Consider the following 115,343-nt stretch of genomic DNA (forward strand, 5'->3'; position numbering starts at 1 on the left):
GGCTAACTCAAGCCGGACTTTTTGAAGAATGCGCCAACAAAATAGCCAAAGAATGGCTTGAAAAACAACAGCCACAACAGCCACAACAGCCGTGGGAACCTCAAATGTACAAGGATGCAATGTACGGCGGGGTACTTGTAAAAGTTGTTGGCGGTGGTCATGGGAAATGGCAAATTGAATTCTCCCCTGGAGTTTTTATGCATGTGAGAGCAAATAAATTAAGTCAACCACCCAAGACGTAGGCAATCTACATGGTATTGTCGGGACTGTGATCGCGTGTGCTAAAACCGAAGCGTAATTCATGGATGAAAGGTTTATGACCAAAATAGATGAGGCGCTAGCGGCTCAAGCCACTTTGCTAAATAATTACTCGGAGATTGTTAGCAAGCTAATTAAAGCCGATTCCACACACCTTGCCGAACGCGATCAAGCGTTGTCCGAGATTAAAAGCTTGTTGGCAGCAGACGAACAGACCGCAGCCAGCATTTTGGCTGGTGCCCCTGGAATTAAAACCTTAATCGATGTTGCCGCAGCATCGATACTGCCTGCTGCTCCATCGCCGGATTTAGCGATCGCTAGCTAGATATAAATATTAACTCCGAAAAAATACTAATCTTTTCGGGGGAAGCTCCGCTTTAATCTTCCTGCATGGTTAAAGTGGAAGTTTTTTCTATTATTAATTATGTTATTGCTGAGATTGAGTCAGTGTAAGCACTCAATTATTCTGGTTTTACATAAAACTGGAACATTTACAGAAGTTTCAATAAAACATACAACAGGGGAATAACTGTTTAAAAATCTCTTCATCATGACAGCATTAAATGTTACGACTCAAATTCCTTCTCAGATCACAACTTTAGAGCAATTGCATGCTTGGTCAGCACAAGCCCTATTTGCAATAAATTCAGGATTAACAGTAATCGAAGGTGTGGGCTACACCGAACGCGCCGCCCAAGCCGGGAATTTTTGGGTAGCCGCGGATGTTAAAACCCGCATGATCTGCCGTTTGTCTTTAGAAGTTTCTCCAGATCATTTAAGCGCCAGTGGTAAGCCCTGGACTTTTGTACAGCCACTTAGTAGCACGGCATTACCAGCGAGCTTTAGTGCTAATTAGTGCCAATTACCAACCCACGGCAGTTCATCTCGCTGGATTATAATGACGCTGATTTGTATGGGGCATTGAGTCAGCGTCCATCGCCAGGAACACCGTTACAAAAGCCCACTCCAGTTACCGATGTAAATAGGGAAAACGCTAGTACCAGAGTTATAGAACAGCGTCTCTGGCAAGAAGAATCAGCCAATAATGCCGGATATTTTCTTGAGCAAAAGCAACAAGCTGCCGCACGAGAGCAGGAGATAACCCGGCGCGAGCAAGCGCAGCGCCAGGAAATCGCAAACAGAACATCCAACTCACCCACATCACCGGAAGTAGCGCAGCCGCCACCAGAATTTCGATTAAGCCAACCACCCGCATCAACACCAGAACGTCAACCCCCACCATCAACGGGGAGACTTCCCGCGACGATGAACGGCACCGGTGCAAGGGCAAGTTCTTTACTTGAGCCAACGGCTACCCCAGCGCCAGCAATGCTAGCAGAACGTATCCCGTCACCTCCAGGTGGTGGTGGCGGGGGTGGTGGATTTTTCGATTCCTTGCCAAGTTCACTTCCGCAAGCGGCGGGCAGATTCGCCATCCCCGGAGCGTTTGCTGTTGCTGACTTTGGAATACGTACCTACTCCGGGCAACCTGTAACTCAAGCGGCGAGTGGCGCGGTTGCTGGTGCTGTCGGTGCTTTTGCTGGTGGTGTTGTGGGAACAGCGATCGCCGGTCCTGTAGGCGGATTTATTGGCGCGACGGTTGGCGGGTTCGTTGCTGGGCAAGCCTCGGATTATTTCTTTCACAGCCCACCGAGTACAGGCACCCCACCAATAGAACCAATAAACTATCCGCCTTTTTTAGGGGGGCAAGTGCCACGAAGTTTGTACCGAGTTGGGGCAACTTTTGATGTCTATCTTGGTAAAGACTTATTGTTTACCCGAACTCTTGACGGATTAGTGGCAGGTCCAATTTCTGCTATTTCTCTGAAAGCCACAGATGTTGAAAATACTCAAGGAGTAGGTTGCCAAATCGATGCTTTTAGTAGCAGTAGTGTTTATTTTCCAGGGACTTTCTTGATTACAGTTGGACACCCAAATGGTGCAGAAGCTAAAGCCCTTAGAAATATTACCGTTGTGCGAGCAGATGGTAATTTGGATAGTGTTGCTCAAGTTTATTCTCCGAGTCCGCCACCAGATAACTCTCCTTATCATTACGAAGGAACCTATACCGTTGGTTCAGGCACTCCCGCAGCCGGAACGAAAAAAGGCAAAAACCGTGATGTAGTTCCAGGGATTCCAGCAGGCAACACACCCAATAGCACCGGACCATACTTTCCCGGTCACGGGGGTTTAGCACCAAGTTCGACGCCAAACCCTACCCAAACCCCCTCAAATCTTGGTGGAAATCTACCTGGAACCGCCCCGACACCGCCACCATTACCTTTTGCAGAACCAAAAGACGCACCCCAACCACGATTTGCAGCAGCGCCAGGATCGACCGGGAACGGTTCAAGTGTTGGTTATGCAACGGTAACGCCAGCAACAATTACACCTTCAGAAGGTTATGGACCAGACGGTAATTATATTTCAGGCACACCTCATCCGGCTGATTGGACTAGTAACCCAACCACAGCGCCAAATCCTACTACACCCCCGGCAAGTAATCCTCAAACTATCCGCCCGTCTCCAATCGCAGACGGTGATAGCCCGGTTCCAAAAGCTCAAATTTCCCCAACGCCGGAAGCGACAAATGATAAAACGAATCAACTCATTCAGCAGCAGAAAAAAGACTTTGACGACCAGATAGCACGACTGATAACCATTGGCGGAATATTAGCCGGGTTAACCCCCATTCTCCTACCAGACGCGATCGCTAAATCTCCTGTCGTAAAGGCTTCTACTCAAGCGGCTGTATGTGAACTTGCCCAACCTCAAGGATGTATTGGCAAAGCAATAGATAATTCGGCTGAAAAAATTAATCAAAATAATAACAAAAATACAGATAGTCTTTTAGACAAAATTAGTGCTGGGGCGAACGCTGCACAATTAGCACTTTTAGAATTGATAAACACTAAACTTGGTGCTTTACTGCCTGGGGGATTATCTGCCACTTTTACTAGATTATGGCAAACAATGCAAGTAGATAGAATCATTAATATTTTGACTTTAATTACTACTTTCCATAATGGCTTAATGCTTTCTAATAATTTAGGTCAAACTCTATTTGCTGCTATTGATAACATCTCTCAAGCGGTAGGATTTAAATGGAAGAATGAAAAAGGCGAAGAATCCGGCTTTGGTAGTATTGCTTCTGAATGGACAGCTAACTTTTTTAAATCAATATTTGGTGAAGAGAACTATACGGAATTGGTAGCAGAATATAAAAAAGCTAATCGAATCTATCAAGCTACTGCAAATATATTTAATGCGCTCCAATCAATTGGATATTCAATACTGAGTGCTTTAGAAGTTGTTGGTAGTTATGTCGCTCTCATCGGGAATGCTCTCCGTAAATGGGGTGAAGTTGGCGAAAGTGCTTACAAGTGGTTCAATCCACAGCCTAATTTTCATAACAAGTTTTTTACCACACTGGAAGGAGCCACTAACGTTGTCTCTCAAATAGATCAAGTAGCTTCTGAAGTAGTATCTGTAGAGCAAAATGTTGCTCAAATTGGAGAATTAAAAAATGAGATAGGCAAGTCAATAGGCGAAGAGGACGGTTCAAAACAAGGCGTACAACCACCAGAAGCGACAAAAGTTAAAAAGAGTTTTGATGCTTCAAAACTAGCTAGTGCGACTGGGCTAGAACTTAATGATACAGATTTTGAATCTGACGAGTCAGACTAATAAATAATGCCACTACCAGACGACTTTAACGAATGGCAACACTTAAAAGATACTATAAGACTCTGGCACAATAAAGGAGTCAATCAATACTTTAAAAGTACTGAATCTGACAGTTTAGAGACTCCCAAGAAATCTTTAAAAGTAGCTTGCACCATGAAAGATTCCGATACTTCTACAATGACATTGATGAGAATGTGGTTGTTTGAAGTAACGGCAGGAAGGTTACAAAGCGTACAGCGCCCTGTATATGGTATTCCTTGGTTTGAAATTCAATCAGAACGAACCTTCAAACCTCAAGTAAAACTTTGTTTTCTAGAGCCATACGACTTTGAAATTCACGGCAGCGAATCAACTCCTCAGTTAGAAGGTGAAATCACTTTCAGGTTAATGCACGAGTCTAGTGAAACTATTAGTAGAAGCGATGCTGAAACGATTGCTAGAAAAATTAAAAGTGTATTCGCTACTCCTCCCTTTATCTGGCATAAAGGACACTTCAAATGTACATATTTTGACATAGAACGCGGTTATGAATTAAAACTTTTAGTTCCCAGCAAAACCGAGGGCGAACGAATCATCAGAGCCGTATTAGAAATTCAAGAACACCCATTTGAGCGTGATTTTTTGCAATTTATCGACAACGATCGAACTTATTCTACAAGTCCCGGAACTCATCGAGTTTATGGACGTACAGTCAAAAAATTTATAAAGAGAAGAACGACTCAGATAAAGTTCCGCTTCGCCCAACTACTAATATGGGGCAAACAAAATCCTGTTAACTTGGTTGCGACGTCCGGATCTCGTTTACGAAGTGTCATCGAACGGGTTTGAGTAGAATCATTACAAAAATTTGACGGACAACATATGTTATCCGGTTAAAAATAATGAGTGGTATTGCCTGCTATGACTGAAGTGTAGATAAATACGTATAAGAACAAAATACTGGTATGGGCAGACGCAAAAGTGCAAGCTATTTGGAGCAACAATTAAAATATGCTAAAGCGCGTGAGGCTTATAAAGCACCACAAAGAGAAGAAGGTGCAGCCACCCAAAGACAACCAAAAGTCGCCGTCAAATATGCGGTTCTTTCACCTTTAGCAGCAGCAAGCGCAGCATTTACCATCCAAGCATCAAAGAAAGCAATTGCTTTCTTCGGTGGTGACACAGCCCTGGGACTAGCCGAAGCTGCTACAGATCCCGAAGCCCCTAGAGGTTTTAAACCCGCGCGGATTATCGCAATGGTTAGCGATAGCAGCCCCGCAGTAGTTCGAGCCAAGGGCAGCGGACGTGCATATACTCGCTACGGGGCAGGCGCTCGCGGAGGGGGTACTCAATACAATTTCACTGCACCAATTACATCTGATACTCCCGCCAACTTAAAAGCCAAAATACTAGGTATAGTTGAAGCAAAAAAGGGTTCTGTTGGCGGTGCATACGGGCGCATCTGGCTTGAGCCGGAAGAATACCCTTACGTAGCAAGTGGTGAATAATGCCTTCAGTTTGTCCACCCCAGCTTTTTGGTATCCTGGGCAAACTGAAAAGGATATCCAGGAAGAAATAGATTTAATGATCGTGAGAGCAAAGTATACATCAGCTTTTATTAAAGGCGAGATACACGCTGATACTTTCCTTGATTTTTTAAATGAAGTCGGTTTTGATGTTTTTGACTTGGCCAGGGATTGGGAATTAGTTGAGCCATGACAATAAACCTCGACCTGACGGCGGTCGGGGCATGGGAACTAACCTACTACCAAAAACTGGTAGGCAATCTCCAAAACCGCAGAATTCGCGCTCCCCTGATTGACCCGGTTGAGCTTCCCTACCTAACAGACAAGCATATTTTTTTAGTCGGCGCTTCTTGGCTTGCTGCCAAACCCAGTTGGATTAGAGCGGGTTATTTCTACCAGCAAATCAGCAACATTCACATCGATGACACTCTGATTTTTGAAGGGCTGGGGCAGGTTCCTTCTACTGAGATAGACGGTACACGGCATTTAATCAAGCTCAATGCTATTGAATTGGTAATTTTTCCAAAGCTCACCAGTGATTATCGTCTGCGATTTGAAGCGCTACCGTGGATTGAACAGGTAACTTTAGGCGTTTGGGAATACCTTGGTACAGAAACGGATACTACCGAGGATTTAGTTAATGCGGTTCGCTCCAAATTAGAAACTATTGAATTCAAAATTGACAATTTATGACTACATTAAATTACGCAGCTTTGTCCGAAAAACTTACCGCAGGTGCGATTGAGTTTGTTGGTAACAATCAACTAAAGCTTAATTTAAGCTTGATAACTGAAAGTGGCAGCAATCTAACTCTTGAAACGTCTTGCGTTAAAGGTATTGTTAAGCTTTTGCAAGCGTTATCTGCTCTGACTGACCAAGTAAATGAAGCAAGGATAATTGCTAACCTTCCGCCTATTGAATTTGTCTCTCAGCAATTAACAGGAACACCGGAAGCACCGGAATATCAATTCACTGTGCGGGTCAAGATTGACACGGCATTATTTGTTGATAATCTGGATGATCCAACCGAATGATAAACAATACTCAAGAAACCGCGGGGATTCTTCGGTTTAGTAATTGCACTAATGCTGAAAAATTTTTAACTGCTAATATTTCTGATGTTGTTTTGAACGCTAACACCACCAGAAGTTATGCGGCTTTTGTCAATAATTCCTCTGTTGATTTAACTCTTGTTTTGGGAGATAAAACAAATGCCTTGATTAACAAAGGAATTATTCTGAAGCCTCATGGAGGCAGCTACGAAATCAATAGTACCAACCTTTATATAGGTAAAATTAGTGCTATTGCTACTAATAATTGCAGACTGTCTTTTGTGGAGTGTACAGAATAAATGCCTCTTTCTAATCCTTCTTTAGCAACAGTAATTGAATCAACTAGCGCTACATCAACCCCTAGTACGGTAGCTTCTGCTATTACTAGTGGCATAATTTTAGCAGCCAATTCTAACCGGAAAGGTGCAACAATTTGGAATGACAGTACCACTAATTTGTTTATTCAGTTTGGCGCAACAGCAACAACAAGCGCTTTTACTGCCAAGCTATTTGCGGGAGGATATTACGAAATCCCGTTTCATTACACTGGGATAATTAGTGGAATTTGGTCATCGGTAAATGGTAATGCTTTAGTTAATGAGCTAACTTAAAATGCCTTTATTTAATTTGGAACCAGTAAACTTAGTTGCACCTCAATTCATTCAATTGCTAGATAGAAAAGATTCTGGTGTCGATGGTGGAATGGCGGTAGATAGTGCATGGACAAATAGAGAACTGAATACAATTACAATGGATGAAACAGCAGAGGTAACGCTATTATCAAATAAATTTGTCCTTCCAAAGGGAAGCTACGAAATATTTGCAAGAGCAAACTTCTACTCTACAAATGCTACGAGAATTAGGCTATGGGATAACACTAGTAACTCCCTTATTCTCTTAAGTAGTAATGCTTATATACCGGGTACAAGTAGATCAGCTAATAACTATTCTGATGTTCTACTGTCAGGTAAGTTCAGTTTAGATAATTCACGATCACTATCACTCGATTATTACTGTAGCAGTCCCCAGTCATCTAGCGCTAACCTTGGTGGCGCTGAGATTGAGACAGGTGTTAGTGAAATTTATACTTGTATTGATTTTAGAAAAGTGTCATAGATGTGTAATCTTTAATATATGAATTTTGATTTTAAAGACGTAGGTGCAGTGGTAGCCGTTGCCGGACTAATTGTGGGTTGGGCTTTACTTTGGCTTTCAAAAAGGGAGAAAGCTATTGAGAAGGGAATAAACGACAAAAGAGACTTTAATCATCTCGTGAACAATCAGCTAGAAATCTCAAGAGGCGTTGCGAATGGTTTCAAAGACTTAGAGGGCGAAATACGAGGAGTTGACAACCATGTGCAAGGAATTGAAAATGAAGTCCGAGAAGTCAAAGCTTATTTAATTCGTAATTCCAAGCCGAACGAAAAAGGCGATTAAACTTTTGAAAATTTGTAGTTCCTGTAAATCTCTAGCCAGTAACCCAAATTTACAAACACTTCAGACTTTTGGTTCTCATCCCACATCCACCAACCTCCGGCTAATCCAGAGTAGAAGTTAAAATCAGCAATTTCTCGAATTGTCAAATCGTCTGAGCATTCCCTGACTTTTTTCCACAGGCTAAATTCAACTCCCGAAACCCAGCCAGCAGACCACATCCTTTCTGAAAAACTACTCATCATCTGTTTAAGAAATTCTTTGGGGTCTTCTGCAATGGTTGAAGAGTTCATAGTTTTTTAAAATTTTACAAATGCTTGTCAAATTCACTGATAGAACATTCACTGATGGCAATTTAAACATTTTAGAGCATTTTGGATTAGTAAGGTAATCATTAATCAAATGCTTTTATTTGCAGTACATCCCAAAACCAAACTTCACTTAATCAATTTACTTGATGGCAACGTTAAAGCTTCTGAATTATTAATTAATAAGATTAAAGCTCGAAATCCCAATATGAATGAGCAGTGCTGTTATAGCAAAGCTGTTACAGAGTTAAAAAATGCCATAAATTCTAGGTTTGAATCTTTAGTTTTGTAAAGGCTAGGAAATCTAGTGTCTGTGGGGATTCAGGGTAACTGAAACTTTTATGGCGACTCTAGACAAATTGCGGATTCACTTTCTTAAATGGCCCAGCCTGGACTTGAACCAGGATTTCTCGGAACCGATTAACTCGCTACAAGCCGTCCTACCTTAGACTACTGGGCTACCTTAGTTTACTCATTGGGGATTCACTCTAGCAAATTAGAATTTTCAGAATACAATGGTACAAATTTGATTTGTACTCGAATTGAGAGCCTGTAACCCCTTGGTTATGGGCTTGTCGGCTGTTTAAGTGTGGGCATAATCTCCATTTTCTCTCATGGGACTGCTAAACGCCGCCATTCCAGTTTACAGTTAGGGCAGTTAGTGAATAATGAAGACGCTTCTTCACAGGTAATTTCCGCGCCACAAGCAGCTTTTACGTAAGCTTGCCCGTTCCAAAATCCAGGAACGTAGTGAATTACTTTTTCTTGTTTAGGCATAATTCGACTTCTGTTACTTCAATGATTCCATCCTTGTATAATTCGCCATTTTCCATTTTGAATTTATCTCATCCCCCCAATTCCAGAACCATCGCACTCAGGGCAAATCCAGCCACTATCACGATACAAATAGCCTGAGCCTCCGCAGTGGCAGCAATTTACGTATATCCCATCATCTTCAAAAAATAATTTAGGCGTAGAAATACTATCAGGATCATCGGCGAAATCTGGAATTCCTAGAGCTATTTCTTGAGTGCGATCTGAATGATTTTTTTCCATTACAAAATTCCCTTTTTGTCACTTCATTTAGGCAAGGTTTAGGCAAAAATTTGATATTTCAAATAATAAACGTGGTATTTGCAGCAGATTGAATCCTTTTCCTTTGGGACTGAAAATCCTCGTGTCACCGGTTCGATGACAGTCAAATGAGTAGCGTTTGAGTAGTGCGATCCTACAGGTTTTAAGTGCAAATGGTCAAAATTCGGTCAAGATAAAGGTATGATTTTTAAAAATCAAAGCCGATGATGGGACTCGAACCCACGGCCTGCTGATTACGAATCAGCTGCTCTACCAACTGAGCCACATCGGCGTACACAATCTGTAAGTATAACATGATTTAATCATGGTGGATCAAAATTCTAAAAATCGCCTTAATCCTGAACAATATGCCAGCCTCAAAGCAGAAATAGCTGCCCCTTATCGCGGCTTACGACAATTTTTCTATATCGCTTTCGGTGCTTCTGGCTTCCTCGGCGCATTCGTTTTTTTCTTCCAAGTGCTTGCCGGACGGGATGTTGAGAGTGCTTTGCCTAGTTTAGCTCTGCAAGTAGCGATCGTTGTTTTAATGGTCTTCCTCTGGCGCTGGGAACAGCGTCAGCAACAACGCCCTGAATCGGTTAAAAAACCCTAAAATTAATAAAACTCACAATATTGGAAGCGCCAGACTAGCTAATTATCAGTCTGGCGCTTTCAATTTGCTAACTAGAACATCGATTCAGTAATCAAAAACCTAACCCCCCAGCCCCCTTCCCTACTAGCGTTCGGGGAGCCAAACTCCCCTCTCCGCTTGCCTGACGGCAGGCTGACGCCAACGGAGAGGGGTTGGGGGAGAGGTTCTTTCAGGATTACTGAATTGGTGTTCTAGGCATTTACGGAACTGTTACCAAATAGGATGAAGGAATTGGTTGAGCGCGTCCAGCATTGACGAGTGCCTGGTAAACAAAGGCAGCAACTTCGGCTCTAGTCGCCTGACGATTAGGATTGAGTTGCTTCACTGTGGGATAATTGATCACTAATTGCCGTGCAGTTGCCGCAGCAACAGGTGCGATCGCATAATTAGGAATCTGGGCAGCATCGGTGTAAAAGTTAAGGACATTCTGATTATTCGCAGTTAAGCCCAAACCATTAGCTAAAGCTACTAACGCCTGCACTCTTTGAATTTGCTGCTGTGGCTTAAAAGTGCCATCGGGATAACCAGAAACAAATTGACCCTGGTAAGCAGATTGAATTGCAGCGTAAGCCCAGAAATTGCTTGCTACATCCTTAAACTTAATGACTGGGCGTTTGGCTGATGGTGTTAGGGCTTTAGTGACAATAGCGGCGAATTGAGCGCGGGTTACAGGTTCATTGGGTTTAAAGCTGCCATCAGGAAAGCCAGCAATAATGTTTTGGGAGGCTAAGGCTTGGATGTAGGCTTTTGCCCAGTAATTTGCTGGCACATCTTTAAACCCTCCAGAGGGCGTGTTAACAGCTGCGGCAACAAAATCTACTGAGCCAAAAATCTTTTTCTGATCGATATCGTTGCCAACAGCGAGAATTTTACCGGTTTTGGTGGCGTTGTTCACATCATAACGAGTGTTATTGCGGATAAGATTGCCACCAGGATTTTCGTTGGTGCCGAGGTCGGGTAAAGCGTTAACAGTTGCTACTACTCCATCCCGCTTATTGTTCTGAATAACATTCTTACGCAATACGGGCTTGGCTGACTCTGAGATAAAAAGACCGTCTTGGTTTTCAATAATTTGGTTTTCCACAATTAGGGGTGTGGAAGTGCCACCGATCGCTAAACCAAAACCAGTATCCTGAAATAAGTTATTCCGAATTTCTCCTTGAGCAGCTTTAGTAATTGAAATCCCATTGCCTTTGTTTTGCACAAACTGGTTACTTTCAATTTTGGGATTGCCTGTACCCGTGACAAAAACACCCTCTCTGAGACTGTTAGTAAAAGTACTGCTTTTGATAGTGGGATTAGTTGACTCTACCCACACACCCGTACCCCGCGCATTTGGGTTGGTGACGGTGACACCGGCGATCGTGGTATCTTGCTCGGCAAGGATGGTAATATCCTGTCTGGCAAAGGAGCGACTAGTGTAGAAACCTCCACCTGTAATCAATATCGCCTGACCTTTAGTAGCTTCATCACCCCGCAGTGTCACCCCTGGTTTAAGCAAGAGGGGGAAGCTTTCGCCACTTTGCTGGTTGTAGTTCCCAGGTGCTAATTGAATAACTGCACCTGATTGGGCTTGACTGAGAGCGAAACTGATGCTTTTGTAAGGTGCAGTTGACGTTGTACCAACACCAGTTCTATCTGCACCAGTTGCGGGATTAACGTAAATCACTGCGGCTGTTGCGGGAGCTTGCGCGGTGAGAGTTGGGGCGATACTTTCTGGGTGAGTCGCACCAGCATTAACCTCGCCCGGTAGTAGTATTGACCCACTACAAACAACAAGCATTGCCGTTAGTCCGGCTCCCACGCGTAAAGTATATCTAAGATGACTGCTAGAAAGAAGGCGAAAATTTTTCGCTGGAGAAATGTGAAAACCCCGATATTTCATTTTTTGAGTCTGTGATGTGCTGAATTATGGTATGTCGAACAAGGTTGAAAGTAGCAGCCTTGTAGCTGCTATAAACCCATGCAAAACTATACTGGATGATTACCACTGATTCAGCTAAATTCCCTAGATAGATCACAGAACTTATACATTAGTTATATTGTGTTATTCAGAAAATTTTATTGATACACCATTTATGACATTTTAAGACAAAATTAGTTTTGTCAATAGTAATTACCCTATAAATTAGCTAATTGATGGAGTATCAAATTCACCTTTGTACTGACTTAACTATGAGATACCTATAAGAAAAAGTGCGATCAGTCTTGTAGTGGACTGTCTACGCTAAAATGTTGCAAAAAAATTGTAGGTTGGGGAGCCACTGCGTTGCGCGGGTTCCCCGCGTTGTAGCAAGTGGCGTTGGAGGCTTTGCGTAACCCAACATCCTGATAATCAGTTGGGTTGCGCTCCTACGTCTAATGCACTATCTTAGCCTAGAGGGTCTACTACGTGCATTTCAAAAATCAAATACTAGTCCTATATATAACAAAGGCTCAGTATTTTACTCTATAAGTCAAACCTTTATTTCTGCTCTAATTTTAGGGAATTCTTAGATGAAACAGCTTTCATTTTCAAGTTCGTAAATTGCACGATCGCCTTTACCAATTCTTGCTGATTTGGTTGCAGATTCAGTCTTTCTAGGGCTTGATTCATGTTCTTACCAGCGCGGAGATTGTGAGTAAGTTGGGCACGTTGCGATGTGTTTAAGACTACCTCAATTTCCCTGTTTCTTCTCTGACGCACAGCCTGGAGTTGTTGCCTTTGTAGAGGAGTCAGATTAATCTCCGACGAGCTGGAGTAGCTTGCAGTTTTAGTAGTTTGGGCGAAAATGACACCAGAAGGAGTAGGGAATTGAACGGGTGCAGCTAAGGCAATTCCCGGCATGAAGAGAATAAGGGCAAGAATATTAACTAACACAAAAAGCCGTTTTGTCAAGTGAATTCCCATATTGATAAATGCCTACATCTAATTTAATGCTCAGATTATAGTTAACGCGATGTGCAACTTATTCTTAAAACCCCGCTTCCATTCCTCTCTCCGCTTCGGGGAGAGGCTTTGATTATTGCTCCCCAACGCTAGTAGGGAAGGGGTTGGGGGTTAGGTTTGAGAGAAAGTTGCACACGGCGTTAGTTAAGCAATTTTCAAGTCTTAATTTTGGAATCTTGAATTTATCTACTCCCAAGAATACTTTAACGCAGTATAAGAACTGACATATTGCACTAATCTTAAGTCAAGTGGGCACTGTTTACTGATGGCAAAAACCTCGATTTTGTTACTTATAACAGTGCCCATCTCCGGTAATTCGGGAGCATCTCAATGAGTGTAAAAAGCCTTGTAGAACCTCACCCCAACCCTCTCCTTAGTAAGGAGAGGGAGCAAGAATCTTGTTTCTCATCTGGTATATTTGGTAATTCTTCCTTAATTACGAATTACGAATTACGAATTAGGATCAGGTCTTCTCATTCTGTCAATTTCTCGTTGTAATTCTTCAATTTGACGGCGTAAAGTTTCTGTTTCATTTACGGAAGATTCGGCTGCAACATTTACTGCTCCTGAAGCAGGCGATCGCTGATAATTTCCGCGACGGATTTGCTGATATTCTTCGGATACTGCCCATTGCCGTAAATAATGCAAGCGTTCTACAGGGAAGGGATGGCTCAACATCATACCCTGAGCGCCACTGTACATCAAGAATTTATACACCTGATTCAGTCCATCTTCATCCAATGCCTGATAATTTTCTGACTGCTTGATAAACTCTTGTAAACTACATTCATTGGCATATTTGTTACTACCGCCAGAGACTTTCATCATCAAAGACATCACCGGATTCAAGTCATCCATCACCAGTAGTGCGGCGCGATCTGACGATAACTCCGCTTTCCGCCGCCACTCAAAAAAGGCGTAAATCAAGCCCTGAGAGACAAAATTGCCAATACCGAAGGTCAATTCTCCCAAGGCAGAAGCAGCACTCATCGCCCACATCGCCATTTGAATTAAAATAGTATGACCACATTTAATATGCCCCAGTTCATGGGCTAACACCGCCCGAATCTCGGCTTCGTCTAGTAAGTCTAGTATCCCTGTATTTATGACTATGTAAGGATTCTCTTGTCCCAGTGCATAGCTATTTGCTTGGGGATTTTGCGAGACAAAGAGTGTGGGTTCTGGGTAAATGTCCAAATCTCGGACGCATTCCCGAAATATCTGGTAAATAGTGGAATATTGACGCGGCCCAACTTGGATGGTGCTACCCATTAGATAGACTAATTGAGGGCGTTCGTAGATAAATTCCACAAATTTACGAGCGATTAAATCAAATCCTGGTAAATTGCGTAAAGCTTGCTCGGCTTGACGATCTAGTGGATGCCTGAAGGCTTCGCTGGAAATTCCTGTGTAAGTTGGCATAATTTAGGGTAATTGGTGATTGGTCATTGGTCATTGGTGATTGGTCATTGGTCATTGGTGATTGGTCATTGGTCATTGGTCATTAGTTTTGGATCAATGGCAAAGGACAAAGGACAAAGGACAAAGGACAAATGACAAATGACAAATAACAACATAATAGAAATGGGGCAATTGGAAGTAAAAGTAACTTTGTATGGGATTAAAAGCGTGTGATTGAGGCAGAAGTTCATTTGTCACTACATAACTTTTTGCGATCGCAAGCGGGGTTCCCTTCCTGGCCCCATCATTTGACGATGGCACGGTTGGTAGCACGCGCCTTGCGCCTGGGACGTAGCGCCCTAATTCAAGTCGGGGCGGTTTGTGGCTATCAAGGGCGGTATCGTACCAGTTTCGTAGCATCAGCCCTGATGTGGCATGGCCCTGTAATTATTGTTGCTCAAGAAGCTGTGCAGCAACTTCTGCTGCGGGTAGAAATTCCTCGTCTACAGCAGTGGCTACCAGCCAACAAACCGATTAGGACGGGTGACGCTTGGCCTGGTGGTGAATTCCAAGGGCTACTGTTAACCTCCCCAGAAGCTTGGTTAAAAGGACAATTGGCTGGTGGCGATCGCTTTCCCCAAGGTATCCCTACAATTATTGATGGGGTCGATGATTTAGAAGATTGGGTGCGTACTCAGCTTACCCAAGATATTCAACCCCATGATTGGGATCAACTCATCCTGGCTTGTCCAAACGAAGCTGAGGCAATTCAGGAAGCACGGATACAACTGACACACGAACTTTTTCAGCATCCTGCCAATCCCTATGAATGCTATCTAATTTCCCAGCCAGAAATAGAAATTTTAAGCCGTCTCTATTCTGCTTTCGAGTCAGTACAAACACTGCCAGAACCTTGGAAACAATTCTGGCAACAATTTCAAACCCTTGATGAAAATCTTTCCCCCCCTCTCTTCTGGGCGACTATTGCCCATCGACAAGGTTTATTTTCTCTGCACTACGCCCCAATGGAATTAGGCGAAATACTCTCCCCCATTTGGCAGCGACAACCAGTAGTTTTAATTGGCAGCGCTATAGAACCGGAAACTGAGGCTCCGCTTTTCCGACAGCGCTTGGGTTTGGACGATTTAACTTGCCTAAAATTCTCTTCGGAGAATCAAGCAGAAGCAATTCAACTGTATGTACCGTATAAGTTGCCCCTACCGAACACGCCAGAATTTCAAGCGGCATTTATTCATAAAGTCCGCACACTGGTTTGTTTAAGTGCTACAGCACCAGGATTAACGGTTGTCTTGGTGGGAGATGTACCACTGAAGTCTCAAGTTGCGGCAATTCTGGCCTCAGAGTTTGGTTCGCGGGTGCAAGTAGAAAAAACTTGTTTAGATGAAAATGGTATTTTGATTAGCGGTTGGGAATTTTGGCGAGAACATCAACGAGTCTTACCTGCACCCCAACTGTTAATTATTGCGACTTTACCGCTACCATCTTTGGAAAATCCCCTCGTAGCTGGTAGGGTAGCTCGTTATAAGCGATCGCATCAAGATTGGTTTCGTTTATATTTGTTGCCAGCTGCCTTGAATGAATTACAACGAGCGATCGCACCAGTCCGAGAAAGTCAAGGGATTGTTGCTTTACTTGATAGTCGCGTAGTTAACCGCAGCTACGGCGCTCAAATTCTCGCAACCTTAAGTCCTCTGGCACGCATTAACTATCTCGACCCCAGTCTGTTTTCTAACACTGGTGAAGAAAATTCAGCATAAGGTCATTTGTCAATGCCCAATGCCCCATGCCCGATGCCCAATTTAAATTTTGTCAACCAAAACGCGATCGTTTAAAAGTAAGGACTATTATCAGCTTATGAAAGTGATGTGATTCATCGCCTCTCTGTAGACATGATTTCTGGCAAGATAAATTTAGAACCTAAATAGAATTTGAGTTGCTAATTATGGGTGAAGCAAAGCGTCGTAAAACCACACAAGGGGAAACATACGGTCAAGAAACTCGGATCTTGCCTTGGCTTCCCATCACAAAAACTCAAGGCGAACTATTTGTGACTTGGACTACTCGTGGTGCCTGGATAGGTATTGGTCTTATGGTTGTAGGATGGGCAACTATCCGTTTTATCGGCCCAGCCTTCGGCTGGTGGCAAGTAGTCTACTAACAATTCAAAATTCAAAACATTTTCACGCGGGGATCATCTGTCGTAGGGGTACAGAAAAAGCTCATTGGTGTCAATTTAAGCCCAAACGCTTATCCCACAGGCGTTTTACCCCCCTTAATCCCCCCTTATAAAGGGGGGAAAAAAAATCCAGTTCCCTCCCCTTTATAAGGGGAGGGTTAGGGTGGGGTAACGCGGATCGTGATGAGAAGCCAAAGAATTGAATATCACGTCTTGGCAAGGGTTTCACCTTAAGTTGACACCTATGAGCATTGCTCTGCCCCTACCGGGTGGTCTATTTACCTGAAAATAGCTGTAAATGGGCGTAGGCGTACCCCGTCGGAGACATCGCTCGTTTATAAGTGTATGCCCCACGTCTGGGGTCTATCTTTGTAGTATATAAAGAAGCACTTTTGACCTGAGATTATGCCCTCCTCTGAAAAACCCCTCACCTACCCATCCAGCCACAAGAGCGATCAAGTCGATAACTACCACGGTACTTTAGTCGCAGATCCTTATCGTTGGTTAGAAGATCCTGACTCTGAAGAAACAAGGACTTGGATTGACGCACAAAATCAAGTTACTTTTGGCTACTTGAGTGAAATTCCTACCAGGGAAAAAATTAAACAGCGCCTCACCAAACTTTGGGATTATGAAAAATATGGTATCCCTTTTAAAGAAGGCGAATCTCAGGGAGATGGTTCGAGCGATCGCTACTTTTATTTTAAAAATGACGGGCTACAAAATCAAAGTGTCCTCTACACTCTGAAAACCCTCGACGACCAACCGAATGTTTTACTCGACCCCAATAAACTTTCAGAAGATGGCACTGTTGCTCTTTCAGGATTGTCTATTAGCGAGAATGCTAAACTTTTAGCTTATGGTCTATCCGCCTCTGGTTCTGATTGGCAAGAGTGGAAAGTCCGCGATATTGAAACTGGGGAAGACCTGCAAGACCACCTGAAGTGGATTAAATTCTCTGGCGCATCGTGGACACACGATCATCAAGGTTTCTTCTACAGTCGCTACGATGAACCGAATGAAAAAACTCAATTAGAAGATGTTAACTATTATCAAAAGCTCTACTATCATCAACTAGGTAAACCCCAATCAGAAGATATACTAATTTATCATCGTCCTGACCAAAAGGAATGGGGTTTTAGTGGTGGCGTTACTGAAGATGGACACTATCTAATAATTTCAATTTGGCTGGGAACTGATTCCAAGAATTTAGTTTTCTCCAAAGATTTGACTAACCCTAATGCTGAAGTCGTAGAACTGATTAACCAGTTTGAGGCAGATTACAGCTTTATCAACAATGATGATAGCCTCTTTTATTTCCGCACAGATTTAAATGCACCACGCGGACGAGTTATTGCGATTGACACCAAAAATCCTGCTAAGGAAAATTGGCGAGAAATCATTCCCCAATCTGCGGAAACGTTGGAAAGTGTCGGTATACTCAATAACCAATTTGTTGCTGATTACCTCAAAGATGCTCACAGCCAAATTAAAATTTTTGACCTCAAAGGTGCATTTGTCCGCGAGGTAGAACTACCCGGACTCGGTTCAGCCGGAGGCTTTGGAGGGAAGCGTCATGATACCGAAACTTTTTATATTTACACCAGTTTCACAGCACCAGGAACTATCTATCGCTACGATATGATAACTGGTAAAAGTACCGTTTTTCGCCAACCAGAAGTAGATTTTAATCCTGCTGATTACGAGACTAAACAAGTCTTTTATCATAGCAAAGATGGTACTAAAATACCCATGTTTATTACCCATAAAAAGGGCATTAAATTAGATGGGAATAACCCCACTTATCTCTATGCTTATGGCGGTTTTAGTGCTTCAATGACACCCAGTTTTTCTGTGAGTCTGTTGGTATGGATGGAGATGGGTGGTGTCTATGCTATGCCCAATATCCGCGGCGGTGGAGAATACGGCGAAGAATGGCATCAAGGAGGAATGAAGGATAAAAAGCAGAATGTCTTTGATGACTTTATTGGCGCTGCTGAGTGGTTGATTGCTAATAAGTATACTAAGACAGATAAGCTAGCGATCGCAGGTGGTAGTAACGGCGGTTTATTGGTGGGTGCTTGCATAACTCAACGTCCCGATTTGTTTGGTGCAGCTTTACCAGCAGTCGGCGTCATGGATATGTTGCGGTTCCACAAATTCACCATCGGTTGGGCTTGGACTTCCGAATATGGTTCAGCAGATAATCCAGAAGAGTTTCCAGCGCTATATGCTTATTCGCCACTACACAACATCAAACCAGATACAGCTTACCCAGCAACCTTAATTACCACAGCCGATCATGACGATCGCGTTGTCCCTGCTCATAGTTTCAAATTTGCCGCAGCTTTACAAGAGGCTCACGCTGGTAATGCGCCAACGCTAATTAGAATTGAGACTAAAGCCGGTCATGGTGCGGGTAAACCCACAGCTAAAATTATCGAAGAAGCCGCCGATAAATGGGCTTTTTTGGTGCGTACTTTGGATGTTGAAGTTTAGCAACTTTGTAGGGTGGGTATTGCCCACCCTACGAGGCTAAACTAACTGAATCAATAATCAATTTACACAAAAAATTTTCCTCGACATCAGTAGTTCCAACTTAGAAGTGCTGTCATTACCCTTGCAATAGCCGCGCGATCGCTATCCTCTCTAGACTCAAATAATCTTTCTGCTTGTTGCAGATGCGTCACTACTTCCTTTCGATGTATGCATCTATTCAGATAATACAACGAAATTCCCAAGTCTTGATGAATGTCTGGATCATTAGGATGATGATCTAACTGTTGCCGCAAAAGCTCAACTTCATTCTCTAGGTATTGCCAAGAAGATTGCCCAGGTTCTCGGTTTGCCATAATTTTCATATCAAGCGTTGAAGTAGGTGCTTCCGATTTGTTAGCAAAATAGGGGATATCTAAAAACTGTGCAATCGTTTTGGCAATACTTACAGCACTCTCATAGCTACTATCAGACTTTAGATAAAAGCGCCAGTAGATTGATGCCAAAATTAATCTCGGATAGAAAGCTATTCCTCCTTCAGAACCACTGACATCTTCTACTACAATACCTGAAATAATATGACACGGAAACTCAACAGATTTTGTGTGTAAAATTTCAAATCGATTTTGTCTTTCCCAGAGAATAGAATTTTTGGGTTTATCAAAGATATAAGTAGTAATTTCTGTATCTTCAATTATTGTATATAGACTGATTGCAACCATTACGCATCCACTGACTACGGCGATGATTCCAGGATAATTAGCACGCTGGAGTACCAACCCCAATAAACAAAGGAAAAGACCAAATGGAATCAAAGTTATACTAATGAGTAATACACCCCAAAGCGATTTTTGGAAACGCAAAAGGAGCCGATGCTGGTTTTGTTCAATAATCTTCATGAATTAATTGAGATAGTAGGGCTGGGTTTCGTTCCACTCTCTTATCTGCAATCAGAGGGTGAGTCTCGGTATTAATAGATGAGTTAAAATTAAATCATCACTCTAGACAAATATTAACTATGAGATGGGAAGAAGTTTGTGAACATAAACAATTACAAGATTTACCCTTCAAAATTGAATTAAATAAATGGGGTCAAATCGTAATGAGTCCAGTTAAAATTAAACATTCTTTTTATCAAGGAAGAATCCAACGTTTATTCATAAACTCTACTTCTATGCCCAATCAAAATAATCGTTACTTGATTTAAGTCATCATCTATTTGATAAATAACCCGATACTCACCTACGCGATAACGATAATAACCTGATAAGTCACCTTTCAAAGGTTTTATATTAGGAGAATTACGAGGCTCAATCTTTAAACGTTCAAAACAACGATCTAATTTCTTTTGTAAAGAAGCAGAAGAAGACTCGAAAAATTCTTGAGCATCAGTACCAATAATAACAATATACTTAATATTTTCGTTGGAGTTGGTCAACAGAAATTACCTTACCTTCTTCAACATTCTTCTTTGCTTTAGCAAACGCTTCTTTAAAACCCTCTATTTTCAACAATTCTTCAGTTGCTTCATTATCGTCTTTTTCTGCTAAATACGCCAAAAAATCAGCAGCGACTAATAATCTTTCTGGGGAGAGTTGATCGACATATTCTTTAATTTGCTGGCGAATTTCTACTGTATTCATAAAATTTTATCGGTATCTAAACACAAAACTCTAGTCACGTCGCCCTTCGTCCTCTTTGAGGCTGCGAATCAAATCTGTAGAGGCTGGTTGTATCCCAGTTTTAGCTTTAACAGTTTCGCTGCGGGCAATTATCCGTTGATGGAGAACCCATCCCCTACGGCGGCTCACCTCACGTTCCAAAGCCTCAACCACTAAATCATTCAGCGATTCGCTACCCTCCTTAATTTTATTAGCTTTCACAAGTAAATCAGCCGGAAACCGAATTGTTAGGGCTTCGCCTTCCATAACGATAATTGCAACCAAATATTGATACTATTTATTGTAACTGCTCTATATTCTGTTACCACGCGTAGCTTGCTTCCCCCTAGGGGTACGGCAGAGCTACGGTGAAGCAAGCTGCGCGAACAATTTTGAATTTTGAATTTTGAATTGTTAACCTTCTTGTGTGGTTAAAATGCGACAGATTGGGCTGTACCAGTCAAAGGGATTATTGTATAAGTTTGTCTTTGCCCCTGGTTGAATTTAGCTTCAGCAAAAAGAAGCCTCTCGCCTACCCGAAGGGAGGCGATGAGATGAATTTTTCTCTCGTTGACGAGTTGACCCCTAACCAAATAAAACCGCAGGTTTGACTCTTCGTGGGGTCGAGGAGGAATCGCCATTTTCTATGTTTGGTAGCGTGTCAAGAAGTTCCTCAATTACTTGAGTCCTAGTTTTGTGTGCGTAAGCTGCATATTTTTGAAGCCTACTATTGTAGAAGTAGATATTCCGAAAATCTTGTGATCTGCAACACATTGCAACCATTATTAATATACTTGCAATTATTTATGATAGTGCGTAAAGTCACATCAGTCTTTAAAAAAATACTGAGCAAAAAATATTAGTCCCTAGTACCGCAAGGCGGAATTCGTAATTCGTAATTAATTGTTTGCAAGGGTTTGAGACATTTCAAATGGGTGGCTTATTTACGCCGTGCTGTACTAGTACTCAACCGCAGAAATAGAGCTACCATTGAAAATGTTGAAAAAGCTGAGAATGTAAGTCTTTTGACTTTTTCAAAATGGTACTAAGGTTTTGTTTTATAATTAGAGATTTTGAATTTCGCCTTGCTTATGAAGCTACGCTCATATATGCTTATCGGGTTTTTACTCAGCCTTCTGCTAAGTATTGTGCCTTTTTTGGGCAATTTTACCAATGCTGCAACACCGACGGCAGTTGCACCTGTATCTGCTCTCTCATTCACCCAAGGGGTACAAAAAACAGTATTGGACAACGGCTTAACAGTGCTAACCAAAGAAGTCCATACTGCTCCAGTGGTCAGCGTGCAAGTTTGGTATAAAGTTGGTTCACGTAACGAAGTTAAGGGAGAGAATGGCATTTCTCACCAGCTAGAACATTTGATGTTCAAGGGGACAACTGACCGTCCAGTGCAGTTTGGCAGGTTATTTAGTGCCTTGGGTAGCCAGTTCAATGCCTTTACTAGTTATGACGAAACAGCTTACTTTGGCACAGTGCAACGAGACAAACTCGAAGCATTGTTGACATTGGAAGCCGATCGCATGGAAAATTCCTTAGTTGGGACTGAGCAACTCACAAGTGAAAAGCGGGTGGTGATCTCCGAGTTACAGGGGTACGAAAATTCACCAGGCTATCGTCTGAATCGGGCAGTGATGCGAGATGCTTTCCCTAGCAGAGCCTATGGCTTACCTGTGGGAGGTACAAAAGCCGATGTACAGAAATTCACGGTGGAGCAGGTGCGGAATTATTACCAAACCTATTACAGCCCAGAAAATGCCACGCTGGTGATTACGGGGGATTTTGCCACGGAACCTGTACTCAAAGTTGTGAAAGAAACTTACGGGAAGTTGCCAAAACGACCCAAGACGGCTGTGGCGAAAAATCCCGCCCAAGTGACTGCTCCTACCTCTGTTGCGAAAAAAGCGGTGATCGTTTTGAAGCAACCTGGAAGTGCGGCATTACTGCAAGCGGTGTATCCGTTAACAGATATCAACCATCCTGATGTCCCGGCAATTGATGTGATGGATGCCATCCTCACAGGCGGACGTAGTTCTAGACTTTACCAAGCTTTGGTGGAATCTGGACTCGCTAGTTCAGTGAGTGGCGGTGCTGCTGAACTGATCGAACCAGGTTGGTATCAAATTGATGCTACGGCGGCTCCGGGTAAAGAGTTGGGGAAAATTGCCCAGGTGCTTCAGGAATCTTTAGCAAAATTGCAACAGCAGCCTGTTACCACAGAAGAATTGAACCGGGCGAAGACACAACTGCAAGCCTCGTATATTTTGGGTAATCAAGACATTACTAGTCAAGCTACTCAACTGGGGTATAACCAAACTGTGGCGGGAGATTATCGTTTTATTGAACGGTATCTGGCTGCGATCGCTAAAGTCACCCCTGCTCAAGTCCAGAAAATAGCAAAAACTTACCTGAATCCGGCTAAACAAACCATCGGCTTCTTTGAGCCAACTCAACCAGATGGTAAACCCGGAACTTCTAACGCTGGTTCTGGTCGCACAGTGGAAAATTTCAGCCCCGGTAAACCTGTAGATCCAGCAGAATTGGCCAAATATCTCCCACCTGCCACATCAGCTACAGATTCCGGCAAACAACCACTACCAGAAGAGTTTACCTTAAGTAATGGTTTGCGGATTCTGCTCTTGAGCGATCGCAACCTCCCCACCATTAACCTGAGTGGACAAATTAACGCCGGTACTGAATTTGACGGCAATCAAAAAGCTGGATTAGCGAATCTGACTGCGAACAACTTAATGAATGGGACGCAGACTAAAAATGCTTTGGACTTGGCAAAAACCTTAGAAGACCGGGGAGCCGACTTAAACTTCAGTGCTAGCCGCGAAGGAGTTAGCATTAGTGGTCAAGGGCTTTCCGCAAACTTGCCGATATTAATTCAAACTCTGGCAGATGTCTTAAAAAACGCCACTTTCCCAGCCGACCAGTTAGAACTAAGTCGCCAACGGGCGTTGACAAGTCTGAAAGTCCAGCAAGATGACCCTAGAGGATTGGGACGACAACTATTTCAGCAAGCGATTTACCCAGAAAATCATCCATTCCATAGCTTTCCCACAGCCGAGAGCTTAAAGAGCATTTCTCGTGATGATTTGCTTGGCTTTTACCAGACACACTACCGACCAGATAACACAACGATCGCTTTAGTTGGAGACTTTGAGGCAGTTAAGGTAAGAGCTTTGCTGAATCAGGTATTTGGCAAGTGGCAAGCCACAGGTAAGCCACCTGTACTCAAAATAGCATCCGTGCCATTACCGCAAACTTTGACACGTTTAAATAAAGTAATTCCTGGTAAAGCCGAGGCTGTTACCTACATCGGCTACAACGGCATCTCTCGGAAAGACCCGCGTTTTTATGCAGCCCTGGTGCTGAATCAAATTTTTGGTGGTGATACCTTATCAAGCCGCTTGGGTACGGAGGTGCGCGATCGCCAAGGTCTGACCTACGGTATCTATAGTGGTTTCGCCGCCGGAATTAATCCCGGCCCGTTCTTGATTCAGATGCAGACTGCTCCCGGAGATACCCAAAAAGCGATCGCCAGTACTCTGGCTTTACTCAAACAGTTGCGCGAACAAGGAGTAACTGAGGCTGAATTCAACGCGGCAAAACGCTCAATTACCAATAGCTACCCCGTCGATTTAGCTAATCCCAGTGATGTATCAAGCATCATTTTGGATAATGCTGTCTTGGGACTTTCACGATCAGAAATCCGAGACTTTCCCCAGAAGATTCAAGCAGTCACTATGGCTCAAATGCAACAGGCAATTGAGGATTTAATTAAGCCGGAAAATCTGGTGATTGTCACCACCGGGCCTGAAGATAGTGTATCCAAGGTTGGATCGTAATTTCACATAAAGGTGCAAAGCACATCTTTGCGCCTTTACGTGTTGACTGAGATTAGACCTTTTGCTTTTATTCGGATTTTTGTCAGGAAGTCTATTGAGCAATACCGTTTGGGTTAAGACTTGAACCAAGCGGTATTGCCATATATTACTAATTGCGATCGGCTAAAATTTATCAAAACTTTTTTTATATTCAACTCTGATGAAGAATTAAAAATATCTGAAGTAGATTCATCTCTAAAATTAAGTAATTAAACCGTAAACCAATCATTTATATTAAATTATAAATTGATAAATTTTCAGTATAAATATCAAAGACGGAGCGATAAAATTGCGTTATTTTTAGAATGTCTGCATACACTCAACCACAATTATGAAAAGTCTAGAACATATTGATCCTATTTTTGAACGGCTTTTTTCTAAGATTAGTCCGAAAATAGCAGACTCTTTCACTGATGAGCAACTAAAAGCCATACAAAGGGGTTTCGGTTCTCAAGTTGTGACTCGTCATTCTTTAGATATAAGAGTTTCAGTTCCTATTCCCGGACTACGATTTTATCTAGTTTTATTAGCAGGTTCAGAACGTCGTTCGCAACAGCGCTTGCAAAATGAAAAAGGCAGATATCCTCTTTTGAATACAGGCAATATTATATTCTTAACAGGATTTTTAACCATTTTATTGAGTTGTAGCTTCACCATTTTCCCTTTTTTATGGTCTTCACTTGCTTCATTTAGTTCCATCTCTACTTCGCCTTACCCTACATCTATTCCTTGGATTTTTGATAAATCTGAATGCGAACACACTAACAGAACTTGGCGTAATGAAAAGTGTTGGGATGAGCAACACAGTCCGATGTTTTGAAGCTTATTCACACCGACAATAAAAACAATATGCCTACAAACCGTTTAACTAAATATTCGTCCAAAAATGACACTTTTCCCCAACAGTTTTTCGCCTCCATTCCTCCTCAAGTAGTAGCTACCTTTACCGATGACCAATTGACAGAATTACAAAAGGTATTTAGGGAGCGAGTTAGCAAGCATCATGCTGTGGATATCAGGCTTTCTATCCCATTTAGTAAAAAGCGCTTTTATATAGTTTTTTTACTTGGTAAGGAAAAAAGGTCAAAACAGAATCGAAAAGATACAATTTTCACACCTGTAAATAGTATCTTACTAATCAGATATTGTCTGGTATTAATAACTTTGTTGCTTGCTGCGCTCTACATAGTTGAAATGGTGTTGGGAATTAATAGCTTTCCCAATAAACAAATCCAAGAGTTTGTCAAGTATTTAATCAGCAGTTTTTCGATTTAGCATCGGTGCATCTACCTTTTGATAGAATTTCTTCATATATTATTAAGTATCTAATTGACACAAAGTTAACAATTCAAAATTCAAAATTAAAGCCATTTTCAGACTCTTATTTAAACAGAAGATAATGGCGATCGCGCGAGAAATTCGCCTTACCTTCCATCCCACGTAAAGGCGCAAAGATGCAAAGAACAATTCATAGGTTAATTCAGCAACGCAAACTTTATCTTTCAGTTTTTGAGAGTTTGTACCCCAGGATATGCCAGAATTTTGGCGTCAACAGTTAGTAACGGACAGCCGTTAATTCTGGCAGTGGCTACAATAACTTGATCAAATGGATCTCGGTGAAAACCTGTGAGTTTGGTTGATTCAACGATAATTTGAATTGTCAGTTCGAGTAGCTGCACTCCTGGATAAATTAAAGCTCCAGTTAACCACTCGTCAACTGGATAGGGTAGAGTTAGCTTGCCAATCTCTACCAATTTGGCAACTTCCCAACAGGACATAATGCTGACTCCTAACCCTTGGGGTTCATATTGTTGCAGCCAGTTCTGATGTTGTTTGGTTAGTTTTGCATCACCTTGAACCCACCAAACCCATATATGGGTATCCAGTATGATCATTGCAAGACTTCCCAATCTTCCAGAGGCACAGCAGGTTCAAAAGGATCGTCATAACGGTACGGTTGTTTGCCACGCAAAGGATACAAATTCGCTTCTTGGGGATGAGTGTGACTTTCTAGAATGATAATTTCAACTGCTTCCCCAGCCTGAAACGGTAAATCCTCAAGAATCAAGGTTCCGTTTTTAGTTAACTTTGTTTCAATTCGGTGTGCTTTCATAGTTACTTCATAAGATGCTTATTAGCAAATAGTACGTTCTGAGCAGTTTTCTTAATATTAGGATTTTGACTGGGAGAAGACGAAAGTGTTTTAATTGATGTCGCTATACTGCCATCCGCCTGTGCGTTGCAAGCAGCATTGTAGAGAAGTTATTGGTAATCGGCACTTCTAAGATTACAGAGTTGGGTACATCCAACTTCTGACTCACCAATTCAGTTAGTTTCTCTACTGCATTCATAATTGTGGTATTTGCTTGATTGCTGAGTGGTTTTTTTACGAACCGCCAAGGACGCAAAGCTGTGTAGCTGTGTAGGTTGGGTTGAGGAACGAAACCCAACATTTCCTGGGCTTTGTTGGGTTGCGCTTTGCTTAACCCAACCTACAATTTTTTTAACCGAATCGTATTGTAACGCACCCTACCAAAACACTAAAGGACTAGAAATTAATCAGGAGTTAGGAATAAATAACTCCTAACTCCTAACTCTTGTACAGACGCGATTAATCGCGTCTCTAATTTTTACAAAGCACAAGTCAACTCGCCGGCTTTTTGGCTAAAACGGTGATTCTCTCGATAATCTACGGGACAATCTATCACAGCTGGTACATCTTGAGCGAGGGCTTCTTTGAGTGTGGGAATCAAATCTAGAGCCGATTCAACTCGGTAGCCTTTTAAACCCATGCTTTCGGCGAATTTGACAAAATCAGGATTGCTAAAATGCACAAAAGATGAGTTTCCTTTGCCAAATTGATTTTCTTGCTTCCACTCAATTAACCCATAGCCACCATCATTGAAAACTATGGTGACAAAGGGTGTACCGACACGCAAGGCTGTTTCTAATTCCTGAGAATTCATCATAAAGCCGCCATCGCCTGTTACAGCAACGACTTTGCGCTGAGGATGAACAAGTTTTGCTGCTAAAGCGCCAGGAATGGCAATACCCATAGCTGCGAAGCCGTTGGAAATTATGCAAGTATTGGGACTATGGCAATGATAATGACGAGCCATCCACATTTTATGTGCGCCAACATCAGAGATGACGATATCATCTGGCCCCATCACTTGCCGTAAGTCATAAATTAACTTTTGCGGCTTAATAGGAAATCCGTCATCATGGGCATACTGTTCGTAATCAGCGCGAATCTCTGACCTTAAGCTGATGGCAAAGGGATCGGGTTTACCTTGTCTGTCTGCTAATTTTAAAATTTCATAAAGGGAATCTGAAATATCTCCCACGACTTCGGCGTTGGGAATATAACTACTATCAATCTCCGCCGGACTTACCCCAATATGCACAATGGGAATTTCACCATCACGATTCCATTTTTTCGGGGAAAACTCAATCAAATCATAGCCGATCGCAATTACTAAATCTGTGTTATCAAAGCCACAGGTAATAAAATCTCTTTGCTGTAATCCCACTGACCACAAAGCTAATTGATGTGTGTAGGGAATCACGCCTTTACCCATAAAAGTATTGGCAACAGGTATATTCAGCAAGGTGGCAAATTGCGTGACTGCATCACTTGCATGAGCGCGAATTGCCCCATTTCCGACTAAGATTAATGGGTTAACTGCTTGGCAAATGGCGGCGGCTGCTGCCCGAATGCTAGCAAAAGATGCATAGGTTTTTTCGCTATTATCCTTACGCAAAGGTTTGCCTTCGACGGGCATGGCAGCAATATTTTCTGGCAAATCGATGTGAACTGCACCAGGTTTTTCAGATTGCGATCGCTTAAATGCTTTCCGTACTACTTCTGGTGTAATACTCGGTCGCACAATCTGCTTATTCCACTTGGTAACAGGTGCAAACATTGCCACCAAATCTAAATATTGATGGGATTCAATGTGCATTCTATCTGTTCCCACTTGACCGGTAATCGCCACTAAGGGCGCACCATCCAGGTTAGCATCTGCTACCCCAGTCATCAAATTGGTTGCCCCAGGCCCAAGAGTAGAAAGACACACTCCGGCTTTTCCTGTTAGGCGTCCGTAGACATCGGCCATGAAAGCTGCACCCTGTTCATGACGAGTCGTAATAAATTTAATCGAAGAATGTTTTAGCGCTTCTAAAACGTGCAGATTTTCTTCGCCAGGGAGTCCAAAAATATATTGCACTCCTTCATTTTCTAGGCACTGCACCAATAATTCTGCTGTATTCATTTTATTTCCTAACTAGCAACGATATTGGGGAGTGGGGAGTGGGGAATGGGGAGTGGGGTTAAAACAGATAGAAGAATCTTCCTTGTTCCCCTCCCCTTTTCCCCTTCTTCCCCCTACTCCCTACTCCCTACTCCCCACTCCCGATCATTTAACCCACACGGTTTTAACATTGACAAACTCATGTATACCTTGGATACTCAATTCTCTGCCATATCCAGAACGCTTGATGCCGCCAAAGGGTAAGCTGGGATCTGATTTGACCATACCGTTGATAAACACGGCACCTGCTTCGATTTCCTCAACCAAGCGATCGCATTCTTGGTCGTTGGTTGTCCAAGCACTTGCACCTAAGCCAAAGGGTGAGTCATTAGCGAGTTTAATGGCAGCATCAATATCTGGAACGCGGAATAACAAGGCTACTGGGCCAAAGAATTCTTCTTTGGCAATTGGTGTGTCAGGTGGGATATCTATGATAATCGTTGGCGGATAAAAGTTCCCTGGACGATCTGATAAAGGATGTCCACCGGTGAGGACTTTACCACCACTGCTGATGGCGTTTTGCACTTGTTGATCTAAATCCTGGAGAATACCAGGAGTTGCCAGTGGGCCTAAATCGGTATCTGGTTGCATGGGATCGCCTACTTTCAGCGCCTGAAATTTTTCTAAAAGCAATTTTTCAAATTTGTCTGCGATCGCATCTGCGATAATAAAACGTTTGGCTGCAATACATGATTGCCCGTTATTCAACATCCGCGCTGTAGTAGCTGTGACAACTGCTGTCTCTAAGTCAGCACTTGCTAACACAATAAATGGATCGCTTCCTCCCAATTCCAAAACGGTTTTTTTAATTTGTTTACCGGCGGCGGCGGCGAGGGATGCGCCTGCGGGTTCACTTCCGGTCAATGTGGCAGCTTTTACGCGGTCATCAGCCATTAAATCGGCAACTTTAGCAGCGCCGATTAATAGGGTTTGAAAAGCACCTTCAGGAAAACCTGCGCGTCGGATAATCTCTTCAATTGCCAAGGCGCACTGAGGCACATTGGAAGCGTGTTTGAGTAAGCCGACATTTCCCGCCATTAGTGCTGGTGCCACAAAGCGGAACACTTGCCAGAAGGGGAAATTCCACGGCATCACCGCCAGAATTGCACCCATTGGTTGGTAGCGAACAAAACTATGGCTAGCATCGGTTTTTACTGAAACATCAGCTAGGAAACTAGGGGCGTGTTCGGCATAATAGCGACAAACGACAGCGCATTTTTCGACTTCAGCGATCGCAGCTTTCAAAGGCTTACCCATTTCCAGAGTCATCAACTTCGCAAATTCTGCTTTATCTTGCTCTAAAATATCAGCAGCCTTTTGCAGCCAGTGCGATCGCGTCAAAAAACTAGTCTGACGGTACTGTTCAAAAGCCTGATTAGCCAAATCGAGTTTAGCGGTAATTTCGGCATCATTGAGCGCCTCAAAGGTTTTAAAAGTTTCCCCAGTGGCGGGATTAATGGTGGCGATCGCCATTACCTGACCTCTCCTTAAAAAATAGCTTCAGGTAGCTTCCTAATGTTATACATATAAATTGAGGAAGCTACCATCCAAATTCTAGTCTTTTAGCCAAGAATTAGCTGCTGAATATTACAATTTCGCAATTATTGTTGAAATAAAAGATACCAATCGATAAGTATTAATAGTGATGAAGAAGAATTCAGAAGTCAGAATTCAGGAGTCAGAATCAATCAGTCGGGGATTAGGACCAGCGACTGATTGTTCGCGCTTGCGTCACGTAGTGAAGACCACCAAAAATTCTAGTTTTGTGGGGGTGCAAAAACGCCGATTATTCATCCGCTTTTTCGTACAGAATTCATTCTTGAATTCAATCAGTGGGGCATTCAGACCCATGCAAGCCATAGAGGAATTAAGCCATGACTCAAGTTTTACGCAAACTAGTTACATTTGATGAATTCGTTGCTAAATATCCAGATAACACTCTTAAACGTTACGAACTATATGATGGAGTAGTAGTCGAAATGCCCCAACCAACAGGCGACCATGAAGAGGTGATTGGATTTTTAGCCACAAAAATCACTTTAGAATATAGTCGCTTAAATCTTCGTTATTTCATCCCCAAAACAGTATTCGTCAAACCAGTTGAGAACGAATCTGCTTATTCCCCAGATGTCCTGATACTAAATCAGCCTAATTTAGTTAATGAACCTCGGTGGAAAAAAGAATCAACTGTTACTCAAGCAGCATCAATTCCTTTAGTAATTGAAGTGGTAAGTACAAACTGGCGTGATGATTATCTAAAAAAATACGCTGATTATGAACAAATGGGAATTCCTGAATACTGGATTGTCGATTATGCTGCATTGGGCGGTAGAGAATTTATTGGCAAGCCCAAACAACCTACTATTTTAGTTTGCTGTTTAGAAGAAGGTGAGTATCGCGTTAGTAAATTTCGAGGAGATGACCGCATCGAGTCGCCAACTTTTCCAGAGTTATATCTGACCGCAGAGCAAATTTTTCGCGCTGGCATAGTCAGCTAATTTTAGATTGACCAATGACTAATGACTAAGAGGGTGTTTGAAAAGTATTTAGTTGTGATTTTAGGCACTTCTAGATCCCCCCTAACCCCCCTTAAAAAGGGGGGAACCGGAATCAAAGTCCCCCAATTTATCGGGGGATTTAGGGGGATCTAGAACGTTTTGCTACCAAGAAGAGGACTTTTCAAACAACCTCTAATGACCAATGACCAATGACTAATGACTAATGACTAATGACCAATGACTAATGACTAATGACTAATGACCAATGACTAAATACTAATAAATGGATTAATAATTGTTGGCATTTGGTGCAATTGTGTCTTATAAACCTTAACTAATCGCTCAATACCTTTGAAACGATAATCTCCCATTTCCTCGAAGTCGGAGGGGTGTGAAAGCATTTGATGGGTGACTTCACTAATCACACATTCACCAGGGGGACAAACTGCTTCCATGCGAGCTGCAAGATTAATCGTCGCACCTAATGCCGTATAATCTACCCTTTGGGAACTACCGACATCTCCCACAACAGCCTTACCGCTATTAATTGCAATACGTAATTGTAGAGGTTCTTGCCAAAAATCATTGGCATTAAGATGTTCGAGACGATAGAGCATTCCCTTGGCAGCACTAACAGCGCGATCGGGGTGATCTGCTTGCGGTTCTGGAGCGCCAAAAAATGCCATAATACAATCGCCAATATACTTATCTAAAGTGCCGCCGTAACCAAACACTTCTTTTAGCATTTCTTCAAATAAATTATTTAATAGTTGAGCGATCGCAGTTGGTGTTAACCGTTCAGAAATTGCCGTAAAGCCAACCAAATCCGCAAACAAAATACTGATTTCGCTCTCGGCGGGAGCTAAACGACCACCCGGTAATCCGCCTACAGATATCAACTGCTGTACGACTGCTGGAGAATGATAACGTTCTAGTCGGTGACGAATCATCTCTTCAGTTTTGAGTTTCTCTACCAGTAGCCAACGCTGCACACTAGAAGCTACAAGGTTTGCTAAAGCTGAAAAAAAGCTGAGTTCTTCCTCGCCTTCATTTGCCCAATGGTAAGAAGAAAGATTGGCATCGGCATACAATACGCCCACAACTTTATTTTCATCCCATAAAGGCACCGCCATCGCGCTGCGAATGCCTTTGACCAAAATACTTTGTTCACTAGCAAACCGTTCATCTTGATGAGTATCAGCAGTTTGAATCACAACTTTTTCGTCAAATACCTTTTGACAGATGCTACGACTAATCCAACTCCCATCAGAGGGGAGATGTTTCTGCTCAGAAACATTTCTAGTGGCAGCATTCACTAACTCTAACTGGCCGGAACCATTGACATCAATTAATAATGCCAAACGTTCAATACTATCAAGGTAACGAAAAACGACTTGCTGCACCTGAGAAAAAATCTCTTCTATAGACGCCGCCGCACAGAGATTTTTGGCTATGTCTACTAAATCTTTGAGACGAGCAATGGTTTTGTCCTTATTATTATTGATGTCGCCATCTTTGCTATCAGCTGCGATCCATTGCTTTTGCAATTGTTCGACATTGTGAAGGATTGTTCTTTGCTCATTAATGTCCGAAGTTCCAAGATACTCAGGTGTGGATTGTGAAACAGGGCTTGTGAGCAGCACTACCAGGCTAACATTGCCCAGCCAAAGTACATCACCGTGATGTAACTCTTGGGCACCGTTAACAAGATATTTATTAACTTGCGTGCCGTTTTTGCTGCCCATATCCTCAATAGTCCACACACCGTCAGCCGTTTTCACCAGACGAGCATGGTTGCGGGATACTCCAGTAAAAGGTAAGTACAAGTTACATTCCGGCAAACGACCAATTGTAAATACATTTTGGTCAATTGCGATCGTTCTCTCGGTATCTCCCTCTTGTAGGCGTAGCGTCAGTTCAGTCATGAGTGTGATCCGATCCATCGAAGCTATAGGTGCAGGCAACTCTAAGTTAAGTTATACCCTACAGGTTAACCTTCACCTTGTCTTTATGACACTGTTAACTGCATTCCGACAACTATATGCGACAAATATTACATTTTTTCACGTAATTTTAGATTTTAAATTTTGGATTTTGGTGAAGCCGCGCGGTCTTTTCCCAAGGGGAGACGCTAAAATCCTTTGTCAATTTATTAGACCTCTTGCAAAAGTCGAACATCCACCCGAAAATAAATTTTCTTTTCTTATAGCTCTAGTCGGTTTAAACCGACTAATAACAGTAGTTTCAGTCCGTTTCAACGGACTTTTGCTATAAGAGAAGGACTTGAGTCCCTGGCGGTTCAAGTATTTTCGCAAGAGGTTTATTGAGTTGTGATTCTTCATGCCACTATCTGGGGTATCCACCAGCCTGAAAAATCTGTTCGGCGGTTAAATTCAATTCGATGAAAGTAGGTGAGAGGATGCGCTCGCTACCTCTAAATTGAGTAACTTCGTATTCACCATCGATTAATTGATAAATAGATATAGTAGGCTGTTTGGGGTTGCCAGTGAACTTTTTAGCGCCTAGACCGAGATAATCTACAACCCAATATTCAGGAATTCCAATACCCTCATACTTACCCAGTTTTGTGTAGTAATCATCATCCCAGTTGGTACTAACTACTTCCACTACTAAGGGGATTGACTCTGCAAGGCTTACAGTTGATTCTTTTTTCCATAGCGGCTCATTCACTAAATTAGGGCGATTGAGTAATAGCACATCTGGGGAATAACCAGATTCCGACTTAGTTGGTTTAATGAGCGCAGTTTTGGGGATTGTATAAGGTAAATTTAATCGGTCAAATTCTACTGTTAGTTTTCTTGCTATAAAACCAACAACGTCTTCATGCTCTCCCGTTGGTTGTGCCATTTCAACAATCACGCCTTCATGTAATTCATATCTTCCACCTTCGGGTCGCCACGCTGCAAAATCTTCAAAGGTTACTAGTTTGGGTATGGCTTGAGTCATAAAGCAGGAGTCAGAATACAGAATTCAGAATTCAGAATACACTACCCATAAAGCCCAAAGTCGGAGCGGCGGCTTCCGCCGTTCGCGTAGCGTCTCCGTAGGAGATTCTGAACTTTGTAAGACAGGGATAGAGTTTTAAGGTGAGAATATTTTAATTTTTTTCGCCCACCCTTCGGGCACGCTCAGGGCATCGCCAGGGGCGAGGTTTTAACTAATATTCATCACCCACTCGTACAGAATTCATACGCTCATTCTGACCGGAGGCGGAGCGTCTCCGGCTCCGCTCCTGAGTTCTGAATTCTTCTTATAAATTGTCTACCTGAGATTGCTCTTTTCAATGTAAAATCCTTGCATTGTGTCACCCTGATTTAATTGGGCGGTAATTCCAAACTAAGTTCACCCAACAAACCCTTGCGAAAATCTGTTAAAAGTTGCCTTGCAGCTCGCTCTATATCACCTTTGTAACGATGCTCCGCTAAGGCGTGCAAATAGATATCTCCGGTGTCTGATATCGAATCGAGTTGGTAGCGGGACTGTAATGGTTTTTTCGGTAACAAATCTGTAGCTACAGCTTCCAAATAGTTGAGTAAATCCACTAGGGCTGCTGCTACTAGCTGATTATCGTAAGATGCTTCGCCGATATCATCACAAATAGCTAATTTCAAGGCTGCGTCTTGGTCTTCCAATCTTAGAGGGATGACACCAGGAGCATCTAGCAATTCCAAATGTTCGGAAATTCGTACCCAACGTAGTTGGCGAGTTACCCCAGGACGGGCTGCACTTTCCACTACTCGCCGTCCCAACAGACGGTTAATCAAAGCTGATTTACCGACATTGGGAAAACCAATCACCACAGCCCGCACTGGACGGGGTAACATCCCGCGATCGCTTCTTCTTTGATTTAGTTCTACCCCGGCGGCTTGCGCTGCCCGCGCCACTTCTGCTATACCTTTACCATGTTGAGCGTTGGTAAAATAAGGGACTTCTCCTTGACGTTTAAACCAATCTATCCACAGCGATCGCATTTGCGGCGTAATCATATCTACTCGGTTAAGTATCAACACCCGTGTCTTACCCTCTACCCACTCCCCGATTTGGGGATGGTGAGTCGCTAAGGGAATCCGGGCGTCTCGTACCTCAAACACCACATCTACGCGCTTCAGCTGTTCTTTGAGCTTCCTTTCAGCTTTCGCAATGTGACCTGGATACCATTGAATCAGGTTTAATCTATAATTTTGAGTTATGGACATAGTTTATTATTAAATACCAATTACTTATTATCGCCAATAAAAGTGAGTGGGGAGTGGGGAGTGGGGAGTGGGGAGTGGGGAGTGGGAGAATAATAACTCACGCCATCTGCGACTTTCTCTCAAACCTAACCCCCAACCCCTTCCCTACTAGCGTTGGGGAGCAAAAATCAAAGCCTCTCGACCCTTCGGGGAGAGGAATGGAAGCGGGGTTCCAAGAATAAGTCGCACATCGCGCTAGCTCCAAACTCCAAACTCCAAACTCCAAACTCCAAACTCCAAACTCCAAACTCCAAACTCCAAACTCCTAACTCTCTTTGCCTTGATGTAAAATCAGGCGGTTGCCATCAGGGTCATAGGCATAAATTTCTCTGCCGTGGTCAGCAATGGAAATGTTTCCTGACGGGGGATAGCCCAAAGCAGTTAGATGAGCGATCGCATCTTCTAAGTTACTCACCTCTAAACACAAACTTATCTTACTTTTGGTGTAGACACAAAGGGGCTTGTCGTTAGATATCGCTTCAAATTCAGATTCGTTTGTGTTCTTTGGTTTAAAAATACCTAATCGCATACTAACTAAATTAAACTCAGCATAGACATTTGGAATTAAAATAACTGGCTTTTGCTCCAGCAATTTACTATAGAAATTCACTAACTTTTCGTAACTGATCGATGCTATGGTGACAAATGCATTAGTGTACTGGAAAACCATATTTACCTATCGCCCTTTGAACTGCGTTATCGCAGAACTTGAGAAGTTGTCAGAAGAAGAACAAAATGCGTCACCGAACAGCCCGTCGTAGATATCCCTTCTCGTCTTCTAGCTGAACTGGAACGAGAAAAAGTTACAAAATGTGCGAAAAAATTATCCCAAAACAGCTGATCGGGCAACTTTGACAAATAAATACACATCATCACGCTGATATTTCAACTGAAATTCTTGATTATTTTTCAGTTGATTTACCAAGCTAGCAGCAAACTTCTGATTACTTGACCTGCGAGGATGACGGACATTCAGCAATACATAATTAAAAGCATTTAAATCAGCAGGTGGGGAATCGGCATTTGTAAACATAACTAATTTTCGATTGCTTAAATGCGGAGAAATTTCTGCTGTGGTGTAAACACTTCCTTTAGTTTGAATCTGGGCGATCGCTTGTTTTGTAGCTTGCCAAGTATCTATAGATTCTAAGTATCTGCCCCCAAAATATGTAAATTTTGCCAGACTCAAAAACGCCACCAATGACCACAGGATAATCGCTCTTTTATTTTGTAGCCATCCTCTACCTGCGGCGAGACTAGATATTACAGCCAACAACAGGAATGGTAGTGCTGGAATAGAGTACTGATATATCAAGTCTTTTTGAGGTTGGTAATCAGCTAGAATGTTGAGCGCTAAACAAGGAATAGCTCCTACCAAAGGTTTTATTCCTTGTGGGGAAAGCCCCCAAATCACAGGTGCTAGCAGCAGAACCAAATATCCCAAGTTATCCAGTGAAAAAAGCTTTCCTAAAATAAGTCCTGGCTGAAACACTATATTTTTTGCAATGTCTAGAACTGAATTACCTAAATAGCTGTAACGTACCATTGCTGTTGCTTCTGCACTGTTGAAAAAAGGAATAATTACCTGAGTAGCAATCAGAAACCAGGCGACACCAGCACAAAGAGCGATCGCACCATATAAAAGCCGCTTTTCAAACAAAAGTAACCAAACTCCCATTCCAACAACGGTGAGCGACAATACCTCCTTACATCCCAAAACGAGGAAAATACTTAAACAAAACCACCCTACCTGACCTAACCGTGCTGCTAAAACCGCCGTCAATAGTAGTGGTAAAGCTATCACTTCCGGGTGAAAATCAAATAAATTGGCGTTAAACACCAACGGATACAAGAGATACACAAATGCGATCGCTATTGCTTGCTTTTCCTTTAGTCCAGCTTGACGGGCTAGATACCAAGTCGGCAAAGCGCCTAATGCCAAAGCAGCTGCCTGCACAGCAAATAACCAGTAAACACTGGGGTATATTTTATACAATAAAGCCAAAGGATAGAATATCCAAGCAGCATGATCGCCGAGAATATGAAAACCCATGAAAGAACTAATAGGCGGTTGCCCTTGACTAATTAAATAGACCGCCTGGTCAAAAATTCCTAAGTCACAAGCGGTTGATTGAAATAACTCGTGTCGTAAGCTGCTGCACCCAAACAAAATTAAGGCACTCACGCCAATTATCAAACCAAGATAACCATGCTGATTCAGTTTTTTCGTCATCCTATCAAAAAAGTATCCATCGTGAGTATTTTAGAGACATAATTAGCAATATTATTCACTACCATAATCAGCCCTAAATGTACCGCCCAAATATTGTAAAACTATTCACAAAAAGAACGGTCATATTCCGAGAAAAAGAATGGTTATTTAGCCTACTGGTAATATCTCTAGTTCTATGGCTGATATTTTTGGGAAACTCCCCTTTACGAGATTGGGATGAAGCTATTGTGGCACAGGTTGCCCGTGAAATTTGGCGTGCCCCGCTTGGTTCAATGCATTGGCTTTATCCCACCTTGGGAGGTGAACCTTATCATAATAAGCCACCCCTGATGCACTTGCTAATAGCTTGGACTTACTCCATCGGAGGCGTGAATGAGTTGACAACACGTTTACCGGGTGCAGTGTTAACTGCTTTGGGAGTGCCTTTACTTTACTTGGTGGGATGTTTGCTTTTTAACCAAAGTTTACCAGCTTTGTTTGCCGCTTTAGTTTACCTGACGATGTTGCCTGTGGTGCGTCACGGACGGCTAGCAATGCTAGATGGTACAACTATTACCTTTTTCTTGCTGTTGTTGTTTTGTTTGCTAAAAGCACGTCAGAATCGTCGGTATGCTCTAGGTGTGGGATTTTGTCTAGGGTTAATCACTCTAACTAAAGGGATGATAGTTTTGCCGCTAGGAGCGATCGCTTGTTTATTCCTGATTGCAGATCGGCAGTTTGCTTTGTTAACAAGCCCTTATTTATTAGTGGGAATGTTTTTCGGAAATGCACCTGCGATCGCTTGGTTTGCTGCTCAATGGCAACATTATGGCAGTAATTTCTTCCAAGTGAATTTTCAAGCACAAACCTTTGAGCGCCTTACACAATCTGTTGAAGGTCATAGTGGGCTTCCCTGGTACTATTTAATTGAGTTAATTAAATATAGTTCTCCTTGGCTATTATTTTTACCAGGAGGTTTTTTTCTAGCTGGGAAAAAACGTCATACTACCTGGGGTCGCCTAATTCTTATTGGGACAATTGTTTACTTAGTAACTATCTCTTTAATGAAAACTAAACTCCCGTGGTATGTTATGCCTGTATATCCATTTTTAGCTTTGGCAATTGGTGCTAAACTTAGCGAAATTTGGCAATATGGTCATTTTAGGGTGCGGAGTTGGACAATATTTCTGGCTATTATTGCTATTGCTGGTTTAGGAGGTTGTGTTTACTTTATTATTGCCAATAAAGAGCCTATTTTAATAGTCATGAGCATTGTTTTGGCAATAAGTATGGCCACCACAGCATGGCTAGTTAAACAGCGCGATCGCAACTTTATTCCAGTGTTATTTTCTGGGATGTACTTAGTTTTAGCACTGTTAATGAGTTCGCAATCATGGATTTGGGAATTAAAGGAAGCTTTCCCAGTTAAACCAGTAGCGGACTTAATTCGGGCAAATGTTTCACCAGGAACCCAAATTTATACTTCTTTTGCTTATGGGCGTCCTAGTTTAGACTTTTATAGCGATCGCAAGGTAACTGCCGCAACTGTGCCAGTTTTACAACAAATGTTATCTAATAAATCTTATTTACTATTAGACAATGTGGCTTTACAGCAAATCAATTTAACTGGGAGTAAAATTATCGGAACAGCTAAAGGATTTACACTGATTTCACCATAAGTTAAAGATGTGGGAAATATTACTTTTTTCACCTTACAGCTATTTTCAGGTAAATAGACCACGCAGTAGGGGCACAGCATTGCTGTGCCCCTACGACAGATGTGGTTCAAATAGATGATTTCCGCTGTAATTAATTTATCAAAACAGAATAAAGACATCAGTCGTCAGAATTCAGCATGAATTTTGAATTCAAAAACGGTCATGGTGCTACGATCCTTCGTTCGTGACTTGAACAGTGGATTGACTAGATTGGGCTAGATAGATACCCACTAAAACTACGGCAAAAGTCAGCCAGTCAAACAAACTTACTTCTTCTGAAAAAATGAACCAAGCAAAAATCGAGGACAGGACTGGATTTAGGAGAAGGGTAACGGCGACAACTCCTGACGAGAGTCTACTGAGGCTATAAGTTACAAGTCCCTGACCTAACACTTGGCAAAAGAGAGCTTGAAAAATGATCAAAAACCAACCTGTCCAAGAATAGGGAAACAATCTCTCTTCAATGAATGGGAGGACAGGCAACAGAAATATTGTAGTTACTCCACAGCGCCAGAGCATTATGGTTGCGGTAGTAAATCGGGCTTGCAGTCGTTCTATCAGCAGCAGATACGTGGCGATAAAAATCCCACTGAGAAATGCTAGCGCATCACCAAGTATTTGGTCACTCGCAAATTGCATCTTATGAAGTTCAAAGGCGATCGCTCCTAAAAGCGCCATAACCAGACCAATAATAAATCTATGATCGAAGCGCCGACCAAATAACAGATACCCAGCCGCAGCAACGAATAAGGGATTCAAATTAGACAGTAAAGCCACGTTAGCAACGCTAGTTTGACTCAGCGACCAAGCCCACAACAGCAGGGAAATCGTTGAAGCAGTTCCCATTGCTAACAATAGCCACACGTCCTGTTTTGTAAAAGGCTTCTGTTCTATAGGTTGATGATCAGATTGTTGGCGGCGCAAAGCCTCAAGTCCATTCCACAACCCAAAGACGACTGCGGCGATCCAACTACGATGAAATCCGATGGCATTTGCACCAATTTCTTGTTCGCACAATTTTGCCAGAGATGGTGCTAAAGATAGGGGAATTAGGGCAAAAAATAATGAGACAGTTCCCAGGAAAGCTGGTGTTTCGGAGAATTGTTGCTTTAGTAATGACAGTTTGATCGTCATACTTTTAACGAAAGTGTTAACTATACTTTTGACTGATTCCTGGAACGGGTAATTAACAGCACCTTGGCTAGATACGGCTAAGTATAAACCGATTAAAACTAGAGCGAAACCTAACCAATTTGAGCAAGTTAATTTTTCCGAAAATATTACAAGAGCGAAAATGCCGCTAAATACTGGCTCTAACAGATGCACCAAGGAGACAACTACAGAGGAAAATGTGGCAAGGCTATAGGTCAAAAGCCCATGACCTAAAACTTGACAGATCAGGGCTAGGGAAATCACCCAAAGCCACCCACTGACTGTAGAGGGGAAAACCTGATCTTGAGTGAACAAAAGTATGGGGAAGATGACTAGAGCCGCGATCGCACAGATCCACAACTGGATTGTGGCCGGAGAAAATTTGGTTCGTAATTTTTCTACGATCAGTAGGTATGCACTCAAGAAAATTGCCGAAACGATCGCAGCCAAGCTTCCTTGACCTTCCTCTGTGGCGATTTGCAGTTCCTCAAATTCAATGGCGATCGCTCCCCCAAGTGCGATCGCCATCCCAATCAGGAATTGCTTCTCAAAACCCTGACGAAATAATAGCCACACTCCTAAGCTAGTAGATATGGGCGCAAGATTATGTAAGACACTAGAGATTGCGACGCTAGTTTCAGTCAGCGACCAAGCTAAAAAGACTAAAGTAGCAGCCCAAAAAATACCGCCACCAAGTAATAGCCACAGATCCTCACTGGTGTACGGCTGCTGTTCTACAGGTTTCTCTAAGGAAAGTCGTTGACATATCGCCTTGTATCCATACCAGAGCAAAAAGACCACACTACCAAGCCAAAGGCGATTAAATACAGTGGCATTCGGGCTGAGTTCAGTTTCGCTCAATCTCACGAAAATAGAGCCAAAAGATATAGCACCTACACCTAGAAATAATAAAGCAAGGGCTATCTTCGTTTGATTGGATACATTCATTAGGAAATTTAAATTCAACTTCTTACCAATAAGGGACTTCCAAAGAATGAATTACTCAACAAAAATCAAGAGTTCACGCTTAAAAATAATCATAATTATTCTTAATAAAAAGACCCGGATTTCTCACTCCTATTCTCAAAGCCTTACAAAACCAAGATTCAAGCTTTTCACACTTTATCAAAAATATCCAAAATATAGTCTGAGTATAAGCAGCTGAGGTCGCCTAATCCCATTTAGGACTTACGCAAAATATCTCTCAAACTCTGATTTCTCCGTGTCCTCCGTGCCTCTGCGGTTCGTTATTCCGTAACTCGTGCGTAAGTTCTACCATTGAAAAATTGAGTGCTTTCAAATCCCCTTAAATCCCATACCAGTTTCTACCTCTTGTTCTGCTTGAGTAGAATCCACCTCAGAAAACGCGACTTTGCCAGAAGTCTGTTGCATTTTACCAAGTTGACTCAAAAAGAGGCCAACTAAAATAACACTACCGCCGATATATTGAGGTAAAGTGGGAGCCTCACCCAAAATTAAATAAGCTGCGACAATACCCGCAATTGGAGTAAACGAGCCAATCAAGGAAGCCGCAGATACAGTGGAAGTTCTCAAGCCTTTAATCCAGAATGACTGACCTACCACCACAATCAGTCCACCATAAAGGAACATCCACCGCCACAGAAACGGTGAGAGTACATCAGCAAAATGGTCACTACCGTAAAGCGCTAAAGCCAAAAAGAAAAAGATTACGGTTCCCAAAGCAGTACGAAAGATACTGTAAATCCCTAAAGGGATCTCTGAGAGGTATTTTTTGCCAATAATTGTGGAAACAGCTACAGCCACAGATCCTACTGCTACCAGAACTTCTCCCAAGCCTAGTTGTAAACCTCCCATATTCATCATGGCTTCGCTTGGAGACTGAAGGAGAATAGTTAGAGTAACGCCAACAAAAGCGACAACTGCCCCGATAAACTCCCAAAGACTTACTCGTTCTTTTAACAACCAAACTGATAAAGCCAGAGTTAGAGGTAGTTCCAAGCGTCCCACTAAAATGACATTATTGACATTGGTAAGTGCCAGTGCTTGGAAAATTAAGCCCGGTGCGATCGCTCCTGATAAGATAGCTACTGCTGTTAGACTAACCCAATCCTTTCTTGACAGTTGTTTTAAAGTAGCTTTGTTCCACTGTCGTCCATAGATTAGGATCAAAAGCATTAAGGCACAAAGGTTTCCCACAAATAAAACATTACACAAAGAAATCGGATTACGACCACCGATAAAGTGTTGGGCACCAATTTCTGTGAGCTTGCGAGTCACTGCACTAGAGGCTCCAAAAATGAGGATTGCTAGCCAGAGATATGTTTGTCCAGAAATTCTGTGGATTGGGCGATGTCGCCTTTTGGGTCTAGTCACAATAACACCATTACAATGAAGGTATTGCTCATTATTCTAAGTTGCTCTTATTCAGTTAAAAATGAGGTTTCGCTGAGAGAAGGCTGAAATTATCTAAACAGAATTCAGGAGGAGCCAGTGCGGTCTTGGGGTTTCCCAAAGTGGAGCAACTGGCGTTCAGGAGTCAGAATACAGGAAAGGTATTCTGTACGAGTGGCAGATTTCGGCATGACACTTCGGCTTTGCTCAGTGCAAAGACGCTCGGTCGAACGCTAAATAACCCTGGACTTGCTGAAGTATTGATTATGAATTCTCCATTCTCCATTCTCCATTCTGCATTCTGAATTCTGAATTCTGAATTCTGAATTCTATTCTTCTTCAATGTGCGGCTTTGACATCCGATTAGTTGCTGAGAAAATGCTGAGAATTAACTAAATTTTATCAAAGAATAAATTAATCAAAATTATGGCTTAGTTTCAATAAGTTCTCAGTGCCAAGTGGGATAGTTTGGGTGTTCGGGATACTTAATAGGAGCCACAGATGAAACTCGCACCCTTAATCGCAACTATTGCCTTTGCTGGTTTTTTAACGGTTTGGGAAGCACCATTGAAAGTAATCAATCCTGCATTAGTTCAGGCATCAGCTCAAGAGTTGTCTGTAAATCAGAAAATAGCATTACTGACTAAAAGTAAGGGTCAAATTGGTAGTGGCGATCAGCTGCGTCGTTTCTTTTTTGGGGATTTGGAGCCAATCGGTATCCAGCCAGGTGGAGCAGGTCATGTAGTTAACCTTTACAACAAAGCCAACGATGTCACATTCTCTTACTGTTCAACCTATGATGTAATTGTCGCCGTTAAGAAAGGTAAGGTGGCTAAGTTTGAACCCAGTGAAGTGAAGTAACTTAGCAATCATCAAATGTTCAAGTTGGGCGCTGAAAATTTGAGAACTGGCATCTCAATACAATTGCTGTATCGCCTAATTAGCTGAATAAAAAGACCTCTAAGAGCTTTTACGACGTCAAATCTTCCCTCTCCGACTCGGCTACGGTGTACACACAAGTCATCGAATTACCCAAAACAAAAACCTCACCCTGTCCTGACGGACATCCCTCTCCTTGTTAAGGAGAGGGAGAAAAACAAAACAAAAACCTCACCCTGTCCTGACGGACATCCCTCTCCTTGTTAAGGAGAGGGAGAAAAACAAAAGAAAAACCTCACCCTGTCGTGACAGACATCCCTCTCCTTAGTAAGGAGAGGGACAGGTTTTGCTACGCAAAACCAGGGTGAGGTTTCTTTAGACTATTCGATAAACTGTAAATATCGAACTCACCTAACCAACCCAGCGCTCTTGGGCAAATCCTACAGCTATTTTGGCTAGTAATGTCACAAAGGCGCCCAATATCAAATATCCCTGACGAGGATGGCGAGATAGCAGCAAACCAATGGCTATATTCAAAGGCACAATACCGTAGGCCAGACGGCTCAAGGAGATGGTACCCCCAGAAGCTAGTAGCAAACCAATACCACAAAAGCCATAAATAACTGTAACTGGGGTCAGTTGCGTGTGTAAGCGCCACAACATATAGCCACCACCCAAGACCATGAACAAGTTGAGCAAGTTATTGATCCACTGTTCGCTCGCCAGAATCAACAAAAATAAGACTAAAGCATAAAAGCCATAGAATAATTTTACAGAACTAAAACGTTGACGAAAACGCCATAAAAGAGAGCCACTGGCAACGATCGCACCAACTAACAAGAGATACCAGGGGTCTTGAATCCCCCCAGAGGAGTTTTGAACCCAGCCATATCGCCAATTTTTTCTGCCAACTGCAATTTGCATCAGCATATTTAACCAACCCTGCCAATCAAACCCTAGAGTTGGTCGCCATCCCCGTTGTGCTTCGATAAAAGCTAAAGGGTTGCCAAAATAAATCGCACAATACAAACTGAATAGAAGTACGCCAATAGCGGTAGTCAAACCAGCTATATAGGCTATGGGTGGTCGGCGTTCTTTCCAGGCTGCGATCGCTAATGCTGGAATTAGTGCCATACCTGTAGGACGTGTTGCTGTCGCCATCGCGCCCCAAAGGGCAGTCCAGCCATACTGCTTTTGATCAAACGCCCGCAAAGTCGCCGTACTCAAAAATAAATACAGCCCCTCTGTGTAAATCACCCCCGTAAACATGGACGATGGATAGCAGGAAACTACAGCAGTAACCCAATGTGCTGCACTAATGCCATAATTATCTCTAATCCAAAAGTACAAACAGTAAAGCGCTGCGAAAAATGCCAAGTTGTTGACTAGCGTACCTGCTAATTCAAACGGTAAGCCCAACTTCATCAAAAGCCAGATGCTTAAGGGAAACAAGGGAAAGAAGGCGAGATTATGTTGCTTGCCGTCATTCACAAATTCATAGCCAGAAGTTGCGATCGCTCGATAATGTATACTATCCCAGGCATCAAAAACGCCCCAGCCAAAAGGGGGCAAAAAATCTTCTGCTGGTAACGGTAGTTTTGGCGCAACCAGCAACATGGCAGTCCAGATGAATATTCGGCTAGCAAGCCATATTGCTGCTGGAAACAGGAAATCATTTTTCCATAAAACTTTTTTTATAAGTATCTGAACTTTGACCATAAGGTTGAGTGTTTCAACAAACTCCTTTATGCATCCTTTCACTTATGGCTGCAACACAGCAATTTATGAGTAATCTTTTGCATATTAAATCCTCCACCAACATAATTAACAAACTGGACAAATCGCCAACTACTTGAAATTATTTCCTATTTGGTTACTTTTGCCAATTTTCTCGGAATTTATCATTAAAAATATAGTATTTATAAATACAACTTTTGTCTAGTTATATAAATTGAGCAACTTTAGGGCGTGTTTTAAAAGTCGATGAAATAGTTTAGGGCTTACGCAGTGTGCAAAATAAACACTTGTGTATACAGTCCAAACTTCACAAATTTCCCGGCGATGATGTCCTTTCTCGATACGTTTGTCATAACTGACAACACCACCAATTAAAAACCCCGCAGTCACACAAGACGCTACGGGGTACTAAGGTAGGCTGTTGACTTTGGCTATTTTTCGGGAGTTTTCCGAAAAATTATTTATGCTGGTTTCTGCTTGTATGAAAGCGCCTGCAACACAAATTTTTACGCCAAAACAAAAAACACAGATTTTGCATGAAATCTTGTGGGCTAAAGGGTACAGAGTCAACAGCCTAGTACACTTGTGGCAAGTATAAATTCTATTTCATTGGTTGTCACCCTATAGGTAGGTTTGGTGAATCAAAGGAAATGCCGTCTTTTGGTGTAGATAGTGCTACAACTTCAGAACCTGCAATGGTAATGAAGTTGTAAAAAAAGCTTTCTCCAGGAGTAGTTTCAATTTTCCTCGGAGAGACTCCGCCATATGAAGAATCAGAATCATACAAGACAGTTACTTTTCGTTCGGGAATGTTTAGTGTTACTGTATCTCCCGGTAACAAGAATGAGAATGGTTGTAGTGTACCTGCTTGTATTACCTGTCCAGACGCTCCGAGAATACTGAATTGTATCCCTGAACGGACATTCCTGTTTTTGAATGTGTAGGTAGCACCTCCGCTCATTTTTTCCGCAGTTTGATCACTTAGTTCTTCATAGAAATTCAAATTCGCGTATTTCATGGATCTACCTCAATCGAAGTTATCTTTAATGGAAAGGTCTGATGATGGCGTTTTTTAATTAAATGCCTACACAAATAATTAAGTAAGTTTTAGTTCACTATCTCTGTACTGTCATTCTCTACGACGATTTTTAGTTTTTATGCACTGAGAATAGAAAGTTTTTTGGAGAATCTGTAAAATCCTTACGCAGTAAGGAATTAGGTTTTGACTGTATGGCTGTATAATTGAATGACTTTTCACGTCATGTGGAAAAGCCCACGCTACTCCTTTGCGTCAATGTATCGATTATAGTGATTGCTGTAATTAAAGAGTCCCAAGCAATTTATAGTGGGAGTTGTCTGTAAATCCTTAAGCAATTGTGAAAGCGATTACTCTCGTTGGTTCTACTGGTTCTATTGGTACTCAGACTTTAGATATTGTCACTCAGTACCCAGATCAGTTTCGGATTGTGGGATTGGCTGCTGGGCGCAATGTCGAAATGTTCGCTGCTCAAATTCGGCAGTTTCGACCGCAAATTGCTGCAATTTGTTCAGAAGAGAAATTACCAGCACTCAAAGAAGCGATCATTGACCTCGATCCTCAACCGATTCTACTCGCAGGTGACGCCGGAGTCATAGAAGTCGCTCGTTACGGCGATGCTCAAACCGTTGTCACGGGGATCGTTGGTTGTGCGGGTTTGCTACCCACGATCGCAGCTATTGAAGCTGGTAAAGATATTGCCTTAGCGAACAAAGAAACCCTGATTGCTGGGGCACCTGTGGTTCTACCCCTAGTCGAAAAACATGGTGTAAAATTACTCCCAGCCGATTCCGAACATTCCGCAATATTTCAATGTCTCCAAGGTGTGCCAAAGGGAGGCTTACGGAAAATTTTGCTGACTGCATCTGGTGGGGCTTTCCGAGACTGGGATGTAGAAAGGTTAGCAGATGTCACCGTTGCTGATGCCCTCAAGCATCCTAATTGGTCGATGGGGCGGAAAATCACAGTAGATTCTGCTACTTTGATGAATAAAGGACTGGAAGTAATTGAGGCTCACTTTTTGTTTGGGTTGGATTATGACGATATCGAAATTGTCATTCATCCCCAAAGCATTATTCACTCGCTGATTGAACTGCAAGATACTTCAGTTTTAGCCCAACTCGGTTGGCCGGATATGCGCTTACCGTTGCTGTATGCTCTATCTTGGCCCGATCGCATCTACACCAACTGGGAACGACTAGATTTAGTCAAAGCGGGAAATTTAACCTTCCGTGAACCAGATCACCAGAAGTATCCTTGTATGCAGTTGGCTTATGCTGTGGGTAAAGCTGGTGGTTCGATGCCAGCTGTGTTGAATGCCGCCAATGAGCAAGCTGTGGCTTTATTTTTATCAGAAAAAATTCGGTTTTTAGATATTCCCCGGTGTATCGAATCCGTGTGCGATCGCCATCAAAACGATAACCGTGCTAATCCCTCTTTAGATGACATTTTGGCAGCAGATAAATGGGCAAGACAAGAAGTTTTAACAGCGACTGAAAAGTTAGAAACTCACTCGCGGATAATTTCTCTGCGATAAAACAGGAGTCAGAATTCAGAATTCACCAATTGTGAATACTCTACCCATAAAGGGATAGAGTTTTAAGGCGAGAATATTTTAATTTTTTTCGCTTGACTTCGGGCGAGGTTTTGACCAATATTGATCACCCACTCGTACAGAATTCATACGCTCATTCTGACCGGAGCTAAGAGGTTGTTTGAAAAGTCCTCTTCTTGGTAGCAAAACGTTCTAGATCCCCCTAAATCCCCCGATAAATTGGGGGACTTTGATTCCGGTTCCCCCCTTTTTAAGGGGGGTTAGGGGGGATCTAGAAGTGCCTAAAATCACAACTAAATACTTTTCAAACACCCTCTAACGGAAACGTCTCCGGCTCCGCTCCTGAGTTCTGAATTCTTCTTATAAAAACCTTCAGTTCAGATTGGACTGAGGATTAGAAATTGATGCCTAGTGCCCAATGTCTAATCCCCAGCCTCTAATCCAATTAATATGGAAATCATTTCTCCTAATTGCAAAGACGTACTCGACGAACTACAATTAAACTCTATTGAAGATAGTCAAACAATTTTGGATTTTAGATTTTAGATTTTAGATTGAAAAGAGCAATCAAGTCAGGGGCAAGTCAAGTAATTTACGATGTTTGGATTTTAGATTTCTTCTCGCGTTTAAATTCGCTTGCTCTGAGACATGCATTAAATTTTGCGGAAAGTTGCGTGGGCGGCTCTGCCGACTTGAGCAAACTTTCCAAGACGGATTTTGAATCTTCAATTCCATTTTCCAAAATTTAAAATCTAAAATTCGGTCAGTGGCTTCCGGATCAGCCATAAATTTTATGTATATCTATAATTTATCTACCAATAAAAATTAAAAACCTTTACAAAACTTTTGCAAAAAAAGCGGTAGATCACATAAATAATTATCTGATTTGTAGTTAGAATATCCCCAGGCTAATTATCACAAAAAGCCCCATTCTAGCGGATATTAAAAATTGGGTTTAGCATCTTTTATACCAGTGATTGTTAGCAAAACAAAAACTTACCCTTTCTGAATAAACCCACTCTCAGACAAGGGCAATTATTAAGGAATTAATCTATATGATTGCTACGCTGATTGTAGCTTGGATCGTCTTCATAATATTGTGGAAGTTGCTGAAAGCAACCTTGAGTAGTGCATTGACTATTGCCGCAATCCTTGTTTTATTAAATATTGGTTTTGGCATTACTCCCCAAGATATTTGGCATTACGTAACGCAGTTTGCTCAAAATCTGTCGCAGATTCAAAGTAGCAAGTAAAAATCTATACTTGACTTTGGCTAATGATATAGGAATCCGGTTTGATTTATGAAAAAAATTAGGTATAGCGGTTCTCGTTTACGTGAGGTACAGCCGTAGGGGCACGGCACTGCCCATTGGTGTCAACTTAACGTGAAAGCCAGCCTAGAACCAGCTTTTAGCAGATTATCTCGTTATCTCGTTCCCAGTCTCCGACTGGGAATGCCCCTCATTGAGGCTCCGCCTCTCTTCCTGGCGGCAGAGCCACCAGGATCTGCATTTCCAGCCAGAGGCTGGAAAGGAGGTTTTAAAGGGGTTTGGGCTTAAGTTGACACGCATGGGCAGTGCCGTGCCCCTACACCTCGCAATATAATGTTGTACCGCATCTGAGTGGGAACCGCTATATTGTCGGGTGTGTTAACGCCCAGAGTACGGCACCAAATCCTTATAAATGGTGCCGTACTCTCGCAGCTACACACCTAAAGAGTCTTTTCAAAAATCAAATAGGAACCCTCTTTCTTGGTTAATTATTATTGAATGCTGAAATCTTGGCTAATGCATCCTTAACACTCGCCGGTAACTGACGCATAATCTTGCCTCTTTCGCGATCTAAAGCTACTAATGTCACCTTGGCAGTGACGTATAATTGTTGTCCATCAGTTGAGACAATGGCATAATCCCAATTGATTCGGACACCAGTCACCTCAGCCATACGCGTTTTTACCACCACTGCCATACCCAATTGAATTGAACGGTGATAGCGCACCGACAGTTCTACAACTGGTAAATCGCAACCGATAGCGACTAAATCAGCAAATTCAATCCCTATAGATCGCAAGCATTCAATCCGCGCTTCTTCCATCCAAGCTAGATAGGAACCGTGCCAGACAAGACCTGCATAGTCAGTGTGGTGGGGTTGCACTCTGATCGGATATTTAAACCAATTCGCAAATTCATGACTTGATGGATTGTCAAGGGCGCTGGTTGGTGGTAGTTTTGGTTGGCTGGGTTTTTCTTCTGACATCTTCAATTTTCTCAGCACCGATAAATTTTCCAAATCATTCAATAGCAGCGACGAAAACCCAGCGCTGAATATTTTAGCGGTATATCTAAGTACGGTGGGACACACCGAGATTAGCGCTTGGGGAGAGAACGACCTCTAGAAAAAATCTGGCAACAGCTTTAGCTATCCCAGAATCACTGTACCCCAAATAGATGATTATATAATTGTGCTTAGGTGTTGATTGTTCCCACCTCTGCCAGAGGATGACTTTTTCTTTTCTTGTGGCTGATGTATAAATTGCAAGATTTGATAATAGCGATCGCTACTACAAAAATTCTAGACATAATTAATGAAAACTGCGATCGCATTTTGATGAAATTTTGGGAAAAGAGCAGCGTCTAACTACCCAAACTCGACTTGGGTGTATTTTAACGCCTTCCACTTAAAAGCTTAAAATCTGGCTTGTGAGGTTTTGGCAGATACAAAAAAATCTGCGATGGGCTAGCCACGAGCCAATCACTTAAAATAATCAAATAGGTAAGAGCGATCGCTAACTAAGCCACCATTATCAATTACCGATATTGAACCTCGCATGACTAGAAGTCACGCGATTCCTACTTCATCGACAAGCGCCTGAGAATTCCCAGGTCTTACCTCATCTCCATAGGGGTTTTGAGCATCCCTAGCACCGACGGCTGCTTTACCGTGCCAATTTTAGATTTTAAATTTTGGATTTTGGATTATTTCTTTGGTACAGAGCCACCGCAGATTGTGGGCGGAACAAATCTCAAATCGCTTTCTCTAAAATCCCCAAGCCGTATCCCAAGAGTGGGTACAGTCAATCTAAAATCGCTTTCTCTTAAATCCAAAATTGATTGACTTCCATATCGAATCTGACGATCTGCGTAACCAGATGTTAGACAAAGAAATATGGAATTTTTAATTTGCGATCGACCTTTGCAACTTAATACTTCTTGGCAAGAGTTTTAGAGCCTGTATCAGTTTGCATAGATTGCTTGACAAGACTAGCCAGTTCGTCTAGTTGGCTGATTGCCTCCGCACCTTCTAGCTTCATTAATTCGCGGTCATCCCGCATTTCCGTCCAAGTAATCCCGTAATCGGACACTAAAAACCGAATCAGGTGGTTATCACCCAAGCTAACCATAAACGATGCACTATTCATTTGGTCGCCACAGGTGTAGCAAGATGCAAGATACCCGCGCCGCTCTAGTACAACCGCCAAGGCTTGCAGGTTCATTACCAAATCTTGGACGAATTGTCGATGTTGATGTGCTAGTCTCAGAAACACTTTTGTCCTCCAGACACCACAGTTGAGTCTCTTTTATATTTTCTTTAGATTTTCTCATCCACTGTATTGTAAACTATTCATTACAATTAGCAGACAGATGATATTGAGTCATGTAATTGACTACCTTGTTTAGGGTAGTGGATCAGGCTTTTGAGCGCCGTATCAAACTATTCAGTTTGTAAATTCAAAATCTCGGACAGAATTGCTAAATTTAACTATATCTTTATACACTTCTGTCAGGGTAGATTCTTAGAAGAAGCGATCCGCTTTAAGAGTAACTTAAATCTACCACAAGTCAACTACAGAAAAGCTACATATTGCGTTTTTATAGGCGGTGTGCAGCCAAATTCACTGCTAGTAGAGGTGATAACGTAGTTTTGCATCGTTATACTGTCTTTTGCTTAGATGTTTGATCTGTTCTCTTTCTAATGTCGGTTTTGGTATAGACAATAGTCCTTTATACAAACTTTACGTAATTAATAGAAGAAAAGTCTGAGTGTAATACCGTTTTACTTTAATAATGATACAAATACGTTGGTAGGGGCACAGCTGATGCGTGTCAACTTAAGCCAAAACTCTTTTCAAACCTCGTTTCCAGCAAGAAGCTGGAAATGCTCTTCAATTGCGGCTCTGCCGCAAGTCTTGAGGCGGAGCCTCTCGGAATGCATTAAGAGTCGGAGACTGGGAACGAGACAATCTCTAAATGCTACTTCTAGACTAACTTTCACGTTAATTTGACACCAATGGCGAGACGCCCACCCCACAAGAGTTATGTTTAATTCGGTTATGGAAATTAGATGTTTTTCAGCTTAAACATTACTTGTAGTGCTAAGAAGTTTTTCCCCTTTCAACATCCGCGCCGCAGCTTCAAGTAGAGCTTCTTCGAGATAGGGCTTGGTAAAGTAGCCACTAGCACCGAGTTGAGCGGCAATTTGTCTATGCTTGTCTGCACCCCGCGAGGTGAGCATAGCGATCGGTAGGTGGTTGAGGTTTGGGTCTTTCTGGATGCGAGAGAGTAACTCCAGACCATCGCAACGGGGCATTTCAATGTCGCAAAATACGATATCGCAAGGTAGACCGGAGCGGAGTTTATCCCAAGCTTCCTGTCCGTCACGCGCCTGTTCTACGCGATAACCTGCTTTGTTAAATGTCAGGGATAGCAATTCTCGAACTGTAATTGAGTCATCGACGATCAGCACTGTCGGGTCAATCTTCGCAGGAGAAGTGTCTGGGGGAGTGGCTTTCTGTTGCCAAGAACTGCCACCAAGTTGTGTAGAAATCCGTCCCTGGAAGATGTCAATTATTTCCAGCACGTCAGCAATAGGCATAATCCGACCATCACCTAAGACTGTAGCACCAGCTACACCAATGGGTTTAGGCGCTGGACCTTCAAATTGCTTAATTACAATTTCTTGTTCGCTTAACACCAGGTCAATCTGTAAAGCAATCATGGTATTTGCCGATCGCACCACGACCACAGAAACCATATCATCATCTCTGGTGCCGCCATAGACATTGCCGCGACTGATTTGGCGATTGAAGGTTAAAAGTTCCTTCAGGGGTCGGAATGGCAGCACTGTATCGCGCCAGGAAATAAATGATTGCCCATTAGCATCATGCTGAATATTTTTGACTGGTATATCCAGCGTATCTTCTACACCATCCATCGGGAAAGCAATTCTAGCTCGATCCGAGACGCAGCAGAGAGCTTTACAAATACTCAGAGTCAGTGGCAGACGAATTGTGAAGGTGGTTCCCTTACCGATTGTCGAATCGGTGGTGACTGTCCCCCGAATTTCGCTAATTTCTGAGCGCACTACGTCCATACCCACGCCACGTCCAGAAATTTCATCTGCCTGGTCTTTGATCGTAAAACCAGACTGGAACAGTAGATCGTATACTTCCAGGCGAGACATGGCTTTTGCCTGCGCTTCTGTAATCATGCCAATCTTTACCGCCTTAGCTTTAATCCTTGCTGAATCGATACCTGCGCCATCATCGCCAACAGAAAGGATAGTTTGGTTGCCTTGGTAGAAGGCACGGATAGTAATGATTCCCACGGGTGGTTTCCCAGCAGCTTGCCTCTCTTCTGGCGTTTCGATACCGTGAGCGATCGCATTATTCAGCATATGAGTTAGCGGATCGGTCAGATGATCCAAAATCATCTTGTCAATTAAGGTATCACCACCTTCGATCACCAACTCTACTTGTTTGCCACACTTGATGGCATTGTCACGCACTCCTCGCCGCCAGCGATCGATAGTTTGAGCAAAAGGCACCATTCGCGCTCTTGTTAATCCTTCTTGTAACTGGGTGGTTACTTGGCGGAATTGCCTTGCTACTCGCTCGGTTTCTTCGGTAACAAAATCAATATCACTAGATGATTCCCTGATGCGGACAATGCGCTCAATCATCTGCTGGGACAGTGTATGGAAAGGAGTAAAGCGATCCATTTCTAGCTCACTAAAACCCATGTCGGTATGGGAATCAGGCGCTTGAATGCCTGTGTCTTTCTTTTTGCGTCCGGCTAACAGAGAAGCTTCCAGTAGCGATCGCTCATACAACTCCTGCATCCTGGCGCCCACATCTGAGAGTTGTTGTACCTGAATCAGCAAGTTATCTAGTGACTGCCGCAGCCGTTCATTATCTTGCTCTAAGGTATTGCGATTTACCACCATCTCCCCAACTAAATTACTCATGTCATCCAGTTGCTTAACTGGAACCTTCATCGATTCTTCAAATCTGGCAGCCCGACGAGTAGAGGGGCGTATAATTTTGCTGGCGTTAGATTTTACTACTGGGGCATGGGATATTGTTTGATCTGCTTCTGCCAGCAACTTCTCCAAGTCACCAAATTCATCTGTAGCTGGTGATGGAATGGCATTTTTAGCCAAGACTGGTTGAGTGTTGAGGGGCTGGCGTTGGCGTAGCCCGTCGTAGACATCGCTAGATATAACATCTGCCTCATCGTTATCTGTACCTAGCAATTCTTCCAGGGCAGCAAAATCTACTTCTGGTATCTCCTTCGCTTTGGGGATGGGTGCTACTTCCTCTCCTAGTAATGCTGCCAAGTCTGCAAATTCATCTTCTTCAATGGTTTCTGTGGTTGCCAATTCTTCAGTCGGGGCAATAATAGCATTTTCTCCCTCTGATACTGGTGCAACTTCAGATGTCTCTCCTAGATCCCACAAATAAGTTTCTACATCTTCCTGAATAACCGTTTCAAACAGCAGTTGTGAATTCTCATCGGTGTTTTCATCGAAAGAGCCGAACAAATCATCTGGCTGTACTTGGGGTGATACTAAATCTGAAGTTTCCCCAAAATTGATATCTAAAGAAGTTTCTGTAGCTGGTAGTTCATCCACAGTCTGATCTGTGGTTTCTTCCATCTGAATATAGGTGGAGTCATCTGTGGCAACATCTTCAAACGCCAGTTGCGGATTTTCATCGAAAGAGCCGAACAAATCATCTGGCTGTACTTGGGGTGATACTAAATCTGAAGTTTCCCCAAAATTGATATCTAAAGAAGTTTCTGTAGCTGGTAGTTCATCCACAGTCTGATCTGTGGTTTCTTCCATCTGAATATAGGTGGAGTCATCTGTGGCGACATCTTCAAACAGCAGATGGGGATTTTCATCGAAAGAGCCGAACAAATCATCTGGCTGTGCTTGGGATGATACTAAATCTGAAGTTTCCCCAAAATTGATATGAGAAGTTTCTCTAGTCGCTAGTTCATCCACAGTCTGATCTGTGGTTTCCATCTGAATATAGGTGGAGTCATCTGTGGCGACATTTTCAAACGCCAGTTGCGGATTTTCATCGAAAGAGCCGAACAAATCATCTGGCTGTGCTTGGGATGATACTAAATCTGAAGTTTCCCCAAAATTGATATGAGAAGTTTCTCTAGTCGCTAGTTCATCCACAGTCTGATCTGTGGTTTCCATCTGAATATAGGTGGAGTCATCTGTGGCGACATTTTCAAACGCCAGTTGCGGATTTTCATCGAAAGAGCCGAACAAATCATCTGGCTGTGCTTGGGGTGATACTAAATCTGAAGTTTCCCCAAAATTGATATCTAAAGAAGTTTCTCTAGTCGCTAGTTCATCCACAGTCTGATCTGTGGTTTCCATCTGAATATAGGTGGAGTCATCTCTAGCTGCATCTTCCAACAGCAGTTGCGGATTTTCATCGAAAGGATTGAACAAATCACTTGGCTGTGCTTGGGGTGATACTAAATCTGAAGTTTCCCCAAAATTGATATCTAAAGAAGTTTCTCTAGTCGCTAGTTCATCCACAGTCTGATCTGTGGTTTCCATCTGAATATAGGTGGAGTCATCTCTAGCTGCATCTTCCAACAGCAGTTGCGGATTTTCATCGAAAGGATTGAATGAATTAAGTTCCAGATCAACATCAGATATGTCTGGGGGCTGATTAGTAAATTCTGGAACAAAATCTAAAGCTTCTGGTTGTTGCGATCGCCTGAGAATTTCCTCCTCTGGATGCGGCGCGAATAACGGCGTTTCAGTTGTGGAAGCATCGTTGATTACAGAGGAAATAGTTGAGTTACTCGGTGCTAACTGATCAAATAAATCATCTCCAGAATCTGATGAGAATATCAAATCTAGCTGCTCTTGCTGCTGGAAATTGAGATCAAAATCTTCTTCTATGTCAAAACTAGCTATAGGATTCGGTATGGGCTGTTGACTATCGGCAAAAATGTCATCAGCAAACAAACTCTCCTCTAATGCCCTTTCCACATTCTGCTCAATTAAGGAATCGAATTCGTCCGCTTCCTCTATGGTTTCCTCGCTCCAGAAGTTGCTCAGATCATTTTCTGATTCCGAAAACTCAGGTGCTGTTGCCGGAGATGTATCAAATAAACCACCAATTTCTGCTTCACTTGTAGGCAGTAGTGTCTGTTCTGGAGTTTCAGCAAACAGGCTATCCAAAGACAAGCCTGTTTGCTGGGGTAATTCTATGTAGTCACTAGGGCTAATTTGTTCTACCCAATTTGCATTTCTAGTTTCTAAGAATAAGTTATCAAAACTGTTTTGTTGGTTGGTAGATAGTTCTACACTGGCGATCGCCTCAGTTTCTGGTTGAGTCACTTCGCCTGTAAGCAATAGTTCTATATCATCATTTAGTGGCAATGTCAATAAATCTTCAACGACATCGTTTTTATTGACACTATTTTGGACAATCTCCCTAGGAGACTGGTTTGTATCACTAGTAATATTAATAAATTCTTGTAAATCTTCGCCAGAAGAAGAGTCTAAATTGATATCAAGTACGTTAATATCGCTCAACTCTGGAATCGTGGCAGATATTTGTTGATTTTGCGGTTCTGAATTCTCTTTTTCTAGGAAGTTGTCGCCAAATAACAGGGATAAATCTTCTGTCGCGGCTGTGGTTGTTGGTTGCTGCTTCTTGCTTATCTCTTCATCAAAGGAAAGTAAATCGAATAAATCGCTATGAGCGTCCTCAGCGTCAGTGCTGCTGAAATCAATTCCAAAGTCATCCTTCGCAACAATATTTAAGGTTTCTTCTTGATGCCAGCTTTCATCTAGTTCAGGACTCTCACCTGCAAATAAATCAGCAAGGGTATTTAACTCAGCTATTCCTACCTCTGGCCCATTGGGATCAAGATTGCTGCTGATTGGATGTGTTTCCTCATGTGTGGTGAAAGCAAGACTAGTGTGAGTTGCAGCGTTTAGTAGTGTCCCTTGGAGAAGAGAGGAGCGATCGCTAATATTCTGATCTAAATTAAGTTCTTCAGTTGCCGCAGCTAGGTTAATTATGACTAACGGCTCGGTGTTAGCAAATAGAATTGGCTCTGAGGTAGTTGATAATTCTGTCAAAGCCGCAAACTGTTCATCAAATAAATCAGAAGTAATTTCTAATAACTCAATTTCTGCAAAGCTCAAAAGTGCTTCTAGTTGCTGAGTAATTGCAATTTCGGCTTCTCTACCTTGCAGGACTAATTCTTGAGCTTGCTTGATTTCGGTAATGACAATTTTAGCTAAAGTCAAATAAGTATTTTCAGGATTGCCGATCGCACTGGCTGCTGCTTCACACAAACCACACCACTTGGGCAAATTCCAAGTCTCACCAAGTTTGACTAACTGGTAACAGCATTGCTGAAGCTTTTGCCGAGTTGAGGGTGTCGTTGTTTGCTTAAATAGTTTCAACATTTCCCGCAGTGTTTGCAACACCTGGGCTTGAAACTCGCTCCAATTATTATTTTCTTTAGCGGTGACTGGCGATCGCGCAGCCTTAACGAGTCCGCGAGCCTCTGGTTGCGCCAACGTCTTTAGCGATCGCACCTCCTGGGGTGCTACAGGGAAGGATATTTCTGGAGATTCCTGATCGGTGTCTTCTGCAAAACCGGGAATATCTCTACGCAGGAACAGTTCTGTAAGTGTGGAGAAATTATCTTCTCCAGAGCTTGTCTGTAGTTCTGTGGCGTCAGGGCTGCTGGCTGTTCCACTGTTCGCTTGTTGTACAAGTAATTCCAAATGCTCATACAGCCATTGAAAGACCGGCTCAGTTTCTGACATCAAAGTATTAGCCGCATCTTCAGAAAGACCAAATGGCCCGCTCAACTGCTCTAACAGCGCTTTCAGGGTATCAGATACACCGAGAAATAAAGATTCTAACTTTTCGTCAATCTTAACCGGATTATCTTTGAGAATTTTGAAACAATCTTCCAGACGGTGGGAGGTATGCTGGATGCTAGTCAATCCCAGCATCGCGGCTCCTCCTTTGATAGAGTGAGCCGCCCGGAAGACTTCACTGATCATTTCCGGGTCGTTCAAGGTACCCTCTAGATTCAGCAACCCCTGCTCAATGGTATTCAGGTGATCCCTGGCTTCTTCGATAAAGTAACCCAAAATCCGCTGTTGTTGTTCCGGCAGCATAGTTTTTTAGTCATTAGTCATTGGTCATTGGTCATTGGTCATTGGTCACTTGTGCTGAGTGTTGCCGAAGTATTGGTCATTAGCAAATAACAAAGGACAAAGGACAAATGACAATTTATCTAGTTTCCATAGTTTCCACTCGGAAACGTTCAACGGAGGCGATCAAGTCACGGGATACACCTACTAAGTGTTGTAGGGCACCTGAAACTCGCTGTGCTTCCTGGGAAGTTTCTTGGGCAGTGAGTTCTACTGATTGCATTACATGAGCGACAGCGCGGGAGGTTTCAGTTTGTTCCACAGTGTCGTTAGTAATCGAGCGCACAAGAATATCGATGCGATTCGCCACTTGAATAATGTTTTCGAGCGATCGCTTGGCTTCTTCTGCCAATTTTGTCCCTTTAATTACTTGTTGTGTGCCTTCTTCCATCGCGGTCATTACAGAGCCTGTTTCGCTTTGGATTTGCATCACAATTTGTTCAATCTCCTTCAGGGATTTAGCAGATTTGTCTGCTAGCTGGCGCACTTCATCGGCGACGATCGCAAACCCGCGTCCAGCGTCTCCCGCCCTTGCCGCCTCAATACTAGCATTGAGTGCTAACAAATTAGTTCTGGAAGCAATTTGGGAAATCAACGCCACAATTTTAGAAATTTCTTGGGAAGATTCCGCTAACCGCTTGACTTTTCGGGTGGTTTCGGCAACGGTTTCTCGAATTTCTAAAATCCCCGCCACAGTATTTTCTACTGCTTCCCCACCTTTGAGAGCGATCGTGCTAGCATCGCGGGCGACGGTTTCGGCTTCCCGCGCCGCCTCTGCTACCCGTTGAATCGAGTCAGTCATTACCTGTACAGAATTCAGCGTCACAGCCAACTCTTCTGCTTGGCGCAAAGCATCACTAGATAAGGCTCTAGCAAAGGTTTCAGAGTTAGTTGCACCTTTTGTCACATCCTTCGCTGCCACTTTTACCTGTTGGACGATATCCCGCAGGTTTTGAATTGTCAGGTTAAAGGCGTCAGCTACGGCTCCCAGGACGTCGGCTGTCACTTCCGCTTGGACTGTTAAATCTCCTCTAGCAGCTCCTTCCACATCATCTAACAGACGAATCACCTGGCGTTGGAGGTTTTCTTTGGCTTCCTCTTGTTCATCGGCTTTCCGTTGGACTTCACTTGTAGTCGTGAAAATTACTCGCGCCATTTCATTAAAGCCAGTGGCTAAATGCCCCAATTCATCTTCGGAAAACACTGTGGCTTGAGCATTCAGATTTCCTTGACGTACAGCATCAAACTGAGTTTGGAGATCATCAGTTGTGCGCCGAATTTGTTTAAGCGCCAGATTCCCCATGAAGCCTGCGGTAGCAAAACCGGCAATCCCAGATGCTAATGACATTGCCCAGCCTGTGTTTCGGACTGATTCTCGTTGTTGGGCTGGCGAAAAGGTGGTGGCGACAAAGCTAACTGTAGCGACAACCAGCGCCGAGACAATGCCCACACTTCCAGCAATTAGCCATTGTTTCCTTTCGATGGAGGCATTTTCTAATGGTGCTAACCAGCCTTGCTCGACGTTAACGTTGGGTTCTACTTTCGAGACATCTGTTTGGCTAAAGACTGGAACTGATTCATGGGAACCAGTCATCGAGAATAGTTCTTCGTCGCGATCGCTAGCTGCATCACTTAAAAAAGCCTCCGCGGTTTGAGGGCTTCTACTGCCACTAGTTTCTGCTGGAGCAGAATGCATTGCTAGATCACCGAAGTTAGAACCTCCTTCCGTCAGGTCAAACCCTGGAATGTTGCCTAAATCGTCAAATTCCTCAAAGTCATCTAAAAACTCGATATTGCTCTTAGAATTTTCTCCATTTAGTATATTGTTTGAGTCTTCATAAGAGCTTAATCCCTCTGAGCCAAAGGCCGACTCAAATGCTTCCATATCAAAGTTTTCATCGTCATCAAAGTTATTTTCCCCGATAATCTCACCTGATTTTAACGGCTTTTCTTCCAGAGGGAGATTGCTGCTAAAAGATGAAGAATCATCAGATAAATCAGGCACAAAAGCTGATTCTATTCCTAAATCTGTTGATTTCAACCAATCATGTGCCTCGGTTTCCGGGAAATTTTCTTTACTGCTAGATTCCAAGTTATTTGTTGTTGCCGAACCATTTCTCAGTTCTTCTTCAATAATCAGTAAAGTTTCATCTCCAAAGCTAGATTTTTTATATTCTAAATTTCCAATACCAAGCTCTGGAGACTTTGTTTCACTCAACAAATCAGAGAAATTATTCTCGCTATTACCAGTTTCGGAATTAGAAGATGAAGAGTTATTCTTGTCAATAGCTGAATTTCCGCGATCAGAATTTATCCCATTATCTGAAAACTGACTATTTCCTAATGATTCTTCCAGACTATCTTCTGATATATCTTCCTGCCAGAAAGCAGGCAACTCTAATTCTGTTTTCTCCTCCGAATTGCTATTTGACTCTTGTTCTAGCGATTCTTCATTGAAGGCAAAAGGGTCGTCACCAAAAACTGGAGAAGAATCTGATATTTTTACTGTTCCAATACTATCTTCTGTAGGTATGTCAAATGGACTTTTTGAAGATAGCTCTTCAACGCCATTCACAGTTTCTTGAACCTCTCCAAAAAAGTTCAAATCAAGGTTATTGCTGTCAAAATCCTCACTAGCGCTCAAATCTTCTAATTCTGGGTCGCTATATACCAGTGCATCAGACATCTCTGAGGAATTTATTTCCTCTTGACTTGGTGATGTATCAATCTCCCCACTGAATGACTGTAAATATTGATTGATATTCTCAATTCCACTATTGGCAAAACCAATAATTTCTTGATCGTCGCTCAGGCGTAATACCTGTTGATATTGTTCTTTTGCGACATCGTACTGCTGCAAAACATAGTAGATGTGACCCCGTAACAAATGAGAGTTCGGGTCATTTGGGAAATTTTGCACCACTTGGTCAACTAAGGTGGCGGCAACCTCATAATCCCTTTGGACATAGGCAGTCATCGCCTGTTGATATGTTGGTTCGTGATTATCAATACTTGCTGCCATTTCCTCCTCCAATTTCATCCTGCCCACCTAGCACTCCGTAAAATTGCCATTTGATCGAGCAGTCGTAGAGACTGATTATTTTTAGCACGTAATAACCACTCTCCACGTAAAAAGGGAGCCATAGTATCGGGAACATTAGTTGGTGGCATGAGATTCTGAACATCCAGCCAGTCCATACCACCGATTTCCTCTACTGCTAAACCCACTATTGTGTCTTGCTCTTCAATGGCAATCACCGAAATTTCCGCTCTATCCGTGTTTAATGCACTTGCTTCCCCAAGAAATTGACCCAAATCAGCCACCCAAATAACTCGACCTCGTAAATTTAGAGTACCCAAAAGTAAAGGAGAAGCATTAGGAATCGGGGTGATTCTATCAGGACTTAGTTCAATTACCTCCCGGATACCAGTTGCTTGTAATGCAAACTCCTGATGCGAGGGAATGTAAAACCTCAAATGTAACTCACCTTCAGGACTTTCTACTTGTAATTCAGGACGGAAATGGTCTTGACCGCTACCACTTAAAAAGTCCGGTTTGCTGACCATATTGCTTTTATCCTTATCCTCGCAGCAGTTGTTTGACTGTTCCCACCAACTCGGTTGGTTGAAACGGTTTAGCTATGTAGGCATCTGCGCCCTGCTTCATGCCCCAATAGCGATCAAATTCTTCGCCTTTGGAAGAACACATCACCACAGGGACATTTTGGGTTTTTGGATCGGATTTTAACCGCCGACAAACTTCGTAGCCGTTCATCCGGGGCATAACAATATCCAATACCACTAAATCTGGAGGTGCTATTTGAATTGCCTCCAATGCTTCTAATCCGTCACTGGCATGGGTAACAGTTAAGCCAGTTGCTTTTAGGAGGTCTGTAATCATCTCCCTCTGCGCGATACTATCTTCCACAATCAGAACTGTACTCATAAGTGTCTATCTACCTCCTGATGTAGACGTTCCTACTTGGAACATTCCCTGATTCCTCCGCAAGTATTAACTGTATAAATTAATTCTAGTTTTTCACTATTTTCCTGGATATTGATCTTTCACTAAGTTGGCTGACTCTGTGATAACATCTTTTACCTGATCTTTTCGTAGATCAACAAATCTTGCATCTTTTTATATGCAGATGCCCCTCAGAAGAGACGCGATTAATCGCGTCTGTACAGGAGTTAGGAGTCAAGTGATTAATAACTAATGCCCAATGCCCAATGCCCAATGCCCAATGCCCAATGCCCCATGCCCTATTGAGAGTCTATGTTGATATATTTCTCTACGAGCATAAGTAACTCAGTGTCTGTAAACGGTTTTGTTAAATAATCTGTAGCCCCGACCATCTTAGCTTTGACTCGATCAATAAATCCATCTTTACCAGTAAGCATGATAATCGGTATAAGCCGAAATGCTGTTGAATGTCTCAGCATGGCGCAAACCTCGTACCCCTCCAATTCCGACATGGCAATGTCACATAAAATTAAATCCGGTTTGAGTTGAAAAACCAGACTCAGTGCCTCTAAGGGATTGGTGAGGGCGATCGCTTCATAACCTTGTGGTTGTAGGATGGAATTTATAGTTTCACCGATAGCGATCGCATCGTCAATACATACTATCCGCCCCTTGTGTTTTTCCTTCAATTCCCCGCCATTTGTGTGGCTATCTGGTTTAGTTGTCTCTGAATATACTAGTTGTAGCCAACCCTGTTGCACATATGGATATATTGCCTTAGCGACTGTCAAAATGTCTCGGTTGAGATTGCGAGCCAGTTGACGCAAGGATGTTTTACCATCAGCCCAATGTTGTAGCTTATTCACGGTTGCTTCTGGTAGCGAGGATTGTAGCTGAGTTTTGTCAGATAGCACTGGCAATTGTTCTGGAGACTGAATGTGTGGATAGAATTGCTTCCACTCTTGCACCTGTTTGGTAATTTTTGTAACAAAAGGAGCAATCTCGAAAGTATTTAATTGCGGGGCAAGTGCCGCACCCTGATGGAAAATGAAGTTACCTTGGTGTAAGCTCAACAGGTCAAAAAGGGTTTCATGCACCAAGCCGTAAATGATACTACCAGCTATCTTTGGGTTGATGATATTCCGTTCCAAGAGTGCCCAAAGATAGGCATACTCTGACGCGTCGATTGATGGTAGGGAGGCAATTTGTTTGTCGGTGAGTCGCATTTCAACTCGGTAATAACGTAAATAATCCCTAATTCTGGATAAACTACTCTCACCTTCTTGGCTATAGATAATTTGACCATTCAGGAAAAAGACGAACCAAGACTGTTGTTGAGGGCGATGAATGCTTGCTCCCTCTCCACCCAGTTTGTTGCTATGGTGAGAGCTACTAGCTCTCACCCATAGTTGCCCAGTTCGCTGTCCCAACTCAATCAATTGCAAAATACTGCCAATATCAATTTCATTTAAATTTCCCTGCATTTATCTAAAAACTACTCCTTAAGTATTGCTGAATTCTGACTTCTGAATTCTGAATTCTGAATTCTTCTTTAAGTATTTATTATGGAGTATTGGAAAGATTGTTACCCTGTTCCTTGTTGTCATGTGAGAATACATTAAACTATAAACCTTAATCTTTCGTAATACATTTCGACAAAGCTAGTGTTAACACGGAAGTCATCATCACTTTCATCAGTACAAAATATAAAGGCGCGATCAAGTCGCTTTTACAAGTATCCAAGACGTAATATCTCGCGTCTATAGTTTTGTCTGTCTTATGCTCCTAAACTTCAGTTCAGTGAGCCGAGTTAACAGAATTATTTCAGGTATATGCCAAAACACCAACTTTAAGTGCATCAATAAAACAGGAGTCAGAATACAGAATTCACCAATTGTGAATACTCCACCCATAAAGGGATAGAGTTTTAAGGCGAGAATATGTTAAATTTTTTCGCGCCACTTGCGGGCAAGGTTTTAAACCAATATTCATTACCCAGTCGTACAGAATTCAATTCTGAATTCTGACTCCTGAGTTCTGAATTCTTCTTATAAAGGACTAACGGTAAAGGACTAAGGGTGTGCTGTATTTAGCAGAAGTACAAAAACAGAAAGGTGGTTTACTCAGTGGCGGTGCCAAAACTGAACTGAAACTGCTAGCTTGTCAGCGAACTGACCAGAATTGGAGTACTGTGTCGGAAGATGTGATTGCTGCTGAGGACGCAAGCAAATTAAATGATGGTGCTTTGGTACTGGTTGAACTGAATCCGAATCGTCAAGTGCAACGGATTCAAGAAGCAGGGCGTCCACTAGTCAACATTTTGCAGAATTTTTCCCGCCAATTGGAGAAATTTAAGCTCAAGGAAGATGAGATTGATCAGTGGAAGCAGTCGCTGACGTTTCAGGCGCAAGAGTTGAATCGCCGTGAAATGGACATGGAAGTGCGATCGGAACAGTTGGAAGAAATGGAGGATGAGGTGCAACGCCTGGAGGAGCAAAAACAGGAAGTTGACACCTCGCGTCAGGAACTTGAACGGTTGCAAGCAGAAGTTGAGCGCAACCGCCAGGAGTTGGAAGGCGCTTGGGAGCATTTGCGGGGTGAGCAGCGTCGTCTAGACGAACGTCAAGCGGATTTTAAACAAGGGACGGTTTTGGATGAGGAGCAAAGTCGGGTGATGAGTGAGTTACTCGATCGCTTGTCTAGTAGTGCTGTTCCCACGGAAACAGTTAGAGAACACCTACATCTAGCCTTTGAATTGGTCGAAAAGCAGCAAGTTATTCTAACCCCACACTGGCAAAAATTGGAGGAACAAAAAACTGCGATCGCTCAACAGCAAGCAGAAGTTGAGGGTTTGTCACAAAACTTTAGCGATCGCCAAAACGCATGGGAACAAGCACAAAATTCTCTAGCCCAGCACACAGCCCAATTGCAGGTGAATACAGCAGATATTACCAGCAAGCAAGAGTATGCTCGGATAATCAAAGAGCAGTTACGAAACGCTGAAGAGTTATATCAACAGATTCAGTCTTTGGCTGCAACATCTGGTGATGTAGTTCTCGGTCAGCAAGTTGATGTGGAAGCTTTGGAGAAAAAGCCTTTAGAAGAACTACAAAAAATAGTGCAAGACTTGCAATATAAGGTGGAAATAGACGCTAGCTTTGTTCACGATCAAGAACAAGAACTGAAATATAAACAAGAAACTATAGAACAACTCCAAACTAAAATAAATCACGCATCTGACCATGACCACATCAATTTGGAATTGGAACTAACGGATGAACAAGACCTCTATCAGATGCTAAACTCCAGTTTGGTGGGACAACGCCGCAATATGTTACAGCATCAGGAGTTTCTCAAGCAACACCAAGTTGTACTGTTACGGCGGCAAGGACATCCTGTTGCTGATGAAAAAGAAAGCAACAACAAAATTAATTTAGAACCGATTCTGTTACAAATTGAAACCCAGCGACAACAATATTCACAGGAAATCCAAAAGCTGGAACGTGAGATTGAGCAGATCCGTGCTGGTATTGAGCTAAATCAGGGAATGATTGACAATCAAACTCACGATTTGGATGAAAAACGCCAAGAACTCAAAGCGATCGAGGAAAACTTGTTGTCTCTACGAAGAACAACTGCTGAATGCTGTGGTCGAGTGAATTTGTATGAAGAAGCACTACAACCAATTCAGGATTCTCTAGATGGATTACGGCAAAAGCTGCTCTTAATTGGAGAATCTTTGGATCAATTTCAGGAAAATGGTGATTCTCAACTGCAAGCGATCGCACAGTTGCGCCATACTCTTGAAAGTTTAATGTCTCAACCAGAATTACTGGCGTCTTAACAAGTGCCCAGTAAAGTCTAATTTACTACTCACCGGGCGACTGGAAGTCGCGGCTACACAGACAAAACCCACCTCCGTGGGTTAAAAACTCTTGATTTTGTGTTAGTCCACCTCCGTGGACTAAGCTTTGTGTAGTAGCGTTCGCGTCAGCGTGCCGGAGGCTCTATTCTATTCGCCCAATACTTTTCAAACATCCTCTAATTGTACCCGCCCAATTAATTGCTTTGCTTGCTGTGCGATCGCTTTCTCTGAGGCAATTGTCAGCTGCATTAAATTGATGCCTTGGGTCTGGTATTAATTTTTAATTTATATCTGATTCAATAAATATTCCACTCATTCTCTAGCTGTTCAAGCTTATAACTTTTTATACTTAAGCTCTTACACTCACTTATAAATTGTGAAACTTGGGATTCTATTAGTGTTAAATTTCCTTCTCTAAGGTTATTTACATAAGAAGCCACACATGAAGTTGTTAATTGAGGCGAAATTTCATCAAGTAAAATATCATTTTTAATTTCTTTGCAAACTAGCTCAATGTCAGAAGGAGTTAGCTTTTTACTTTCCTTGCCTAATTCTTCATAATCTATTAAATTCAAAGTTTCGGTTGTAACTGAAAGATTATCGCAAATTTTTGATAGTGAAAGATAATGTTTGAATAGCTCAGTTCTTTCAGGTGCATTAGGTGGAAAAATAGGTATTTTCCAATCTAATCTGCCCGAACGTTTCAAGGCATTATCAATGCCAATTAGATAGTTAGTTGCTGCAATAACGATTACATCATGCTCTGCAATATTATTTAATTCTATTAAGAGTTGGTTAATCGTCGCTTTTTGATCTGTATGTGCGTGTAATTCATGTCTACTAAAGCCAATACTATCTAATTCATCAATAAATACGACAGATGGCGCTTTCTTTTTAGCTTGAGCAAAAATAGCTCTCAAATTTTTTTGGCTTTGTCCAATCCACATACTCTGAATATCACATGGAGATAGCTTAAAGAAGTATCTTCCAGATTCGTTAGCAAATGCATTTGCTAAAAGAGTCTTACCACATCCAGGTAAGCCAAAAAATAATATTCCATTAATACGACTATTAATTCCTTTTAACTGTATTTTTAAGAGCTTATTAAGCTTACTCTTCTCTTCATTTAAACCCTTTACATATTTAAAGTCAATTTCAATTACTGGTGGTTCTGGAGTTACAAGTGTTGAAACTTGAGGTGGTCTTCTCTCAAAGGATGGATAGCTTATCAAATCAAATGATACAGGAATTAGTTGATGATTTTTATAATCGGGAGCCATAATATAAAATTGAATTGATTTATCATATTTTTCTATTAATTTCGCTTCTAAAATTTCTTGTGTTTTTTTGAGTTGGTAGTAATTACGGGCAATTTCAAATCCAGGAAGTACCAGCCAGACATACTTGGCTTGACTAGGCCATCCATCTATTTTTATTGATATATCTTGTATTAAATCAAGAAAAACGTTCTCTCCGTATGCCTTACCTCTTAACGTTTCTACCTCAACTATTGTATTATTCTCAATATAAACATCTGGTCTTCTCTTAACTTTTGATTTCCCCTCTGTTTCATTATTATCAGGATTAACTGTTGCTTCACAGCGAATTTGGGATAGATTATAACCCTGGCATTCAAGAGTTCTAATAGCAAAATATTTGAGGTATATGTGTTCATCAGACTCCGAACCATAAACCAAAGTTTTAAAATGCTCAGTTTTCATACTAATAAGTAACTGAGCTTCTGCCTGAACTTGTATTTTTTGTAACTCTAAAAAATAGTCAATTATTGATAAGCTCTCATCGTCTGAAATATAATTTGGAGCTTCTAATAAAAGACTCAAATGATGTTGTATATCTTTCCTGACTTCTGAAGGAACTGATTTATCGTCAGGATACTTACACCTTAATGTAAATACAAATGGTAACTTCTTAGCAATTTTATCTACTAAATATCCAAACATATCCCTCTTATGATGCTTATACATCTCAACTTCCGAAGGACAATGAAATAGAATGAAAAATTGTTCTGAATAGTATTTATTAGTATACAGTGATAGTTGGTTAAATTGTTCATCAAATTTTTCTGATTCAATTAGCTCAAAACTTGTATCCCCTAGTATTACATTTGTCATTGTTGACTGACTAAAGTGCAAAATGCTTGAGAATGAGAATTGAGATTTATCCCCAGTACCTACAGATTCATTTGTTTCATTTTCGTGAGAGTAACTATTAAAACAGGCATTAGAAGTTACTAAATTTGGAGTCACTCCTATATATTGTTTTTTACGAATTAGTTCATAAGTTAAGATTTTCGCTACAATATCAGAAAAGAAATCCTCTTTGGATGGAATCAGGAATAGACCAACTGGTTGATTTGAGTCTAAACAAGCTTGAAAAGTTTCGTATTCTTGCTCAGAATCAAAATCAAATAAATAATAGAATAAATCATGTTTAACTTTTAAAGGGTTCAAGAAATTTAGACTATTTTTTTCTGAAATAGGATCTATCTGTTCTACTTCATTCTCTGTACAAGTAACTCCATCAAAGGAAATAGCAACTCTTTCATCGTATGAGCAACCAATATTAAATGCTGGGATTATTCTTAAGCCTAAATCAGCTAAACAGTTATTGAATTTGTCAATAAATGACTGACTCCTACGCTGACAACCAACTTGGTTAAGAATACTTTTAATTTTGAGATTTTTTCTTTGTCTACCAGTTTCCTTTAATTCATTCTTGATTGATGTTAAATAAGTTACAATTACTTCTTCCATACACTGCCTTTAATTAAATCAAAACTTGTCTTTTTAGCTAGCTGTATGCCAACAAGTGGCAAAATCTATTTAGCTTAAAAGACGTTATTAAAATAACAAGTATATTCGGATAATGCTGATTCTACATCGCTACTACCACTGAGATAATCATGGACACTATTAGTTTCTGTAACAACTGGGGCGATATCCCCTTTTATTCTGGATTTGGCAAAGTTGAAGTGGCGATCGCTCTTGTGGAGCCAGAGGTGGATTCTTGGATTGGGGGAATTCGCAGCCTAAGAGCAGAGGGCGAACTATTTCAAGCAGATCCAGTCGCCTTCTACTTGAGCGATCGCACCACCGGTAAATGGAGCAGTTTGCGATCATTATTTTTTTGGACTAAAGCCCTTGCAGCCGCTATTCTGACGAAATTACAAACAGCGATCGCCAAGATGGAAGCTTTGACGGCGTTGCTGGAATGGAAAGCGGAAGTGGATGAAGTTTTTAGGAGAGAGATAAAGAAGAGAGGTTTGGGAGCATCCCATTTTTGCAGAAATACTGATTCCTGAGTGTAGTATGGGGAGAACACAATACTGACTTAAACCATAGCCATGACCCCTGAAGAAAAAGAACGGTTACAAGTAGCAGTAAAAGAAATCGCGGCAATCCTGTATAAAAATACATCACCATCCGAGTTAGAGACTTTGGAAGCAATCGAAAAAACATTGCGATCGCAGATACTGGAGCACGTCAGTCCCAAAATCGCCTTTTTTTTATCGAACAAACTACAGGCACAAATAAAGGACGACCCAGACAAATCAAAAGTTGTGTAGGGGAGTTGCCGATCACGGAAAAGCAAGCGCAAAAATTGGGGCTGGAGCCAAGAAGTCACATGAGTCCAGTATTAGAAAAATGTAGCTTAAGGCTGTGTGCCAATGAGTCTTACCAAAATGCCGAGTTGGAACTGGAAGCATTAACGGGGGTGAAAGTAGGGCATAGCACACTACACCGACTGGTGAGCAGACAGGATCTGCCAGTGCCAGAAGCTTTGCAAGCGATTTCCGAAGTCAGTCTGGACGGGGGTAAAGTGCGGTTACGGACACCAAAAGGAGAAGAGTGTGAGTGGCGGGATTATAAAGCGGTACGCTTAGGTGGTGTTTATTATGGAGCTTTCTTTCACGATCACCAATCCCTTTTGGATTGGGTTAACTCACAGAGGCTAGTCACCCCATTAGTCTGCTTGGGGGATGGGCATGATGGTGTGTGGAAATTGTTTACGGAGATCGGCAGCTCCTCAACCCGAATGGAGATCCTTGATTGGTATCATTTGCGGGAAAACCTTCATAAAGTTGGTGGTTCTCTCAAGCGACTCAAGCAAGCAGAAAACTTACTCTGGATTGGTGAGGTAGATGTAACGATCGCTCTGTTTGTTGATTTAGCCAAAAAACAGGCAAAGAATTTTTGTACATATTTGAACAAGCATCGAAGTCGGATTATCAACTATGGCTACTGTCAGGCGGAACAGATTTGCTCTATTGGTTCTGGATCTGTGGAGTCTGCTATTAAACAAATCGGTCTGAGGTTGAAACTTTCTGGTGCTCAGTGGAATCCTGCCAATGTGCCGTCCATACTACAACTTCGCTGTGCCTACCTCAATGGTCAACTTGCTATCTAATGTTTTTGCAAAAATGGGATGCTCCCGAGAGGTTTTCTAGATATCGTAAAAAGTCAGGTAACAGTCATAGGTGAAGACAAATGAGTTCAGAACAAGAATTATTAACAAAATGGCGATCGCTTGACAAAGAAAAACAGCAAGAAGTTTTAGATTTTGTAAAATTTATTCATGCAACAATGGTGAAAGCTCAACCTGTAACTCCTGTAAATAAATATCAATTGGGAAAACGTCTGCGGCAAATACGTGCCGAAATCGTTTTTTCTGGTGAACAAATGTTCACTCAAGATGATCTGGAAAAATAAATTGCTATATGTCACTGGCAAATTATCAGAGGTAGGTAGTAAAGATGAACGATGAAAAATTACTAGGACGCATTAAGTTTGACAAAAATATTTTGGCTGGGAAACCAATTATTCGGGGATTAAGAATACCAGTAGCAATGATTTTAGAATTACTAGCCAAGGGTTCTACTAATCAAGAAATTCTTGAAGATTACCCGGAATTAGAACCAGAAGATATACAAGCAGCCTTATTTTATGCTTATTATCTTGTTTCTCAAGAAGAGGTCTTAGACAGACTGACTGCACCTTAGACCATATATGAAATTTTTAATCGATGTCAATGCTAGTCGCACCTTGGGTAATTGGTTGCAAGAAATGGGTCATGAAGTGGTTTATGTAAGTGACACTGACCCCGAAATGAGAGACGAGGATATTTTAGAATGGGCAGTTATGGAAGAAAGAATTATTATGACGACAGATAATGACTTTGAACAGATGATTTGGCAGCAGAGAAAGCGTCATTGTGGAGTTTTACGTTTAGAAAATTTACCTCGTGAAGCTAGGAAGGTTTTATTAATAGATGTTTTAAAGTTACATAGCGAAGATTTACTTAATGGCAGAATCGTGATTGCTATGAAAAATAAGTTTCGGATTCGTCAGGCTAATTTTGAATAGGTTGCTTAAGAATAACTGATATTATGTGAAAGTGACTATGGATAGTGTAGCAATCCTAAATGAATTACGAAAAAAAGATCCCTGACTTCTTGAATAAGTCGGGGATCTGAGCCTCTCGGTGGAGAGCAAATCAAATAGGATTGCTATATAAAAATCAGGTCGTATGTTGGTAAAGATGGTATTTTACATTTTCAACCAGATCCAATCGCCTTCTACTTGAGCGATCGCACCACCAGGAAATGGATCAGTTTGCGATTATTCCATAAATAAACTGGATTCTAGATGAAAAAACTCTCCCAGCTTACGCGCTTGTTCTGTATTTATCTTCTCTTGTCCATTTAAAATATTATCAACCAAATCTTCTGTCCCTAAAACCGCTACTAAATCATCTCTACTTTTCTCAGATTCTTCTAAAATAAATAACAACATAGATACAGAATTATTCTGCTGGCTTGGCTGATAATATTCTTGTTCAAACTTTTCAATTAAAGTAATTAATAACTGATAAAGTTCGTCTTCTTCTGGGGTGCGTTCCCGGTGCATTAAATCTTCCACTATCCCTAAAGCTTGCTCATTCTCAGCTTCACTTTTTATCAGCTTGGGAAGATAAGCTGTTAATAATTCCTTGTATTTATCTGGATTAAAAGTAAGGGTCATCTTTCCAGTTCTCCTTATCGTATTCCGCATGGGTGAGGATATACTTAATATAAATTAACTGCCCTTGATAATCTATACTAACAATCAAGCGATATTTATTTCCTTTAATATTGAAAACTGTAAAATTACCAACAGCTTCAGCTTTAGGAAAAACCTGTTGTACTTCAACTAAATTTGACCATTTCGCTTTAGTGGCAACTTTATACCAATTGTTTAATGCTTCCTGACAATCTGCATGGGTTTCTAGATATTTTCTTAATATTCTAAAACTAATAATGTGCATCGTCCCTGATAACAAAAAGACTTTAAATAACTATTTCAAACAAATCCAGTCGCCTTCTACTTGAGCGATCGCACCACCAGGAAATGGATCAGTTTGCGATCGGTTTGGCGCTATAATTAAAGCCGTTAATTTTTCGATGTGTTCAAAACTGGGCGCATCAGTCAGTATTTGCTGCAATACCTGACGCATCACCCGACGTTGCAACGCCAGTGGTGCTTTCTGTAATACCCGACGATTTAACCGTAAGGGAAGAACAGGAGTAACGGAATCTTCTTCATGCCCAATATCCCATGACATCGCCTTTTCTCGCAACTGCTGGGCAGCTTTTTCTAAATATTCCACTTCCGCTTGGAGAAGTTCTGCTGTTTGGGCTAATGCTGATTCTACTTGGGGGTTGAAATTTTCCCGCAAATATGGTAACAACTCTTGGCGAATACGGTTGCGAGCATATTGCAAATCTTGATTGGTGGAATCTTCCCAAATTGGTAATTTAAACTCTTGACAAAATTGCTCTGTTTGTGTACGAGTGATTTCTAAAAGTGGACGCACTAGCATAATGCTTGTAGTTAGAGGGCGTTGCCAAGTCAGGGCTTGTAAGCCGTCAGCACCAGTACCGCGAATTAAATTGTAGAGGAGAGTTTCGGCGCGATCGCTTGCGGTGTGTCCTGTAACTATATATTGATAATTATTTGCCTGAGCGATCGCACTTAAAGCTTGATAGCGCCAATCGCGTGCAGCAGCTTCACTATTTATCTGAGCGATCGCTGTTTCTAAATAAAAGGATATATCCCAAGTTTTAGCTAAGTTTTCGACGTGGTTAGCATTACCTTGGGAGTCAGAACGCCAGCGATGATCACAGTGAGCGATACCTAAATGCCATCCCCATTTGGATTGTAAATCTAAAAGTAATTTTATTAAACATAAAGAATCCTGTCCGCCAGAGACAGCGACTAATAGCCGTTGATTGCGCTCAAATAAGTGGCGCGATCGGATGGTGCGATGTATTTTGGCGTGTAAGGGAGTCCATACCATTTTGGATTTTTTACCGCAGACGGACACAGATAATTTTCTATTATATCGGTGTATATCAACGTGCATCGACAGTTACAATTTGGGTATATTAGTTTCCACCTTGTTTGAGTTGCTGGCGAAGGTCGTCGAGCGGAGAAGTTTCTTGATTGATGTCTAATTGATTATTTTCTTCTTTTTCTTTGATTTCAAGCTTATCTGGACAAAATTGTAGGCTGAATCTAATTTTGCCTGTCCGCCATTGTTTACCAGGCATTAAAACATAACATTCAAATCCTTCGTCAAATACTCTTGACGCTGAAGATGTACAGTGTTTTGCCCAAATTTTTTTTACCTCGTTTAAAAGCTGAAAGACTATTTGAGTGCTGGGTAAATTTTCAAAATCTTCTTTGTGAAAATGCACAACATCATTATCAGGATTTAGAGGTTCCCATTTATCATTCATAATCAATCTCGTGTAACTAAATCTATAGTTCCCAAAAGATAGGAATTAATTGGAACTTCTCATAGTTTTTGGATTTGACTTGCAGCCACAACTTCTTTAACAGTTAACGCTAGTTCGGGGAAGGTAGTAGAGAGAATGCGATCATTACCCATGAACTTTTGGACTTGGTATTGACCGTCAACCAACTGATAAACGAAAACTGTGGGGAGTTTGGGATTACCGAGATCAGCGCGAGAAGCGATCGCTAGATAATCCTTTGATTTTCTCTTAGTCCACGGAGGTGGACTTCGTTTGTATAGCCGCGATTTCTAATCGCCAGGACTAGGTGCAAGATGTGGGTTTCCAGGTTTGCGTCTGTTGCCTTATTTTAGGCAATTCTCGCAACACAAAGTAAATAATTTCGCAATATTCTCTGTGTCTGTGCGTGAACCTTATCCTCAATTCAACGCATAATATACAGAATATTGTCTAAATTTGTAGGTGATTTAATGGCAGGAATTCAAGTCGGTATTGAGGGTGAAGGCGCACCAGCAGCAGCCGAGGCTTTGCTAGAAATTCCTGGAATATCGGGAAGCTATGAAGTTCCGATGCAAAGAGAGGGAACTTTGGCGGCGATCGCTACTATTATTGGCATTGTGGGTGGTGTTGCGGCTTTAGCTGAACAAATTCGCAAATGGTATCAAGAATGGCATAAATCTCATCCAGGGAAGCAATTTGATGTGGAAATTTTTGACCCTGCGAGTGGAAATAGGATTTTACTCGAAGAAGCTACCATAGAGGAAATCACGGAAATCCTCAAATCTATCAGCAAATAAGTGCAAACTATCCGCATTCAACTTCGGGAAAGTACGCAGGAAACAGTTGAACTCAGGTATTGGCTACCTCAAAATAATCACTATGAATCACGTCGCCTGAAATTAGCAGAAATCGCTGATTTACTCAAGCAAGGCGAACGAGATTACTATAAACTGCTGCCCAATTTACCAGGAATCGGGCAGCAGTTATTTTTTTGGTTGGATGGGGATGGACGGTGGTTGAGTCGGGGAATTGCTAACTGTCGCGGTGAGGGGTTGGTAATTGCTATTGATACTGATAAAAAACTGGCACATCTACCTTGGGAAGTGCTGCATGATGGTGAGGATTTTTTGGTAAAGCGCGTTAATCCAGTGGTTTTGCCTCTGCGCTGGATTGAGAAAGAAACGGAAGGGTTTGCTGTGGAAACACGACAATTGCGAGTATTGTTTATGGCAACCGACCCGGAAGATGTGGAACCAAAGTTAGAGTTTGAACAGGAAGAGGCGAAAATTCTGGCAGATACGCGAGATTTTAATTTAGATTTGCGGGTGGAAGAAAGCGGTTGCGTTAGCGAGTTGGGTAAGTTGTGGAGTCGCTATTTTCATGACTTTGATGTGTTTCACCTCACAGGACACGCGTCAATTACTCCTGCTGAAGTGGAAAACAACCCCACCCCCAACCCCTCCCCGCAAGCGAGGAGGGGAGCAGGTTTAGAGCCGAATACGCCTTACTTTATTACGGAGACGGAAATTGGGGAACGCCACGAAACTACAGCCGCAGAACTGGCCGAAGTCTTCCGGTTTCGCTTTCCCAAATTGGTGTTTTTATCTGGGTGTCGGACTGGACAAGCAGCAGATAAAGGGGCTGTCCCTTCAATGGCTGAGGCACTAATTGCCCAAGGGGCGATCGCTGTTTTAAGTTGGGGGCGACCTGTGGAAGATCGGACAGCCACAGCCGCCGCCGCGCACCTCTACGGCAAATTGGCTGCCGGATATCAATTAGCTGAAGCACTCGCTAGCACTTACCAGCAGTTGTTTAAACAGAATGTGCGTGACTGGCATTTGTTGCGGTTATATGTCCAGGGAGAATGTCCGGGTGCGTTGGTGGATGTGTTGGGAGATTTTCTACCCTCTGCGCCGGAACCTGCTTATGAACAGTTTTTAGATCCCGATACCCAACTGGTGCGGGTGGCGAAACCCTCTGAGTTTGTTGGGAGACGGCGGACTTTGCAACGTTGTCTCAAAGCAATTCGCACTTCATTAGGGGTACTAATTCACGGACTGGGGGGTGTGGGTAAGAGTACTGTGACGGCGCGACTTCTGGAAAGGATGGTTGGCTATCACAGGCTGGTGAACTTTCGGCAACTGGATGAGGACAAACTGCTCAAAACCCTGGCTGAACAATGTACCTCGGAACGGGGGCATGATATTCTCAATGGCAAGTTACCGTTGATGCAGCGCCTCACCAAGTTTTTCACTGAAGGACTGAATACCGAAAAACAGCGCTTTGCCTTTGTGCTGGATGACTTTGAGGCTAATTTGGATTTACGAAATGGGGTTTATGTCTTGCAACCACAAGTTGTGGATGTACTGCTGGCGTTGCTGAAGGCGATGCAAAATTCCCAACTTCCCCACAAGGTAATTATTACCTGTCGCTACAATTTCACTTTGTCGGAACTGAATCATCGTCTGTACCGCGAACCTCTGGGGGCTTTGGGTGGGGCAGATTTAATTAAAAAGTATAATCGTCTGGATTCGTTTAATGGCAGTTGGCAATTTCAGCCAGATTTGCCGGAACGTGCCAAAAAAGCAGCAGATGGAAATCCTCGGCTGTTGGAATGGTTAGATAAGATTTTGCAAAATTCCCCGAAGTCGCCAGAAGCCGAGAGGGGAGTTGAGATGATTCTGCAAAAGATGGCAGATAAGGAAAAGGAATTTCGTGAGAATATTTTGGCTGAGGAATTGCTGAAGCAGCAAACTCCAGGTTTACGGAAGATGCTGGGGAAGTTGTTGGTGTATGAGTTACCTGTTCCTCAAGCTGCTATTGACCCGATTTGTGAGGATATCTCTAGTTGGGAAAGTCATATTCAACGCGCTGAAATTTTGGGTTTGTTGGAAGTTACCCTCACCAACAACACAGAGAGGTTGTATCGTGTTCCCCGGATTTTGTCACCGTTGCTAGAGTTTCCAGAAAACCCCAAGGGTGAAGAGTTGTATAAACAAGCTGCACAAATTTTGTATCGTCTGTGGTGGGAAGAGGCGGAAAGTTCTACGGAGGTGCAAACGTTAGAAATTCATCGGTTGGCGTTGTTGGGGAAGGATGAAGGAATTGCGGGGAAAATAGCTAATTACTTGGCGGAACACTTACGGAATCAGAGCCGATTTCGGGAAGCAATACATCTGTGCAAATCAACTTTAGAAATTACTAAAAACCATAGTGTTCTTAAAGAAATGGCTTACTGTGAATGCCAACTCGGTGAGGTTGAGCAAGCATTAAACTATTACCAACAAGCTTTAAATCTTTGTCCCGCAGAAGATGAACAAGAATTAGCATCAATTTATTATTATCTAGGAATGCTAAAAGCCAACAAAGGGGAAGTAAATGAAGCGATGGCACTCTCCAATCAGTCTTTGGAAATATTTGAACGCATTGAAGATGCCCAAGGCAAAGCGGCGACGTTGCACCAACTGGGAATGATCTACGCCGACAAAGGGGAAGTGGATGAAGCGATGGCACTCTCCAATCAGTCTTTGGAAATATTTGAACGCATTGAAGATGCCCAAGGCAAAGCGGCGACGTTGCACCAACTGGGAAGAATCTACGCCAACAAAGGGGAAGTAGAGCAAGCGATCGCACTCTACAATCACTCTTTGGAAATAAATGAACACATTGGAAATGTCAAAAGCAAAGCGGCAATGTTGCACCAACTGGGAATTCTCTACACCAATAAAGGGGAAGTAGATGAAGCGATTGGACTTTTCAATCAGTGCTTAGAAGTTTTTGAACGTATTGGTGATGCTTATTGGAAAGCACTGACGTTGCATAACATAGCAAGTATCTACGCCAACAAAGGGGAAGTGGAGCAAGCGATCGCACTCTACAATCAAGCCCTTGAAATTGATGAACGCATTGGAAATGTCCAAGGCAAAGCAGCGACGTTGCGACAATTGGGAAGAATCTACGCCGACAAAGAGGAAGTGGAGCAAGCGATCGCACTCTACATTCAGTCTTTAGAAATAACTCAACGCATTGAAGATGTCCAAGGCAAAGCGGCGACGTTGCACAATCTGGGAATTCTCTACGCCAACAAAGGGGAAGTGGAAAAAACGATCGCACTATACAATCACTCTTTGGAAATAAATGAACACATTGGAAATGTCCAAGGCAAAGCGGCGACGTTGCACCAACTGGGAATTCTCTACGCCGATAAAGGGGAAGTGGATGAAGCGATCACACTTTTCAATCAGTCTTTGGAAATAAATGAACGCATTGGTAATGTCCAAGACAAGGCAATGACTCTGTGGTGGCTAGGAGATTTGGCAGAACAACAGGGTGAATACACTAAAGCGATATCCTATTTGCAACCAGCTTTAGAGATTTTGCAGCGATTGAAGTCACCGGATGCTGAAAGTGTGAGTGCAAGTCTTGATAGGGTAATGCGTAATTCGTAATTCGTAATTTGTAATTCGTAATTACTGAAAGATTTTTGTCTCACGCAGAGGCGCAGAGAAGAATGCAAGAGTGGGATTTAAGTAAATAAAAACTGCTGTAATGAGTCTTTGAACTCCATTAATGAGTCTTTGAACTCCATTAATGAGGCTTTGAACTCCATTAATGAGGCTTTGAACTCCATTAATGAGTGTTTACAGCAATTCAGATGAGAGAATCAGGATCTACACCGAGCGATCGCAACCGTTCTCGTAATAATTGAGTTTCTTGCTTTGCTTGTTGAGCTTTTTGTTCAGCTTGTTGAGCTTTTTGTTCAGCTTGTTGAGCTTTTTGTTCAGCAAGTTTTTCCTTTTCTTCTGGTGTTAAAAACCGTTGTCCTTGTTGGTTATACCAATACATCCACTCCCGTGGGATGCCTAGATAAGTTCCTCGTTCGATCCCAATTCCTAAACCTATTTCTGGCAACCAAACTGGATTACCATCATGTAATTCATAAGCATTATTAACTAATTTGTAAACTTCTAAACGTGACTTGCGGCGACGAAATGGATTGTAAACTACATAATATAAAATCCCTAATTTCGCATACTCTGCTTTTTTAGTAGAGTACTCACCACGATAGTTTTGAGATACTACTTCTAGCGCTAATACTGGTACTCTCCTCTCTTCCCAAAGCACATAACTGGGGCGGAGGTTTTCATCATAAAATCGTTCTACCCCTAAACTCAAAAACCCATCTGGTACTATTGCTGGTAAATCTGGATCATAATAAATACCCATGTCAACGCCAAAATACCAATCCATGCGTTCTGGCCAAGCCATTGCTAGAATCGCTTTAAGTAAACCGGGAATCAAATCTTGTAATTCATTATCCACAGGGGTATCATCAGAGTCTGGTAGTTCCTCAGATGAGGGCAAACAAGCTAATGGATCGTACTTTAGCATGATGGGTTTACTCTTCCTCAGTTATTAGTACATCTTTATAAGAAGAATTCAGAACTCAGGAGCGGAGCCGGAGACGCTCCGCCTCCGGTCAGAATTCAGAATTGAATTGGAGTCCGACTGGGTAATAAATATTGGTTTAAAACCTTGCCCCAAGCGAAGCCCTGAGCGTGACCGAAGGGTGGGCGAAAAAATTAAAATATTCTCGCCTTAAAACTCTATCCCTTTATGGGTAGAATATCCTGAATTCAGAATTCAGAATTCAGAATTCAGAATTCAGAATTCTGAATTCTGAATTCTAACTCCTGTTTTATTTTATTAATTTTGATAGAAATTCAGCACATCCTATTTTATTTGCAAACGTCGAGAGGATCTGATCCCCGACTTCTTAAAGAAGTCGGGGATCTTTTGCTCATTGGGTATTAGTTTTCCACTTGTTTGAGTTTTTGAAAAATTTCATCAAGTGGTGACTCAGATTCATCAGGACAAAATTCTAAAGCAAGTCTAACTTTTCCTTTTTTCCATCCCTGAGTACTAAACTGCAAAACTTCACAATTTAATCCTTGGGTATACAAATTTACTTCATCTGTCTCTTCTGCTCCAATATATTCCTTAATTGCTGTAATTAAATCACGGACTTTAAAAGTTTTAGCAATATTTAACTTATTAAAAGTGTCTGGTTCTATAGACACAACTTCATCATGATTTAGTCTGTCAAATCCATCTTCCATAAAAATCCCCTCTCACTAAATCTGACTTTTCACGTCATGTGGAAAAGCTAACGCGAAACCTAACCCCCCAGCCCCCTTCCCTACAAGGGAATGGGGAGAATTCAAAGCCTCTCTCCTTGCAGGAGAGAGGAATGGAAGTGAGGTTTTCGAGATCCCGTGAAAAGTCAGCTCACTAAATCTATACTTTCCACAGATTTAGTAGTTCATCCGAAATAAAATGATGATTTTATAGATTTAGTGCTGCTCAATATAAAGTTAATTTTAGGACTTACGCAAAACTACACGCGGTAGGGGCAATTCATGAATTGCCCCTACTTACAAATCAGGGTTTCAGCTATTGTTTGCGTAAATCCTGAATTTTTCAACTGGGGTTTTAACTCCATTATTCACCGACTAAAAAAGTCCCGTACTTGGTAAGTTATATTGCATCAGACTACATCTTTTACACTCACTACTCCTGCACTACAAAACTGAACCAATAACCAGTTACTGGATTGCTTGTCTAGTGCAGGTAGCACACGAAAATTGAAAACTTCCTCCCATACCTCAAGTCCGTGCTGGGTGACAAAGGATTTTTCCAATTCTTTAAAGTGCAAGTATTCACGCTCATTGATAGATGTCAACATTGAAATTATTGTGCTGACTGGGATTTGAGTAGCTGCTGCTTGTACAGGAGTCATTTTGGATAATCCTCAAAAATGCAAATTATCGGAAAGGGTTCAACCTTGGGATTGATAATTTTGACCAATCGCTTACCTTTACGTCTAGCAAGCGCAAAACAATTAAGTTCGGTTGCTGCTGATGACCATTGTCTAGTTTCAGCTACCGCGTCCCACTCATTTTGTGACTGCTCAAAGTCATCTGGTTGGTTTTCTTCTGTCATCTTCCTGAGCATGATTGTGGCGTTGCTAAATGATGGTATGAAAAGCTCTCATGCAAAGAGGCAAATTAAATCAAGATATTTACGTATCTTCACATGAGATTAAAAACAAGAATTCATGCTCAAATCAAGCAACGCCCTGATTATTTTTGGGTTAGGGCGATTCTCCAAATAGACTGAGTTAAAAAAACCAACCGTAAGAATGCAAACCTTTGCCCAAAAGATTCACACCTAGATAACAAACCCAAACGACAACAAAGCCGGTGGAGGCTAAAATTGCGGGACTGCGCCCTTGCCAACCGCGAGTGATCCGGGCGTGAAGGTAGGCGGCGAACACTAACCAGGTGATTAATGCCCAAGTTTCTTTAGGGTCCCAACTCCAGTAGGAACCCCAAGCTTCGTTAGCCCAAACGCCACCGGCAATGATCCCAATTGTCAGCAGGGGAAATCCTAGTCCGATGATGCGATAGCTGATATTGTCGAGGGTTTCGGCAAGGCTAAGGCGCTGGGGTGAAAGGGGTTCCGAATTTTGGATTTCGGATTTTGAATTTTGGATTGGGGTTGTTGTGACTAAACCCAAAACAGCAGTGTTACCGTTACCGTTGCCGTTGCTACTAGTTTCAAAACGAGCAAAGCCGTTATTTTCGATAGGAGAGGCTGGTGGTTGAGAAATTAGCTCAGATGCTTTGTGCAAACGGTAGCCGTTGCTGCGATAGCCACCAGTACCTACAGAACTACCTTGTAGTTGGATGTTTTGACCACGAGTGACAATTAAAAAAGCGATCGCTAATAACGAACCCACCATTAAAGCCGAATAACTCAACATCATCACACTGACATGCATCATCAGCCAATTTGACTTTAAGGCAGGTACTAGGGGTTCTGACGTTTGCATCTGGGATGGTAATGTCAGGGTAGCAAAAGCAGCGATCAACATTGCCACAGGAGATGTAACAACTCCTACTAAGCGGCTACGGCTACTATTTTCAGCAATCAGATGGACGGCGGTAATTCCCCAAGTTAAGAAAAACAGAGATTCATAGAGATTACTTAAGGGAAAGTAACCAGCTTCTATCCATCTTGCGCCTAATAGAGTCGCCATACACAAATTAGCGATCGCCATCCCAGCTGTCCCCAAAGCGGCTAGATAAGGCAGATTTGGAAAAGCCGCTCCCCCCCAATACACCAGCATTGTCAGGAATAATATGGCAAAGGAGGCATTGTCCAGCCAGTTCTGGAGTACAACCAGGTTCATAAAGTGTTCTCTCCGTGGATAATTTAAAATACCGATTCTGACTGTTCTGATCCTATATGTTTACAGGGTCATGAAGCAGGGAAAATGGGAAATAGGGCATTGGGCATTGAGCATTGGGCATGGGGCATTGGGCATTGGGAAGAATTTATTTACTATTCTTTACTCCCCCATCTCCCTCATCTCCCTCATCTCCCCCATCTCCCCCATCTCCCCCACTCCCCACTCCCCACTCCCCACTCCCCTATTTACCAGAGTTACCCTTATTGCTTCCTGGACTAGGCAAGGTAGTCGAGTTCGTAACTTTTTTTAGTCCGATAAAAATGTCGTAGATGTTACTGCGACTGTCGCTGACAGCAGATGTCATCCCAATTGAGCGCGTTGCATCTAGCAAAGTTTGTTGATTGGGAATTAGAGTTGGTAAAGGGAAATTTTTCACAATTCGTTCCACATCCACGAAAAATTGACCATTTGTGGGATTTGGTTCTGTAGGAACTGTTTGTTGGAAGGGGATTGTGCTAGCTAGTGTATTGTTGGGTTTAGGAACAATTTTATCAGTGATGGGAGCGCCCACGACTAGAAAGGCGACATCTCCATCTAACCAGCCGTGGGTGGCCGTTAATGTGCCATAAGGTGAAACCCAGTTAACAACTGGTTGATCTCCGACTTTTGCCGGTTGGATTTGGAATTGGTATTGATTTTTCATCACATCATCGAGCTGTTTTATGGATGCTTCAGCTGATTGGCGTAGGCTTTGCCCACCGTAGGCATCGCTTACCTGTACCATGAACACCAAACCCGCACGAAAATCATCTGGTGAACCTTGTTTTGAAGAAGTCGGAATCACTGATAGAGAAAATTCGCCTTTCATCCAACTGAGCAAATCCTTATCTAAATCGAGATTGGTAAGAGATTTTATCCCACCTCTAAGCTGTTCTGGTGCGATCGGCGAGAGGGGATTTCCCTGAGATGTTAAAACGTAATCTCCCCATGACCTCTGTAAGTTCCCGCCAGATAGCATCATTAAGGTTTCCGATGGTAGGCGGTTTTGCATTTCTCCAGCTTTGTTTTCCACCGCCAACACACGTTGACTATTAGGGTTTAGCCAAGAAATGCCCTTGAAGCGAATTCCTTCTGGCTCTAAGCTCATTGTCCCTGCTAAACCTTGGTTATTTTGCAGTTGAGCCAAAACTTGAGCAGGTAAAGGGCGGTTTGGAGAAGCTGCGGCTATTTTGGCTGCTGTTGGCACATTTACGTAAAACTGAGCAAAGGGTTGGTAATTGGCAATTTTCAGAAAATTCTCCGCAAAGCCCACTGTTGTAGCTAGGGATGTTTTATTTTTGTAGGCATCGATCGCTCTTTCTGTGGCTTTGGGATTATCAGTTATGACTAAAAAACGCCCATCTAGTAATGCTGCGGAGAAGTTTTCCCCTGCTTGTCCCTGATTTTGTTTAATGGCGATCCCTTGATAAGTCCGGTCAATCCATTTGCCTTGTTTAAGGGTTTTGGGTTGTGCCAAAATACTTTTGGCGATTTCTGGGTTTTTCACTGGCAATACCATTACCATCGACTGCTGATCATTGGCAGCATCTTCATTGGTGGTAACTGGTTTGGGTGCAGGTTTACTCGCTGTGTCTGGGGCAAGAAATGCGATCGTCACGTCATTGCCTACCCAAGGAGCGATATCTTTCTGGAAGTCGTAACCATTATTAGTTAGAAAGCGATCGCGGAATTCTACTAAATTTTTGTCCAGTTCTGCTTGGGTTTCTCTTGTGCCAAACTGCCGCAATTGCTGCCACTGCTGGGGATCTGTTGTCAGAGAAACCGCAAACAGGGCATCACCAGGAATAATATTTGCACCTACTAGCAAATCGCTAGAAGATAGTTGTCTCTGGCTTAACAACCAGTATGCTACAGTCCCAGCACCAATCAATAACCCAGCAGCCGAGAGCGTCAGCACCAGAGACGGTTTCTTCTTTTTATTTTTCTTCATCGGAACAGACACAAGAGGCGGTGCCATTGAAACCTATACCTCATACTTGCAAACTCATTAGTTGTTTGATTGGTTAAGTTAACCAAAAAGTTTCTCGTTATCTAGAGCAGTTAACTGCATGAATGTCTCCATCCTAGACATTGATAATATTTCCGTAATCAACCTTCCGTACTGTTTCAAAAGCGGTGTTTTAGTAGTTAGTTACCTTTTTTAACACGCTTTGTTGAATTTCGCCGGACACTTGCTTTGGACGGTTGCCTCTGTGGAAATTCTTCAAGAGTTAAATCCGTCATTTCAAGCACTTTGAGGATATAACTAACTTAGGCATTGCTGCAAGTCATCAGTAACTCACACTACCTTCTATTTACATAACTTCCATTTACATAACTTCCATTTGTTGTATTGACTTTATCTAACCTAGATAAATTCAGTATCCGGGATTTCGCATGGATTACTAATCTTACAAATCAGATATGTTGCTGAATTATGATTTTTCGGAATTTGTATCATTTTGATGCAAAATAGTTGTTATTTTTGCTGAGGAGGAACTGGTAATTTTTAATTGGAGCGGACTTTTTCAAACAAGCATATTATGTGCAGTGTCTCGTAGAGAAGCGGTACTAGTACCGCAAGGCGGAATTCAAAATTCAAAATTCAAAATTCAAAATGAATACAGAGTAAGGGTTTCATTGATTTTGAATGGGTGGTTTATTTACGCCGTGCTGTACTAGGCTGCTGCTAAAAACACGTTTGAATTTTTCAATGGTATTATCCCTCAGCATTGACAGCACTCAGCTGCATAGGCCCCAAATATTTGGTTAAATAAGGCGAAAAAACTTCATAAATTAAAGTCAGTGGCTCTCCATGATGCCAAAACAAGTAGTGGCGACCCCAAAAAGGCCCAGTTACATCAAAACCAGACTCTAGCGCCGATGAGTCACCGTAGTAAATTCCTCGAACATCTCGATATAACTCTGTGCGAAGACGAGCTAAACTCGCCCAAATTGGTAATGAACGATTTTGCAAATACTCATCTACATGACTGGCTTCCCACCACGAAGTAGCATAAGCTAATCGCTGGCCAGAAGCAGTACGCAGCCACACTTGTCGGCGTAGTCGCGGCCCTGGAACAGATTGGATTAACTCAGGAGCAACATCCAAGTCCATGCCAATTAATGACATATCAATCACATCTACTTCTACAGGCTCACCTGTAAGCAATTCTAGATGACGTGTTGGAGAGCCGTCACCCAAAAGCATTAGCTGCCAAGCAGGTGCTAGTTGAGTGTGAGGTAAACTTTGTTGAATTATTTCCTCCCCTCCTTGCCAAATCGGAGTGAGGCGATGCCAAGCTGCTGGCAGTGTTAAGTTGTTTGTCGGCGTAAAAGTAATACTCAATGCTTTTTACAAAACTTCATCTATTTCTATAAAAGCATAAAAAACTAGTACTTTAGCAAGGCAACTTTGCTGAGTGGGGAGTAGGGAGTAGGGAGTGGGGAGTAGGGAAAGGTTTTTTCCTTTTGTCAAATTTTCTAGGTACGTAGTAAGCACTTCAGTGCTTCAGACAAGGACTAAAGTCCTCTCTAGGAGACGCTACGCATAGCTTCCCGAAAGGGGTAGACTACAAACTTATTTAGCAAGCATTGTTGCCTTGAGGGAGTACTAGAGCTATACCTAGATTTAAGGGTCAATAGTCTAAGGTTTTTTGACCCTTGACTATTGACCCTATGATTAAACAAGCAAAAATGCGGATGGGGAGACTCGAACTCCCAAGGCAAAGCCACACGCACCTCAAGCGTGCGCGTATACCAATTCCGCCACATCCGCATGGTTTCTCTAAAGATAGACTATAGCATAAGAAAATAATTATAGTAAGGTGATATCTAAATTCAGTTGCCAAAAAATATAAATTTTCTCAAGGCGGTATCAGACTGACAGAAATCTAGCAGCTGCACAAGTGATATTAAAAAGGGTAGAGCTAGTGTGTTCGGTGACGCAAAAGCCCAATTTCGTAAGCTAGCCAAGACTTACAGCAGCAATGTTGTTAGTGTAGTAAGACTGTAGAGGCAGCAACCTGCAATCTGAAGTTTGCTTAGAATCAGGGTGGCGAATCTCCTGTGATAATTTTAAATAGTGCGAAAGCGTCGTTTCAAGTTGGATCAGAGAAAATGTCAATCTACTGGTTAATGATATCGAAACTAAAAAATGAAGTTTGACAAAATATTAATTGCCAATCGGGGAGAAATCGCGCTTCGCATTCTCCGCGCCTGTGAAGAAATGGGGATTGCGACAGTTGCGGTTCACTCCACAGTTGACCGTAATGCTCTGCACGTCCAACTTGCTGATGAAGCGGTTTGCATTGGCGAACCTGCTAGCAGTAAAAGTTATTTGAATATTCCCAATATTATTGCTGCCGCACTGACGCGCAATGCCACTGCTATTCATCCCGGCTATGGCTTTTTAGCAGAAAATGCTCGGTTTGCGGAAATCTGTGCCGACCATCATATTGCCTTTATCGGCCCAACTCCAGAAGCTATGAGGCGGATGGGGGATAAATCCACTGCCAAAGAAACCATGCAAAAAGCTGGAGTCCCGACGGTACCAGGTAGTGAGGGGTTGGTAGAATCCGAGGAAGAAGGATTAAGATTTGCTAAGGATATCGGCTATCCAGTGATGATCAAAGCTACAGCCGGTGGCGGTGGACGGGGTATGCGCCTAGTTCGTTCTGAAGATGAATTTGTGAAACTTTTCCTCGCAGCTCAAGGGGAAGCAGGAGCAGCTTTTGGGAATTCTGGCGTTTACATAGAAAAGTTTATTGAACGTCCCCGCCACATCGAATTTCAAATTTTGGCGGATAACTACGGTAATGTTATCCACTTGGGCGAACGGGATTGCTCAATTCAGCGCCGGAATCAAAAGCTACTGGAAGAAGCACCAAGTCCGGCTCTCGACCAAGACTTGCGTGAGAAAATGGGACAAGCTGCTGTCAAAGCTGCCCAATTCATTAACTATACTGGGGCGGGTACTATCGAGTTTCTTTTGGATAGATCGGGTAAATTCTACTTTATGGAAATGAACACCCGGATTCAAGTAGAACATCCGGTAACAGAGATGATTACTGGGATAGACTTGGTTGCTGAACAAATTCGGATTGCCCAAGGCGAAAGACTCAAGCTTACCCAAGATGAAGTAGTCTTGCGTGGTCATGCGATCGAATGTCGGATCAACGCCGAAGACCCCGATCATGACTTTCGCCCTTCTCCTGGACGAATCAGTGGCTATCTTCCCCCTGGAGGTCCTGGTGTTCGGATTGATTCCCACGTTTACACAGATTACCAAATCCCGCCTTACTACGATTCATTGATCGGCAAGTTAATTGTTTGGGCGCCAGACCGACCTACTGCTATTAACCGCATGAAACGCGCACTGCGGGAATGTGCCATTACTGGACTACCCACCACCATCGGGTTTCATCAAAAAATTATGGAAAATCCCCAGTTTTTGCAGGGTAATGTCTATACAAATTTTGTGCAGGAAATGAACGGTTAGGGGAGTGGGGAGTGGGGAGTGGGGAGATGAGGGAGTAAGAATTTTAGATTTTAGATTTTGCGAAAAGTTGCGTGCGGGGGTGGAGGAGTTTGAGCAAACTTTTCAAGACAGATTTTAGATTAAAGAATTGAAATTTAATCCAAAATCGTCAATCCAAAATCCAAAATTGAATTGCCCTGTTTGCCCAATGCCCCATCCCTAATTAACACGAGATAGCATAGTCAGCAATCCTTGCTGACCTAGCAGGATTTCTCGCAACAGGCTGAAGATACCAACCCAAATAATAGGTGTAATGTCCACCCCGCCTATAGGTTGGACTAGCTTTCGCAATGGGATTAAAAATGGTTCAGTGGGCCAAGCTATGAAATTAAAGGGCAAACGATTCAAATTCACTTGCGGATACCAAGTGAGAATGATGCGGAATATAAATAAAAATGTCATCAGCCCTAACACAGGACCCAGAATCCAAGCAGTCAGGTCAACACCAGTCATCGATTTCAGCTACTATCTATCTGTAAAGAAAGAACTTAGGCGATCGCCAGAAAATTTTAAGAAAATTTTAAGCTTTGTAAAGCACTCTCATTATAATTTTATTTCAATCCCTAATAGGAATTAACACAGAACCACCGTCCCCCCCGAATGGTAAGACCCTCATCGGTATTGAGTTGATTATACACTGCTTGCTTCGGCTGGTTGTCTATAACCACAAGCTGCCTCCTGCTGGCATTGATCAAAAAGCAAACACGCTGACGCGGTTAACTCAACAACCGGTGAAAGCAGTTACCAAGTTTGGTAGTTCAGTGTTAGAGGCTTCTCAAGAAAGTAATACACTATTAAAATTAGGATGAAGTGTGTAAAAAAAGGTTTGAGAAGTATGACGCCTTCTTTAGCAAATTTTCTTTGGAGTTTGGCTTGGGGTAGTGCAATTGTTGTGATCCCCGTTACAGTTGGTCTAATTTTCATTAGCCAGAAAGATAAAATTCAGCGTTCATAATGCTTATGAGAGTCAATTCGACTCTCACAACCGATTGTCTGTCAGGTATTTATAATTGCATCAAAAGTAGCAGTATTTGCCGCTATAAGCAGTTGTAGCTGGCAGACATAGGTTTTTTTATTTTTCGGTGAACAGCTTCAGAGCTTCTTTGCCAGAGGCTTTGAAGCTTCAATATATCGTGACTAATTAGAGTAGTGATTTTAATTGTGACTCGCTAACATAGATTTGATATTGGGAAAACAGCAATGATAAATTTTGGGCTGAACTCAGCCAGTTTTCTGGCTCAGGTTAATTTTGGAGCAAACTCAGCCAGTATTCTAGGAATTTTCCTGGCTGTAGCTGGGGCAGCACTGTATTTTCTCCGCACTGTGCGTCCAGAATTGTCACGGGATCAAGATATCTTTTTTGCGGCAGTCGGCTTGCTCTGCGGCTTCATTCTCGTCTTTCAAGGATGGCGGTTAGACCCGATTCTACAATTTGGTCAACTGCTTTTAGTCGGTACAACTGTGTTTTTTGCAGTTGAAAGTATTCGCCTGCGGAGTATAGCTACCCAGCAAGCAAAGCGCAACACTCCGATTGTGGATGATGAGCGAGAGGTAAGCGGAAATTATTCAATGAACCGCAATCGCAACAAGAAGTATGGAGCTCAGATGGAGGCAGACTTAGATCCACTGCCTTATGAAGACGAGGAAGACCGCCCCTCGCGTCCCCGGATTCAGGGTAGCAGGGATGAGATTTCAACTCGTGATGACTACTACAGGGAGCAACCCCCCCGTCGTCCAGAACGCCGTAATAGCAGCAGTAGCGAAAGACAGGCTCCAGCTGATAGAACGCGTCGAGGTAATTCTGGGCGTCCGGTGAATCGCCCTTCTGAAAGCTCTGAAGAAGAGAATTGGGGTTCTTCATCTAGGGAAGTTGATGATTGGGAAAGTTCGAGTGGGGAAGTCAGAAAACCTTCTCGCCGCAGTAATAACAGACCCCAGCAACCAGAAAATCGTGAAGATGATGTTGCTCCCAGACCAAGAAGGCGTCGTCCACCCACTGACTCAACTCCTCGAAGAGGGCGCGAAGATGATGACGCCATACCAACTGATTATGTGCCATACAACCCGATTGAAAAGCCAAATCAGGAGCCAGATAATTTGACTGATTATGACGATGTTTAAAACAGTTGGCGTGGAAGTAGATTTAGAGGCGACGGAAAACAGTTGAGGTGGAAAAATTTACGCCTACATTTTGGCTCCAAAGACCAATTCATTGGAGCCTGGTTTTTGGTTTAACAAGTTTGCTTGTATCTTGTGGTTCTAATGATATTCCCATAGGGCCTACTTCCCTCAACAGTCGCTACACCGAGGAGCAACCTGCTTTGAGTGGAAATGGGCGCTTTTTAGCGTTTGTATCTAATCGGAATGGTAATCAGCAGCTACTAGTGTACGATTTGGAGAGGCAACTGTTTATTAGCACACCGGGGATAAACCGACAGGAAACAATTGCCGAAAGTCCTAGTTTGAGCTACACAGGACGTTACATTTCTTATCTTACTAGCGACCAAGGTAGACCAGTGGTGGCGCTTTACGATCGCGCTACGCAACAGTCACAAATCGTCACACCAATCTATCGCGGCTGGGTTAGAAAACCAAATATCAGCCCAGATGGACGTTATATTGTTTTTGAAACCGCCAGCCGTGGTCAGTGGGATATTGAAGTCCTAGACCGGGGGCCAAATATTGAATTAGATATTCCTAATGGTGCAACTGTGGGTTCACCTCCGTAGGATAAAGTTAGGAGTTAGGAGTTAGGAGTTAGGAGTTATGAGACTAATGACTAATGACTAATGACTAATGACTAATGACTAATATATGAAACGTGTTTTTTTTATACCTTTATTTTTCTGCTTAAGTTTATTGACTGGGTGTTTTGGCTACCCTCGTATTTTGAATTATCCCTTTGATCCGGGGGGTCGCAGTCTCAATAGTTTAGCGTCGGAATTAGACCCCCAAATTTCTGGGAGATACATTGTTTTTATTACTGACCGACGGGGTAGCCAAGATGTTTATATGTTTGATACGGTAACTCGTGATTTGGTTGATTTGCCAGGTTTAAACTCCTTTGATGCGATCGCAACTCATCCTAGCGTTTCACAAGATGGTCGTTATATTGTGTTTGGTGCTAGCCGTCAGGGGCGATCGGCTATTTTTCTCTATGACCGGGAAACACGCCAATCACGGAATTTGACTAATAACCTACAAGCGGAAGTCCGCAACCCGACAATTAGCGCTGATGGTAGTAGAATTGCTTTTGAATCGAGTAACAACGGGCAGTGGGATATTTTAGTATATGACCGGAATGGACAGCCGTTGAATATACCTCAAGAACCGCGTTGAAAAAATGGGGAGTGGGGAGTAGGGAGTGGGGAGTGGTGAAATAAAATTCTCTACTCCCTACTTGCTAAGTATGGAGAAATAAAATCCCTTACTCCCCCTACTCCCTACTCCCTACTCCCTACTCCCTACTCCCTACTCCCCATTTCTTCTTGCACAGATTCAATGAGCGATCGCACTTGTTCTGTCCCCTCAGAAGCTTCAAATGACAGGGGAAACTTACCCCGGAGGATCATTCGCAAACCGAGGGGTGCAAGACTGAGTAATCCTTTTAAATCCCGAAAATAATTACCGACTACTTGTAAACCAAATTGACGTTCATCAATCCAACCACCTTCTTTAACTAAATCCACCAAAACTTTCCGATGACGAATTGAACGACTATCGCTGTCTTGTTTCTGGGTGAGAATTTCTTGTTTAATTTTGGTGATTTGTTCTAATGGTGCAACTTCCATTGGGCAAACTGAATCGCAGTACAAACAACGGGTGCAACCCCATACGCCTTTAGTGCCTTCGTTATAGCTTTCTAAACGATTTTCGGTATCACTATCGCGGGAGTCTGCTACCATGCGGTAAGCTTTGGCAAGGGCATGGGGGCCTACAAAGTCTGGATTAACTTCACGGGCATTGCATTCAGAGTAACAAGCACCGCACATAATACAGTTGCCAGTTTGATCGAGGCGCGATCGCTCTTGTGGTGTTTGCAAAAACTCTCTTTCTGGTACTTGTCTTGCTGCGGTACTCACATAAGGAGCAACTGCTTCTAGATTATTCCAGAAACTGCTCATATCTACAACCAAATCTTTAATCACGGGCATATTGCCCAGAGGTGCGATCGTGATTTCGCCAATAGCATTTACTTTACTTTCGGATGATGCTATTTGTTGTAATCTGGCAAGTTCACTGCCAACATTTTCCTTACAAGCTAAAGCCGAACGCCCATTAATTCGCATAGCACAGCTACCACAAATGGTATTGCGGCAATTTTTGCGAAACGCCAAAGTTCCATCTTGCTCCCACTTAATATGATTGAGGCAATCCAGGATTGTATTACCTGGTTCTGCCTCTACGAGGTAGGTTTGCACAACAGGGGAGGAATTTTGTTGCTGTCGAATCACCTTAAAAATAACTTCCATGACCACTAACCCAAATTTTAAAATTACTTCACTAGCCTCAACAATCATCAGTCAAGGCAGGTAGTTGCGAAAAGTGAGATATACTTTTTTTGCCCTTCATTCAAATCCTGGTGTTAACAGGCTGACGAGGAAAGAGCGACTGATTCTAGTTTAAGGATAACCATTAAAATTTTACTTCTAGCAGCGCTGTAGGCAAGATTTGTGTCAAATTCTGAGTTAAAACGCCAAAAATGTGATCGCAGCTTTCCATTAAATTTAGCTGTTTGGGAATGCAAAGGAAAAGGGGTTTGCTCAGAAAGGCGCTTAGGTTTATCTTTAACCTAGCGATCATATCCATATTAAATGCATATCAGGTTAGGGACACGTCTTGATGTCAACTTGAGTCAAGCAGTCCTGGCTGAAAAATTCCGCCTTCGCTACCGGTTGACGGAATTTTTTGATTATATAGAAGTGTAAAAGCACATATTCAATATATAGTAGTGGCGATCAAGCGGTAGGCAGATGTTAAGATATTTATTCTTCCCATAGACAGACGTACAAAATTCTCTGACCGCTTTTGAGCTTACAGTAATAAACCGAGGAAAAATCCTCACCAGTTTCAAATATAAGTTCTTGCACCGGGAATCCATGATCCGCGAGACTTTTAGATTTTTGCTGACTTTCAATCAAGAAAATCTTGGATTTAACTCATTGGTCAAAACTACTCGTCTATATTAGATAAGTTTTTATAAAAGCCATAGGGCAATACTCACGCTTGCAATAAAGGGTTACAAAAATCCCCAAGCTTTAAGTCCAGGAATTTAAATAAAAATTTACCAGCAACTTTAATTCAAAATTAAACAACTATTTTGCTATTATTAGTCCATGCTAGTATTTAATATAAAATTACGAAGTCACAAAACCAGAATCAATAGCCGTATAAGCGCGGCTACTACTGCTTTGTTGATTCGTAATGTAGAGACAAGAAAATTCGCGTCTCTACTGGCAGGACAAAAGGGCATATGCCCGTAGGACTCTATTGAAATACTATGCTGTCCTAAGCTTGAGAGGACGAGTAGAGAAAACTCTACTTGCTCATTGGCCAGAAGGGCAAGCACTGAAAGTGAAAAACCTGCAATTTTTTGGTTCTACGACTTATTTGTAGTAGAAGCAAGCCAATTTGTTAAGGTGGCTGAAAGTTACACCGCTACAGTAGCGCCAAAAGAGAAAACAATTTCATTTCTAATGGCGAATAATGGTTAAAAGTGCCGTAAAATCAGCAAAATTAATGTCTGTGGCAACTCTGACCTCTAATTTGTTGTGGACGACCATATATAGAAGTGCTTTTGGCTCCTATCAGCAGGAATTCACCCGTTACACTAGAGTCCTCAGTAGCTCTATGCAAATGCTAAAAAGTCAAATGCTGGCATGAGAGTACATCGTTTATCAGTTTGGAGAGAGTAAGGAAAATTTGAGCATAATGACTGAAACTGCAACCGCGCCATTAACCGGAAAAGCACTACTTGCTAAAGTAAAAGAACTTTCCACTTTACCGCGCCGAGAAAGAGCTAAACAGTGCGGCTATTACACTGTTACTAAGAATAACCAGGTTCGTGTCAATCTCACCGATTTTTATGACGCTTTGCTATCGGCTAGAGGAATTCCTCTAAGTCCAGAAGCACCTAAAGATGGTCGTGGTCGTGAACCGACATATCGCGTTAGTGTCCATCAAAATGGTCAGATTGTGATTGGTGCCACATATACCAAAGCAATGGGCTTAAAAGCTGGAGATGAGTTTGAAATTAGGTTGGGTTACAAGCATATTCACTTGATTCAACTCGGTGAAACCGATAAAAAACTAACCTCACAAGATGTAGACTCCGACGAATCTGACGAAGATTTGGAAGACGAAGAGTAAATTTGCTGATGGTAGGGATAAGTTTCAGGTGATGATAACTTGTCCTTACCCCGACAGCAAACTAGTAGCTCTATTTAGAAAATTTTGTCGAAGTGAAAAATACGATTAGACCCCTTGCAGGAGTCACCAAATTTAGTAGAGTCTTGATTAATCAGCAAGAAATCTATAGTGCAAGAAGTCTATCGTGTTTTTTTTGTTTATTTTGATAACTTTTTTTGAACCTTCAGTCAACGTCCTACTGGTATTTATGGTAAATGCACCACCACTAGTTATAGTGATGGCATTTTTTATTGGCTGGATAATTTGCTGGTTGCCACTAGCAGCAGTATCAGCAATATTGCTCAATTGGCAACCTCCCAAACCTTTGCAGCCAGAGCAAAAAATGCCGTTATTGTTGTCACTCTACCTATTAGCTCCCCTGATTCTATGGGGAGTTAGTTGGCTGACCAATAAATCTTTTTCGGATTACGGCTTTGTTGGGAATCTTTTAACTCTTGGTTCTTTAGCACTAGGTTTCGGTTTGGGAGTGGTGAGCCTAGCTATTGTATTTAGTGGGCAATTTGGGTTAGGTTGGTGTTGTTTTGAAAAGACGAATTTCAAGTTAGTACTACCCATCTTGCTACCGATTTTCTTGATAGCGTTATTAGTCGGTGGCATAGAAGAGTTAGTTTTTCGCGGTTTCCTGTTCACTGAATTAGCGCCGGATTATCCAGTTTGGGTAGCAGCCGCAATTTCTAGCTTGATTTTTGCCTTGCTACACCTAGTTTGGGAGCAACGTGAAACGGCACCGCAACTCCCTGGATTGTGGCTGATGGGAATGGTGCTGGTGTTGGCACGCTTTGCTGCGAAAGGCAATTTGGGTTTAGCTTGGGGACTCCATGCGGGATGGATATGGGCGATCGCTACGCTAGATACAGCAGAATTAATTACTTACACTGGTAAAGTCTCTGACTGGTTCACAGGTAAGAACAAAAAACCCCTAGCTGGCTTGGCGGGAATTATTTGTGTATTGGGAACTGGAGTGATTATCTGGCTTTTCTCTAGGTATTTTTAATTTCGCGTTCAGGTGCAATATTTGAGAGGCAAGCCTGCTAACGAAGCAATATCTTGCAAAGACAGGGAAGCCATGCACAATTAAGATAGAACTGGAGCAGAAGTCTATGGCATACAGTGATTTTAGTCTTCTTAAAGTCAGAGATGCGTTTGGCTTAACTCTGGAAGAGACACGTAATCTGTTTCTAACTGTAGGGGGTGTCCAGCCATCTGACTTACTGAAGCGGTTGCTAGATGAGAACCTAACTTTAGCAACTGCCATCAACAGCGAAAAAGCCCGCTCTGAGTTCTTAATCGCTCCGATTCTGTCTGAGGTAAGGCGACAGTTAGATTATCAGATCAGCTTATTTTCAGGTACAGAATTCAATGTTGATCCTGCTCAAGGACTTTCAGGTTTTTGTGACTTCATCCTCAGTGCATCTGGTGAACAGTATTTTATCAGCGCTCCAATAGTCACTGTTGTAGAGGCCAAAAATGAGAATATCATCGCCGGATTGGGGCAATGTGCAGCCACAATGATTGCTGCTCAGATATTTAATCAAAGAGCAGGTAATGAGATTCCAGTCATCTATGGAGCAGTGACAAGTGGAACCGCTTGGAAATTCTTAACTTTAGAACAGAATACTGTTTGCATTGACTCAGTAGAATATTATGTTAATTCCGTCGATAAGATTCTGGGAATTATATTACAGACCTTTGAAAGTTCCTTGTCTAAAACCCTAGTATAGAGAAATGGTAAGTGGATAGTCTGAGGCGACAAGTTAATTTTTGAAGCGACATTCATCCGAACGTTTCCGTCTTCATCTCTGGCTAATTTTTCCAGGGTGCTGATTGGCGTATTCGGGTTTTGGGCTACTGCTTGGCGAATCTTTGGTTGTTATGCTTGAGCTAGTTGTTCCAAGCTACTGGCGGGGGTTGTTCAGGTTTTGCGCTACAGCCTCACTTACCTCTGCTACTCAGGACTTTTTTCACCAACCATAAATAAAAACTTTTCCCCGAAGCGGCTAATGTATATGTTTTCGCTATCCATGTCTGAGTATCTTGGTTTTCCTTGTAGGTTATTTACATCACATAATCCTCTTTCTACTAAATTAGATAAACTATCTTTTACCATTTCTTCTGTAGGATTCTCTATTTTCCTTTGTTCTAACGCTATTACAATTTCAGAATTCTTCAATCGATTTCCTCCTTTGCGAAAATCAAACATAAATTCCAAAATGTTAGCGTCTATACCATCCAAAAGTCTTAATGTCTCTATATATCTAGGGTGAATTGAATATCCTAATATTGCTGACTCTAATAAATTAATCCATTTTTGTCTAATTATTTCATTTTTATGTCCTATAAGTATATTCTCTAATATAGGCTGCAATGTTTCCTGTTCAATATCTTCTATTGTTTCTATTAATTCTTCAGAATTTATATCTTTAATATTTGGCTTGTTAAGAATTATTTTTAGCGTTTCAACTAAATTAGCAGCTTTCTTTCTTGTCAAATTTCCAATTTGGATTATTTCTTTTTCAAAAAGTGCTTTGATTAAAATTGTTATTCCTGCTTTATCTGCATTACCTAAAATTTCAGTAATTATTGGTATTATATCCATACTTTTCTTTTATCTTTGACTTATGAGATATGATTTCTATAAAAATATTCTCAAAAATAATAAATAGGTGGTTGAACTCTAAGATATTCTTTATATATCTTAACCATTTTTTGCACTTTTAACATTTTTTCTCTTATTTCATGTTCTTCATGATTTTCATCCACGATACATATAAAATTTTCAATATCTTCAATAATTAGATTTGATATACTTGCCATCGGCATAAAAATACCGTAATCTTCCATGTGAATTAGTTTATATTTAAAATCAGTGTACTGGCTTAAGTATTTATTCATTAACTTTATTTCGTCTGAAAAAGTTTTATTACAGGCGATAATATAAATATTATCCATTAAAAAACATATAAAATTATTAGATTTGGGGATTAAATATTTTCTTTTGTCAATCAAACCATATGCTGCTATTAATTTCTTTATTAGTTCTTCTTCAATCAAAGAAAAGAATACGCAACAAACCTCTTCCTCATCAGTTTTTAATCTGTGCCGAAAAATTTCATCATCTGTCAAGTTCCGCTTTCTGGTTACTACCTTATAATTTAATTTGTAATAATTGAGTCTATGTAAATAACGCTCTGTTTGTTCTTTGGGAATAAAGTCTAAGAGATAAGTTCCTGATTTTGAAATTCCAAATTTTATATTTCGATTAATACCCATAACATCAATAGCGAAATTGAAAGTAATTGCTTTATTTTTGTCTATGACTATAGGATGCCCAGAATTACTTAATTTCTAACAAACTTTTTATGTTAGTCTGTACAGACCAATATTTAAGGTAGTTGAGGGGCAAAAAACTGACCAATGGGAATGAACGGTTTTGTCTACATCATAGAATCACCATCAAAACATGATCTTCTGCATGGACGAGTAGAAAGTCGCGCACTGAGTGAAGCATTTAACCTAGCCAGGATTCCCTTTTGGTATAGCCTCGCATCCGACAGAGAAATGCTTGCTGAAGCACTTAGCTCTCATCTTGTCGATGCTTGTTCTCACCAACATCCACTGGTTCCTATCCTTCATTTCAGCTTGCATGGAGACGAAAATAATGTAGGTCTTACTGGGGTATGAGTAGCATTCACGCAGAAAACCGGGTTAAGAGATATTACATGAGTAATACAAGCATTTTCAGAAGCTGAAACCCTTATTTTATCATTGAGTAGTGACTCGATGATCAGCAGAGCGTCAATGAGCTTCGTTATCAGTATAATCCTTATTTAATAAGGCTTTTAAGCTTAACTCGGTTTTCTGTTCCGATGATACTTATGCCCGAATTACAGTTTGCCAGCTAAGTTCATCAACTGTTTGAAGTTCATAAGATCAATCATGTTGTTGGCGCTGTCAATTTTGATCCACCCTTTCTCATGCAGCTTTTCCATAATTTTGGTGGTTTCTTCAACGCCGATTTCTGTCACCTCGGCTAAATCTTTGAAGGGAATGTTAAAAATTTCCTTCCCCAAATTGGATTGCTGACCATAACTTTCTCCTAAAGTCACTAGGGTATGGGCGAGTTTGACTGCTGGTGGTGAAGACCGCATTTGTAAGCGCACGTTAATTTGCCGCAATCGTCGCACCATCAGTTGCAACATCCGGTGATGTAATTGCGGGTCTTTAAACAATATTTGAATAAAACGCTCTCTGGATATGCTAATCAACTTCACGGGTGAAAGGGCAATGACATCGGTTGAGCGTGGAGATTCATCCAAAATTGCCATTTCTCCAAAAAAATCGCCCCGGCCAAAAATTGCCAGAGCTACTGAATCTTCACCGACGGTTCGCCGGACTTTGACCCAACCAGATACCACGAAGTAAACGGCGTTACCCCAGGCATCTTCCATCACAACAGCTCGCCCAGATGGGTATTCATGTTCAATTGCAACGTTGAGTAGCCATTCCAAAGTTTGGGGAGTGGCTGTACTCATTAAGGGGAAAAGTTCACTAAAAACCTCAGTTAGCATGAAATATTTGCAACAATGGGATTCAAGAGCAGGAAACTAACTTTGCTACTATAAGTTTGTTTAAACCGTAATCTTACTCAGAATACGATCGCAAAATTTGTATTTATTTTGAGATAAACCTAATCAGGTTGATCGGTCTAGGGTTCAATTAAAACATAACAATTATGTATGCGATCGCAATCAGGGGTTTCACTGACAGATCGATCATTTGCTGTTTGTTGGTGGATTGCTTTCCAGTCCTAGTATTTTGATCTGTTGGTCTAAATTTTTCACTAGTTGATTCAGGGCTACCATTGCCTCTGATTGCTGAGAGTCAAGGCTGGGATTCAGCAAAAGCCGTTCTTGTAGTTCATACAACTTCAAGCTTAGTTGCTGAGAAATTCCTAAGGCATCACGGCTCAAACGCGCCAACTGTTGTTGTTGATAGAACTTTAATGCTGCTCCCCGCAACACTTGGAGTGTTGCCTCTTCGCCGTAGTTTCCCGGCATGACTCGCAAGCGTAACAATAAGCGGTTCTTTTGATATACGTATTCCTTCTCTACCTGTTTTGGTTCTGTAACCGTGGTGACAGGCAGGGAAACAAACCGCTTTAATTCATTCAGTACTCCTTGGAAAACAGAGAGCGGCAGTTTGTCTAATACAGACTGCAAGACTCCATTATCACTCCACAATATCCTACCTTCATAAGCTTGTCTTTCTAAATACAGCCGACCAATTCCCCCAGCCAGAATTCGCCCTAGCAATTCTTCTAGTAATTTCTTGGGTGGTAGTGTTGGTAAAACCTCAATCGGACTAAATTGTTCGGGAACTTGTGTAGACAAAATAGGTAAATTGTTTGGTGCTGTTGCTTCAGAAGTCTCTCCCTCTTGACCTGTGGAAATCGGTGTCAAGAACGTCGTAGTTTGAGATAATTTATCTAGCTTTGGGATCGGAGGCAAGTCTACGCGCTGCCAAGAATGTTGACGCTTTTGTGTCTGAAACACCATCAATATTGGTTGCTGATTTGATTCCGAGTCGGCATCTAGGGAGGGAATAGGTTTGTCAGTAATGGTAGCTGCGCTATTTGTTGGGGAAAAGTCCGTTCTTGGCTGATGCACAAGTTTTGCATCTAGCTGAGATGTATTCTTATGGTTGAGGTAGGCTGAGAGTATTCGGCGGTGAACGTCGGCTGCGATCGCCTCAGTTATTGTTGTGCAATTGATATAAGACAAGATGCGACTAGCGTAATCTAGTGCTTCGCTGTCTTGTAGATGAACCATACCTAGCAAGAGGTTGTTGTCTTCTAATTCAAAAGGCAAAATCTGGTGGTAGAGGCAAGCTTCAAAAGACAAAAGACTATCAATCAGCTGGAATATTTGCTTACGAATGTCTACTCGCTCCCAGTGGCTTTGTGTAGCAGTTAGCACTTGCTGTCTATTTACTGCGGTATCTGTTAGTTTGCCTTTTGAAGACAACATAGGTTTGATTTGCTTGGTGTTTGCTCGTATACTATCTTTCCTCTAATTTAATTTAGTAAGCATTTAATCAAGATCCTTTGTTAAATTATTAAAAATTAAATTATCTATACATAAATAGACGTAAGTCAATAATCAATTTTGGATTGTAGTTTAGTGATAATACTGAGTTAGGGATGAGGGGGATGAAGAGGTAGATGGGAAAAACTTGCTATATGCCCCTGCTCCCCTAGTTCTCCATCTCCTACTCTTCCCCACGACCTCAGTAAATCAACTAGATGTCTCACAGTTTACTCCTGAGTTCTTAAAGCTTGGGCTGCAAGATAGACTTTTGTCCATTCGCCTAGCACTTGATGGGTTTTGAGTTTTAATTGTTCGGCTATTGCTTCTATTGAGTTTCCTGCTTTCCGCAAATCTAGGATCTGCCGCCCCAGAGGAGTCAATTTTTCATTAAGTTGCTGCCATTGGTTTTGTGTTAATCCCAAGTTATGTTCTTGCAAGGAAATTGAGAGCCAACTGTCTACGAGTTCTGGTTTACCTTTGAGGGTAAAAACACGCACAGCATGGTAACTAATTTTTTCTCGCAGACGGTATACTTCCTTAGTCTGCTTATTCATTCTCTGGGCAATATCTTCCTGTGACTTACCTTGGAGATACAGTCGTAGCCATTCCACTGCTTCTGTTCCCAGATTTTCTTGTAAATAATTTTCAAATTCTTTTTGTACTGACTGGCGCAGTGCTTGTTGTTCCTCTAGTTGTTGTGCTTCTTGATATTCTGCGATCGCCTGACTATCGACTAAGTTAACTCGATTATCATTATTATCTGTGAGAACTTCTTCCGACACTAGTCTAATCAAGTCACCGCTTGGCACTTGGGTTAAGCCACCGCGCTGAGTGCGACGCAAGTAATTCACAAAACGGTAAGCTAATAGGGGTTGATTGCGTACTGGCCGCAGAGAATATTCTTCTACACTGGCAAATAGCAGAGCATCGCCCAATCGTCGATCGGTTGTATATTTGGCAATATCAGCCATTTGCTGTTGCATATGGCTATCGCTTTGCAATAATTCTTGGAGTACTTCTTGTAACACATCGATCACACTGCGCTGGCGATCGCGGCTGAGGGAAACCCAAGTTTGAATCTTATTCCGTAATGTTACTAAACTCCCCAATCGCATTATCAAGTTGCGATAAGCACGTTCTCGCCCCAGCCCCAAGTAGCGTTGACGTAAAATTCTCCAGCGATATTCCATCGCTTGCTTGGCAATATCGAATTCTTTAGGGTTAAACAGATCAAACCGTTTTGAGTCAGATCCAAATAGCCAGAGAATAATGCTTTGCCTAGCAGCTTCATTTTGGTCTGGACATTCCGCAGCCAAGCGCTTTTGCCAATCTAGAGCCAGTTGTTCTACATCCTTTGTCATAATGAGATTGCGTTCCTCGAAACTCAATTTTGAAGTTTGCATCACAACCCCCATTTGTCCCACCTAATTGTTTAACTGGCAACTGCCCCGGATTTCATGAGTTTCATGAAAACATCTAAGTGATTCCACTTTTATTACGTCTTAATTCACTAAAATTATGCAGAATTTTCTACATTGATGTTTTGCTTTCAAGTTTAAAAAGCCCCAAACCTATACCTATAAAGCGTTACGGTCTATTGTGTTAATTTTAACTTTTTGTAAAGTTATGTTATTAAAACTTACGCATTGACAAAATTTTGATTGTATGGTGATGACCATAGTAGGCATAAATCACCTCAATAAAGTCGGGGTTTTGAACTAGCTATAACTTACGCATTGACAGAAAGACAATTATGTAAATAAGGTGTAACCTTCTTTCTTACATGCTTCTGTGACTGCGATATTTCCTGTTTGCCTCACAACTAGAAGAATAAATCCAAGTCAGCTAAGGAAGCATCGTCATCAGAGGAAACTACATTTCCAATTTTGGAAATAGGAGCGAAGGAAAACTTCTTAACCCTACAAGTAGCGATCATGCATACTACTGTCTATTTGTATAGTGCGTAAGTCCTAGTTATTTAACTGAGAACAGAAATTTACCTAGAGTGGTGACAATACACCTTTGCATGAGATGGATCGAGGAAATCTGACATTTTGTAACCGAGCCGAGGAACAAATCTAATTTAACTTAATGCCAAGACGTTATTTCACCCGTATAAGTTTCAACCGTCTACAACCCCTTACGTAGAAAAATAATTAGTATATTTAAATACACTTAGCGTTAGTGATATTTTCCCCCAGAAGATGCTGCCAAGACTGCGCTGACTCCTCTTAAAAATGGGCTTAACTCCCTCATTTTTAAGGCTACGGTGTACACACAAGTCCTAAAAACCTAGCTTGATGAGGTTTTTCTCGTTCCCATACTCCGTATGGGAATGCATTCATTGAGTCTCTGACTCAATATTTAACTGGAGGCAGCAGCCCCTAATCAGCATTCCCATGCTCTGCATGGGAACGAGGAAAACGAGGAAACAATGTCCAATCGAGCTTTTTTCGACTTGTGTGTACACCGTAGCCTTTTTAAGGAGGGTTAGGGAGGATTAAGTTGCAAAAAAATTGTAGTAAAAAAATTGTAGGTTGGGTGGAGGCAAAGCGTAACCCAACATCCTGATAATCAGTTGGGTTGCGCTCCGCTCCACCCAACCTACATCTACTTAACTGAATCGGATTAAGTTAAATTTCGTAATATATTTGAATTTTATTAAATGTATATAGGTAAATTACCGTTTAAGAGGATGTTTAGTAAGTCGTTATATAAAACCTTAAATAAATTCTTGGATAAATACTATCGCTACAGCGTGGAATCAGTTCTAGTATGGCAAATTTATCCTTTTTAAACTAGCTTTACCCACAACTATGCCTCTAGCATTGGCGAGTTATTCTTAAAACTTTTACATTGGTAAAAATGAATAGTCAACAGTCAATATTTACTTTGACTATTGACTCTGACTGTTGCTTTCCCTCTGCTTCAAAATTCAACTTATGCAAAATCTCAAAACAGAAACAATGCAACCCTCAAAAGCTTTAATAATCAGAAGCCTTACAAAAGACTTCTCTTTGAATTCATGGGGATTCTTGTCTTAAATTTTGAATTACCGCCCAGGAGGTTGACTCTATCTACTGTTGGATGATCTAACAATGGGATTTTCTACAGATTCTCGATACTGTTGGACTTGTTCTGTGTAACCAATTGGCAGAACAGCTTCAACGTTTTCATGGGGACGAGCAATAATCACCCAAGATTCTAGGGTACCGCCATAAACATTCTCTGCGGCTTCAACACCAGCAGCCATAGCTGCTTTTACTTCCGAAACATCGCCACGAATATTAACTGTAAAGCGAGCGCTACCTACTCTGATATAACCAACGAGGGTGACTCGACCAGCTTTTAGCATCGCATCTGCTGCTGCTAGCACCGCAGGAAAACCTTTCGTTTCAAGTGCTCCAACTGCCTGTAATGACATTATTAATCTCCTGTATGAATAAACGATATGGGGGCGACAAGTTAATTGTACGAAGCTTCGCTACAGATTTTGATAGCAAAATTGCTTAGAAGATGCGGAAAGGTTCTGATTCTTCAGTGAAATGGATTGGTAATATGGTTTCCACATTTTCCGGGGGATTAGGAACGATGTAGTAGGTAATTACTGTACCAACCTTTACTTCCTCTCCGGCTGCGATTCCGGCTTCAACTGCTCTTTTTACCTCAGCAACGTGTCCCCGGACGGCGACTAACAAGCGAGCGCTTTCGGCTTGACCATAATACACAATTGTGACTGCGGCAGCTTTGACCATTGCATCTGCTGCTGCTAAGACACTAGGAAAACCTAAAGTTTCAATTACGCCAACGGCCATTGGCATGGCATTAGCTCCTGGATTAAGGGATAGGCGACTTCAATTGTACGTGGCTTTAGTCCAAATTTTGACATTTTGGAAAACTTTCTTTGATGCCATAATTTTTGGGGGAGTGGGGAGTGGGGAGTGGGGAGTGGGGAGTGGGGAGTGGGGAGTGGGGAGAGACGCGATTAATCGCGTCTAGGGAGTGGGGAGTTAGAATATTTTGATAGCCGTTGGTTGATGTTTTAGATATTACAAATAATACTTCAGCGTCTTAGTTTGTATAATTTTTGTTGTTTAACAAAATCAGCTATGCGTGGAAGCAAGCTAGTACGATAAACTGAAATTTATGTTTCCGAATTTTCTTCCTACAGCAGTTGGGCAACTGACAGAATCTGCCTCGATCGCACTAGCTCAGAGTATTCAAACAACTGCTCTGGCTACTCCTTTAACTAATCAACCAGTTACGACAACCTATGTCAAGCAAGGGAGTGGTGGAACTCCTATTTTATTAATTCACGGCTTTGACAGTTCTGTATTAGAATTTCGGCGGCTTTTGCCACTGCTTTCAAAAGATAATGAAACTTGGGCAGTGGATTTGTTGGGTTTTGGGTTTACAGATAGACTCTCAGAAATTCCTTATAGCCCAACTACGATTAAAACCCATCTTTATTATTTCTGGAAAAGCCTGATTAACCAACCTGTAATTTTAGTGGGCGCTTCGATGGGGGGTGCGACGGCGATTGATTTTACGCTGACTTACCCGGAAGTAGTAAAAAAGCTGGTGTTAATTGACAGTGCTGGCTTGACAGGTGGTTCACGATTAAGTAAATTAATGTTTCCCCCGTTGGATTATTTAGCAACTCAGTTTTTGAGTAATCTGAAGGTGCGCGATCGCGTTTCGCGCATTGGATATAAAAATCAAAGTCTTGCCTCTGCCGATGCGCTATGTTGTGGCGCATTACACCTACAAATGCACAGTTGGCATCAAGCTCTGATTTCTTTCACTAAAAGTGGTGGTTACAGTGCTTTTAGACTTGAAATACTATCACAAATTGTGCAACCAACGCTAATTTTGTGGGGCGATGCCGATAAAATTTTAGGTACTGGGGATGCCACAAAGTTTAAAAGGGCAATTCCACACAGTACTCTCATCTGGATTCAAGATTGTGGTCATCTCCCACACCTGGAACAACCACAAATCACAGCCCAGCATATTTTAGAATTTAGCTCTAAAGCATAAACCACAGAAGTATCAATTGTGTCAGAAATGGCACTGCGGGAATGAAGCAGTGCCATAGGTTTTGAGGTATTGCTATTTAATCTTTATCGAACAGAATTCAGTCGCGGGTCTGAATCCCCGACTGATTCATTCTGACTCCTGAATTCTGACTTCTGAATTCTTCTTCAACTGACTCTAGTCAAGTAACCACATCTCATTAGAACTATCAGGATACTCATTTGGTTGATTTTGAGGTTGATTTTGAGCTAGTGTTTCCGATGACCGATGTGATTTTTTGTAGTTAAGTGGATTGTACTGTTCTTTTACTGGTTTGATCGCGCTAGTTTCTTTGACAACAAGTTTAGATTTATCTTCTGCTGTTTGTTTTAAAGCATTAATTTCTTCTATCAACTGGGAATTTGCTTGTGCAAGTTGCAGTGCTGTTTTTTTGGTTTCGTCAAGTTCTTTTGTTAGCTGTTCTAGTAATGATTGTTGTTCCGATGCAAATGTTTTTTGCTTAGATAATTTTGATTGCAAATTAGCAAGTTCCTGTCCAAGAGATGTTTCTTTTTCGTGGCTTTCTTCCAGATTACTTGTCAATTCTTTGACAGTTGTTTCTAAATCAGCCTTAGTGGGACTTGTACGCTTAGTAGAAATTGGCTCAAGTATTTGTGCTGAGGATTCCTCATCAGATGAAGCCTCTTCTTCGGCAATTTTTTCTGCTGTAACTTCGATCGCAGGTTCACCTTCTGGGGGTGTAAATTTTTGCGCCTCTTCTTGTAATAAGTCAGAGAGACTTTGTTTCCTAGCCATTATTATTTTCTCCAATCACGCTGTAATTCATCAGCTGCACGGCGGTAGTCTAATTCCGCCTCCCGTGCATTTCCTCCTCGCCATTGAGTAATCGCTACACCTTCAAGTGCTGCTCGTTCATGAGCTTTATAGGCACGGATGAAGGTATTACAAGTAGGAATACCTAAGCGAGTCAGAGTATTTTTTGCTTCTTGCGCTTCCCCCAGACTGCGCGTATCGACTTTGGTGAGCAATACCCGATGGGGGGTTCCCAAGGGGATGACGGCTTCCTTGACTGTTTCCACGAGGATTGCTAAATCCATTGCGGCTGGGGGTGTAGGCAAAACTAGATAATCTGCGATCGCAACTACCGCCACTAATGCTTCAGAGCGTAGCGCGGGAGGTGTATCCACCACTACTAAATCGTAACCTGTTATCTTTCCTAAATCAGCTAAAAGTGTGGGATCAGTTTCTTGAGATAAATCAAATCCCATTCCTTGCTGACTGCGCCCAAACCACCAACTGGCAGAACCTTGAATATCTGCATCAATCAGCAGCACCTTGTTTTTCTTCGCAAAGTTTGCAGCCAGATTGACTGCGGTAGTCGTTTTACCGACTCCTCCTTTACCGTTGAGAATAGCGATGATTTTTGGCACTGCTTTAGCTAGGGAAAGGGAGTGGGGAGCGGGGAGTAGGGGAAGAAATCAAATTCATGTTTGGTTGTGGGATTTTTTGATGATGGACTGACTTGAAACAGTGTTGAGTACTAAGTTAGTTATTAGGAGTATTAATTAATCATTATCCTTTTCCCTCACTTCCCACTCCCTACTCCCCACTCCCTACTCCCCATTAATGAATATACCGCTTTTTGTAACCCTAAATAACATGAAAAGTCGTAACAATAAAATTCAGAAGCCATCAACTCCCCAAAATTCTATGACAACAACTTACAATCTGCCTGATGGGCCTGAAATACCGCGCTGGTTGCGGATGATCAAGTTTATTAGTCAGCCAGTGAAATATGTAGATGATTTTGGCAAAATCTATGGTGACACTTTCACGATCAGGAGTAGTCGCTCTAATAATCATCTTGTGTACTTTAGTCAACCCCAAGCACTTGAGCAGATTTTTACTGCTAATTCTAGCTATTTTGAGGTTGGTAGGGGGAATATAGGACTAAGATTTTTGCTTGGCGATCGCTCCTTTATGTTATCAGATGGCGATCGCCACCAGCGTCAACGGCAACTATTAGCTCCTCCCTTTCATGGCGAGAGGATGCGGGCTTATGGTCAGGATATCCGCGAAATAACCCGACAGGTGAGTAATGAATGGCGAATTGGCAAGCCTTTTAATATCCGTGAGTCGATGCAAGAAATCACCTTGCGTGCTATTCTACCTCTACAGATACTTATTGCGTGTAGACTTGACAGGAAGCCAACTGATGTAGCAAGATTTATTTAAGTCCCTTTCGTCCCACATCTCGAAGTGGATAGGAGGCAATGCATGATTGGCAGTATTTCTTTAACGACGATCGCAGCAATTTAAATCAAGGCACTTACCGCATCTTTGAGCCGGAGTGGAAAGCAGAGATTCTCCACTGGTTCAGCCAAAAGGATGTGGATAAGCAGCAGAAAGAAGATTTTATCCAAGCTTTAATAGATTTTGATGACGGCTGCGGCGATTTTTATCGGTATCGCGCCTATTTTTTGGCGGCTGAGGCTTTATCCCAGTTCCCAGAATGTAGTTTGGGTGATGCGATCGCAGAACAACTGCTGAAATGGAGTTATGCCTATTTTCGGCAAGATAAAAGCGATTGGCAAATGCTACCAAAACCATTGGTGAAGACAGCTAGAAAAACTCTGGAATTAACCGATAGAAAACGGGTTATTGCCGCTTTTGTCCATTTGGTTCATACTACTGAAAGTCGCACAGTTCTTAGACTTGCAGCCGAAAAGTTAGGAACACTTGATCCGGGTAATAAAAGTGCGATCGCAGCTTTAATGCTGCTAATTCAGCAAAATAACTCTCATCTTCGGACTGCAATTCGTAGCTTAGGAAAAATTGGCTATGGCAATGAAACTGTAATTACTACTTTAATCCAATTCATCAAAATAACGCCTGGGAATGTAATTCATAGCTTAGGGAAAATTGGCTACGGTAACGAAACTGCGATCGCTGCTTTAATCCAATTTATCAAAATGAAGCCTGATGAGATCACAAATGAGTGGTTGATGTTAGAAGACATATATGAGGGTGCGATTAAAGCTTTAGGAAACATAGCTTATGGCAATCGAATTGCGATCGCTACCCTGATTGATTTCATTCAAAGATACAAAGATCATGTGATTTGTTCAGATGCAGCTAAGGCTTTGTGGGATATCGATCCAGGTAATGCAATAGCGTTAAATACTTTAGTCCAGATTCTCGAAACTACCGAGAATACATATTTGCTCGATATGTCTGTTAGATATCTGATGGTAATTGATCCAGGTAACAAAGCTGCAATTACTATTTTAACTGAGAGAATTAAAACCACTCAGAATGAATTTTTCCGTTGTAAGGCTGCTTTATGTCTAGGAAAATTCGATTCAGGTAATAGAGTAGCAATTACCACTTTATCCAAAATCCTTGAAACTGCTGAGGAGGAATGGGTGTATTTTTATGCAGCAGATATACTAGCACCAACTAATGACTATCAGCAGCAAATAATTAAAGCCATGTGGAAAATGGTTAATTTAAAAGATGAGCGTACATCTCTAGATGCGCTCTTTATCTTGCTGGAAATAGACTCCAATAATCAACAGGCGTTTGATACTCTAATTCGGCTCTTGAACACTACAAAGCATGAATCAATTTTGACAAGTGCTGCTTATGATTTACAACAATTTAACCTAAGCATAAAATTAGAAACCAAAAAACTAAATGAATTAATCGCCGTCTTTATTAGATTAATTCAAACCTATCAGGATCTTGCGGTTAAAGAAAATGAAAATGGAGATTTATTTCCTTCAGAGTGGCTATCCTATGAATCCGGTCTTTTAGATATAGCTGATAATTTGACAAGCGTCATCCAAAGCGAACATTTACCACAAGTAGTCATAACCCTAAAAGACTATCTGAGTAAACAGTTCTACAAAAACAGTTCATATCGCTACGAAGCCGTATTTAACATCATCTGGCATTGTGCCGAAAATCTAACTTACCCAGACTTCCACAAAGCAATCAACTAAACAATAAGCGCAGAGTTCTTATCTTCCTCCGCGTACCTCTGCGCTTCCCTCCGCGTCCCTCTGCGTTAAAAAACAATCTCCTCCCTCATCCTCTCTTCCAGCACATCCAACAACCCATCCACATCCTTCCCAACTTCCTCAAAACAAATCGGTGGTGCTGGTTCCGGTGCAAACTGAATTAACTTAATTTCCCCCTTACCAATCCCAATCATCACAACCTCCACATCCGGCTTGTGATTCTCAACAATCCCCAAAATTTCCTGAAGCCGATTATCAACTTGATTATTTAACTTGTCAATCTGCTCTTTCGGACAATAAACAAAATGCGGCGTTGGTTGCAAATCAATACCAACAGTACCTTGACTGTCACCATTTGCTAACCACAATCCCCAAAAAAGCGCCGCCAATTCTTGCTGATTTGCTTTCACAAACTTATCCAACTGGCGACGCCACTTAGTATCACCTGATTCTGTTTGACTATTGCCAAAAAACATAAATAATTCGTAATGAAGACACAAAACTTTGCGCGAAAGTTATCTCAAACCTGACTGTACACGCCAGAGACTAGAATAAATCTCATCTTTCTCCAACAGTTGCTCATGGGTTCCCGACTCTACTAATTTTCCATGTTCCATGACATAAATGCAATCGGCATTGCGGATGGTGGAAAGACGATGTGCGATCGCAATTGTAGTTCTATCGACTGTAATCCGTTCGAGCGATCGCTGGATTGCCGCTTCTGTTTCATTATCCACCGCCGAGGTCGCTTCATCTAAAATCAGAATGGGGGGATTCTTCAAGACTGCGCGGGCGATCGCAATCCGTTGTCTTTGTCCACCAGATAACTTTTGTCCTCTTTCCCCCACAATTGTCTCATAACCTTCGGGCAATTCAATAATAAATTCGTGCGCCTCCGCTATCTTCGCCGCCGTGATAATTTCTTCTTCTCTAGTCTCAAAGCTACCATAAGCAATATTCTCAGCTACAGTGCCATGAAATAGAAAGACATCTTGACTTACCAAACCAATGCAACGGCGTAAATCTTGCAAATTCAAACTTTGTAAGTCAATGCCATCGAGAGTAATGCTTCCGGTTTGCACTTCGTATAACCGCAACAAAAGTTTAACTAAAGTGCTTTTTCCAGAACCAGTTGAACCGACAATTGCGATCGTTTTTCCTGCTGGAATATCCAAAGACAGATTTTTAATAACTGGAAATCTATCTTTATAAGCAAAATAAACATTTTTAAATTGCACTTCGCCGCGCACTTCATTCACAGGTAACGCCACATCACCTGTATGAATAGCGATAGGAGTATCCAACAAATTCATGACTCGATTAGTAGAAGCCATTGCCCTTTGATATTGGTCAAATGTTTCGCCTAATCTTGTTAAAGGCCACAGCAAGCGCTGGATTAAAAATACTAATACGCTGTAAGTACCTACAGACATTTTTCCAGAAACCGCAGCCATTCCGCCATACAACAGTAATGCCGTGAAACCTACCAAAATCAGCATCCGAATTAACGGCACAAAAGCAGCAGAAAGAGCAATTGCTTTAGAGTTACTGCGGCGATAAGCATCACTATCTAATTCCAAACGAGAGGCTTCATAAGTTTCGGCAGTGAAACTTTTAATAGTAGTAATTCCACTAATATTATTTGACAAACGCGAATTAAGGAAACCTACCTTTTCTCGTACTTCGGCGTAGCGAGGCGCAAGTAATCGTTGATAAGCAAAGGAACCCCAGAGGATAAATGGCATCGGTGATAAAGACATCCACGCTACACTAGGAGCCAAAATAAAGAAAGCAGCGCCAATAATTACAACAGTTGCGGAAACTTGGATAATATCATTCGCTCCTCCATCCAAAAATCGCTCTAATTGGTTAATATCATCACTAAGAATAGACATTAAACCGCCAGTGCTGCGTTCTTCAAAATAAGCCAATTCCAACTCTTGCAAATGTTTGTATGCATCCAAACGCAAATCATGCTGAATATTCTGAGCCAAATTCCGCCAAAGTCGCGCGTAGGCGTACTCAAAAACAGATTCTAGTATCCAAATGATTACAGTCAGGAAGGAAATAATCAAAAATTGTTGAAAGACATCGCGTACCCCTAACTGTGCAATTATGGAATCCTGCTGCTTGACTACCACATCCACCGCGACGCCAATTAAGCCGGGTGGTGCCAAGTCGAAAAATTTATTCAGGATGGAATAAGTAGTCGCCAGCCAAATTTGTTTACGATACTGGTGTCCATACTCAAGCAAGCGCTGGAGAGGATGCGTTGAATGTTTACGCCTTCTTGATATCCGATGAGATTTTAATACAGTAGCCACGGCTTTTTGCGGTTTCGTGCAACTGATATTAACACAGAACAAAGTCTTGAGTCTGACGATGAGCGATTACCTACAGTACGCTACGCAAACGCAATTATACTTCTATCGACTGTAATCAGTTCGAGCGATCGCCAGATTGCCGCTTCTGTTTCATTAGGGACTGACAAATAAAAAAATACTCAACTACTTCTTGTGGGGTGGGCAACTTGCCCGCCCATATAGAAAGGCGGGCAAGATGCCCACCCCACATGATTGGGTAATTTATTTGTTGTCAGTCCCTTATCCACCGCTAAGGCAGCTTCATCTAAAACCCAAATGGGCGGATTCTTCAATATTGCCCGCTACAAGTTAATCACAATATAATCTTGACTTTTTTACCAGATGTCTATAATAAAGGGGTTTTTCCCCGCAGGCTGTTTGGGGTTCCGGGTATTTATTATGCTTAATTGCCCGGATATCATATCACATCAATGTATGTATCAGCAAATTGCGTATAAGAGTTGAAACTGAATATGGCAATCTCAGATATCCTCCAAGAACCACAGCGTCTGCGTCCCTTATTTAGCGGACTGCGTGGCGATTTGACGGGAGGGCTGACAGCAGCAGTGGTAGCCTTACCTTTAGCTTTAGCCTTTGCGGTGGCAAGTGGAGTAGAACCAAAAGCAGGACTTTACACCGCGATTGTGGCGGGAATTGTCGCGGCAATCTTTGGCGGTTCCTCGGTACAGATTACAGGACCAACAGGTGCAATGGCCGTGGTTTTGGTGGGAATTGTCGCCAAGTACGGCATAGAGAAAGTTTGGATTGCTGGGGTGATGGCTGGGATTATCCAGATTGCCTTGGGGGTTGCCAAACTTGGACAGCTAGTGAAGTTTATTCCCTATCCAGTGACGGCAGGCTTTACCAATGGTATTGCCGTGATTATATTTTGTGGTCAATTAAATAATTTCTTTGGTTTACAACTACCGCGCAGTGAACATTTTGCGCCCGGACTTTGGCAAAGTGCAACTCATGTAGAAGCTTTAAACTGGGCTGCTGTTGGGTTGGCAATAGTGGTGATTGCAACCACGGTTTTGTGGCCTAAGATTAATTCTACAATACCGGGTTCTTTAATGGGGTTGGTGTTGGCAACAGCGATCGCTAGTTATTTCCATTTGGATGTACCGACAATTGGCAGCATTCCGCAATCTTTACCGATGCCTCAAGGTATTCCCCACTGGAATGATTTTAGCGTGATTCGGGAACTGATTAATCCAGCTTTGGCTTTAGCAGCACTGGGAAGTATTGAATCGTTGCTATCGGCGGTGGTGGCTGATGGAATGACGGTGAGCGAAAAACATAATAGCGATCGCGAATTAATTGGTCAAGGATTAGCAAATATCATTGTCCCATTTTTTGGGGGCATTCCCGCAACAGGTGCGATCGCTCGGACTGTTGTGAATGTCCGTTCTGGCGGCAAAACCCGACTATCAGGGGTAATTCATGGCGTTGCTTTAGCGATTATTGTTTTAACTTTAGCACCCCTAGCAGCCCAGATTCCTTTAGCGGCACTTGCTGGCATTTTGATGGTGGTTAGCTTGCGGATGATTGAGTGGGATGGCATTGGTTTATTAATGCGTGCTACCTACTCCGACTTTGCGGTGATGATTCTCACCTGGCTAGTGACAATCTTGTTTGACTTAGTTCTCGCTGTGGAAGTGGGATTGATTGCAGCTGGAGCCTTATTCATCAAACGGATGAGCGATTTAAGCCTAGTCAAAATACCTGAAACCGAAGTATTTCCCCCTGGTACTCCTCTGGAATTAGGTAAGGAAATCGCAGTTTATCGCGTAGATGGCCCCGTATTTTTTGGTGCTGCGGAACGGTTTGCTACTTTCCTGCGCGATGAACCGGAAGTGAAGTATTTAATTCTGCGGTTACGGTTTGTGCCAAATATGGACACAACTGGGTTAGTAGCCTTAGAAGATATTTATCACGACATGGAACGGCACAATTGCCGCTTAATTCTCACAGGTTTACAACCCGAAGTCAAACAACTATTAGAACGTTCAGGATTGTTAAAAACAATTGGGTTATCAAATTGTTTTGAAACAACAACAGATGCGATTTGCTCTATCTCTCCTCAGATTGCAGGATGTTCTCAACCTATAGCGGCTGATTTGAAAACAAAAGAATTGATGGAATTAAATGACTAACAATATTTTGCGAATAATCAAAGCCTCTCTTCCTATATAGCGGTTCTCGCTTGAGTGACGTACAAGAACCCCACCCCCAACCCCCTCCCCGCATGCGAGGAGGGGGCTATGATCTACCTTATGTGATTAGGAAACGCTATAAAGGCTACGGTGTACACACAAGTCTCTTAACCTGCAATGGCATTGCATCGGCTGACAATGGCATTGCATTGACTGACAATGGCATTGCATCGACTGACAATGGCATTGCATCGACTGACAATGGCATTGCATCGACTGACAATGGTATTGCATCGGCTGACAATGGCATTGCATCGGCTGACAATGGCATTGTCGAATTACCCCCCTTAATCCCCCCTTGTAAAGGGGGGAGACCGGAAATCTAGTTCCCTCCCCTTTATAAGGGGAGGGTTAGGGTGGGGTAAAACTTTGGTTAATCAGCTATTTCAGACTTCTGTGTTCCTGTAATATTAGGCTGAATGACTTGACGATCAAGAACAATAAGCATCATGAGCATTATCGTCTTCGGCAGCATCAATATAGACTTGGTAGCAACAGCACCTCGATTACCAGTGCCAGGAGAAACATTGCTAGGAGAAGACTTTTTTCAAGTTTCGGGAGGTAAAGGAGCGAATCAAGCTGTAGCATTAGCAAGATTGGGAATTCCTACTCAAATGGTGGGGCGTGTGGGTGCAGACGGTTTTGGTGTAGAACTTGTCAACAATTTGCAAGCATCTGGTGTGCAGATTGACAATATTTTCGTGGATAAGACTGTTAGTTCTGGAGTCGCCATCATCGCCGTCAATCATGCTGGTGAAAATCAAATTATTGTAATTCCTGGTGCAAATGGGTGTGTCAATCAAGAAGATGTCGAGAGATTGTCCCATTTATTCCCATCAGCGACAGCACTGCTTTTACAATTAGAAATTCCGATTACTGCCGTGATTGCAGCCGCAAAAGCCGCCAGAAAAACTAAAATAACCGT

Annotated in this window: 110 protein-coding genes, 2 tRNA genes and 1 pseudogene (1 of these 113 running past the window's edge); 51 read left to right on the forward strand and 62 right to left on the reverse strand. The window is 42.0% G+C overall.

Annotated features, from left to right (window positions below; all coding sequences use genetic code 11):
* From V7K27_RS01735 to V7K27_RS01795, 13 genes are all read left to right on the forward strand, one after another.
* Nucleotides 1-242, forward strand: a 242-nt coding sequence (locus V7K27_RS01735; RefSeq protein ID WP_334943706.1) for a hypothetical protein, incomplete at its 5' end; no start/stop codon positions are given.
* 74 nt (nt 243-316) lie between these two features.
* Nucleotides 317-583, forward strand: coding sequence for a hypothetical protein (locus tag V7K27_RS01740; protein WP_334943708.1), 267 nt, complete (start codon nt 317-319; stop codon nt 581-583).
* 225 nt (nt 584-808) lie between these two features.
* The gene (locus tag V7K27_RS01745) at nt 809-1,114 is read left to right on the forward strand and encodes a glucose-6-phosphate dehydrogenase (protein WP_334943710.1); all 306 of its coding nucleotides are present in this window, start codon (nt 809-811) and stop codon (nt 1,112-1,114) included.
* Nucleotides 1,114-3,945, forward strand: a complete 2,832-nt coding sequence (locus V7K27_RS01750) for a hypothetical protein (protein WP_334943712.1) — start codon at nt 1,114-1,116, stop codon at nt 3,943-3,945. Before V7K27_RS01745 ends, V7K27_RS01750 begins: the two co-directional genes overlap by 1 nt.
* Nucleotides 3,946-3,951: 6 nt before the next feature.
* Nucleotides 3,952-4,773, forward strand: a complete 822-nt coding sequence (locus tag V7K27_RS01755; protein ID WP_334943714.1) for a hypothetical protein — start codon at nt 3,952-3,954, stop codon at nt 4,771-4,773.
* Between the two features lie 116 nt (nt 4,774-4,889).
* A complete protein-coding gene (locus V7K27_RS01760; protein WP_334943716.1) occupies nt 4,890-5,432 on the forward strand; it encodes a hypothetical protein in 543 nt (180 codons plus the stop codon).
* Nucleotides 5,425-5,643 carry a hypothetical protein gene (locus tag V7K27_RS01765; RefSeq protein ID WP_334943718.1) on the forward strand — a complete coding sequence of 73 codons (219 nt, stop codon included), beginning with the start codon at nt 5,425-5,427 and terminating at the stop codon, nt 5,641-5,643. The genes V7K27_RS01760 and V7K27_RS01765 overlap by 8 nt, the downstream gene beginning before the upstream one ends.
* On the forward strand, nt 5,640-6,143 hold the full coding sequence (locus V7K27_RS01770; protein ID WP_334943720.1) for a hypothetical protein: 504 nt from the start codon (nt 5,640-5,642) through the stop codon (nt 6,141-6,143). Before V7K27_RS01765 ends, V7K27_RS01770 begins: the two co-directional genes overlap by 4 nt.
* The gene (locus V7K27_RS01775) at nt 6,140-6,484 is read left to right on the forward strand and encodes a hypothetical protein (RefSeq protein WP_334943722.1); all 345 of its coding nucleotides are present in this window, start codon (nt 6,140-6,142) and stop codon (nt 6,482-6,484) included. The genes V7K27_RS01770 and V7K27_RS01775 overlap by 4 nt, the downstream gene beginning before the upstream one ends.
* Nucleotides 6,481-6,801 (forward strand): hypothetical protein, encoded by a 321-nt coding sequence (locus V7K27_RS01780; protein WP_334943723.1) that lies wholly within the window; start codon nt 6,481-6,483, stop codon nt 6,799-6,801. Before V7K27_RS01775 ends, V7K27_RS01780 begins: the two co-directional genes overlap by 4 nt.
* Nucleotides 6,802-7,113 (forward strand): hypothetical protein, encoded by a 312-nt coding sequence (locus V7K27_RS01785; RefSeq protein ID WP_334943725.1) that lies wholly within the window; start codon nt 6,802-6,804, stop codon nt 7,111-7,113. It abuts the gene before it with no gap.
* A 1-nt stretch (nt 7,114) separates the two neighbouring features.
* Nucleotides 7,115-7,618 carry a hypothetical protein gene (locus V7K27_RS01790; protein ID WP_334943727.1) on the forward strand — a complete coding sequence of 168 codons (504 nt, stop codon included), beginning with the start codon at nt 7,115-7,117 and terminating at the stop codon, nt 7,616-7,618.
* An 18-nt stretch (nt 7,619-7,636) separates the two neighbouring features.
* On the forward strand, nt 7,637-7,939 hold the full coding sequence (locus V7K27_RS01795; RefSeq protein ID WP_334943729.1) for a hypothetical protein: 303 nt from the start codon (nt 7,637-7,639) through the stop codon (nt 7,937-7,939).
* Here V7K27_RS01795 and V7K27_RS01800 read toward each other — a convergent pair.
* From V7K27_RS01800 to V7K27_RS01815, 4 genes are all read right to left on the reverse strand, one after another.
* Nucleotides 7,936-8,229, reverse strand: a complete 294-nt coding sequence (locus V7K27_RS01800) for a hypothetical protein (protein WP_334943731.1) — start codon at nt 8,227-8,229, stop codon at nt 7,936-7,938. The two genes, V7K27_RS01795 and V7K27_RS01800, sit on opposite strands and share 4 nt — an antisense overlap.
* Nucleotides 8,230-8,856: 627 nt before the next feature.
* Nucleotides 8,857-9,021 carry a hypothetical protein gene (locus V7K27_RS01805; protein ID WP_334943733.1) on the reverse strand — a complete coding sequence of 55 codons (165 nt, stop codon included), beginning with the start codon at nt 9,019-9,021 and terminating at the stop codon, nt 8,857-8,859.
* Between the two features lie 63 nt (nt 9,022-9,084).
* Nucleotides 9,085-9,300, reverse strand: a complete 216-nt coding sequence (locus V7K27_RS01810) for a hypothetical protein (protein WP_334943735.1) — start codon at nt 9,298-9,300, stop codon at nt 9,085-9,087.
* Between the two features lie 237 nt (nt 9,301-9,537).
* A tRNA-Thr gene (locus tag V7K27_RS01815) sits at nt 9,538-9,610 on the reverse strand.
* Between the two features lie 33 nt (nt 9,611-9,643).
* Between V7K27_RS01815 and V7K27_RS01820 the strand changes: the two genes are divergently transcribed.
* Nucleotides 9,644-9,931 carry a DUF3493 domain-containing protein gene (locus V7K27_RS01820; protein ID WP_334943737.1) on the forward strand — a complete coding sequence of 96 codons (288 nt, stop codon included), beginning with the start codon at nt 9,644-9,646 and terminating at the stop codon, nt 9,929-9,931.
* Nucleotides 9,932-10,169: 238 nt separating this feature from the next.
* Here the strand turns inward: V7K27_RS01820 and V7K27_RS01825 are convergent, their stop codons facing one another.
* From V7K27_RS01825 to V7K27_RS01835, 3 genes are all read right to left on the reverse strand, one after another.
* Nucleotides 10,170-11,855, reverse strand: coding sequence for a DUF1565 domain-containing protein (locus V7K27_RS01825; RefSeq protein ID WP_334943739.1), 1,686 nt, complete (start codon nt 11,853-11,855; stop codon nt 10,170-10,172).
* A gap of 579 nt (nt 11,856-12,434) precedes the next feature.
* The gene (locus V7K27_RS01830; RefSeq protein WP_334943741.1) at nt 12,435-12,848 is read right to left on the reverse strand and encodes a hypothetical protein; all 414 of its coding nucleotides are present in this window, start codon (nt 12,846-12,848) and stop codon (nt 12,435-12,437) included.
* 501 nt (nt 12,849-13,349) lie between these two features.
* Nucleotides 13,350-14,321 carry a M48 family metallopeptidase gene (locus tag V7K27_RS01835; protein WP_334943743.1) on the reverse strand — a complete coding sequence of 324 codons (972 nt, stop codon included), beginning with the start codon at nt 14,319-14,321 and terminating at the stop codon, nt 13,350-13,352.
* A 209-nt stretch (nt 14,322-14,530) separates the two neighbouring features.
* Here V7K27_RS01835 and V7K27_RS01840 point away from each other — a divergent pair, with 209 nt between their 5' ends.
* The 3 genes from V7K27_RS01840 to V7K27_RS01850 all read left to right on the forward strand — a co-directional run bounded on the left by V7K27_RS01840 (nt 14,531) and on the right by V7K27_RS01850 (nt 18,996).
* The gene (locus V7K27_RS01840; RefSeq protein WP_334943745.1) at nt 14,531-16,078 is read left to right on the forward strand and encodes an ATP-dependent DNA helicase; all 1,548 of its coding nucleotides are present in this window, start codon (nt 14,531-14,533) and stop codon (nt 16,076-16,078) included.
* A gap of 185 nt (nt 16,079-16,263) precedes the next feature.
* Nucleotides 16,264-16,479 (forward strand): DUF2839 domain-containing protein, encoded by a 216-nt coding sequence (locus tag V7K27_RS01845; RefSeq protein WP_334943747.1) that lies wholly within the window; start codon nt 16,264-16,266, stop codon nt 16,477-16,479.
* 423 nt (nt 16,480-16,902) lie between these two features.
* On the forward strand, nt 16,903-18,996 hold the full coding sequence (locus V7K27_RS01850; protein WP_334943749.1) for a prolyl oligopeptidase family serine peptidase: 2,094 nt from the start codon (nt 16,903-16,905) through the stop codon (nt 18,994-18,996).
* Between the two features lie 86 nt (nt 18,997-19,082).
* Here V7K27_RS01850 and V7K27_RS01855 read toward each other — a convergent pair whose 3' ends face one another.
* The 4 genes from V7K27_RS01855 to V7K27_RS01870 form a co-directional block, all read right to left on the reverse strand.
* Nucleotides 19,083-19,892 carry a hypothetical protein gene (locus V7K27_RS01855; RefSeq protein ID WP_334943751.1) on the reverse strand — a complete coding sequence of 270 codons (810 nt, stop codon included), beginning with the start codon at nt 19,890-19,892 and terminating at the stop codon, nt 19,083-19,085.
* A gap of 254 nt (nt 19,893-20,146) precedes the next feature.
* A complete protein-coding gene (locus V7K27_RS01860) occupies nt 20,147-20,431 on the reverse strand; it encodes a type II toxin-antitoxin system RelE family toxin (RefSeq protein ID WP_334943753.1) in 285 nt (94 codons plus the stop codon).
* Complete coding sequence (locus tag V7K27_RS01865; protein ID WP_334943755.1) at nt 20,406-20,636, reverse strand: hypothetical protein; 231 nt, start codon at nt 20,634-20,636, stop codon at nt 20,406-20,408. The genes V7K27_RS01860 and V7K27_RS01865 overlap by 26 nt, the downstream gene beginning before the upstream one ends.
* Nucleotides 20,637-20,666: 30 nt before the next feature.
* Nucleotides 20,667-20,939: a YlcI/YnfO family protein gene (locus V7K27_RS01870; protein WP_334943756.1), complete on the reverse strand. Its 273-nt coding sequence runs from the start codon at nt 20,937-20,939 to the stop codon at nt 20,667-20,669.
* An 824-nt stretch (nt 20,940-21,763) separates the two neighbouring features.
* Here V7K27_RS01870 and V7K27_RS01875 point away from each other — a divergent pair.
* The 3 genes from V7K27_RS01875 (at nt 21,764) to V7K27_RS01885 (ending at nt 25,837) form a co-directional block, all read left to right on the forward strand.
* The gene (locus V7K27_RS01875; RefSeq protein ID WP_334943758.1) at nt 21,764-24,523 is read left to right on the forward strand and encodes a M16 family metallopeptidase; all 2,760 of its coding nucleotides are present in this window, start codon (nt 21,764-21,766) and stop codon (nt 24,521-24,523) included.
* 370 nt (nt 24,524-24,893) lie between these two features.
* Nucleotides 24,894-25,382 carry a hypothetical protein gene (locus V7K27_RS01880; protein ID WP_334943760.1) on the forward strand — a complete coding sequence of 163 codons (489 nt, stop codon included), beginning with the start codon at nt 24,894-24,896 and terminating at the stop codon, nt 25,380-25,382.
* Between the two features lie 29 nt (nt 25,383-25,411).
* The gene (locus tag V7K27_RS01885) at nt 25,412-25,837 is read left to right on the forward strand and encodes a hypothetical protein (protein ID WP_334943762.1); all 426 of its coding nucleotides are present in this window, start codon (nt 25,412-25,414) and stop codon (nt 25,835-25,837) included.
* A 227-nt stretch (nt 25,838-26,064) separates the two neighbouring features.
* On the opposite strand, the gene V7K27_RS01890 is transcribed toward V7K27_RS01885, so the two are convergent.
* The 5 genes from V7K27_RS01890 to V7K27_RS01910 all read right to left on the reverse strand — a co-directional run bounded on the left by V7K27_RS01890 (nt 26,065) and on the right by V7K27_RS01910 (nt 30,348).
* Entirely contained in the window at nt 26,065-26,457 is a 393-nt protein-coding gene (locus V7K27_RS01890) for a type II toxin-antitoxin system VapC family toxin (RefSeq protein ID WP_334943764.1), read from the reverse strand.
* Complete coding sequence (locus V7K27_RS01895) at nt 26,454-26,675, reverse strand: hypothetical protein (protein WP_229456196.1); 222 nt, start codon at nt 26,673-26,675, stop codon at nt 26,454-26,456. The genes V7K27_RS01890 and V7K27_RS01895 overlap by 4 nt, the downstream gene beginning before the upstream one ends.
* Nucleotides 26,676-26,778: 103 nt before the next feature.
* A complete protein-coding gene (locus V7K27_RS01900; protein WP_334943766.1) occupies nt 26,779-27,015 on the reverse strand; it encodes a hypothetical protein in 237 nt (78 codons plus the stop codon).
* A 177-nt stretch (nt 27,016-27,192) separates the two neighbouring features.
* The gene (locus tag V7K27_RS01905) at nt 27,193-28,836 is read right to left on the reverse strand and encodes an acetolactate synthase large subunit (RefSeq protein ID WP_334943768.1); all 1,644 of its coding nucleotides are present in this window, start codon (nt 28,834-28,836) and stop codon (nt 27,193-27,195) included.
* 144 nt (nt 28,837-28,980) lie between these two features.
* Entirely contained in the window at nt 28,981-30,348 is a 1,368-nt protein-coding gene (locus V7K27_RS01910; protein WP_334943770.1) for an NAD-dependent succinate-semialdehyde dehydrogenase, read from the reverse strand.
* A 401-nt stretch (nt 30,349-30,749) separates the two neighbouring features.
* Between V7K27_RS01910 and V7K27_RS01915 the strand changes: the two genes are divergently transcribed.
* Nucleotides 30,750-31,373, forward strand: coding sequence for a Uma2 family endonuclease (locus V7K27_RS01915; protein ID WP_334943772.1), 624 nt, complete (start codon nt 30,750-30,752; stop codon nt 31,371-31,373).
* A 269-nt stretch (nt 31,374-31,642) separates the two neighbouring features.
* Here the strand turns inward: V7K27_RS01915 and V7K27_RS01920 are convergent, their stop codons facing one another.
* The 5 genes from V7K27_RS01920 to V7K27_RS01940 form a co-directional block, all read right to left on the reverse strand.
* Entirely contained in the window at nt 31,643-33,298 is a 1,656-nt protein-coding gene (locus V7K27_RS01920) for an adenylate/guanylate cyclase domain-containing protein (protein WP_334943774.1), read from the reverse strand.
* A 421-nt stretch (nt 33,299-33,719) separates the two neighbouring features.
* The gene (locus V7K27_RS01925; RefSeq protein WP_334943776.1) at nt 33,720-34,340 is read right to left on the reverse strand and encodes a Uma2 family endonuclease; all 621 of its coding nucleotides are present in this window, start codon (nt 34,338-34,340) and stop codon (nt 33,720-33,722) included.
* A gap of 368 nt (nt 34,341-34,708) precedes the next feature.
* Nucleotides 34,709-35,590: a ribosome biogenesis GTPase YlqF gene (gene ylqF / locus V7K27_RS01930; protein WP_334943777.1), complete on the reverse strand. Its 882-nt coding sequence runs from the start codon at nt 35,588-35,590 to the stop codon at nt 34,709-34,711.
* 304 nt (nt 35,591-35,894) lie between these two features.
* A complete protein-coding gene (locus V7K27_RS01935; RefSeq protein WP_334943779.1) occupies nt 35,895-36,299 on the reverse strand; it encodes a VOC family protein in 405 nt (134 codons plus the stop codon).
* Between the two features lie 153 nt (nt 36,300-36,452).
* On the reverse strand, nt 36,453-37,862 hold the full coding sequence (locus tag V7K27_RS01940; RefSeq protein WP_334943781.1) for a DUF2079 domain-containing protein: 1,410 nt from the start codon (nt 37,860-37,862) through the stop codon (nt 36,453-36,455).
* A 77-nt stretch (nt 37,863-37,939) separates the two neighbouring features.
* Here V7K27_RS01940 and V7K27_RS01945 point away from each other — a divergent pair, with 77 nt between their 5' ends.
* The gene (locus V7K27_RS01945; protein ID WP_334943783.1) at nt 37,940-39,520 is read left to right on the forward strand and encodes an ArnT family glycosyltransferase; all 1,581 of its coding nucleotides are present in this window, start codon (nt 37,940-37,942) and stop codon (nt 39,518-39,520) included.
* 207 nt (nt 39,521-39,727) lie between these two features.
* Here the strand turns inward: V7K27_RS01945 and V7K27_RS01950 are convergent, their stop codons facing one another.
* Both V7K27_RS01950 and V7K27_RS01955 read right to left on the reverse strand, forming a co-directional pair.
* On the reverse strand, nt 39,728-41,659 hold the full coding sequence (locus V7K27_RS01950) for a DMT family transporter (protein ID WP_334943785.1): 1,932 nt from the start codon (nt 41,657-41,659) through the stop codon (nt 39,728-39,730).
* A gap of 348 nt (nt 41,660-42,007) precedes the next feature.
* On the reverse strand, nt 42,008-43,066 hold the full coding sequence (locus tag V7K27_RS01955) for a DMT family transporter (protein WP_334943787.1): 1,059 nt from the start codon (nt 43,064-43,066) through the stop codon (nt 42,008-42,010).
* 519 nt (nt 43,067-43,585) lie between these two features.
* Between V7K27_RS01955 and V7K27_RS01960 the strand changes: the two genes are divergently transcribed.
* Nucleotides 43,586-43,945: a hypothetical protein gene (locus V7K27_RS01960; RefSeq protein ID WP_334943789.1), complete on the forward strand. Its 360-nt coding sequence runs from the start codon at nt 43,586-43,588 to the stop codon at nt 43,943-43,945.
* A 429-nt stretch (nt 43,946-44,374) separates the two neighbouring features.
* Here the strand turns inward: V7K27_RS01960 and V7K27_RS01965 are convergent, their stop codons facing one another.
* Nucleotides 44,375-45,682: a mannosyltransferase family protein gene (locus V7K27_RS01965; RefSeq protein WP_334943790.1), complete on the reverse strand. Its 1,308-nt coding sequence runs from the start codon at nt 45,680-45,682 to the stop codon at nt 44,375-44,377.
* Between the two features lie 634 nt (nt 45,683-46,316).
* Nucleotides 46,317-46,718 carry a hypothetical protein gene (locus V7K27_RS01970; protein ID WP_334943792.1) on the reverse strand — a complete coding sequence of 134 codons (402 nt, stop codon included), beginning with the start codon at nt 46,716-46,718 and terminating at the stop codon, nt 46,317-46,319.
* 358 nt (nt 46,719-47,076) lie between these two features.
* Between V7K27_RS01970 and dxr the strand changes: the two genes are divergently transcribed.
* Nucleotides 47,077-48,273 carry a 1-deoxy-D-xylulose-5-phosphate reductoisomerase gene (gene dxr / locus V7K27_RS01975; protein WP_334943794.1) on the forward strand — a complete coding sequence of 399 codons (1,197 nt, stop codon included), beginning with the start codon at nt 47,077-47,079 and terminating at the stop codon, nt 48,271-48,273.
* A gap of 585 nt (nt 48,274-48,858) precedes the next feature.
* Here the strand turns inward: dxr and V7K27_RS01980 are convergent.
* Nucleotides 48,859-49,077, reverse strand: a complete 219-nt coding sequence (locus tag V7K27_RS01980) for a hypothetical protein (RefSeq protein WP_334943796.1) — start codon at nt 49,075-49,077, stop codon at nt 48,859-48,861.
* A 269-nt stretch (nt 49,078-49,346) separates the two neighbouring features.
* Here V7K27_RS01980 and V7K27_RS01985 point away from each other — a divergent pair, with 269 nt between their 5' ends.
* Together V7K27_RS01985 and V7K27_RS01990 are read left to right on the forward strand one after the other, a co-directional pair.
* The gene (locus V7K27_RS01985; protein ID WP_334943798.1) at nt 49,347-49,544 is read left to right on the forward strand and encodes a hypothetical protein; all 198 of its coding nucleotides are present in this window, start codon (nt 49,347-49,349) and stop codon (nt 49,542-49,544) included.
* Between the two features lie 132 nt (nt 49,545-49,676).
* Nucleotides 49,677-49,850: a hypothetical protein gene (locus tag V7K27_RS01990; protein WP_334943800.1), complete on the forward strand. Its 174-nt coding sequence runs from the start codon at nt 49,677-49,679 to the stop codon at nt 49,848-49,850.
* Between the two features lie 196 nt (nt 49,851-50,046).
* On the opposite strand, the gene V7K27_RS01995 is transcribed toward V7K27_RS01990, so the two are convergent.
* From V7K27_RS01995 to V7K27_RS02025, 7 genes are all read right to left on the reverse strand, one after another.
* Nucleotides 50,047-50,547, reverse strand: a complete 501-nt coding sequence (locus tag V7K27_RS01995) for an acyl-CoA thioesterase (protein ID WP_334943802.1) — start codon at nt 50,545-50,547, stop codon at nt 50,047-50,049.
* Nucleotides 50,548-51,490: 943 nt separating this feature from the next.
* The gene (locus tag V7K27_RS02000) at nt 51,491-51,835 is read right to left on the reverse strand and encodes a DUF1815 family protein (protein WP_334824374.1); all 345 of its coding nucleotides are present in this window, start codon (nt 51,833-51,835) and stop codon (nt 51,491-51,493) included.
* 809 nt (nt 51,836-52,644) lie between these two features.
* Nucleotides 52,645-58,752, reverse strand: coding sequence for a hybrid sensor histidine kinase/response regulator (locus tag V7K27_RS02005; RefSeq protein WP_334943804.1), 6,108 nt, complete (start codon nt 58,750-58,752; stop codon nt 52,645-52,647).
* Between the two features lie 115 nt (nt 58,753-58,867).
* Nucleotides 58,868-61,810, reverse strand: coding sequence for a methyl-accepting chemotaxis protein (locus V7K27_RS02010; RefSeq protein WP_334943806.1), 2,943 nt, complete (start codon nt 61,808-61,810; stop codon nt 58,868-58,870).
* Between the two features lie 14 nt (nt 61,811-61,824).
* Nucleotides 61,825-62,355 (reverse strand): chemotaxis protein CheW, encoded by a 531-nt coding sequence (locus V7K27_RS02015; RefSeq protein WP_292767238.1) that lies wholly within the window; start codon nt 62,353-62,355, stop codon nt 61,825-61,827.
* A gap of 13 nt (nt 62,356-62,368) precedes the next feature.
* Nucleotides 62,369-62,734 (reverse strand): response regulator transcription factor, encoded by a 366-nt coding sequence (locus V7K27_RS02020; RefSeq protein ID WP_069073698.1) that lies wholly within the window; start codon nt 62,732-62,734, stop codon nt 62,369-62,371.
* A 317-nt stretch (nt 62,735-63,051) separates the two neighbouring features.
* Nucleotides 63,052-64,236 carry a response regulator gene (locus tag V7K27_RS02025; RefSeq protein ID WP_334943808.1) on the reverse strand — a complete coding sequence of 395 codons (1,185 nt, stop codon included), beginning with the start codon at nt 64,234-64,236 and terminating at the stop codon, nt 63,052-63,054.
* A gap of 596 nt (nt 64,237-64,832) precedes the next feature.
* On the opposite strand from V7K27_RS02025, the gene hmpF reads away from it, so the two are divergent.
* Nucleotides 64,833-66,596, forward strand: a complete 1,764-nt coding sequence (hmpF, locus tag V7K27_RS02030; RefSeq protein ID WP_334943810.1) for a pilus motility taxis protein HmpF — start codon at nt 64,833-64,835, stop codon at nt 66,594-66,596.
* Between the two features lie 317 nt (nt 66,597-66,913).
* On the opposite strand, the gene V7K27_RS02035 is transcribed toward hmpF, so the two are convergent.
* Nucleotides 66,914-69,391 carry an ATP-binding protein gene (locus tag V7K27_RS02035; RefSeq protein WP_334943812.1) on the reverse strand — a complete coding sequence of 826 codons (2,478 nt, stop codon included), beginning with the start codon at nt 69,389-69,391 and terminating at the stop codon, nt 66,914-66,916.
* A 149-nt stretch (nt 69,392-69,540) separates the two neighbouring features.
* Here V7K27_RS02035 and V7K27_RS02040 point away from each other — a divergent pair, with 149 nt between their 5' ends.
* The 5 genes from V7K27_RS02040 (at nt 69,541) to V7K27_RS02060 (ending at nt 72,001) form a co-directional block, all read left to right on the forward strand.
* Complete coding sequence (locus V7K27_RS02040; protein ID WP_334943814.1) at nt 69,541-69,939, forward strand: hypothetical protein; 399 nt, start codon at nt 69,541-69,543, stop codon at nt 69,937-69,939.
* A gap of 42 nt (nt 69,940-69,981) precedes the next feature.
* A protein-coding gene (locus V7K27_RS02045; protein WP_334943816.1) for an ISKra4 family transposase occupies nt 69,982-71,045 on the forward strand; the annotation gives its coding sequence in 2 pieces (ribosomal slippage) (nt 69,982-70,135 and nt 70,135-71,045; 1,065 coding nt in all).
* Nucleotides 71,046-71,125: 80 nt separating this feature from the next.
* A complete protein-coding gene (locus V7K27_RS02050) occupies nt 71,126-71,347 on the forward strand; it encodes a hypothetical protein (RefSeq protein WP_334943818.1) in 222 nt (73 codons plus the stop codon).
* A 44-nt stretch (nt 71,348-71,391) separates the two neighbouring features.
* Nucleotides 71,392-71,637: a DUF433 domain-containing protein gene (locus V7K27_RS02055; protein ID WP_334943820.1), complete on the forward strand. Its 246-nt coding sequence runs from the start codon at nt 71,392-71,394 to the stop codon at nt 71,635-71,637.
* A gap of 7 nt (nt 71,638-71,644) precedes the next feature.
* Complete coding sequence (locus tag V7K27_RS02060; RefSeq protein ID WP_292767214.1) at nt 71,645-72,001, forward strand: DUF5615 family PIN-like protein; 357 nt, start codon at nt 71,645-71,647, stop codon at nt 71,999-72,001.
* A gap of 255 nt (nt 72,002-72,256) precedes the next feature.
* Here the strand turns inward: V7K27_RS02060 and V7K27_RS02065 are convergent, their stop codons facing one another.
* The 5 genes from V7K27_RS02065 to V7K27_RS02085 form a co-directional block, all read right to left on the reverse strand.
* Nucleotides 72,257-72,658, reverse strand: coding sequence for a helix-turn-helix domain-containing protein (locus tag V7K27_RS02065; RefSeq protein ID WP_334943822.1), 402 nt, complete (start codon nt 72,656-72,658; stop codon nt 72,257-72,259).
* Nucleotides 72,642-72,941 carry a type II toxin-antitoxin system HigB family toxin gene (locus V7K27_RS02070; RefSeq protein WP_334943824.1) on the reverse strand — a complete coding sequence of 100 codons (300 nt, stop codon included), beginning with the start codon at nt 72,939-72,941 and terminating at the stop codon, nt 72,642-72,644. The genes V7K27_RS02065 and V7K27_RS02070 overlap by 17 nt, the downstream gene beginning before the upstream one ends.
* Nucleotides 72,942-72,971: 30 nt before the next feature.
* On the reverse strand, nt 72,972-73,973 hold the full coding sequence (gene tilS / locus V7K27_RS02075; RefSeq protein WP_334943826.1) for a tRNA lysidine(34) synthetase TilS: 1,002 nt from the start codon (nt 73,971-73,973) through the stop codon (nt 72,972-72,974).
* An 88-nt stretch (nt 73,974-74,061) separates the two neighbouring features.
* Complete coding sequence (locus V7K27_RS02080) at nt 74,062-74,415, reverse strand: KGK domain-containing protein (protein ID WP_334943828.1); 354 nt, start codon at nt 74,413-74,415, stop codon at nt 74,062-74,064.
* A gap of 59 nt (nt 74,416-74,474) precedes the next feature.
* Nucleotides 74,475-74,600: a hypothetical protein gene (locus tag V7K27_RS02085; RefSeq protein ID WP_334943830.1), complete on the reverse strand. Its 126-nt coding sequence runs from the start codon at nt 74,598-74,600 to the stop codon at nt 74,475-74,477.
* 303 nt (nt 74,601-74,903) lie between these two features.
* Between V7K27_RS02085 and V7K27_RS02090 the strand changes: the two genes are divergently transcribed.
* Together V7K27_RS02090 and V7K27_RS02095 are read left to right on the forward strand one after the other, a co-directional pair.
* Nucleotides 74,904-75,230: a hypothetical protein gene (locus V7K27_RS02090; RefSeq protein WP_334943897.1), complete on the forward strand. Its 327-nt coding sequence runs from the start codon at nt 74,904-74,906 to the stop codon at nt 75,228-75,230.
* The gene (locus tag V7K27_RS02095; RefSeq protein WP_334943832.1) at nt 75,231-78,881 is read left to right on the forward strand and encodes a tetratricopeptide repeat protein; all 3,651 of its coding nucleotides are present in this window, start codon (nt 75,231-75,233) and stop codon (nt 78,879-78,881) included.
* Between the two features lie 202 nt (nt 78,882-79,083).
* On the opposite strand, the gene V7K27_RS02100 is transcribed toward V7K27_RS02095, so the two are convergent.
* From V7K27_RS02100 to ccsB, 5 genes are all read right to left on the reverse strand, one after another.
* The gene (locus tag V7K27_RS02100) at nt 79,084-79,824 is read right to left on the reverse strand and encodes a Uma2 family endonuclease (protein ID WP_334943834.1); all 741 of its coding nucleotides are present in this window, start codon (nt 79,822-79,824) and stop codon (nt 79,084-79,086) included.
* Nucleotides 79,825-80,243: 419 nt separating this feature from the next.
* Entirely contained in the window at nt 80,244-80,552 is a 309-nt protein-coding gene (locus tag V7K27_RS02105) for a KGK domain-containing protein (RefSeq protein ID WP_300417633.1), read from the reverse strand.
* A 428-nt stretch (nt 80,553-80,980) separates the two neighbouring features.
* Nucleotides 80,981-81,232: a hypothetical protein gene (locus V7K27_RS02110; RefSeq protein WP_334943836.1), complete on the reverse strand. Its 252-nt coding sequence runs from the start codon at nt 81,230-81,232 to the stop codon at nt 80,981-80,983.
* Complete coding sequence (locus V7K27_RS02115; protein WP_334943837.1) at nt 81,229-81,435, reverse strand: hypothetical protein; 207 nt, start codon at nt 81,433-81,435, stop codon at nt 81,229-81,231. Before V7K27_RS02115 ends, V7K27_RS02110 begins: the two co-directional genes overlap by 4 nt.
* Before the next feature lie 178 nt (nt 81,436-81,613).
* Nucleotides 81,614-82,687 (reverse strand): c-type cytochrome biogenesis protein CcsB, encoded by a 1,074-nt coding sequence (ccsB, locus tag V7K27_RS02120; RefSeq protein WP_334943839.1) that lies wholly within the window; start codon nt 82,685-82,687, stop codon nt 81,614-81,616.
* A gap of 119 nt (nt 82,688-82,806) precedes the next feature.
* Here ccsB and V7K27_RS02125 point away from each other — a divergent pair, with 119 nt between their 5' ends.
* Nucleotides 82,807-83,016 (forward strand): hypothetical protein, encoded by a 210-nt coding sequence (locus V7K27_RS02125; protein WP_334943841.1) that lies wholly within the window; start codon nt 82,807-82,809, stop codon nt 83,014-83,016.
* Here the strand turns inward: V7K27_RS02125 and V7K27_RS02130 are convergent.
* The 3 genes from V7K27_RS02130 to V7K27_RS02140 all read right to left on the reverse strand — a co-directional run bounded on the left by V7K27_RS02130 (nt 82,929) and on the right by V7K27_RS02140 (nt 86,504).
* Nucleotides 82,929-84,704 (reverse strand): DUF3352 domain-containing protein, encoded by a 1,776-nt coding sequence (locus V7K27_RS02130; protein ID WP_334943843.1) that lies wholly within the window; start codon nt 84,702-84,704, stop codon nt 82,929-82,931. The two genes, V7K27_RS02125 and V7K27_RS02130, sit on opposite strands and share 88 nt — an antisense overlap.
* Before the next feature lie 741 nt (nt 84,705-85,445).
* Nucleotides 85,446-86,075 carry a chorismate lyase gene (locus tag V7K27_RS02135; protein WP_334943845.1) on the reverse strand — a complete coding sequence of 210 codons (630 nt, stop codon included), beginning with the start codon at nt 86,073-86,075 and terminating at the stop codon, nt 85,446-85,448.
* A 348-nt stretch (nt 86,076-86,423) separates the two neighbouring features.
* A tRNA-Leu gene (locus tag V7K27_RS02140) sits at nt 86,424-86,504 on the reverse strand.
* A gap of 378 nt (nt 86,505-86,882) precedes the next feature.
* Here V7K27_RS02140 and accC point away from each other — a divergent pair.
* Nucleotides 86,883-88,226, forward strand: a complete 1,344-nt coding sequence (gene accC / locus V7K27_RS02145; RefSeq protein ID WP_334943847.1) for an acetyl-CoA carboxylase biotin carboxylase subunit — start codon at nt 86,883-86,885, stop codon at nt 88,224-88,226.
* A 198-nt stretch (nt 88,227-88,424) separates the two neighbouring features.
* Here accC and V7K27_RS02150 read toward each other — a convergent pair whose 3' ends face one another.
* Nucleotides 88,425-88,718 carry a YggT family protein gene (locus V7K27_RS02150; RefSeq protein ID WP_334943848.1) on the reverse strand — a complete coding sequence of 98 codons (294 nt, stop codon included), beginning with the start codon at nt 88,716-88,718 and terminating at the stop codon, nt 88,425-88,427.
* Between the two features lie 173 nt (nt 88,719-88,891).
* Between V7K27_RS02150 and V7K27_RS02155 the strand changes: the two genes are divergently transcribed.
* From V7K27_RS02155 to V7K27_RS02175, 5 genes are all read left to right on the forward strand, one after another.
* A complete protein-coding gene (locus V7K27_RS02155; protein WP_334943850.1) occupies nt 88,892-89,074 on the forward strand; it encodes a hypothetical protein in 183 nt (60 codons plus the stop codon).
* A 26-nt stretch (nt 89,075-89,100) separates the two neighbouring features.
* Nucleotides 89,101-89,220 (forward strand): photosystem II reaction center X protein, encoded by a 120-nt coding sequence (gene psbX, locus V7K27_RS02160; protein ID WP_292763886.1) that lies wholly within the window; start codon nt 89,101-89,103, stop codon nt 89,218-89,220.
* Nucleotides 89,221-89,465: 245 nt separating this feature from the next.
* Nucleotides 89,466-90,386: a Ycf66 family protein gene (locus V7K27_RS02165; RefSeq protein WP_334943852.1), complete on the forward strand. Its 921-nt coding sequence runs from the start codon at nt 89,466-89,468 to the stop codon at nt 90,384-90,386.
* A 47-nt stretch (nt 90,387-90,433) separates the two neighbouring features.
* A complete protein-coding gene (locus V7K27_RS02170) occupies nt 90,434-90,994 on the forward strand; it encodes a TolB family protein (RefSeq protein WP_334943853.1) in 561 nt (186 codons plus the stop codon).
* 85 nt (nt 90,995-91,079) lie between these two features.
* Nucleotides 91,080-91,604, forward strand: a complete 525-nt coding sequence (locus V7K27_RS02175; RefSeq protein ID WP_334943855.1) for a TolB family protein — start codon at nt 91,080-91,082, stop codon at nt 91,602-91,604.
* Nucleotides 91,605-91,729: 125 nt separating this feature from the next.
* Here V7K27_RS02175 and V7K27_RS02180 read toward each other — a convergent pair whose 3' ends face one another.
* Nucleotides 91,730-92,737: a succinate dehydrogenase/fumarate reductase iron-sulfur subunit gene (locus V7K27_RS02180; RefSeq protein WP_334943899.1), complete on the reverse strand. Its 1,008-nt coding sequence runs from the start codon at nt 92,735-92,737 to the stop codon at nt 91,730-91,732.
* Nucleotides 92,738-94,196: 1,459 nt separating this feature from the next.
* Here V7K27_RS02180 and V7K27_RS02185 point away from each other — a divergent pair.
* The 3 genes from V7K27_RS02185 (at nt 94,197) to V7K27_RS02195 (ending at nt 96,415) form a co-directional block, all read left to right on the forward strand.
* A complete protein-coding gene (locus tag V7K27_RS02185) occupies nt 94,197-94,634 on the forward strand; it encodes an AbrB family transcriptional regulator (RefSeq protein WP_334943857.1) in 438 nt (145 codons plus the stop codon).
* Between the two features lie 184 nt (nt 94,635-94,818).
* Complete coding sequence (locus V7K27_RS02190; RefSeq protein ID WP_334943859.1) at nt 94,819-95,688, forward strand: CPBP family intramembrane glutamic endopeptidase; 870 nt, start codon at nt 94,819-94,821, stop codon at nt 95,686-95,688.
* Between the two features lie 106 nt (nt 95,689-95,794).
* Complete coding sequence (locus tag V7K27_RS02195; protein ID WP_334943861.1) at nt 95,795-96,415, forward strand: hypothetical protein; 621 nt, start codon at nt 95,795-95,797, stop codon at nt 96,413-96,415.
* Here the strand turns inward: V7K27_RS02195 and V7K27_RS36370 are convergent.
* From V7K27_RS36370 to V7K27_RS02205, 3 genes are all read right to left on the reverse strand, one after another.
* A complete protein-coding gene (locus V7K27_RS36370; protein WP_442947582.1) occupies nt 96,337-96,555 on the reverse strand; it encodes a hypothetical protein in 219 nt (72 codons plus the stop codon). The two genes, V7K27_RS02195 and V7K27_RS36370, sit on opposite strands and share 79 nt — an antisense overlap.
* 84 nt (nt 96,556-96,639) lie before the next feature.
* Nucleotides 96,640-97,290 carry an Abi-alpha family protein gene (locus V7K27_RS02200; protein WP_334943863.1) on the reverse strand — a complete coding sequence of 217 codons (651 nt, stop codon included), beginning with the start codon at nt 97,288-97,290 and terminating at the stop codon, nt 96,640-96,642.
* Nucleotides 97,291-97,340: 50 nt separating this feature from the next.
* A complete protein-coding gene (locus tag V7K27_RS02205) occupies nt 97,341-97,964 on the reverse strand; it encodes a hypothetical protein (protein WP_334943865.1) in 624 nt (207 codons plus the stop codon).
* Between the two features lie 144 nt (nt 97,965-98,108).
* On the opposite strand from V7K27_RS02205, the gene V7K27_RS02210 reads away from it, so the two are divergent.
* Nucleotides 98,109-98,375, forward strand: a complete 267-nt coding sequence (locus tag V7K27_RS02210; protein WP_334943867.1) for a hypothetical protein — start codon at nt 98,109-98,111, stop codon at nt 98,373-98,375.
* A gap of 203 nt (nt 98,376-98,578) precedes the next feature.
* Here V7K27_RS02210 and V7K27_RS02215 read toward each other — a convergent pair whose 3' ends face one another.
* From V7K27_RS02215 to V7K27_RS02235, 5 genes are all read right to left on the reverse strand, one after another.
* The gene (locus V7K27_RS02215; protein WP_334943869.1) at nt 98,579-99,262 is read right to left on the reverse strand and encodes a Crp/Fnr family transcriptional regulator; all 684 of its coding nucleotides are present in this window, start codon (nt 99,260-99,262) and stop codon (nt 98,579-98,581) included.
* A gap of 204 nt (nt 99,263-99,466) precedes the next feature.
* Nucleotides 99,467-100,720 carry a pilus assembly protein PilB gene (locus V7K27_RS02220; RefSeq protein WP_334943871.1) on the reverse strand — a complete coding sequence of 418 codons (1,254 nt, stop codon included), beginning with the start codon at nt 100,718-100,720 and terminating at the stop codon, nt 99,467-99,469.
* Nucleotides 100,721-101,007: 287 nt separating this feature from the next.
* Nucleotides 101,008-102,195, reverse strand: coding sequence for a HetZ-related protein 2 (locus tag V7K27_RS02225; protein ID WP_334943873.1), 1,188 nt, complete (start codon nt 102,193-102,195; stop codon nt 101,008-101,010).
* A 1,658-nt stretch (nt 102,196-103,853) separates the two neighbouring features.
* Entirely contained in the window at nt 103,854-104,204 is a 351-nt protein-coding gene (locus tag V7K27_RS02230) for a carbon dioxide-concentrating mechanism protein CcmK (RefSeq protein WP_334803320.1), read from the reverse strand.
* Between the two features lie 85 nt (nt 104,205-104,289).
* Nucleotides 104,290-104,601 (reverse strand): BMC domain-containing protein, encoded by a 312-nt coding sequence (locus V7K27_RS02235; protein ID WP_334943875.1) that lies wholly within the window; start codon nt 104,599-104,601, stop codon nt 104,290-104,292.
* Here V7K27_RS02235 and V7K27_RS02240 point away from each other — a divergent pair.
* Together V7K27_RS02240 and V7K27_RS02245 are read left to right on the forward strand one after the other, a co-directional pair.
* Nucleotides 104,600-104,779 carry a hypothetical protein gene (locus tag V7K27_RS02240; RefSeq protein ID WP_334943877.1) on the forward strand — a complete coding sequence of 60 codons (180 nt, stop codon included), beginning with the start codon at nt 104,600-104,602 and terminating at the stop codon, nt 104,777-104,779. The two genes, V7K27_RS02235 and V7K27_RS02240, sit on opposite strands and share 2 nt — an antisense overlap.
* A gap of 147 nt (nt 104,780-104,926) precedes the next feature.
* Nucleotides 104,927-105,820 (forward strand): alpha/beta fold hydrolase, encoded by an 894-nt coding sequence (locus tag V7K27_RS02245; RefSeq protein WP_334943879.1) that lies wholly within the window; start codon nt 104,927-104,929, stop codon nt 105,818-105,820.
* 174 nt (nt 105,821-105,994) lie between these two features.
* On the opposite strand, the gene V7K27_RS02250 is transcribed toward V7K27_RS02245, so the two are convergent.
* Together V7K27_RS02250 and V7K27_RS02255 are read right to left on the reverse strand one after the other, a co-directional pair.
* Nucleotides 105,995-106,612 (reverse strand): hypothetical protein, encoded by a 618-nt coding sequence (locus V7K27_RS02250; protein ID WP_334943881.1) that lies wholly within the window; start codon nt 106,610-106,612, stop codon nt 105,995-105,997.
* 2 nt (nt 106,613-106,614) lie between these two features.
* Entirely contained in the window at nt 106,615-107,247 is a 633-nt protein-coding gene (locus tag V7K27_RS02255) for a ParA family protein (RefSeq protein WP_334943884.1), read from the reverse strand.
* Nucleotides 107,248-107,527: 280 nt separating this feature from the next.
* Here V7K27_RS02255 and V7K27_RS02260 point away from each other — a divergent pair.
* Together V7K27_RS02260 and V7K27_RS02265 are read left to right on the forward strand one after the other, a co-directional pair.
* Nucleotides 107,528-107,986: pseudogene (locus V7K27_RS02260) on the forward strand (cytochrome P450); the annotation flags it as partial.
* Between the two features lie 104 nt (nt 107,987-108,090).
* Nucleotides 108,091-109,821 carry a HEAT repeat domain-containing protein gene (locus tag V7K27_RS02265; protein ID WP_334943886.1) on the forward strand — a complete coding sequence of 577 codons (1,731 nt, stop codon included), beginning with the start codon at nt 108,091-108,093 and terminating at the stop codon, nt 109,819-109,821.
* Between the two features lie 65 nt (nt 109,822-109,886).
* Here V7K27_RS02265 and ccmS read toward each other — a convergent pair whose 3' ends face one another.
* Entirely contained in the window at nt 109,887-110,315 is a 429-nt protein-coding gene (gene ccmS / locus V7K27_RS02270; protein WP_334943888.1) for a beta-carboxysome assembly chaperone CcmS, read from the reverse strand.
* 39 nt (nt 110,316-110,354) lie between these two features.
* The gene (locus V7K27_RS02275; protein WP_334943889.1) at nt 110,355-112,163 is read right to left on the reverse strand and encodes an ABC transporter ATP-binding protein; all 1,809 of its coding nucleotides are present in this window, start codon (nt 112,161-112,163) and stop codon (nt 110,355-110,357) included.
* Between the two features lie 512 nt (nt 112,164-112,675).
* Here V7K27_RS02275 and V7K27_RS02280 point away from each other — a divergent pair.
* Nucleotides 112,676-114,358 (forward strand): SulP family inorganic anion transporter, encoded by a 1,683-nt coding sequence (locus V7K27_RS02280; protein WP_334943891.1) that lies wholly within the window; start codon nt 112,676-112,678, stop codon nt 114,356-114,358.
* Nucleotides 114,359-114,503: 145 nt separating this feature from the next.
* Here V7K27_RS02280 and V7K27_RS02285 read toward each other — a convergent pair whose 3' ends face one another.
* The gene (locus V7K27_RS02285) at nt 114,504-114,689 is read right to left on the reverse strand and encodes a hypothetical protein (protein ID WP_334943893.1); all 186 of its coding nucleotides are present in this window, start codon (nt 114,687-114,689) and stop codon (nt 114,504-114,506) included.
* Nucleotides 114,690-114,867: 178 nt separating this feature from the next.
* Here V7K27_RS02285 and rbsK point away from each other — a divergent pair, with 178 nt between their 5' ends.
* On the forward strand, nt 114,868-115,343 hold the 5' portion of the coding sequence (gene rbsK, locus V7K27_RS02290) for a ribokinase (RefSeq protein WP_334943895.1). It continues 457 nt past the right edge of the window; the window shows 476 of its 933 coding nt (coding positions 1-476); the start codon lies at nt 114,868-114,870; its stop codon lies off the right edge, out of view.

The organism is Nostoc sp., from assembly GCF_036919575.1.
Taxonomy (GTDB): Bacteria; Cyanobacteriota; Cyanobacteriia; order Cyanobacteriales; family Nostocaceae; genus Nostoc.

Coding starts and splice junctions, on each gene's coding strand:
- V7K27_RS01775 (WP_334943722.1), top strand. CDS start 6,140: ATGACTACATTAAATTACGCAGCTTTGTCCGAAAAACTTACCGCAGGT.
- V7K27_RS02125 (WP_334943841.1), top strand. CDS start 82,807: ATGGGGCATTGGGCATTGGGAAGAATTTATTTACTATTCTTTACTCCC.
- V7K27_RS01875 (WP_334943758.1), top strand. CDS start 21,764: ATGCTTATCGGGTTTTTACTCAGCCTTCTGCTAAGTATTGTGCCTTTT.
- V7K27_RS01890 (WP_334943764.1), bottom strand. CDS start 26,457: ATGATCATACTGGATACCCATATATGGGTTTGGTGGGTTCAAGGTGAT.
- V7K27_RS02150 (WP_334943848.1), bottom strand. CDS start 88,718: ATGACTGGTGTTGACCTGACTGCTTGGATTCTGGGTCCTGTGTTAGGG.
- V7K27_RS01905 (WP_334943768.1), bottom strand. CDS start 28,836: ATGAATACAGCAGAATTATTGGTGCAGTGCCTAGAAAATGAAGGAGTG.
- ccmS (WP_334943888.1), bottom strand. CDS start 110,315: ATGTTTTTTGGCAATAGTCAAACAGAATCAGGTGATACTAAGTGGCGT.
- V7K27_RS02185 (WP_334943857.1), top strand. CDS start 94,197: ATGACTGAAACTGCAACCGCGCCATTAACCGGAAAAGCACTACTTGCT.
- V7K27_RS02040 (WP_334943814.1), top strand. CDS start 69,541: ATGGACACTATTAGTTTCTGTAACAACTGGGGCGATATCCCCTTTTAT.
- V7K27_RS02020 (WP_069073698.1), bottom strand. CDS start 62,734: ATGAGTACAGTTCTGATTGTGGAAGATAGTATCGCGCAGAGGGAGATG.
- V7K27_RS01760 (WP_334943716.1), top strand. CDS start 4,890: ATGGGCAGACGCAAAAGTGCAAGCTATTTGGAGCAACAATTAAAATAT.
- V7K27_RS02265 (WP_334943886.1), top strand. CDS start 108,091: ATGCATGATTGGCAGTATTTCTTTAACGACGATCGCAGCAATTTAAAT.
- V7K27_RS02235 (WP_334943875.1), bottom strand. CDS start 104,601: ATGCCAATGGCCGTTGGCGTAATTGAAACTTTAGGTTTTCCTAGTGTC.
- V7K27_RS02215 (WP_334943869.1), bottom strand. CDS start 99,262: ATGCTAACTGAGGTTTTTAGTGAACTTTTCCCCTTAATGAGTACAGCC.
- V7K27_RS01855 (WP_334943751.1), bottom strand. CDS start 19,892: ATGAAGATTATTGAACAAAACCAGCATCGGCTCCTTTTGCGTTTCCAA.
- V7K27_RS01985 (WP_334943798.1), top strand. CDS start 49,347: ATGATTGCTACGCTGATTGTAGCTTGGATCGTCTTCATAATATTGTGG.
- V7K27_RS01900 (WP_334943766.1), bottom strand. CDS start 27,015: ATGTTGGGTTTCGTTCCTCAACCCAACCTACACAGCTACACAGCTTTG.
- V7K27_RS01920 (WP_334943774.1), bottom strand. CDS start 33,298: ATGACTGAACTGACGCTACGCCTACAAGAGGGAGATACCGAGAGAACG.
- V7K27_RS01935 (WP_334943779.1), bottom strand. CDS start 36,299: ATGGTTTTCCAGTACACTAATGCATTTGTCACCATAGCATCGATCAGT.
- V7K27_RS01850 (WP_334943749.1), top strand. CDS start 16,903: ATGCCCTCCTCTGAAAAACCCCTCACCTACCCATCCAGCCACAAGAGC.
- V7K27_RS02090 (WP_334943897.1), top strand. CDS start 74,904: ATGGCAGGAATTCAAGTCGGTATTGAGGGTGAAGGCGCACCAGCAGCA.
- V7K27_RS01965 (WP_334943790.1), bottom strand. CDS start 45,682: ATGGTCAAAGTTCAGATACTTATAAAAAAAGTTTTATGGAAAAATGAT.
- V7K27_RS01740 (WP_334943708.1), top strand. CDS start 317: ATGACCAAAATAGATGAGGCGCTAGCGGCTCAAGCCACTTTGCTAAAT.
- tilS (WP_334943826.1), bottom strand. CDS start 73,973: ATGGTATGGACTCCCTTACACGCCAAAATACATCGCACCATCCGATCG.
- V7K27_RS01755 (WP_334943714.1), top strand. CDS start 3,952: ATGCCACTACCAGACGACTTTAACGAATGGCAACACTTAAAAGATACT.
- ylqF (WP_334943777.1), bottom strand. CDS start 35,590: ATGTCCATAACTCAAAATTATAGATTAAACCTGATTCAATGGTATCCA.
- V7K27_RS02100 (WP_334943834.1), bottom strand. CDS start 79,824: ATGCTAAAGTACGATCCATTAGCTTGTTTGCCCTCATCTGAGGAACTA.
- V7K27_RS02175 (WP_334943855.1), top strand. CDS start 91,080: ATGAAACGTGTTTTTTTTATACCTTTATTTTTCTGCTTAAGTTTATTG.
- V7K27_RS01835 (WP_334943743.1), bottom strand. CDS start 14,321: ATGCCAACTTACACAGGAATTTCCAGCGAAGCCTTCAGGCATCCACTA.
- V7K27_RS02205 (WP_334943865.1), bottom strand. CDS start 97,964: ATGGGTATTAATCGAAATATAAAATTTGGAATTTCAAAATCAGGAACT.
- V7K27_RS01820 (WP_334943737.1), top strand. CDS start 9,644: ATGGTGGATCAAAATTCTAAAAATCGCCTTAATCCTGAACAATATGCC.
- V7K27_RS01880 (WP_334943760.1), top strand. CDS start 24,894: ATGAAAAGTCTAGAACATATTGATCCTATTTTTGAACGGCTTTTTTCT.
- V7K27_RS01960 (WP_334943789.1), top strand. CDS start 43,586: ATGAAACTCGCACCCTTAATCGCAACTATTGCCTTTGCTGGTTTTTTA.
- V7K27_RS02005 (WP_334943804.1), bottom strand. CDS start 58,752: ATGCTGCCGGAACAACAACAGCGGATTTTGGGTTACTTTATCGAAGAA.
- V7K27_RS01950 (WP_334943785.1), bottom strand. CDS start 41,659: ATGAATGTATCCAATCAAACGAAGATAGCCCTTGCTTTATTATTTCTA.
- V7K27_RS01995 (WP_334943802.1), bottom strand. CDS start 50,547: ATGTCAGAAGAAAAACCCAGCCAACCAAAACTACCACCAACCAGCGCC.
- V7K27_RS01925 (WP_334943776.1), bottom strand. CDS start 34,340: ATGACTCAAGCCATACCCAAACTAGTAACCTTTGAAGATTTTGCAGCG.
- V7K27_RS02180 (WP_334943899.1), bottom strand. CDS start 92,737: ATGGAAGTTATTTTTAAGGTGATTCGACAGCAACAAAATTCCTCCCCT.
- V7K27_RS02195 (WP_334943861.1), top strand. CDS start 95,795: ATGGCATACAGTGATTTTAGTCTTCTTAAAGTCAGAGATGCGTTTGGC.
- V7K27_RS01885 (WP_334943762.1), top strand. CDS start 25,412: ATGCCTACAAACCGTTTAACTAAATATTCGTCCAAAAATGACACTTTT.
- V7K27_RS01970 (WP_334943792.1), bottom strand. CDS start 46,718: ATGAAATACGCGAATTTGAATTTCTATGAAGAACTAAGTGATCAAACT.
- V7K27_RS02230 (WP_334803320.1), bottom strand. CDS start 104,204: ATGTCATTACAGGCAGTTGGAGCACTTGAAACGAAAGGTTTTCCTGCG.
- V7K27_RS02065 (WP_334943822.1), bottom strand. CDS start 72,658: ATGACCCTTACTTTTAATCCAGATAAATACAAGGAATTATTAACAGCT.
- V7K27_RS02055 (WP_334943820.1), top strand. CDS start 71,392: ATGAACGATGAAAAATTACTAGGACGCATTAAGTTTGACAAAAATATT.
- V7K27_RS01790 (WP_334943727.1), top strand. CDS start 7,115: ATGCCTTTATTTAATTTGGAACCAGTAAACTTAGTTGCACCTCAATTC.
- V7K27_RS02110 (WP_334943836.1), bottom strand. CDS start 81,232: ATGACTCCTGTACAAGCAGCAGCTACTCAAATCCCAGTCAGCACAATA.
- V7K27_RS02115 (WP_334943837.1), bottom strand. CDS start 81,435: ATGACAGAAGAAAACCAACCAGATGACTTTGAGCAGTCACAAAATGAG.
- V7K27_RS01865 (WP_334943755.1), bottom strand. CDS start 20,636: ATGAATACAGTAGAAATTCGCCAGCAAATTAAAGAATATGTCGATCAA.
- V7K27_RS02165 (WP_334943852.1), top strand. CDS start 89,466: ATGATAAATTTTGGGCTGAACTCAGCCAGTTTTCTGGCTCAGGTTAAT.
- V7K27_RS01780 (WP_334943723.1), top strand. CDS start 6,481: ATGATAAACAATACTCAAGAAACCGCGGGGATTCTTCGGTTTAGTAAT.
- V7K27_RS02280 (WP_334943891.1), top strand. CDS start 112,676: ATGGCAATCTCAGATATCCTCCAAGAACCACAGCGTCTGCGTCCCTTA.
- psbX (WP_292763886.1), top strand. CDS start 89,101: ATGACGCCTTCTTTAGCAAATTTTCTTTGGAGTTTGGCTTGGGGTAGT.
- V7K27_RS01745 (WP_334943710.1), top strand. CDS start 809: ATGACAGCATTAAATGTTACGACTCAAATTCCTTCTCAGATCACAACT.
- V7K27_RS01895 (WP_229456196.1), bottom strand. CDS start 26,675: ATGAAAGCACACCGAATTGAAACAAAGTTAACTAAAAACGGAACCTTG.
- V7K27_RS01805 (WP_334943733.1), bottom strand. CDS start 9,021: ATGCCTAAACAAGAAAAAGTAATTCACTACGTTCCTGGATTTTGGAAC.
- V7K27_RS01785 (WP_334943725.1), top strand. CDS start 6,802: ATGCCTCTTTCTAATCCTTCTTTAGCAACAGTAATTGAATCAACTAGC.
- V7K27_RS02220 (WP_334943871.1), bottom strand. CDS start 100,720: ATGTTGTCTTCAAAAGGCAAACTAACAGATACCGCAGTAAATAGACAG.
- V7K27_RS01845 (WP_334943747.1), top strand. CDS start 16,264: ATGGGTGAAGCAAAGCGTCGTAAAACCACACAAGGGGAAACATACGGT.
- V7K27_RS01800 (WP_334943731.1), bottom strand. CDS start 8,229: ATGAACTCTTCAACCATTGCAGAAGACCCCAAAGAATTTCTTAAACAG.
- V7K27_RS02240 (WP_334943877.1), top strand. CDS start 104,600: ATGGCATTAGCTCCTGGATTAAGGGATAGGCGACTTCAATTGTACGTG.
- V7K27_RS02010 (WP_334943806.1), bottom strand. CDS start 61,810: ATGGCAGCAAGTATTGATAATCACGAACCAACATATCAACAGGCGATG.
- V7K27_RS02225 (WP_334943873.1), bottom strand. CDS start 102,195: ATGGGGGTTGTGATGCAAACTTCAAAATTGAGTTTCGAGGAACGCAAT.
- V7K27_RS02210 (WP_334943867.1), top strand. CDS start 98,109: ATGGGAATGAACGGTTTTGTCTACATCATAGAATCACCATCAAAACAT.
- V7K27_RS02200 (WP_334943863.1), bottom strand. CDS start 97,290: ATGGATATAATACCAATAATTACTGAAATTTTAGGTAATGCAGATAAA.
- V7K27_RS02050 (WP_334943818.1), top strand. CDS start 71,126: ATGAGTTCAGAACAAGAATTATTAACAAAATGGCGATCGCTTGACAAA.
- V7K27_RS02250 (WP_334943881.1), bottom strand. CDS start 106,612: ATGGCTAGGAAACAAAGTCTCTCTGACTTATTACAAGAAGAGGCGCAA.
- V7K27_RS01945 (WP_334943783.1), top strand. CDS start 37,940: ATGTACCGCCCAAATATTGTAAAACTATTCACAAAAAGAACGGTCATA.
- V7K27_RS02035 (WP_334943812.1), bottom strand. CDS start 69,391: ATGGAAGAAGTAATTGTAACTTATTTAACATCAATCAAGAATGAATTA.
- V7K27_RS02070 (WP_334943824.1), bottom strand. CDS start 72,941: ATGCACATTATTAGTTTTAGAATATTAAGAAAATATCTAGAAACCCAT.
- V7K27_RS01770 (WP_334943720.1), top strand. CDS start 5,640: ATGACAATAAACCTCGACCTGACGGCGGTCGGGGCATGGGAACTAACC.
- ccsB (WP_334943839.1), bottom strand. CDS start 82,687: ATGAACCTGGTTGTACTCCAGAACTGGCTGGACAATGCCTCCTTTGCC.
- V7K27_RS01915 (WP_334943772.1), top strand. CDS start 30,750: ATGACTCAAGTTTTACGCAAACTAGTTACATTTGATGAATTCGTTGCT.
- V7K27_RS02245 (WP_334943879.1), top strand. CDS start 104,927: ATGTTTCCGAATTTTCTTCCTACAGCAGTTGGGCAACTGACAGAATCT.
- V7K27_RS01980 (WP_334943796.1), bottom strand. CDS start 49,077: ATGGCTGATCCGGAAGCCACTGACCGAATTTTAGATTTTAAATTTTGG.
- accC (WP_334943847.1), top strand. CDS start 86,883: ATGAAGTTTGACAAAATATTAATTGCCAATCGGGGAGAAATCGCGCTT.
- V7K27_RS02025 (WP_334943808.1), bottom strand. CDS start 64,236: ATGCAGGGAAATTTAAATGAAATTGATATTGGCAGTATTTTGCAATTG.
- V7K27_RS02015 (WP_292767238.1), bottom strand. CDS start 62,355: ATGGTCAGCAAACCGGACTTTTTAAGTGGTAGCGGTCAAGACCATTTC.
- V7K27_RS02080 (WP_334943828.1), bottom strand. CDS start 74,415: ATGAATGATAAATGGGAACCTCTAAATCCTGATAATGATGTTGTGCAT.
- V7K27_RS01810 (WP_334943735.1), bottom strand. CDS start 9,300: ATGGAAAAAAATCATTCAGATCGCACTCAAGAAATAGCTCTAGGAATT.
- V7K27_RS01795 (WP_334943729.1), top strand. CDS start 7,637: ATGAATTTTGATTTTAAAGACGTAGGTGCAGTGGTAGCCGTTGCCGGA.
- V7K27_RS01825 (WP_334943739.1), bottom strand. CDS start 11,855: ATGAAATATCGGGGTTTTCACATTTCTCCAGCGAAAAATTTTCGCCTT.
- V7K27_RS01940 (WP_334943781.1), bottom strand. CDS start 37,862: ATGACGAAAAAACTGAATCAGCATGGTTATCTTGGTTTGATAATTGGC.
- V7K27_RS02105 (WP_300417633.1), bottom strand. CDS start 80,552: ATGGAAGATGGATTTGACAGACTAAATCATGATGAAGTTGTGTCTATA.
- V7K27_RS02285 (WP_334943893.1), bottom strand. CDS start 114,689: ATGCCATTGTCAGCCGATGCAATGCCATTGTCAGCCGATGCAATACCA.
- V7K27_RS01910 (WP_334943770.1), bottom strand. CDS start 30,348: ATGGCGATCGCCACCATTAATCCCGCCACTGGGGAAACTTTTAAAACC.
- V7K27_RS02130 (WP_334943843.1), bottom strand. CDS start 84,704: ATGGCACCGCCTCTTGTGTCTGTTCCGATGAAGAAAAATAAAAAGAAG.
- V7K27_RS02060 (WP_292767214.1), top strand. CDS start 71,645: ATGAAATTTTTAATCGATGTCAATGCTAGTCGCACCTTGGGTAATTGG.